This window comes from Hallerella porci (assembly GCF_003148885.1).
In the GTDB taxonomy this organism is placed as follows: domain Bacteria; phylum Fibrobacterota; class Fibrobacteria; order Fibrobacterales; family Fibrobacteraceae; genus Hallerella; species Hallerella porci.
In genome coordinates this window covers 1-115,343 of the sequence record NZ_QGHD01000001.1, presented here as the reverse complement: position 1 = coordinate 115,343, position 115,343 = coordinate 1, and the positions used below count along the sequence as shown (strand labels likewise).

At 46.2% G+C, this 115,343-nt stretch carries 91 protein-coding genes and 2 pseudogenes (1 of these 93 running past the window's edge); 40 read left to right on the top strand and 53 right to left on the bottom strand.

Annotated elements, in window-relative coordinates:
- Together greA and B0H50_RS00450 are read left to right on the top strand one after the other, a co-directional pair.
- Positions 1 to 318 carry the 3' portion of a transcription elongation factor GreA gene (gene greA / locus B0H50_RS00455; RefSeq protein ID WP_106197481.1) on the top strand. The gene continues 153 nt to the left of window position 1, outside the view, so only the last 318 of its 471 coding nucleotides appear in the window; its start codon lies off the left edge, out of view; its stop codon occupies positions 316 to 318.
- Positions 315 to 1,091 (top strand): TatD family hydrolase, encoded by a 777-nt coding sequence (locus B0H50_RS00450; protein ID WP_106197482.1) that lies wholly within the window; start codon positions 315 to 317, stop codon positions 1,089 to 1,091. Before greA ends, B0H50_RS00450 begins: the two co-directional genes overlap by 4 nt.
- A 76-nt stretch (positions 1,092 to 1,167) precedes the next feature.
- Here the strand turns inward: B0H50_RS00450 and B0H50_RS00445 are convergent, their stop codons facing one another.
- The 18 genes from B0H50_RS00445 to B0H50_RS00360 all read right to left on the bottom strand — a co-directional run bounded on the left by B0H50_RS00445 (position 1,168) and on the right by B0H50_RS00360 (position 30,320).
- Entirely contained in the window at positions 1,168 to 2,586 is a 1,419-nt protein-coding gene (locus tag B0H50_RS00445) for an MBOAT family O-acyltransferase (RefSeq protein WP_106197483.1), read from the bottom strand.
- A 1-nt stretch (position 2,587) separates the two neighbouring features.
- A complete protein-coding gene (locus B0H50_RS00440; RefSeq protein ID WP_106197484.1) occupies positions 2,588 to 2,989 on the bottom strand; it encodes a hypothetical protein in 402 nt (133 codons plus the stop codon).
- 103 nt (positions 2,990 to 3,092) lie between these two features.
- Positions 3,093 to 4,991, bottom strand: a complete 1,899-nt coding sequence (gene speA / locus B0H50_RS00435) for a biosynthetic arginine decarboxylase (RefSeq protein WP_109587065.1) — start codon at positions 4,989 to 4,991, stop codon at positions 3,093 to 3,095.
- A gap of 59 nt (positions 4,992 to 5,050) precedes the next feature.
- Complete coding sequence (locus tag B0H50_RS00430; RefSeq protein WP_106197486.1) at positions 5,051 to 5,920, bottom strand: NAD-dependent epimerase/dehydratase family protein; 870 nt, start codon at positions 5,918 to 5,920, stop codon at positions 5,051 to 5,053.
- Positions 5,913 to 6,656: a glycosyltransferase family 2 protein gene (locus B0H50_RS00425; RefSeq protein WP_106197487.1), complete on the bottom strand. Its 744-nt coding sequence runs from the start codon at positions 6,654 to 6,656 to the stop codon at positions 5,913 to 5,915. The genes B0H50_RS00430 and B0H50_RS00425 overlap by 8 nt, the downstream gene beginning before the upstream one ends.
- Positions 6,646 to 7,680, bottom strand: a complete 1,035-nt coding sequence (locus B0H50_RS00420; protein ID WP_106197488.1) for an NAD-dependent epimerase/dehydratase family protein — start codon at positions 7,678 to 7,680, stop codon at positions 6,646 to 6,648. Before B0H50_RS00420 ends, B0H50_RS00425 begins: the two co-directional genes overlap by 11 nt.
- 1 nt (position 7,681) lies before the next feature.
- Positions 7,682 to 8,173 (bottom strand): hypothetical protein, encoded by a 492-nt coding sequence (locus tag B0H50_RS00415; protein ID WP_106197489.1) that lies wholly within the window; start codon positions 8,171 to 8,173, stop codon positions 7,682 to 7,684.
- A 16-nt stretch (positions 8,174 to 8,189) separates the two neighbouring features.
- Positions 8,190 to 9,296 (bottom strand): transporter family protein, encoded by a 1,107-nt coding sequence (locus B0H50_RS00410; protein WP_106197490.1) that lies wholly within the window; start codon positions 9,294 to 9,296, stop codon positions 8,190 to 8,192.
- Positions 9,297 to 9,306: 10 nt separating this feature from the next.
- Positions 9,307 to 10,476 (bottom strand): hypothetical protein, encoded by a 1,170-nt coding sequence (locus tag B0H50_RS00405; protein WP_106197491.1) that lies wholly within the window; start codon positions 10,474 to 10,476, stop codon positions 9,307 to 9,309.
- A 3-nt stretch (positions 10,477 to 10,479) separates the two neighbouring features.
- Complete coding sequence (locus B0H50_RS00400) at positions 10,480 to 11,352, bottom strand: YdcF family protein (protein ID WP_109587064.1); 873 nt, start codon at positions 11,350 to 11,352, stop codon at positions 10,480 to 10,482.
- An 11-nt stretch (positions 11,353 to 11,363) separates the two neighbouring features.
- Complete coding sequence (locus B0H50_RS00395; RefSeq protein WP_146129107.1) at positions 11,364 to 11,825, bottom strand: GNAT family N-acetyltransferase; 462 nt, start codon at positions 11,823 to 11,825, stop codon at positions 11,364 to 11,366.
- A complete protein-coding gene (tsaB, locus tag B0H50_RS00390; protein ID WP_109587063.1) occupies positions 11,825 to 12,466 on the bottom strand; it encodes a tRNA (adenosine(37)-N6)-threonylcarbamoyltransferase complex dimerization subunit type 1 TsaB in 642 nt (213 codons plus the stop codon). The genes B0H50_RS00395 and tsaB overlap by 1 nt, the downstream gene beginning before the upstream one ends.
- A gap of 1 nt (position 12,467) precedes the next feature.
- Positions 12,468 to 13,505, bottom strand: coding sequence for a D-alanine--D-alanine ligase family protein (locus tag B0H50_RS00385; protein ID WP_106197494.1), 1,038 nt, complete (start codon positions 13,503 to 13,505; stop codon positions 12,468 to 12,470).
- 260 nt (positions 13,506 to 13,765) lie between these two features.
- On the bottom strand, positions 13,766 to 15,202 hold the full coding sequence (locus B0H50_RS00380) for a sigma-54-dependent transcriptional regulator (protein WP_106197495.1): 1,437 nt from the start codon (positions 15,200 to 15,202) through the stop codon (positions 13,766 to 13,768).
- Positions 15,203 to 15,210: 8 nt separating this feature from the next.
- On the bottom strand, positions 15,211 to 15,591 hold the full coding sequence (locus B0H50_RS00375) for a response regulator (protein ID WP_106197496.1): 381 nt from the start codon (positions 15,589 to 15,591) through the stop codon (positions 15,211 to 15,213).
- Positions 15,584 to 17,830: an ATP-binding protein gene (locus B0H50_RS00370; protein WP_106197497.1), complete on the bottom strand. Its 2,247-nt coding sequence runs from the start codon at positions 17,828 to 17,830 to the stop codon at positions 15,584 to 15,586. The genes B0H50_RS00375 and B0H50_RS00370 overlap by 8 nt, the downstream gene beginning before the upstream one ends.
- Positions 17,831 to 17,844: 14 nt before the next feature.
- Positions 17,845 to 23,577: a glycoside hydrolase family 9 protein gene (locus B0H50_RS00365; RefSeq protein ID WP_109587062.1), complete on the bottom strand. Its 5,733-nt coding sequence runs from the start codon at positions 23,575 to 23,577 to the stop codon at positions 17,845 to 17,847.
- A 140-nt stretch (positions 23,578 to 23,717) separates the two neighbouring features.
- Positions 23,718 to 30,320, bottom strand: a complete 6,603-nt coding sequence (locus B0H50_RS00360) for a glycoside hydrolase family 9 protein (protein WP_146193646.1) — start codon at positions 30,318 to 30,320, stop codon at positions 23,718 to 23,720.
- A 125-nt stretch (positions 30,321 to 30,445) separates the two neighbouring features.
- Here B0H50_RS00360 and B0H50_RS00355 point away from each other — a divergent pair, with 125 nt between their 5' ends.
- Positions 30,446 to 31,609, top strand: coding sequence for a hypothetical protein (locus tag B0H50_RS00355; RefSeq protein WP_109587061.1), 1,164 nt, complete (start codon positions 30,446 to 30,448; stop codon positions 31,607 to 31,609).
- 29 nt (positions 31,610 to 31,638) lie between these two features.
- A complete protein-coding gene (locus B0H50_RS13235; protein ID WP_158256457.1) occupies positions 31,639 to 31,782 on the top strand; it encodes a hypothetical protein in 144 nt (47 codons plus the stop codon).
- Positions 31,783 to 31,819: 37 nt separating this feature from the next.
- On the opposite strand, the gene nrdR is transcribed toward B0H50_RS13235, so the two are convergent.
- The gene (nrdR, locus tag B0H50_RS00350; RefSeq protein WP_106198411.1) at positions 31,820 to 32,266 is read right to left on the bottom strand and encodes a transcriptional regulator NrdR; all 447 of its coding nucleotides are present in this window, start codon (positions 32,264 to 32,266) and stop codon (positions 31,820 to 31,822) included.
- A 69-nt stretch (positions 32,267 to 32,335) separates the two neighbouring features.
- Here nrdR and B0H50_RS00345 point away from each other — a divergent pair, with 69 nt between their 5' ends.
- Positions 32,336 to 34,009: a glutamine--tRNA ligase/YqeY domain fusion protein gene (locus tag B0H50_RS00345; RefSeq protein ID WP_106198410.1), complete on the top strand. Its 1,674-nt coding sequence runs from the start codon at positions 32,336 to 32,338 to the stop codon at positions 34,007 to 34,009.
- A 280-nt stretch (positions 34,010 to 34,289) separates the two neighbouring features.
- On the opposite strand, the gene B0H50_RS00340 is transcribed toward B0H50_RS00345, so the two are convergent.
- Positions 34,290 to 34,811, bottom strand: coding sequence for a hypothetical protein (locus B0H50_RS00340; protein ID WP_106198409.1), 522 nt, complete (start codon positions 34,809 to 34,811; stop codon positions 34,290 to 34,292).
- Positions 34,811 to 36,175, bottom strand: a complete 1,365-nt coding sequence (locus tag B0H50_RS00335) for a hypothetical protein (RefSeq protein ID WP_106198408.1) — start codon at positions 36,173 to 36,175, stop codon at positions 34,811 to 34,813. The genes B0H50_RS00340 and B0H50_RS00335 overlap by 1 nt, the downstream gene beginning before the upstream one ends.
- 374 nt (positions 36,176 to 36,549) lie before the next feature.
- Between B0H50_RS00335 and B0H50_RS00330 the strand changes: the two genes are divergently transcribed.
- The 5 genes and pseudogenes from B0H50_RS00330 (at position 36,550) to B0H50_RS00310 (ending at position 40,501) form a co-directional block, all read left to right on the top strand.
- Positions 36,550 to 36,942: a hypothetical protein gene (locus tag B0H50_RS00330; protein WP_109587060.1), complete on the top strand. Its 393-nt coding sequence runs from the start codon at positions 36,550 to 36,552 to the stop codon at positions 36,940 to 36,942.
- Between the two features lie 200 nt (positions 36,943 to 37,142).
- Positions 37,143 to 37,873, top strand: a pseudogene (locus B0H50_RS00325) (YoaP domain-containing protein).
- Between the two features lie 158 nt (positions 37,874 to 38,031).
- Entirely contained in the window at positions 38,032 to 38,631 is a 600-nt protein-coding gene (rsmG, locus tag B0H50_RS00320; protein WP_233244456.1) for a 16S rRNA (guanine(527)-N(7))-methyltransferase RsmG, read from the top strand.
- Positions 38,628 to 39,494, top strand: coding sequence for a carbon-nitrogen hydrolase (locus B0H50_RS00315; RefSeq protein ID WP_109587058.1), 867 nt, complete (start codon positions 38,628 to 38,630; stop codon positions 39,492 to 39,494). The genes rsmG and B0H50_RS00315 overlap by 4 nt, the downstream gene beginning before the upstream one ends.
- Positions 39,491 to 40,501 carry an agmatine deiminase family protein gene (locus B0H50_RS00310; protein WP_109587057.1) on the top strand — a complete coding sequence of 337 codons (1,011 nt, stop codon included), beginning with the start codon at positions 39,491 to 39,493 and terminating at the stop codon, positions 40,499 to 40,501. Before B0H50_RS00315 ends, B0H50_RS00310 begins: the two co-directional genes overlap by 4 nt.
- Positions 40,502 to 40,504: 3 nt before the next feature.
- Here B0H50_RS00310 and B0H50_RS00305 read toward each other — a convergent pair whose 3' ends face one another.
- Positions 40,505 to 41,200 carry a ribonuclease H1 domain-containing protein gene (locus B0H50_RS00305; RefSeq protein ID WP_106198403.1) on the bottom strand — a complete coding sequence of 232 codons (696 nt, stop codon included), beginning with the start codon at positions 41,198 to 41,200 and terminating at the stop codon, positions 40,505 to 40,507.
- A 43-nt stretch (positions 41,201 to 41,243) separates the two neighbouring features.
- Here B0H50_RS00305 and B0H50_RS00300 point away from each other — a divergent pair, with 43 nt between their 5' ends.
- On the top strand, positions 41,244 to 41,822 hold the full coding sequence (locus tag B0H50_RS00300; protein WP_146129162.1) for a hypothetical protein: 579 nt from the start codon (positions 41,244 to 41,246) through the stop codon (positions 41,820 to 41,822).
- Positions 41,819 to 42,676 carry a PHP domain-containing protein gene (locus B0H50_RS00295; RefSeq protein ID WP_106198401.1) on the top strand — a complete coding sequence of 286 codons (858 nt, stop codon included), beginning with the start codon at positions 41,819 to 41,821 and terminating at the stop codon, positions 42,674 to 42,676. The genes B0H50_RS00300 and B0H50_RS00295 overlap by 4 nt, the downstream gene beginning before the upstream one ends.
- Positions 42,677 to 42,695: 19 nt before the next feature.
- Here the strand turns inward: B0H50_RS00295 and B0H50_RS00290 are convergent, their stop codons facing one another.
- Both B0H50_RS00290 and B0H50_RS00285 read right to left on the bottom strand, forming a co-directional pair.
- Complete coding sequence (locus B0H50_RS00290) at positions 42,696 to 44,102, bottom strand: cytochrome c biogenesis protein (protein WP_109587056.1); 1,407 nt, start codon at positions 44,100 to 44,102, stop codon at positions 42,696 to 42,698.
- Positions 44,089 to 44,763, bottom strand: coding sequence for a hypothetical protein (locus B0H50_RS00285; RefSeq protein WP_106198399.1), 675 nt, complete (start codon positions 44,761 to 44,763; stop codon positions 44,089 to 44,091). Before B0H50_RS00285 ends, B0H50_RS00290 begins: the two co-directional genes overlap by 14 nt.
- 137 nt (positions 44,764 to 44,900) lie before the next feature.
- Here B0H50_RS00285 and glgB point away from each other — a divergent pair, with 137 nt between their 5' ends.
- Complete coding sequence (gene glgB, locus B0H50_RS00280; protein WP_233244435.1) at positions 44,901 to 47,300, top strand: 1,4-alpha-glucan branching protein GlgB; 2,400 nt, start codon at positions 44,901 to 44,903, stop codon at positions 47,298 to 47,300.
- Positions 47,301 to 47,392: 92 nt separating this feature from the next.
- Here the strand turns inward: glgB and B0H50_RS00275 are convergent, their stop codons facing one another.
- From B0H50_RS00275 to B0H50_RS00250, 6 genes are all read right to left on the bottom strand, one after another.
- Positions 47,393 to 48,544: an Ig-like domain-containing protein gene (locus tag B0H50_RS00275; protein ID WP_106198398.1), complete on the bottom strand. Its 1,152-nt coding sequence runs from the start codon at positions 48,542 to 48,544 to the stop codon at positions 47,393 to 47,395.
- The gene (locus B0H50_RS00270; RefSeq protein ID WP_106198397.1) at positions 48,541 to 49,377 is read right to left on the bottom strand and encodes a TIGR02147 family protein; all 837 of its coding nucleotides are present in this window, start codon (positions 49,375 to 49,377) and stop codon (positions 48,541 to 48,543) included. Before B0H50_RS00270 ends, B0H50_RS00275 begins: the two co-directional genes overlap by 4 nt.
- Positions 49,378 to 49,474: 97 nt before the next feature.
- Positions 49,475 to 51,139, bottom strand: a complete 1,665-nt coding sequence (locus B0H50_RS00265) for a sensor histidine kinase (RefSeq protein WP_106198396.1) — start codon at positions 51,137 to 51,139, stop codon at positions 49,475 to 49,477.
- On the bottom strand, positions 51,117 to 51,830 hold the full coding sequence (locus B0H50_RS00260) for a response regulator transcription factor (protein ID WP_106198395.1): 714 nt from the start codon (positions 51,828 to 51,830) through the stop codon (positions 51,117 to 51,119). Before B0H50_RS00260 ends, B0H50_RS00265 begins: the two co-directional genes overlap by 23 nt.
- 66 nt (positions 51,831 to 51,896) lie before the next feature.
- Positions 51,897 to 54,137, bottom strand: coding sequence for an inorganic phosphate transporter (locus B0H50_RS00255; protein ID WP_109587055.1), 2,241 nt, complete (start codon positions 54,135 to 54,137; stop codon positions 51,897 to 51,899).
- Between the two features lie 212 nt (positions 54,138 to 54,349).
- Positions 54,350 to 56,884 carry a fibro-slime domain-containing protein gene (locus tag B0H50_RS00250; RefSeq protein WP_158275863.1) on the bottom strand — a complete coding sequence of 845 codons (2,535 nt, stop codon included), beginning with the start codon at positions 56,882 to 56,884 and terminating at the stop codon, positions 54,350 to 54,352.
- A gap of 180 nt (positions 56,885 to 57,064) precedes the next feature.
- On the opposite strand from B0H50_RS00250, the gene B0H50_RS00245 reads away from it, so the two are divergent.
- Together B0H50_RS00245 and rfbD are read left to right on the top strand one after the other, a co-directional pair.
- Positions 57,065 to 57,682 carry a hypothetical protein gene (locus tag B0H50_RS00245; protein WP_146129161.1) on the top strand — a complete coding sequence of 206 codons (618 nt, stop codon included), beginning with the start codon at positions 57,065 to 57,067 and terminating at the stop codon, positions 57,680 to 57,682.
- 28 nt (positions 57,683 to 57,710) lie between these two features.
- On the top strand, positions 57,711 to 58,622 hold the full coding sequence (rfbD, locus tag B0H50_RS00240) for a dTDP-4-dehydrorhamnose reductase (RefSeq protein WP_106198391.1): 912 nt from the start codon (positions 57,711 to 57,713) through the stop codon (positions 58,620 to 58,622).
- A 48-nt stretch (positions 58,623 to 58,670) separates the two neighbouring features.
- Here the strand turns inward: rfbD and prfB are convergent.
- The 5 genes from prfB to B0H50_RS00215 form a co-directional block, all read right to left on the bottom strand.
- A protein-coding gene (gene prfB / locus B0H50_RS00235) for a peptide chain release factor 2 (RefSeq protein WP_106198390.1) occupies positions 58,671 to 59,784 on the bottom strand; the annotation gives its coding sequence in 2 pieces (ribosomal slippage) (positions 58,671 to 59,714 and positions 59,716 to 59,784; 1,113 coding nt in all).
- The gene (locus tag B0H50_RS00230; RefSeq protein ID WP_106198389.1) at positions 59,784 to 60,797 is read right to left on the bottom strand and encodes a peptidylprolyl isomerase; all 1,014 of its coding nucleotides are present in this window, start codon (positions 60,795 to 60,797) and stop codon (positions 59,784 to 59,786) included. Before B0H50_RS00230 ends, prfB begins: the two co-directional genes overlap by 1 nt.
- A gap of 139 nt (positions 60,798 to 60,936) precedes the next feature.
- On the bottom strand, positions 60,937 to 61,983 hold the full coding sequence (locus B0H50_RS00225) for a tetratricopeptide repeat protein (RefSeq protein WP_109587053.1): 1,047 nt from the start codon (positions 61,981 to 61,983) through the stop codon (positions 60,937 to 60,939).
- Between the two features lie 30 nt (positions 61,984 to 62,013).
- On the bottom strand, positions 62,014 to 62,589 hold the full coding sequence (locus B0H50_RS00220; RefSeq protein ID WP_109587052.1) for an OmpA family protein: 576 nt from the start codon (positions 62,587 to 62,589) through the stop codon (positions 62,014 to 62,016).
- A 4-nt stretch (positions 62,590 to 62,593) separates the two neighbouring features.
- On the bottom strand, positions 62,594 to 63,892 hold the full coding sequence (locus B0H50_RS00215) for a PD40 domain-containing protein (RefSeq protein ID WP_109587051.1): 1,299 nt from the start codon (positions 63,890 to 63,892) through the stop codon (positions 62,594 to 62,596).
- A 115-nt stretch (positions 63,893 to 64,007) separates the two neighbouring features.
- On the opposite strand from B0H50_RS00215, the gene B0H50_RS00210 reads away from it, so the two are divergent.
- Both B0H50_RS00210 and hflX read left to right on the top strand, forming a co-directional pair.
- Complete coding sequence (locus B0H50_RS00210) at positions 64,008 to 65,768, top strand: 1-deoxy-D-xylulose-5-phosphate synthase (RefSeq protein ID WP_106198385.1); 1,761 nt, start codon at positions 64,008 to 64,010, stop codon at positions 65,766 to 65,768.
- Between the two features lie 75 nt (positions 65,769 to 65,843).
- Positions 65,844 to 66,953: a GTPase HflX gene (gene hflX / locus B0H50_RS00205; protein WP_106198384.1), complete on the top strand. Its 1,110-nt coding sequence runs from the start codon at positions 65,844 to 65,846 to the stop codon at positions 66,951 to 66,953.
- Positions 66,954 to 66,995: 42 nt separating this feature from the next.
- Here the strand turns inward: hflX and B0H50_RS00200 are convergent, their stop codons facing one another.
- The 3 genes from B0H50_RS00200 to B0H50_RS00190 form a co-directional block, all read right to left on the bottom strand.
- Positions 66,996 to 67,295 (bottom strand): hypothetical protein, encoded by a 300-nt coding sequence (locus B0H50_RS00200; RefSeq protein ID WP_106198383.1) that lies wholly within the window; start codon positions 67,293 to 67,295, stop codon positions 66,996 to 66,998.
- 16 nt (positions 67,296 to 67,311) lie between these two features.
- On the bottom strand, positions 67,312 to 68,766 hold the full coding sequence (gene gatB / locus B0H50_RS00195) for an Asp-tRNA(Asn)/Glu-tRNA(Gln) amidotransferase subunit GatB (protein ID WP_106198382.1): 1,455 nt from the start codon (positions 68,764 to 68,766) through the stop codon (positions 67,312 to 67,314).
- A 115-nt stretch (positions 68,767 to 68,881) separates the two neighbouring features.
- Positions 68,882 to 69,322, bottom strand: coding sequence for a type II toxin-antitoxin system VapC family toxin (locus B0H50_RS00190; RefSeq protein ID WP_173315703.1), 441 nt, complete (start codon positions 69,320 to 69,322; stop codon positions 68,882 to 68,884).
- A 72-nt stretch (positions 69,323 to 69,394) separates the two neighbouring features.
- Here B0H50_RS00190 and B0H50_RS00185 point away from each other — a divergent pair, with 72 nt between their 5' ends.
- The 4 genes from B0H50_RS00185 to B0H50_RS00170 all read left to right on the top strand — a co-directional run bounded on the left by B0H50_RS00185 (position 69,395) and on the right by B0H50_RS00170 (position 76,144).
- Complete coding sequence (locus B0H50_RS00185; protein ID WP_106198381.1) at positions 69,395 to 70,939, top strand: hypothetical protein; 1,545 nt, start codon at positions 69,395 to 69,397, stop codon at positions 70,937 to 70,939.
- A gap of 371 nt (positions 70,940 to 71,310) precedes the next feature.
- Positions 71,311 to 71,811, top strand: a complete 501-nt coding sequence (locus B0H50_RS00180) for an HXXEE domain-containing protein (RefSeq protein WP_109587050.1) — start codon at positions 71,311 to 71,313, stop codon at positions 71,809 to 71,811.
- Between the two features lie 229 nt (positions 71,812 to 72,040).
- A complete protein-coding gene (locus tag B0H50_RS00175; protein WP_106198379.1) occupies positions 72,041 to 74,299 on the top strand; it encodes an aconitate hydratase in 2,259 nt (752 codons plus the stop codon).
- Between the two features lie 183 nt (positions 74,300 to 74,482).
- Complete coding sequence (locus B0H50_RS00170) at positions 74,483 to 76,144, top strand: diphosphate--fructose-6-phosphate 1-phosphotransferase (protein ID WP_109587049.1); 1,662 nt, start codon at positions 74,483 to 74,485, stop codon at positions 76,142 to 76,144.
- Positions 76,145 to 76,273: 129 nt separating this feature from the next.
- Here B0H50_RS00170 and B0H50_RS00165 read toward each other — a convergent pair whose 3' ends face one another.
- From B0H50_RS00165 to B0H50_RS00140, 6 genes are all read right to left on the bottom strand, one after another.
- A complete protein-coding gene (locus B0H50_RS00165; RefSeq protein WP_158275862.1) occupies positions 76,274 to 78,892 on the bottom strand; it encodes an Ig-like domain-containing protein in 2,619 nt (872 codons plus the stop codon).
- Between the two features lie 154 nt (positions 78,893 to 79,046).
- Entirely contained in the window at positions 79,047 to 79,241 is a 195-nt protein-coding gene (locus B0H50_RS00160; RefSeq protein ID WP_106198376.1) for a type II toxin-antitoxin system Phd/YefM family antitoxin, read from the bottom strand.
- A complete protein-coding gene (locus B0H50_RS00155; RefSeq protein WP_233244433.1) occupies positions 79,241 to 80,221 on the bottom strand; it encodes an OmpA family protein in 981 nt (326 codons plus the stop codon). The genes B0H50_RS00160 and B0H50_RS00155 overlap by 1 nt, the downstream gene beginning before the upstream one ends.
- Positions 80,218 to 80,664, bottom strand: coding sequence for a hypothetical protein (locus B0H50_RS00150; protein WP_146129159.1), 447 nt, complete (start codon positions 80,662 to 80,664; stop codon positions 80,218 to 80,220). Before B0H50_RS00150 ends, B0H50_RS00155 begins: the two co-directional genes overlap by 4 nt.
- Before the next feature lie 41 nt (positions 80,665 to 80,705).
- On the bottom strand, positions 80,706 to 82,079 hold the full coding sequence (locus B0H50_RS00145) for an MATE family efflux transporter (protein WP_106198374.1): 1,374 nt from the start codon (positions 82,077 to 82,079) through the stop codon (positions 80,706 to 80,708).
- A gap of 85 nt (positions 82,080 to 82,164) precedes the next feature.
- Positions 82,165 to 83,919, bottom strand: coding sequence for a DNA repair helicase XPB (locus tag B0H50_RS00140; RefSeq protein ID WP_106198418.1), 1,755 nt, complete (start codon positions 83,917 to 83,919; stop codon positions 82,165 to 82,167).
- 135 nt (positions 83,920 to 84,054) lie between these two features.
- On the opposite strand from B0H50_RS00140, the gene B0H50_RS00135 reads away from it, so the two are divergent.
- The 9 genes from B0H50_RS00135 (at position 84,055) to B0H50_RS00100 (ending at position 96,576) form a co-directional block, all read left to right on the top strand.
- Positions 84,055 to 85,803 carry an AAA family ATPase gene (locus B0H50_RS00135; RefSeq protein ID WP_106198373.1) on the top strand — a complete coding sequence of 583 codons (1,749 nt, stop codon included), beginning with the start codon at positions 84,055 to 84,057 and terminating at the stop codon, positions 85,801 to 85,803.
- Between the two features lie 36 nt (positions 85,804 to 85,839).
- Positions 85,840 to 87,096 carry a class I SAM-dependent methyltransferase gene (locus B0H50_RS00130; protein ID WP_106198372.1) on the top strand — a complete coding sequence of 419 codons (1,257 nt, stop codon included), beginning with the start codon at positions 85,840 to 85,842 and terminating at the stop codon, positions 87,094 to 87,096.
- Between the two features lie 37 nt (positions 87,097 to 87,133).
- Complete coding sequence (locus B0H50_RS00125) at positions 87,134 to 88,303, top strand: LysM peptidoglycan-binding domain-containing protein (protein ID WP_106198371.1); 1,170 nt, start codon at positions 87,134 to 87,136, stop codon at positions 88,301 to 88,303.
- Entirely contained in the window at positions 88,300 to 88,464 is a 165-nt protein-coding gene (locus tag B0H50_RS13230; RefSeq protein ID WP_158256454.1) for a hypothetical protein, read from the top strand. The genes B0H50_RS00125 and B0H50_RS13230 overlap by 4 nt, the downstream gene beginning before the upstream one ends.
- A gap of 13 nt (positions 88,465 to 88,477) precedes the next feature.
- On the top strand, positions 88,478 to 90,526 hold the full coding sequence (locus B0H50_RS00120; protein ID WP_109587047.1) for a sensor histidine kinase: 2,049 nt from the start codon (positions 88,478 to 88,480) through the stop codon (positions 90,524 to 90,526).
- A gap of 2 nt (positions 90,527 to 90,528) precedes the next feature.
- Complete coding sequence (locus B0H50_RS00115) at positions 90,529 to 91,248, top strand: response regulator transcription factor (RefSeq protein ID WP_106198369.1); 720 nt, start codon at positions 90,529 to 90,531, stop codon at positions 91,246 to 91,248.
- A gap of 22 nt (positions 91,249 to 91,270) precedes the next feature.
- Entirely contained in the window at positions 91,271 to 93,805 is a 2,535-nt protein-coding gene (locus tag B0H50_RS00110; RefSeq protein ID WP_106198368.1) for a PQQ-binding-like beta-propeller repeat protein, read from the top strand.
- A gap of 87 nt (positions 93,806 to 93,892) precedes the next feature.
- Positions 93,893 to 95,698 carry an ABC transporter substrate-binding protein gene (locus B0H50_RS00105; RefSeq protein WP_233244432.1) on the top strand — a complete coding sequence of 602 codons (1,806 nt, stop codon included), beginning with the start codon at positions 93,893 to 93,895 and terminating at the stop codon, positions 95,696 to 95,698.
- A gap of 80 nt (positions 95,699 to 95,778) precedes the next feature.
- The gene (locus B0H50_RS00100) at positions 95,779 to 96,576 is read left to right on the top strand and encodes a CDP-alcohol phosphatidyltransferase family protein (RefSeq protein ID WP_106198367.1); all 798 of its coding nucleotides are present in this window, start codon (positions 95,779 to 95,781) and stop codon (positions 96,574 to 96,576) included.
- 63 nt (positions 96,577 to 96,639) lie between these two features.
- Here the strand turns inward: B0H50_RS00100 and mpaA are convergent, their stop codons facing one another.
- From mpaA to ruvC, 3 genes are read right to left on the bottom strand one after another with little or no spacing between them, the layout of a single operon-like run.
- Positions 96,640 to 97,338 carry a murein tripeptide amidase MpaA gene (gene mpaA, locus B0H50_RS00095; RefSeq protein WP_233244430.1) on the bottom strand — a complete coding sequence of 233 codons (699 nt, stop codon included), beginning with the start codon at positions 97,336 to 97,338 and terminating at the stop codon, positions 96,640 to 96,642.
- Positions 97,335 to 98,012, bottom strand: coding sequence for a M15 family metallopeptidase (locus tag B0H50_RS00090; protein ID WP_106198366.1), 678 nt, complete (start codon positions 98,010 to 98,012; stop codon positions 97,335 to 97,337). The genes mpaA and B0H50_RS00090 overlap by 4 nt, the downstream gene beginning before the upstream one ends.
- Positions 98,009 to 98,578, bottom strand: a complete 570-nt coding sequence (ruvC, locus tag B0H50_RS00085) for a crossover junction endodeoxyribonuclease RuvC (protein WP_106198415.1) — start codon at positions 98,576 to 98,578, stop codon at positions 98,009 to 98,011. Before ruvC ends, B0H50_RS00090 begins: the two co-directional genes overlap by 4 nt.
- 119 nt (positions 98,579 to 98,697) lie before the next feature.
- Here ruvC and B0H50_RS00080 point away from each other — a divergent pair, with 119 nt between their 5' ends.
- Genes B0H50_RS00080 through B0H50_RS00060 form a run of 5 tightly spaced genes read left to right on the top strand, consistent with a single transcriptional unit; the run spans position 98,698 to position 103,895 of the window.
- On the top strand, positions 98,698 to 100,599 hold the full coding sequence (locus tag B0H50_RS00080) for a CHC2 zinc finger domain-containing protein (protein ID WP_106198365.1): 1,902 nt from the start codon (positions 98,698 to 98,700) through the stop codon (positions 100,597 to 100,599).
- Positions 100,596 to 101,783, top strand: coding sequence for a glycosyltransferase (locus B0H50_RS00075; RefSeq protein ID WP_109587045.1), 1,188 nt, complete (start codon positions 100,596 to 100,598; stop codon positions 101,781 to 101,783). The genes B0H50_RS00080 and B0H50_RS00075 overlap by 4 nt, the downstream gene beginning before the upstream one ends.
- 3 nt (positions 101,784 to 101,786) lie before the next feature.
- Entirely contained in the window at positions 101,787 to 102,089 is a 303-nt protein-coding gene (locus B0H50_RS00070; RefSeq protein ID WP_106198363.1) for a Dabb family protein, read from the top strand.
- Position 102,090: 1 nt separating this feature from the next.
- Positions 102,091 to 102,756 (top strand): HAD family hydrolase, encoded by a 666-nt coding sequence (locus B0H50_RS00065; RefSeq protein ID WP_109587044.1) that lies wholly within the window; start codon positions 102,091 to 102,093, stop codon positions 102,754 to 102,756.
- Positions 102,753 to 103,895, top strand: coding sequence for a glycosyl hydrolase family 8 (locus tag B0H50_RS00060; protein ID WP_106198361.1), 1,143 nt, complete (start codon positions 102,753 to 102,755; stop codon positions 103,893 to 103,895). The genes B0H50_RS00065 and B0H50_RS00060 overlap by 4 nt, the downstream gene beginning before the upstream one ends.
- On the opposite strand, the gene B0H50_RS00055 is transcribed toward B0H50_RS00060, so the two are convergent.
- Together B0H50_RS00055 and B0H50_RS00050 are read right to left on the bottom strand one after the other, a co-directional pair.
- Positions 103,892 to 104,713, bottom strand: coding sequence for a hypothetical protein (locus B0H50_RS00055; protein WP_106198360.1), 822 nt, complete (start codon positions 104,711 to 104,713; stop codon positions 103,892 to 103,894). The genes B0H50_RS00060 and B0H50_RS00055 overlap by 4 nt on opposite strands.
- Positions 104,714 to 104,748: 35 nt before the next feature.
- Entirely contained in the window at positions 104,749 to 105,621 is an 873-nt protein-coding gene (locus B0H50_RS00050) for a DMT family transporter (RefSeq protein WP_109587042.1), read from the bottom strand.
- 515 nt (positions 105,622 to 106,136) lie between these two features.
- On the opposite strand from B0H50_RS00050, the gene floA reads away from it, so the two are divergent.
- Both floA and B0H50_RS00035 read left to right on the top strand, forming a co-directional pair.
- Complete coding sequence (gene floA, locus B0H50_RS00040; protein ID WP_106198358.1) at positions 106,137 to 107,126, top strand: flotillin-like protein FloA; 990 nt, start codon at positions 106,137 to 106,139, stop codon at positions 107,124 to 107,126.
- Positions 107,127 to 107,135: 9 nt separating this feature from the next.
- The gene (locus B0H50_RS00035; RefSeq protein ID WP_109587040.1) at positions 107,136 to 107,810 is read left to right on the top strand and encodes a hypothetical protein; all 675 of its coding nucleotides are present in this window, start codon (positions 107,136 to 107,138) and stop codon (positions 107,808 to 107,810) included.
- Here the strand turns inward: B0H50_RS00035 and B0H50_RS00030 are convergent, their stop codons facing one another.
- Positions 107,811 to 109,025 (bottom strand): lamin tail domain-containing protein, encoded by a 1,215-nt coding sequence (locus tag B0H50_RS00030; protein ID WP_146193645.1) that lies wholly within the window; start codon positions 109,023 to 109,025, stop codon positions 107,811 to 107,813. It lies immediately after the preceding gene.
- Positions 109,026 to 109,153: 128 nt separating this feature from the next.
- Positions 109,154 to 109,597: a response regulator gene (locus B0H50_RS00025; protein WP_233244429.1), complete on the bottom strand. Its 444-nt coding sequence runs from the start codon at positions 109,595 to 109,597 to the stop codon at positions 109,154 to 109,156.
- Between the two features lie 13 nt (positions 109,598 to 109,610).
- On the opposite strand from B0H50_RS00025, the gene B0H50_RS13540 reads away from it, so the two are divergent.
- From B0H50_RS13540 to B0H50_RS00015, 3 genes are all read left to right on the top strand, one after another.
- Positions 109,611 to 109,886 (top strand): hypothetical protein, encoded by a 276-nt coding sequence (locus tag B0H50_RS13540; RefSeq protein WP_233244427.1) that lies wholly within the window; start codon positions 109,611 to 109,613, stop codon positions 109,884 to 109,886.
- Positions 109,887 to 109,964: 78 nt separating this feature from the next.
- Positions 109,965 to 111,065, top strand: coding sequence for a redox-regulated ATPase YchF (gene ychF / locus B0H50_RS00020; protein WP_109587037.1), 1,101 nt, complete (start codon positions 109,965 to 109,967; stop codon positions 111,063 to 111,065).
- Between the two features lie 101 nt (positions 111,066 to 111,166).
- Positions 111,167 to 113,044 carry a T9SS type A sorting domain-containing protein gene (locus B0H50_RS00015; protein WP_109587036.1) on the top strand — a complete coding sequence of 626 codons (1,878 nt, stop codon included), beginning with the start codon at positions 111,167 to 111,169 and terminating at the stop codon, positions 113,042 to 113,044.
- A 49-nt stretch (positions 113,045 to 113,093) separates the two neighbouring features.
- Here the strand turns inward: B0H50_RS00015 and B0H50_RS00010 are convergent, their stop codons facing one another.
- Together B0H50_RS00010 and B0H50_RS13535 are read right to left on the bottom strand one after the other, a co-directional pair.
- A complete protein-coding gene (locus B0H50_RS00010) occupies positions 113,094 to 114,374 on the bottom strand; it encodes a hypothetical protein (protein ID WP_109587035.1) in 1,281 nt (426 codons plus the stop codon).
- Between the two features lie 743 nt (positions 114,375 to 115,117).
- Positions 115,118 to 115,343, bottom strand: a pseudogene (locus B0H50_RS13535) (IS4 family transposase); the annotation flags it as partial.

The window sequence follows — 115,343 nt, the reverse complement described above, 5'->3', positions numbered from 1 at the left end:
ATGAGGCTCCGCGATATCGATCGTCGGTTGCGTCAACTGGATAAAATTCTCGATCACGCAAAAGTCGTTTCGACAGCGGCACCTGCCGATGGCTCGATTCGTTTTGGGGCAACGGTCACTTTGCAAGACCGCAAAACCAGCAAACGCCGCGTTTACACTCTCGTCGGCGTCCAAGAAATTGACCCGCTCGCCGGGAAAATCAGCGTGAGTTCTCCCGTGGGTATGGCGCTCATCGGAAAAAAACAAGGCGACATTGTCCCGATTACCGTTCCGCGCGGAACGATTGAATACAGCATTATCGAGATTTCTTACACATGAATTTTGTCGATACGCACTGCCACATGGACGCTTACACCGAAGCGTCGGAAATTGAATTTGACGCTTGGTGGAATTCCGTTTCGCCGAAACCGGATGCGCTCATCCATGTTTCTTGTGAAGAGCCGACATTTGCTTACGCCGAAAAAATTTCGGACGATTATCCCGAAGTTTATGCTTCTTTTGGCGTGCACCCGGAAAATGCGGATGCTTACTCTGCCGAAACCGAAGAAAAATTAAAGCGTTTGTGGGCGCGTCCGAAAACTGTCGGCATCGGCGAAATCGGTTTTGATTATCACTACGAAGGAGCAACGCACGAAAAGCAACGCGAAGTTTTTGAGCGTCAATTAGAAATCGGTTTACCGTTTCACAAAGTGTTTGTGCTGCATCTCCGCGAAGCCGAAGAAGATTCTCTGAGCGTTTTACGCAATGCGAATTTAAACGGCGCCACTTTGCATGTGCACAGTTGCACCGCGAGCGCAAACTTTGTCGAAGAAGTTCTCAAACTCCCCTGTCGCGTTTTCATCGGTTTCACCGGCATTTTAACTTTTAAAAGCGCAGCCTCTGTCCGCGAAGCCGCGGCGCATGTTCCACTTGACCGTTTGCTTCTCGAAACGGATTCTCCTTATCTTGCGCCGGTTCCCTTCCGCGGACTCGTAAGCCACGCAGGCATGATTCCGCAAATCGGCGAAGTCCTTGCGAAAGTGCAAAATGTTTCCGTCGAAGATTTAATGGAACAAGTTCGAAAAAATACCAAGAATTGCTACGGCATTTAATGGCGTGATATTTCATTAAAAATGCGAAGAAGTCACCAAGCGATGACTTCTTTTTTTTGTGCGACAAATCGCAAACTTAAAATTGAAAATACAAGAACGGATTATAAGTCTGCGTGAAGAGAGCGAGAACGGCGAACGCAAAAAGTGCGAAAGCGGTAATCGTCCGCGGAATGCTAATTTTTTGGCACCAGTCAAATGCCCGCAATGGCGAGAACGCATAGATAAATGCGAGAAGCATAAAGACGATTGCCGTCGGCGTAAAAATTTCTGCCGAAAGAATCGGGTCTGCGGGATTCACTGCGGTGAGCCCGAGCATTGCGCCCCACATTTTTCCTGCAGAAGTTAAATCCGTTGCCCGGAAAAGTACCCAACCAAATAACACAATGATTTGCGTGATTCCGATTTGCGCAATCCGCGGCAGTTTGTAGTAAAGCGCCCGCTTGCCATTGATGCGTTCGACAATCATAAAGAAAGCGTGGAAAAGTCCCCAGCAAATAAATGTCATCGCAGCACCGTGCCAAACTCCCGAAGCAAACATCACGAGGAAAAGATTCAAATAGGTGCGTCCGCGCGAAACGCGATTTCCGCCGAGAGGAATGTAGAGATAATCTTTGAGCCAAGTCGTGAGCGAAATATGCCAACGACTCCAAAATTCCGAGATGCTTCCCGAACGATACGGGCCATTGAAATTCCGCGGAAAATGAAATCCAAGCATCAGCCCAAGCCCCACCGCCATATCGGAATACGCTGAGAAATCAAAATAGATTTGCATCATGTAAGCGATAGAACCCCACCAAGCGTTGAGAATTCCGGGAGCATCGGCTTCAAAAACTCGGTCTGCGATTACTCCGACTTGGTTGGCGATGAGAATTTTTTTAGCAAAGCCGAGGCAAAAATAAGTCATGCCCCGCATCCAATTTTCGAAGGTATGCTTCCGCGTCGCAAGTTCTTCGGCGACGGTATTGTAACGCACAATCGGACCCGCGACGAGTTGCGGGAAAAGCGAAACGTAACACGCGAAGGTGGCAAAATTTTTCACCGGCGGAGCATCGCCTCGCCACACATCAATCGTATAACTCATCGCTTGGAATGTGTAGAACGAAATTCCCACCGGAAGAAGGACGCGCAAAACGGTGAACGGTTCTGCGCCAAAAGCTTCGGCGATTGCATTCACGCCGCCCATCGCAAACATATAATACTTGAAAAATCCAAGAGTTCCAAGGTTCACGATGACAGAAATTGCGAGCGCTAAATTTCTCTGCGTCCGCGTCGCATTCTCTTTCGAAATAAATCGCCCTGCAAAATAATTGACAAGGGTCGTTCCGAACATAAGGAAAACGAGCCACGGTTCCATCCAGCCGTAAAAGATATAGCTGAAAATGGTGATGAAAAAATTTAACGACGAATGCTTCGCTTTGCGCCAAAGCAAAAAGTAATAGCCCGCAAAAAAGAGCGGGAGAAAATAAAAGAGAAAAATCTGCGACGAGAAAACCAAATTACTTCGCCTTGAGAACTTCGATTGCTAAATAGCGCGCGGATTCATCATCAAAATATTCGTCTTCGACTGCGCCGTCGTAATTGCCTTCGAGCGGAATGAGTTTGAGCACATGCTTATCGCCCGCTTGAAAAGCCCGCACATCGCCTTTAGATTTTTCGGCCATTTTTCCTGTGACTTTTCCGCGAGCGATTAACGGATTGTAAACTCCCACGAGAATTTCTTTTCCGGAGAAATTTCCTTCGACAACTTTCGTCACTTTGTATTTGAGCACGTAAACGTAATTGTACAAATCATTCGGCGGCATCTTGCCCGGAATTTCGGTAAGCTTTCCTTCGACCGTCAAATTTCCTGCAAATGTAAATGCGAGAGAAAGAAGAATCGTTAACAAAAATTTTTTCATAAAAACCTCAAATCAAAAATAGAAATTAGGATTTAGAAGTTAGAAATTAAGAATTGCGCTTTGTCAAATGAAAATAAAAAAGCCGCTCGATGAGCGGCTTTTTTTATTCTTCTAAGTAAGTATATCCGTAAAGACCGGAGCGGTAAATGTTTAGGAATTCTTTTCCTTCTTGCAAAGTGATTTTTCCTTCTTTCACCGATGTCGAAACCCAGTTTTCCATGGTGCGAACGAGCGCTTTATCGCTAAAGTTCACATAATCCAAAACATCTTCGACCGATTCGCCGTCAATCATTTGATCGATGCGATATCCGTCGCCGTCGCAGACTACGTGCACCGCATTTGTATCGCCAAAGAGATTGTGCAAATCGCCCAAAATTTCTTGGTAAGCGCCCACCAAATAAACCGCTAAATAATACGGTTCACCGGCTTTGAGAGTGTGCACCGGAAGAGTCCGCGAAACGCCATCGCCGCTTACGAACATATCGATTTTTCCATCGGAGTCGCAAGTGATATCTTGCAACGTCGCATTGACCGTCGGCGCTTCATTCAAACGCTGAATCGGCATAATCGGGAAAATCTGATCGATTGCCCAACTGTCCGGAAGACTTTGGAAAAGCGAGAAGTTGCAGAAATATTTCCGCGCAAGAAGACGCGGCAATTCCGAAAGTTCCATCGGCGAATGACGAAGTTCATTGGCGAGTTCATTCACGCGGCGCGCAACGCTCCAGAAGAGACGTTCGGCGAGAGCGCGCGTTTGCAAATCGACAGAGCCTACGCGGAATCCCGAAAGCACGTCATCGTTGATTTGCACCGCATCGTGCCAGTTTTCAAGCAAATTGCGCACATTCAAATTTTTGAGAATCGCATACAAATCTTTAATCGTATCGGCTGCGCGTTCTGGAATTTCATAATTACCATCTTCGAAAAATTCGGGACCAGCGGCTTCGAGAACATTGAAAATTAAAACCGAATGATGCGCCGAAAGTGCGCGTCCCGTTTCTGCGATGACATTCGGATGCGGAAGCGAGAATTTTTTGCAGGTTTCGTAAATGGCGTAAACGATGTCGTTCGCATATTCTTGAATCGAATAATTGACCGAGCCCGTTGCAGCGCTGCGACTTCCGTCATAATCGACGCCAAGTCCCCCGCCGACGTCAACAAATTCAACGCCCATTCCGAGCTGTTTTAATTGCGCATAAAATTCTGAAATTTCACGCAAGCCCGATTTGATTTTGCGGATGTTTGTGATTTGGCTTCCGAGATGGCAGTGAATTAACTTCACGCAATCGCACATATTTTCTTTGCGAATGAGTTCCATCGCATCCAAAAGATCCGAACTGCTGAGGCCAAATTTGCTGTTGTATCCGCCGGATTCTTCCCACTTTCCTTGACCGCTCGAAGCGAGTTTAATGCGAAGCCCGATGTTCGGCTTCACGCCGGTGCGGCGCGAAATGTCGATAATCATCGGAAGTTCATTCATCTTTTCGACGACGATGAAAATATTTTTTCCCATCTTTTGGGCGAGAAGAGCGAGTTCAATAAAATCTTCGTCTTTGTAACCGTTGCAAACAATCAACGCATTCGGATTGTCCATATTCGCAAGGACCGCATGCAATTCCGGTTTCGATCCGGCTTCCAGTCCGATGTTGAATTTTTTTCCGTGGCGCACAACTTCTTCGAGAACGGCGCGTTGTTGATTGACTTTAATCGGGAAGACATCGTAGAACGAGCCTTCGTAGCCGTACTCTTGAATCGCCTTATTGAAGCACTCATTGATTTTTTCAATGCGCATATCGAGAATATCAGGGAAACGAACAAGAATCGGAGTAGGCATGTCGCGAAGATCTAATTCCTGCACCAATTTATGCAGATCGATTTCCGGACCTTTATCGCGAAGCGGGCGAACGGTTGCGTGCCCTTCTTCGTTAATATCAAAGTAATTGATGCCCCAGCCGCGGACATTGTACAAATCGCGGGAATCATCGATACGCCAGTTTTTCATTTCGTCAGAGTACCTCTCTTAGGTGGATGGTGATAATTTCAAATTAAAAAAGTTGCGCTTTAAAACGGAGATTTCGGGTGATAATTCAAATCGTTTTCGGCGAGAGAAATTTCGGGCGCAGCGTCGTAACGGAAACCGGCGAGAGCTTGCTTTGCCGAAACGCTTCCCGGAATTAAAATCTGTTTTAATACCGCAAAAATATGGCAAATCCAAAGCGGTAAATTGTGCACTTTTTTGTGCAAGCCAGAACGTTTAAGCGAGATTTCTGCCATCTCTTTCATCGAAAGAATTTTTGAACCCGCGAGCGCGTAAATTTTTCCAATCGCTTCGGGAACAGTCGCCGCTTGCGCAATGCCTTCGACCAAATCTTCGGTGCGCACGGGACGCTTCAAACATTTCCCGCCGCCCGGAAGAAAAACCATCGGAACTTTTTTCAAATAGCGAACGAAGAGCATATATTCCGCGGCGCCATTTTCTTCGACGACGAGAGTCGGGCGCACAATCGTAAACGGAATGCCACAATTTTTCACGAGGCTTTCGCATTCGAATTTGCTTTTGCCGTAATCGGTTAAAACCGGATACGTAACCGAAATACTCGACACAAAAAGAAAGCGTTGCACCTGTGCATTTTTTGCCGCAGCGATGACATTTTTTGTACCGCCCAAATTGATGCGTTCAAAATTTTCTTTGCGCTTCGACAAAATTATCGCTGCCAAATGACAAACCGTTTTCACATTTTCAAATGCTCTGGTTAATGTTTCGGGCTTCGTCACATCGCCTTCGAAAACTTCCACTTCTTTCGGTAAATTTTGAATGCCTTTATCGCCGGGAAGAGTGAGCACGCGAACGGATAATCCGCGGCTTAAAAATGCGGCGCACAATTTGCGCCCGACAACGCCCGCGCCGCCGGTGATGAGAATGTCAGTCATAAAATCCACGTTTTTTGCGAAGGGCAATTTTTAAAACTCGCAGGCCATAAGGAATGACGCGGAGGTTGGATTTTTCGCCCGCATAATGCGTCGGAATGGAAATTTCATTTAAACGAAATCCGCGAGCATCGGCGAAGGCGAGAATTTCAAAATCGATGTCAAAAGAAGCGCTGAATTTTTCGAGCGGTAAATTCTGTAAAAAATTGACTTTGTATGCGATGAGTCCGCTGTGCCTATCGGTTAATTTATTTTGGAAAACGCAATTTTCAATTCCCGTGAGAATTTTTCCGCCGAGAAATTTATACAAAGGCATTTTTCCTACGCGGGCTTTTCCTTTTTCAAGTAAGCGCGAGCCTTGACACAAAACCGCCTCGGAATTTTCCAAACTTTGAATCATCGCAGGAATCGCTGCGGCGCTGTATTGGCCGTCGCCGTGCAAACATACGGCGTATTTGACATGCAACATTTTTCCGAGTTCTTTTGCCCGCGAAAGTCCAAATTTAATGACCGCGCCGTAACCTGAATTTTTTGCAAACGATTCGATGCGAATGCTCGTGCGAATTTCTTCCTCGGCAATTTTCTTCGCCACTTGAAGAGTGTCATCGGAACTGCCATCGTCGATAATGCAAATTTCTGCGGTGCGGAGTAAAACTTCTGCGGGAATAGAATGCATTAAATCCGCAAGTTCGCGCTCCACTTGATACGCGGGCACAAAAAGAAAAAGATCACGCACCATAATGATTCACAAACCAGCGGAGAGATTTTTCGAGAGCGTTTTGCAGCGGAATTTTTGCGGTGAAATTTAATAAGCGTTTTGCTTTTTCAATCGACGGCACGCGACGTAAAGAATCTTCGTAACCTTTGCCGTAATAATCTTCGCCCGAAATTTCTCGCATCGGCGGAAGAGTTTCCGGAGAAATCCCTTTGATTTCCGCATAAATTTTTCGCATGAGAATGGCGAGTTCGCGAATCGAAAGTTCATTCTGCAAATTGCCGACATTAAACGCCTGCGAATAGGCGGCTTCGGGATGCGCAAGCAAACAAAAGAGAAATTCTACGGCGTCATCAATTGCGGTAAACGAACGCTTTGCTTCTCCCCCATTCACCAAAATCAACGATTCATTTTTTACGAGTGCGCTTGAAAAATTAGCAAGAACCCGCGGAATGCCTTCGCCATCGACGCCGGGCATAAAATCCATCCACGGTCCAACGAAATTAAACGGGCGCACGACCGACCAACGCAAATGCGGAATCGCTGCAATGTAACGCTCGGAAAGTTGCTTGGCAACCGCATACGACCAACGCGAAGCCGTAATCGGTCCTTGTACAAAATCCGAAGAATCTTCGAGCAACGGTTCCGCGGCCGAAGATGTTTTGCCGTAAACTTCGGATGTTGAAAAATAAATGAGCCAAGCATGCGTTTTGGCGCAAGCTTTGGCAAGTTCAATCGGATGAGTAAAATTGCTTTCGATGACCGCAATCGCTTCGTCCATGTAACGGCTCGGTGTGCAAATCGCAGCCAAGTTGACGACGATATCGCACTCGGCAACTTTTTCAACGACCGCACTTTCGGCGATATCATTTTCGCAAAATGTAATGCGCGGATTTTCTTTTTGCGCTTCGGATTTTTGCAAATCAATTAAACGATGAAAATCCAAATCAACCGCTAAAATGCGAAAATCGGTCCGCGAAAGAAGTGCGCGAATCCAATGCGAACCGATAAAGCCGCCCGCACCGACGAGTGCAATGGTCTTCGGCAATTTATTCCTTCACGACGATATTCACGTCGCCGCGAATTTTAGGAACATTATAAGTTTGCACGCGGAGAATCGCTTCGTCCGAAGCCGAAACCAAGTCGGATTTTAAAACCGCTTTTTCGGTGGTGCAGCTTTTTCCATCCGGAGCTTCGTCGCCGATAGAAGTTTCAAACAAATCCGTTCCCTTGTCGTCTGCATTCTTCTTGTAAAGAACGCGGAAACCGCCAGCGTTTGCGTAATTCGCAACAAATTTTACGGTAACCGTATCGCCAATTTTGAGTTCAGCGCCTTCGGTCGGGAGAAGAATTTTCACGCCTTCTTCTTCGAGAACGCAATCATCTGCTGCGACAGAAGAACTCGATTCGTCCTTTGCCGAAGAGCTAGATTCCGCTTTTACACTCGACGAAGATTCGTCATCGCTTGCGCTGCTAGAATCGTCACAAGCCACAAAAAGTCCTGCAACGAGAGCGGTAGAAAGAGCAAAAATTTTTTTCATATTTTATCCTTTATTTTTAGAGGAAGCTCGCTTTAATGCCAACTGCCAAAGTCCATTCTTCAAGGAACGCATCCCAATCGGGCAAGTTCCATTTGCGCATCGGACTTTCGTCGTATTCATCATCGGGATCTGCTGCGTTTGCTTTATCGTGCAACGGAAGCGAGAACGCGATGAAAATCGGATAATCCGTCCGCGAAAATTCTAAGCCATAGACGAATGCCGCTGACCATGCTTTGTGATCGGGATCGGGACGCGGATCATACACGCCGACTTTTTCGGACGGAATCCATGCGACGCCGAACGGAGCCGAGAATGTGAGTCCAAAAGAATGGACAAAATTTTCTTGTCCGCGGTAAGCGTAAGCAACGCTTGCCGAAATACTCGAAGGAGTAAATCCGCCGAGGTCATTTTCGCCGTACCATTTGAAATGATAATCGAATCGATCATCGCCATCGGTATCGTAATTTTTCCAATAAGAATCGTTGAATTCGTTTTCGCCGCTAAAGCTGATGTTAAACGGATGCGTATAAGTTAACGAATAAAGCCACATGCCGTTTTCGGTATCGCGCGTATAATTCCAGCCGAGTGCAAGAGAATAAATGCCCGAACCTTTCTGAAATCCCGTCGGCAAAAATTCTTGCGACGCGTCCGTTCCGCGTTTGATATCATACTGTCCCGTCGGAATCGTGAGCGAAAGCGAAATATTGGCAGCGCCACCGCTTCCGACAATTTGCGAAACATCAAATGAAATATCGCCGAAGCCGCCGGTTGTGCGGTCTACAGGCGCTTGGTTTGTGCGGTATTGCACTTCGCCGTGATGCGAAACGAAAGGAAGAGTTACGCCCACCGTCGTTGACCACGTTGGTTTAAACGAAAAATGCGGAGTCAAAGTAAATGCCGAATAATTCTCGCCGACATTTTCTTTCATCATCACTTCGGCTTCGACAAGTCCGCCGTTCACGCCTTGCCCAATCCATTTAATTCCATCAGATGCACCGCCGCCGCTTCCGCCAGCGCCGCAACCGCCAATCGATTCCCACGGAGTCGAAGGCGCATTCGGAACTAAGAACGCAGCTGTAAAACCCACAAGAGCCGTCAGGATGAATTTCGTTTTCTTTTTCATTTCTGCATCCTCACGGAATATAAAGTAAATAGCCGTTATTCGTTCCGGTCGCGACAAAATGTCCATCCGGAGAACGTCCGCCGATGAGTGGAATCGGAGCGATTTGACGCACGTCGCCATTCCATTCGACAGCGACATCGCTCGGAGCGCCTGCGGAGACGGAAAGTTCGCGCATTACCGTGCGGCCGATCGAAGCGTCCCAAGTGCTCTTATCGGTGAGATCGCTTTTATTTAAGTAAGCGTTGCCCGCAGCAAATTCTGCCCAGACGAGGAAAAGTTTATCGCCGAATTTCCACCAATGCGGAAAGACCGGATTCGAAAATTGTTCGGAAGATTTTTGAATTTCAACGGGAATAGACGACGTCGAAAGTTCTTGAATATAAGAATTCCATTCGTAGGATGAAGTGAGTTTATCGTAGACGATGAAATTACCGTCCGGAGAAATCATCGGCGAATCGAGAAGGCTTCCGTTCGCTCCTGCGGGCGCTTTGAGTTTTTTCGGCTTTTTCGATTTTGCATAATCGACGTAAACGAGAGAACCCGCCGGATTTTTGTAAACGAATTTCACATTTTTTGTGCCAAAAAATTTGGAGAAAGAATCCGAAGAATCTTTTGATGCCGAAGGTTCACCGACCCAAAGATGCGGATTCGCCGATTCATCGACGACGCTATCAGAAAGGATGAAATGCGCTTTATCGGAAAGGCGAATGGCGACGATTTTATATTCGACTTCATCGCAGCCGCGAGAACCTTTCGCATTCGAACCCGCCAAGGCGACGATATATTCGGAATTGGCGCTCCATTCGGGATCTTGAAATTCGCATTCGACGCCGACGGAATCCATCATCACAAACCACTGCACATTGCCAGCGGTATCCGAAACGGTTAAGCGGTCGTGTTCGCCCACTTTCGTCGTCGTAAAACCTTTTGTTTCTTTGACATTCAACGTGCCCGAGAAATTGAGCCAGAGCATAGAACCGGGATAATTTTTGGCATCCATCGAAATCGAAGGATTGCAAATTTGCTTTCCTCCGTTCACTTCGTAAACCGTTCCAAAATCCGCTTGCGCAGAATCATTGTCGGAAATCGTATTCCCTTCATATTGATCTGGACTGTAACATGCGAACAAAAGTCCAACGCTCAGAAAGGTGAAAAGTTTTTTTGCGGAAAATATTTTCATCCGTTATTCCTGTTTTTTCGTTGAATCGTTTTTTGGATTTTGCGAAACGCCATTGTGAAGTTCGTCGATGACTTCTTTTGCCGTCGAATCTTGCGAAGCAATCGCTTCTTGAATTGACATCAATTTTTCGGCTTTGAGATTTTTCACACTCGGGACGACGACAGTAGATTTTTTCCACGGTTCCGGGAAAATCACCGGGCGTGCAGTCACCGGAAGAGAATCCACATTAAAAAGTTCCCACTTGGCATTGATAAGCGCAGCCCATTCACGAAGCCAATTTTTGCGCGCTTCTCTTTCGAAAAGCCAGTTGTCCGCATTAAAGCGCCAATCGTGCAAATCCGCAGTAATAAAAAATGGATGTCCGCCCGAAAGCGTGTTGAAAAGAAGTGCCGCGCGCCGCGTCGCCGGCGCCGAAGTCAAAAGCAAAACAGAATCCTTCGACGATTTGCGTTTAAACCACGGTACAATTGAAACCGCTTCTTCGACGGTGCTCGGATCATCGTGGCGGAAAACGTAAATCAAATTCGGATCAATTCCTGCGACTTCTTCTAAATCTTCGGCGTAAAAATCCGCGTTGCTTTTATCGCGGAATACGCGACGTCCCAAAACGAGAATGGAATCTGCTTTGCCTTCACGGACAAGTTTTGCCGCAAAATCCGAACGTTCTAAGTCACCGCTTTGACCGTCGAGAATGACGACCCATTTGACGTGCTGAAAGGGTACATCGTTTACAAGCCAATGCCCGCTAAAAGAAACGAGGATGTAAAAAAGTGCGAGAAGAATCGCCACCAAAAGAGCGATTTTTGCCCGCGTCATCACACGCGCTTTGCGCTTCTCTTTTCGCAGATCTTCTATCGGCTTAAAAATTCGGGTCATTCCAATTCCTTTTACAGCGGACGCGACATGAGAACAGCGTTTTCACCATCGGAGTAATATTTCTTGCGTTCTCCGCATTGGTCAAATCCTAATTTGCGATAAAATGCAATCGCATTCGCATTGCCCGCGCGCACTTCTAAATAAAATTGACGCGCGCCAGCATCGGCAAGAGCGGATTCGCCTTCGGCAAAAATTTCCGTCGCAACGCCTTTGCGCAAAAATTCTTGTGCTGTGGCAATCGCTAAAATTTCTGCTTCGTCTGCTGCACACGAAAAAACCGCAAAGCCTGCGACTTTCCATTCGCCCGCAGCCGTTGGCGCTTCGGCGACAAAAGCAAACGTAAACGATTTTCCGAGTAAACGCTTTAACGCTTTTTCATCCCAATTTTCAAAATGCGTTTCGTTTTGAATGGCGAGAACTGCGGGAATATCTTTTTCGTCCATTTCGCGGACGGACATCGGATAATCAGACATTAACGAATTACCCCCATTGCGCCGCGGCGTTCGTAATACGAAGGCTGAATGTAATTGGCGCTTTGAATTAAATTCGGTTTCAGTTCATCGAAGAATCGGCAGAATGGTGCCAGTTCATTGCCGAGAGAAATGCAATTTTTTGCCTGCGAATTCTGCAGATAATTTTTGAAATTTTCCTCTTCCGAAACGCGCGCATCCGAAACGAAATTTACGATTTTTTCATCGGTAAATTTTTGAATTGCTTCTTCAATCGGAATGAAAAATTCTCCCGTCTTTGTTCCCACGTAAAAGTAACCGTTCCGCGCAAACAAAACGACTGCACAATTTTCATCTGTCGAAAGAGCGCGCAAAGCGCGAAGAGTTGAAACGCCATAAAGCGCACGCTTTCCCGAAAAGCAAAGGCCTTCACAAAAAGCAATTCCCGTCCGAAGACCGGTAAAAGAACCCGGTCCGAGAGTTACGAGAACACGTTTCACATCGTCGAGAGAAATTTTTGCATCTGCTAAAACCAAATCAAGAGTTTTGCCGAGATTTTCTCCGCGCGATTCGGGCTCAAAATATTCGGCAACGGTTTTACCCGCATCGAAAATTCCAAGAGCGATGCCTTTCCGCGATGTATCTAAGACGAGATCGAGATTCATTTTAACGCTTGATTTTTAAACTGGTTTCGATAATGCGATCGATGAGTTCCGAATAGCTGATTCCGATAGCAGCTGCTTCGGCTGGAAGAATCGAAGTCGGCGTCATCCCCGGAAGTGTATTTGTTTCGAGAGCCCACAATTTTCCGTCGGCATCGATGCGAACATCGGTACGGCTGTAGCCTGCGCCGCCGATAGCGAGGTGCGCTTTTTTCGAAAGTTGCTGAATGCGTTCGGTGAGTTCTTGCGGAAATTCTGCGGGAGTAACTTCGCGGCATTCGCCATTATACTTCGCTTCGTAGTCAAAATATTCGCGAGTTGTCATGCGCATTTCGGTCGGCGGAAGCGGTTTTTCTAAGCCTTCCATATAACCGCAGCTCGCTTCCCCTCCGCGAATAAATTTTTCGCAAAGAAGACGTGCCGAATTTTTGAAAAGGCGATTTACAATTTCGCCGGCTTCGTCCATATTTTTGGCAATGCCCATGCCGATGCTAGAACCGCCCACCGGATCTTTAATCACCAGCGGAAATCCGAGTTTATCCGCAGCAGCGACTAAATCGTCGCCTTTAAAATCATCGCGGTAAAGAACTTGATACGGAGGCGTTGCAATTCCCGCCGAAAGGTAAGCCGCCTTGCAAAGAACTTTATCCATAGCGAGTGCGCTCGCCAAAAGTCCGCAGCCCGTATAAGGAATGCCCCAGTTTTCGAGCATCGCTTGCACGTGACCGTCTTCGCCCCATTTTCCGTGAAGCGCTAAGAACGCAATGTCGGCGCTCGGCAGTGCAGAAAGCGGCGGATTTTTTTCAGAACAAGCGCTCGGGCCTTCGAGAGCGTAGAAATAATTTTCCGAGAAATTGTTCTTTTGATACGGCGAAAGTTCGCGCGAAGACCAAATCCATGTGCCGTCTTTTTGAATGAGGACGGGATGAATGTTATACTTTTCTGCATCCATCGCCCGGATAACGCCGGTGCCGCTCGTTACAGAAACATCGTGTTCTGTAGAATAACCGCCCATAAAGACTAAAACGCGCAAGCGAGACATTGAAAACCTTCTTGAAAAATTGTCACTTTAGAAATTAGAAAAGTTTTCAGTCATAAAAAAAGTCCGCCCCGAAAGAGGCAGACTTTTATTGAGATTGAGAGCCGCAGAAGGAAACATCTACTTGTTCCGCTGGCAGTGCCATTGCGAACCTTTCGCCGCAGCTCTTGACCAATCACATCTATAATGTAGTTCTTCTTTTCTTAAGATGCAAGGGATTTTTGCGCAGTGGATATTCCAACTTGTAACAAAGCCGAAATATTTTAAATTTCAATTTTGTGATCTTTGAGTTTTCGCCAAAGAGTCGCGCGGCTAATGCCCAATTTTTCGGCGACTTCGGTCTTGTTGCCTTTGAACAAATCAAGTGCCCGCAAAATATGTTGCTTTTCTAATTCATCTAAGGTTAAAAATTCACTCGCCGCGTTATATTCCAACGCTTTCGGCGTTTCTGCGGATAAGTTAGTTTGTGTAGAATTGATTTCTGGAAGATTCGCATTTACCGCAATCGATGACTTTGCCGGAAGAAGCAAATCCGTTTTGCGCTGCATCGGAGCGAGGCTCAATTCATCGGGCAAATCTTCTAAGCGAATGCAGCCATTTTCCGAAAGCACCACCGCATGCTCAATGATATTTTCGAGTTCGCGAACATTCCCCGGATAATTGTAAGTCGCAAGCGCCATCTGGGCTGCGGGCTCAATTTTTTGAATGACTTTATTTTCTTCTTTTTCAAATTTTAAAATGAAATATTTGACGAGATTCGGAATCGTGCTGCGCCGTTCGCGAAGCGGTGGGACGTTGATGTGAAATGTATTTAAGCGGTAATACAAATCTTCGCGGAATGTTTTGTTCGCCATTCCTTGCGCCAAATCTGCGTTCGTCGCCGCGAGAATTCGCACATCCAAATAACGCGTTTCGGTATCGCCGACGCGCCGCGTTTCGTGACTTTGCAAGAAACGTAAAAGTTTGACTTGCGTCGCCTGCGAAAGTTCGCCGATTTCGTCTAAGAAAAGAGTGCCGCCGTTCGCTTCTTCGAAAAGTCCTTTCTTGTCTGCGGCGCCGGTGAACGCTCCTTTTTTACTGCCGAAGAGTTCGCTTTCGATTAAATTTTCGGGAATGGCGCTGCAGTTAACGGCGACAAAAGGTTCGTTCGCACGCTTCGATAAGCGGTGCACAATCCGCGCTAAAAATTCTTTGCCCGAGCCCGATTCGCCGGTAATGAGAACAGAGCTCGTCGTCGGCGCAACCTTGTATAAAAGCCGCAAAATTTTTTGCATTCCCGGTGTATCGCCGAGAAGATTTTCCAAGAGATGATCTTGGAGTTCGCGGTAATTGCTTGAATTTTTTAATCCTTGCTGATACTTTTTTGCGACATCTTCGAGAGTGCGAGTGGCAACAGGCTTTACCAAATACGAAGCCGCACCGTGCGAAATCGCTTTTTCCGCTTCTTTCGCAGTCTGCGGGGTGCAGAGCAAAACCACTTCCGCTTCGGGATTGTGCGATTTGAGAAAACTGATAACATCGACATCTTTGTGCAAAAGCAACGAGATGTCAACGAAAGCGCAATCGATGAGATTCTCTTCAATCGTGTTGAAGAGAGCTGTCGAATCGGATACCGTAAAAAGGGATGCGTCAGCAAGAGACCAGGCAGAAGCTACCTGGTCTAACATTTTCCTGTCCGCATCTGCCAACAGGACATTCATTGCAGATTTTAACCTTGTGCGTGAGAAGCGACGATTTCGTCCACTTTGGCGAGCAAGTCTTTGTAGTTAGGCGGCTTCGAGAAAATCGAAGTTACGCCGAAATGCGTTGCAATGTTCAAATAATCTTCGGAAGAGGTGCGTCCGCCACCGCTGATTGCGATTAAGCGATCCAACTGATTCTTATTCCGGAAGTCGAGGATGACTTCGAAGCCATCTTGTTCGGGCATAATGATGTCGGTAATGACAGCGTCATACTCTGTTTTGTCGTAGAGATCTTTCGCTTTTTTTCCGTCTTCGGCGGTATCAACTTCGTAGCCGGACATTTCGAGCATATCCTGCAATACCGAGCGAATTTCTTCTTTATCATCAATTACAAGAACTTTAGCCATGAGTGGGATTCTCCATGTTTTTGTTCAAAGGCCAATACAATTTAAATGTAGTTCCTTTTCCGATAATTGTTTCCAAATCGAGGTAAGCATTTGCCCTTTTTATGAGTTGCATCGCCGCAGAAAGTCCGATTCCCATTCCCTGTCCTTGCGCCCGCGTGGTAAAATACGGTGTAAAAATGTGCGAAACGACATCGGGAGTCATTCCAGAACCGGTATCTTGGACGGTGATAAATTGATACTCGCCCGCTGGAATCGTCGAATATGGCGTTACAATTTGCTCAGAAAGTTCACATTTCTGACTGCGATAAGTTAAAGTGCCTCCATTCGGCATCGCTAAAATCGCATTCTTTCCCATATTGAGCATAATCCGATGGAAGTCGGTCGGGGATCCATAAGCGATAGCGTCTTCATTTGCATTTTTGACGATTTGAATATTTTGGGGAAGAGTTGCGGCGAGAGTATCGCGGACTTCATCAAAGACGACGCTGACTTTAAATTGCGTAAACGATTTTTCTTGTCCATCGACTTGCGCTTTTAATTGATCGTAAGTGCGCTTCACCAAGTCCGTCGCATTCGTTAACGACGTCTTCATCTTTTCGAGATATTTGCCGACGCGAACGGTTTCAGGAATTTGCGGAAGAGTCGATTCGGCGAGGTCGCGGTAACCGATAATACCCGAAAGAATGTTGTTAAAGTCGTGCGCAAGACCGCCGGCGACGTTACTCATCGCATCAAAATTCGAAGCTTGCCGCAAATTTTCTTTGAGCTGATTGCGTTCTTCTTCGAGGGCGTGAAATTCCGTTGTATCTTCAATAAGTCCGAGGACGCCGCTCACTTGTTGATTTTCGCTATACATCGGAACGAACGTTTGCTTTTCCCAATGTTTTTTTCCGGTTTTGTCCAAAGTCACTTCTTGGTGAACGATGATTTTTCCGGATGCGGTCATCGCTTGTCGCTCTAAATCGGTAAACGGCGGATTTTCCACTTGGCTAATTTTATTGCCGCGGACAGCGACGTCTTTTTTATTCTGCTGCGAATACGCGCCGACGGATTCTTTGGACCAAAGACGCAACGGCAAATAATTCAAAAGCGATTCCAAGAATTGACTTTGTTTGCGGAAATGTTCCTGCAATTTAAAGTAACGTGTGTTGATGGAATTGAGGCTATCTTGGAAGCTTTTTTCGAGAAGAGAATTTTGCCGACGCAGTTTTAAACTTTTGCTCAAATCCGCGAGATCGATGCGGTAACCGATGAAAATATTGTTGGCGTAAAGAGAAGAAACCGAAGCCGAAGTTGAAACGCCAGTGCTTTTAATTTCAATCGGAATATTTTGCATTTCTGAAATCGGCATGAGTTCCGGAAGAATTTGTGCGACCGATTTTTTGAGAATCGCTTTGCGTCCGATGCCGAACATTTTTGCTGCGGCATCATTGATAAATTCGATTTCTTCGTTCGAATTTAAAACGACTACGCCATCGTTCATCTGCTGCACTAACTGTTCCAAAATTTCGGGCAAGTCCATTTCGGTTTGCGAAATCGCTGCGTTGGCGCGGAATAGTGTCATGGTGATAATGAACAAAAAGATGGCGGCACTTTCTGCGTAAATGTAAAGTCCAAACGCCGGAAGAATTGCGTCCAAAGTAAAGCCCATTATTTCGGACGAAACAAAAATGGAAAAAACAGAACGGTAAATGCGCGCGGCATTGGTTTGAATCGCTTGGTAAGCGATAATCGCCGAGAGTGTGACCGGGATAATTAAGAAGAGGAAAATGGATACATTCGCTAGCATTGAATTTTCTGCGGTGTAGCCGTACCATTTCGAAACAATTCCCGAATAGAAATAGCCTTGAAATCCGGTGACGAGGCAAAAAACGACGCCGATTAAATTCCACGCAAACAGAAAATTTTTGATTTTTTTCCAAATAGGGCGAATCGTTTTTCCAGCGAGTTCAGAGATGACGCAAAAAATTGCGTAACCATATTGAATCCAACAAATCACGCCGAGAATGTAAACCGTTTGGCGCATTTCATCGCTGATGTAAATCGTCGGCAGTTGTTCGATAAACGCTAAAAGATTCCAAACAATATTCAGTAAAATGAGATAAACAAGATTTCGCTGCAGTTGTTTCGCAAATGAATTTGAAAGTATCGTCGTAAGAAGCATCGGCGTGAGCACGACGCACATCAAGAGTGCAAGGGTTCCGTGCAAAAAATGAATGTCAAATTCAAATGCGTTCAACTGCGTTACCTAATTTATTTCACCCGACGAATGCCGAATGTTTGCGTTTTTGTGTAACTGTCTTTGGAAGAGAATCGCGCTTGCACTTCTTTTTCCAAATTTTCGTTCGGAATAAATTTCGCATCGATGTCAATTTTGGCGATGTAAGCGCCCGTGCCGAGCGCACGTCCATCTGTCGAAACAATTCCTCGGGTGCAACGAGAAAGCCACTGCACACGCATGATGACTTTGTTATCCGTCGAAAGATACTTCGGTGTTAACACAAAATCGTCTTCGTAACGGTTCACGAATGCGCCGAGATTTGTGTAGAACGGAATATCGATATCGAGAAGAATGGACGCCCAGGCGGGATCGCTTCCAATCGAAGTGCCGCGCGGAATTCCCATCTCGACATCGTAAAGCATCCCATCAAAAATGTAACCGTTTGTATCGGCACTCGAAACGAGTTGACCTTTTTCGAAAATTTCCCACTTGCGATTTTCTTGGTTGAGAACGACCAAGCGGAAGTCTGCGTTTTCTTCGCTGCAAATTTCGTCAGCCGTCGGCGAAATTTCGGAAATCGGAGAATGCGGATGCACATCAAATGTAATCGTCGGATTCCCAGAACCCGCAACGGTTGCCCACGGATTTTCGGATGACGGTTTGTTGCCGCTGTTGTCGAGGAAAAGGCTCGCATCTAACGGCGCAAAGCGAATGCGGTCGCCTTCTTGCACTGCGGTTTCTGCTTCTTTTTCGTAAAGCATCGTGAAGCTTGACTGCGCCAATGTCCAGCGATAAGCCGGTACATTAATCGGTCCCGAACGTTCGCGTTGCACAAGGGTTAGAGTGGAATCTCCAATAGTAAGCGGTTCGCTCGCTTCGACTTTAAGCGATGCAAAATTGCCCGCATCTTTAATCGTTCCCGCGACGATGACTGGACCCGTTAAATCTTCGGCGAGAGTCGAATCTTTTTCATAATTTGCTCCGCTGCCTTTGTGCTGCATCAAAAGACCTGCGCCGATGAGGTCGCCGCCCTTCGATGAAATGCCCGAGTAATTGCCGCTCGTATTGCCGAGTTTAAACGGTGACGATAATTGCAAATTCGCTTCGGTGCGGTCGCTCGTCCAAGTGAAATTTTTCGTCCACAATGTTTCGGGGACAACTGTTCCGAAGACAACTGAAATGCTATCGGGCGCATGTTTTTCATCGACTTCATAAGCAAAATTTGCGATGACATGTTCTGCGAGACCATCGCCATCTGCGTCCGAAATACTCGCGTACTTGAGCGGAATCGGGAGCACTTTCAATGTAAACGGAAGAATGGGTGCGGCGCAAATTTGTGAAACGCCATTTCCCGCTTTATCGGTAATCGCTGCGTTCGAAAGCAGTTGTCCTTTCATGCCTTCGGTGACAATAGAATTTCCACCCGCATCAAAAGAAATTGTGAATTCCCAAACATTCAATTCTTCGTTGTAAATTCTGGAATTGGTAACGCTAGGAACCGTGCTCACCGCATTTCCGCTCGCATCAAAAAGCGCTAACGGCCACGCAGTTCCCGGCGCCGAAATCGGTTCGGAGAATTGAATGTAAACTTTATCGTCGGACGCATCTTTTAAGCGTTCCAAAACCGAGAGAGAAAGCACTGTCGGCGAAATCGCATCGGTATAAACATCTTGGCTGGCTTCAATTTTTCCAGCGATGTTGCTCGAAAGAATAATTACGCCTTCGGGATTTGTGTAAACCGCAGAATTTTTCGGCGTAAACGAAACCGTCATCAACGAATCCGTAATCGTCGCTTGCGTTACCCGAATTGTATCGCCTAAATATTCAAAGGCGACAGATTCAAATTTTTGATTTTCTTGATACGGCGAAGTGAGAATCATTTGCAGTTGATCCGGAATATTATCGCAATCGGAATCGAACATTTTTGCCGAACTAATAATCGGCCACGGCGGAAGTTCTTCGATTAAGAGAACCGCTTTTGCCGATGTGTAATTATACTTTGAGCTCGACGTCATCGAAGATGCGTAAAGAATTGTTTCCATCGGCGTGTCGCTCGAAACGTAGAAAGTCGCTTTTCCTTTGACAAGTGTAATCGTCGTTGTGCCGATATTTGCCGTCGGACTTGTGTAGAAGAATGCTGAACCGTTTTCAATTGAAAGGGCGAGAGTAATATCGTCGTCGGTAATTTCTGCTCCGGTGGAATCGTATAAAGTCACCGTGACTTGTGTGCGCTTTCCGATGTAAGCCTTTGCCGTATCAACATTGAACATTAAGAATCGCTTTTCGAGCGGCGTCACAATCGAATCCCATTCGACATTCGAACGCACCACTTTGCAAGCGCAATCATAACTGCCTTTCGCATTGGCGCCGTGATTATGCCACGTCACCCAATCGATCATATTGTTGCCGTAAGCGAGATTTTTTTCAACCGAGAAAACGAAATCGTCAAATTGATGATTGTAACTCGTATTCGCAAAATACGAGACGCCGTTGCCTTCGAAGTCGTCGAGGAATCCCGATGGCGAAACCGTACTTTCACCGGTATAAGTCGCCACGCGAGCGGTATCTTCTAGCGATGTCGCAGGCGATTCAAACGGAGTCACAAAGTCGAGAGTGAGAGTCCGCGTAATCGTCAAATCGGAGGAAGCAGGATCGTAATCGGGCGCGTAGCCGTAAATGTGCGAACCGTGATAGTAAATGGTGACATAAGGATTTTTGGTAAATGCAATTTCTTTTTTGCCGTCAACCGTTTCGAGGAATGTCGATTCGGAACCGGTATAAAGCGGACCTTTGGTGAGATCAATTCCTTCGAAGCGTTCGGGATCCGAAGCCTCTTTGTGCGGGCGCAAAGACCAAGAGCCTTCAAGGTCGCCGTAAGTCGCTCCCGTTAACTGCATTTCAAATTGGAAACTGCTCGAAACGCCAATCGTTCCTTGAAGAGTCACCGGCAAATAATAAGCGCCACTTGCCGCATCCGAAACCGCAGTGCCATAGCTCACGCTCATCGAAGACATATCGTCATACGAAACTTTGACGAGTTGTCCCCAGCCCGTTGCCGATGTATTCTTCTTCAAATAGAATCGCAGTTCCACATCCGAATACGGAATGGAATCGTTATTCGTGACGATGACGAAGAATGTATTGCAAGTTTTCCAATCCGAACATTTGCTGTTTTTGTTCGCCGGCTTCACGAAGACTCGGAAATCGACCATCGTCGCTTCTGCCGAAGTCGTAAAGCTATAAGTCGAATCGCTCGTCGCTTTTCCCGAAGAAACTTTGAAATAATACTTCGTTCCCGGTTCGAGATTTGTCAAATAACCTTCGTGGAAACGCACGACTTTTCCCGAGTCCGCGGTATGCATTTGCGAAAGTTCCGTAGCGCTTTTTCCGTATTGCACGATGCCGTTCAGCGCTTGATCTCCCGTCCACCAATAAATTTTTGCGCTGTTATTCGTCACTTGGCAAATCGTTACACCCGAAAGATTCGCAGCCTCTGCGACTTGATCCCAATTATACCATTGCCCGTGATTATCATCCGTCGTATAATTCTTTTTTACATCGTGACCGACCAAATAGAAATAATATTTTGCGCCCGGTGTTAAACCGTCGATGGTCACGCTTCCGCCAACGCCTGCAACTGCCGTTACCGAGTCCACTTTTGCCGCATCGGGAGAAAGCCCGTAGTAAACGGTAACGATTGCACGTTCATCCGTTGTCCAGCTGATAATCGCCGAAGTTTCCGAAATCGCAGTTCCTTGAATATTTGAAAATTTCGGACCATCCACATCTTCGGGGACTTTTTTCGAAAGGCTTAACCCCGGAATGATAAATTGCGAAGAAAAGTCGATGCACGTTTCCGTTGCCGTATAATCGAGCCAGTCATCTTTCAAAGTTTGCGTCGGCGCAGCGCCGCCCATCAGAGCGCCTTTCGGGCAACGATATTCATACGGTAAAGCGCCCGCATTATAGCCATCGGGATTGGATGCGCGATTGTGCGGATGATTTTCGTTACGCGTTCCCGCTCCCATGATGAACGAAATGCCCCACGGATTTGTGCCCATATTGTAATAGAAATTGTCCAATGCGACATTTAAATATTGTTCGTCGCCCGTCATATCGTAAAGCATAAAGACCGCATTCGCAGCGCCCATATTGTAACGGTTAAATCCCCAATCGCTCGACGTCCACACGAGATTATACGGCGGAACGACTTTGAAATTTCCATACATATTTGTGCTGACGATGGAATCTCCCTGCGTGCCGTCATCGGTTAACCGAAGCATCGTCGCTTTCAATCGGGTGAGAAGAGTATCGCGTTCCTCAGCCGCGATGCCGTAACTTTGGGCTTTGGCTATCGTCGGGAGAATGAGTTTTGCAAAGGCGAAGAGAACGTAAGCGTGGACGTTTTCGTAGTCGGTCATCCAACCGCCCGGATAAAATCCGCTCGTATGTCCCAAATAACCGCCTTTAAAATACGGCAAATTATACTTGTAATTGTCGGCGTTATTGTTAATCGCAGGATTTTTGTACAAGTCAAATGCATAAGACGAATCTTTCGTCGCATACCAAAGTCCGAGCGCTGCTGCGGCAGCATCGTCGTAAAGCGGGCCTCCTCCTGTGTAAAATCCTTTTAATTCATCGGTATTTTTTCCATCGGGATTATTTTTCGCGATGATATTCTTGTAAATATCTTTTGCCGCTGCGATTAACGAATCCGAATAATGATCGGTCTGATACATTTCCCAGCCGACTGCAAAAAATGCCATCGCCGCTGCATACATGCCCGCCGCATTGGTTCCAGCTCCTTTCGCCACAGGGCGCGGAGCGCCGCCCTTCGCAGTACTTTGCGCATCTTGATGTTCCGGCACATCCCAGAACTGGTGATCTTCGGAACCGACGCCTACCGAATGATACATATCGCCTTTGGCAATTAAACCATCTTCTTTCGACGCTTTGTAAAGTTTATAGATAAAATCGACGCCGACTTTTGCTTCCCAAAGAATATCGGGAATGCCGTCCGTCGTTACCGTGTCCGCATAAGATGCGCCAAAATGATCTTCGGCACGTTCCGAGTAAACATCGTAAGCGATAGCAAGAGTCATCGCTGCATAGCCGAGAGTTTGGCTCACTTTAAAATGGTCGCCGCAATCGTGCCAACCGCCCGTCAAATCATGTCCGAGTTGAGCGCCATCTTTGACGTGGCACGCACCGTGTAATTGCGAATTTGTTTTACCGCAGCGTTGAATGCCAAAAAATTTGAGAGTCGTTTCTAAGACCGCATTAAACAAATACTCGTTGATGATAAAATTGAAAGAAGTATCCGCTCCGACGACGACGAAGTAAGTGCCCGGAGCCGTTAAACTTGAAAAATCTGCGGTGTAAAGTTTTTCGGTCTGCGCAGACGTGGAATCGTTATCGCCAAATTCATAGACCGAATTGATGGAATTAAACGCTCCGTTCACCCACATATTCGGGCGCGTCCAAGTGCCCACGGATTTGAGAGAGCCTTCGTAAACCGAATTTCCACTCGACGCATCGATGACTTTAAATGTCGTCGCTTTCGGTTCCGCGACAAATGCATACTTATGCGCATCCGCAGGACGGAAGCCGACTTGATTCACCCGAATCACCGGCCGATCGTAAACATTTAAGCTATCCAAATAGCGGCGGCTGCAAGTGTCGCAAGTAAAGTCGATATTCGGAATGCGGTCATCGGCAAAAACAACCGCAACGAGGCTCAACAACAATAAAAATAAACGGCGCATAAAGCTCCTTTTTAAGGCACCACACTCCTTTTAAAAATAAGAATAAAAGAAGCGGTTCACAAAAACGTGTAATTGTTTTTTGCATAAAAAAAGAACCGCGAAAATTGAGTTCAACTTTCGCGGTTCTGATTTCAATTTTTTTACTTGGCCACTCGACGGAAGCCGAATGTTTTGGTCTTACTTGAAGATTGTTTCTTCTTGTGACCCTTTCTGTATTTTCCGTTCGCTGTATTCGCTTTCGCCACTTCATTTGCTTTGAACGAGAAGTTCGCAATGTAAGCGCCTGTGCCGATATGACGACCGCTCGATGTTACCGGAGCAATGCCATCTTGCGCAACCCATTCCAAGCGGAATTTGATATTGCCGTCAGTGCCCATTGCGTCTTTCACAATGTCCGTGAGCGGGAATGTATAAGTGGTCTTTGCGACATCCGAGCCGATATTGCTGTAAATATCCGCACTAATCTTGAGGGTTGCATCCCAAGCGTCTTCGCCGAGAGAATCCTGCTGCAAGAGAAGCGGGATATTGACATCGATTTCAAAGGTCGCGCCGCCGTGGACATACGCTGCGGTATCGTAGCTAACCGGAGAAACTTTTTGCAGTTTCTTGTTTCCGCTTGCGATAATCGTTTCCTTCGAATCGACCACATACGAAAGGCGGAAGTTTTCATCGAGTTGCGGCATATTGCCCGCATACATTTCCTTATCCGCAGGAATTGCTTGAGTTCCCGTGAGAATGTGAATCTTAAAGGAAACGTCTTCGATGTCGCCTTGCACAGCGACCCAAGGGTTATCGGTTCCCGGGAAATTCTTGTAGCCGTCAAATGCCTTCGAATATTCTGCGCCGACCGGTAAGCGGATGTAATCGCCCACGTGAATTGCCGCATCCGAATCATACGAATACGAGAATGTCCACGTGTTCGCTACCGTTTGGAAATTCGAGAATTGGTTAAAGAATCCCGTTGTACCGTCGCGGCGTTTCTGCAAGTAGTAAGGACCTGCGGAATCGATGACCGTGAGAGGCTCCGAAAGGGTAACGCGGAGAATGCCAATCGCATCCGTCGGCTTTGTAATCGTTGCGTTCAAAATAATCGGCGGGCAACGGTCATAAAGAGTCGAAGTATTGTCATCGAAGAAGCCTCCGAGCGGACCTTGACGCGGCAAAATCATGCCGTTTCCATTGCGGTTGCCGTAAGTCTTCTTGTTATAAGTATCGCCTGTAATCGGAATACGAATCGCAGTGACTGTACTCTGGACAGAATCGATTCCCAAAGTATCGATCGCCGGCATAAAGGTCGAATCTTGCGATGTCGCATATTCTACGCACTTCTTGTTGTAACCCGAAATCGTCGAATCGATTTTCATCGTCGAATCCGTTCCTGCCGAATCGAGCTTCACCCAAGTCGTATCCTTCTTATAATACGGCGAATCTTCGGTGCGGATGCAATTCTTTGTCGCAGTTCCCTTCACCCAAGTTCCGCGCGAAGAATCGAGACTGATAATGTATTTTGCGCTCTTTTCACCGAGGACTGTATCCAAATCCCAGCCCGCTGCCGGTTTTGCAAATGCGACGTAAACTTCGGGCTTGCCCCAGTAAACATCGATTGTATCCAGCATATCTTTTTCGCGGAGTTCTTTGGTAAATTCCACGTAAATTTCATCGGGCTGACCATCGCCTTCCTTGTCTTCGATATACGCATACTTGACAGGAACCGGACGGACCGATTCGACAATCGTCACCGGACCATTACAATCCGAGAGCGCATTCGTCGCCATATCGACCACGCTAAAGCCCGCTTTGATAATCGCCTTCAAGCCATCTTTGATATAAGCGCCATCGGTATTGCCTTCGACGACATATTCCCAGATTTTGCCATTATCCTTTGACTTTGCGCTTACGACATGAATCGAACTTTGATCAACTTCGTTTCCGGCTGCGTCATAAATGGCGAGCGGCCACGTGGTCGTATTCATCGTAATGCGTTCGGAGAATGCGATGCGAAGAGTATCTTGAGCGTTTGCGTGATTTTCATTTTCGAGAATGGCGACGCTCGTGAGAGTCGGTGCAATGCCATCGGTGATGACTTTTTCTGCGGTCTTCGAGACGCCCTTTTCGGTCATGTAAACCGTAATCGTTCCCGCCGGAGAAGCATTCTTTGCAAGAGTTGATTCGTCGAATTTAAATGTTGCAAGAGCTCCGGTTACCACAGCAGTCGGCTTCACCACGAAGGCAGTTGCCGCAGCCGTTTCCGTCGAATCAAGAGAAACGAGGACGCTATCGAGAGTCATCGAAGAACCGTCGAATTGAGCCCCGCTAAATTCAATCGTTAAACCGTCTGCAGTCGCATTGCAATTTGCATCGGTGAGGATTGCCTTCTGCGGAATCGGCGTTGTCGGATCAGCGTAGAAATATTGCGCCGTCGAATCTTCCGGATCTTCAATATCGATATAAACTGCGGTTACCGTATCGCCACCGAGAAGCGGAATCTTCGGGAAGTCTGCGCTTACGCTATTCACCGCCGAAATCAAATCGCTTTCAAAGTAACCGAGAGCGGCATTCGTCCGCTTAAGGGTCACCGCCGTCGAATCCTTCGTCCGAGAATTGTGAAGCATCACGCGAATGCTTTCGTAGCCCGCGTTATCCTTATCGCTCACAAAAATCTTGAACGTCATCGGATCTTCTTTCACCGGGCTCGAGACCGAGTTACCGTCTTCACGCACAAGCTGCATCTTGCCCGCGGTACGGTTACCCTTGCTAAACTGCACAAAGTAAGAGCGGTTCACAAACGAGCAGCCACCGTTTTCTTGGCATTCGGTGCATTCCGGATTCGGACCTGCGAAAATCGTCACATCGACTTTATTCGTTCCAATCGACATCTTGACCGGAATATTCAAATCAAAGCGACCGGTAGAATAATTGTAAACCGCAGCCGTTTTCATCTGTTCCGAAGAAAGGGCAACGCCGTTTACCCAAATCGATGTCACATAACCGTTTTCCGAGATGGTTGCATTACCCGTTAAACGCATCGTGCTAATCGTCGAATCCAACTGAATGTAAGATCCATTCGACACATTAAACGGAGCGTCAAAGGCAACAGTCATCTTGTAATTTGCACGCTTCTTCGTCATTTCGGAATAAGACGGGCTAAAGCCTGCGACGAATTCATCTTTGCGGTAAACGACCACATAAGGGTTCACCGGAGCTTCGTCTTGGTCACCTTCGTCTTTACCCCACTGCGGCATACCATCATAATCAGCACCATCGATATCGCGTTTATGCGGAGCCCAAGTCCAGTCGCCCGAACTTGCCGACATCCGTTTATCCGTTACCGTACGGAGAGGATCGCATTTACCGTTCTGATAAATTCCGCGCGAGAAGCCAAAGTCAATACGCATACGCGAAGAAGACTTAATCGTCGTCGAGCCGAGAGGAATCTGCAGATACCAATCGTAAGTTCCAGTCGCAGCGTTATAAGTATCTTCCAATTTTACCGGAGGTGCTCCGCGCGCATTGTCGCGGATTTCGCGGTCGTTTTCACAAGGCTTGTTAAAGCCCGCTTCATCGTAAGCTTGGCAAATATCTTCGTCCAAAAGCATCGGGCAAGTTCCCGGCTGATTATTTTCACCCGGCTGCGCTTCGATTTGTTCCGGACGAGCGGTCAAATACAAGCGAAGAGTTAAGCTGTCAAACGCACGGTCTTCGTTGTTGTAAATGTTCAAGTTTAAGAAGTCCATGCCGCCGAATTCATACTGATAAGTGCGCACATCAAAATCATACGAAGTGACAGGAGTCGTAAACTTGAGCGGCATTCCGTTATCGTCGGTGCAGCGCATCGAATTGTAACTTTGCACACAATAATAATACGTCGTCTTTTCTTTGAGTTTTCCGAGTTTAATGTAATGGAAACTCGTCGGAATTCCCGAAACATCGGCATTTTGTTCAAATTGGCAATTTCCCGTCGGAGTCGTCGGACAAGTCATCTGATCGTAGCTCGTGAGAGTCGTATCCCAATAAACTTTCGAATCATATTGACCATTCGGCGTGTACCACATAATTTCGGCACTGTCCGCAGAAAGGTTACAAACCTTGATATTCTGAATATCGGCATCTGCCGGCGGGCTCGCAAGAGTCGTAAACGAGAACGGTGTGCTCGTGCTATCGACAAGCCACTTCGTCGAATAGGCTTCGCTGCGGCCGTTAATTGCGACGACCTTGAAATAATAAGCCGTTCCGTTCTGCAGTCCTGTCAAATGGAATTCGTGAGCCACTGCAAAAAGGGAATCTTTGAAAACTTGATTAAACGGACCCGTTTCATTGGTGCTGTAAAGAATCATCGCCGGACCGCGCATATCTTGCGTCGATTTGACGATTGCAGAATCATAACCGACATAACGAATTTCAACATTAATATCTGACGGAGCACGGCTGCGGTCTTCTTCGCGGACAGCGACTGCGCTCGAAGCGACAAACATCGCAGTTGCATCGATACAAGTTTCCGAAAGATGATAATCTTCCCAGCTCATCGAAGAAGGCGCCCAAGCGTTAACATCATCCGGAGTCACACCACCGAAGAGCGCACCGGTCGGCGGATTATAAACATAACCTGCGCCCGGCATATTTTTACCTTCGGGGTTTGCTGCGCGGTGGTGCGGGTGCGCATCATTTTTATCGCCGACGCCAAGAAGGAACGAAACGTCCCACGGGTTCACGCCGAGCATATAATTCAACTGGTTAATGCCGAGTTTTTTCATCGCTGCAGAATTCCAATTCTGCACGCCTTTCTGCGGAAGCGAAACACCTTCCAAATCTTTCGTCACATCGGCATACGCGAGAACTTCAAAAATATTACCCGCTTGATAACGGTTATAAATCCAAGTCTGATCCGTCTGCATATTGTACCAGAGTTCGCCCGCAGTCACAGGGCCAGAACCCGAACCTAAAATCGGAATCGTAATCGACGATCCGCCCGAACCGCTTAAATAGCTGAGGTTTGTTCCCAAAATAAGGGCGACATTTTCGGCGTATTTCAAACGAGTTTTGTTATCGATGCCATACTTTTTGCCGGTTTCTTCGTCTTTGAGAAGCATCTTGTAGAAGCCGTAAAGAGTATAGGTGTAAGCGTTCGCCCAGCTCGTATTCTTGCTGGATTTACGCATTCCGTCGCGGTTCCACGCCATCCAACCGCCGTTGAAGAATCCAACAGAACCTTCTTGTTCCGAACCAATTGACTTATCTTCGACGGCATCGTTCAAATAGAGCATTCCCGAATCCGGATAAGTCGCATAATGGAGCGCAATTGCCGCAATCGCTAAGTCATCGTGCGATTCGTTGTTGCCGTTATACGCAGCGCTAGACCAACCATCGGCGACCGTGTTATAAACGTATTTCTTGCCGCCATCATATGTTCCCGGTCCAAGACCTTTTTCTTGAAGCTTTAAATTCTTGGCAAAGTCATACATTTTCTTCGCAATCATTAAGCAGCTATCGGCAAAAGGCTTATCGTAAGTCGCATAATCTTTACCGAGAATAGCAAGACCCGCTGCAATTTGTCCCGAAATATTCGATCCGAGTTCGCCTAAACGCAAATCGCGTTCGTGCGGGCCACCGCGACCGGTGAGTGTTGCCGGAAGCGCATCTTGGTTTTCGGGACGTCCCCACCAACCGTGGTCCGCGCCGAAATTTCCCACCGAGACGACCATATTATCGATAATGCCATCGGCAAAAACATAAGAACGAATAAAGTAATCGGCACCGTGTTTTGCTTCGCGAAGAATATCGGGCACACCATCCGTATTCACTGTTTCACCCATATTATAAGCGTAATGATCTTCGTCGCGGTCGGGGTTACTCGCCGCCATCACCGCAAGAACCATAAAGGCGTAAGCCTGTGTCTGCGATTCCTTTAAGTGGTCACCGCAGTCATACCAACCGCCCTGCAAAGCGCCTTCTTTCGGAGTAAATCCCGAAACAGCGGCATCCCCGGCTACAAATTTTCCAGCGCCATCTTTCGTATGGCTCGGTTTGTGGAACCACGATTCCGAATTTCCGCTGCGGTTAATGCCGTAGAATTTCAATGTCGCATCGCGGACCATCGAATAAACTTTATCGCTAATGATAAATGTCGAAGAATATTGCTTAAGCACTTTCACGCGGTAACGCGTTTCGGTCGATAACCCCGCCATATCGGCTAAATGCCCGACGCAAACCGTGCCCGAAGGACCGTCAGCGGCTACAGAATAACGCTTTTGGTTGTTCGTCGCTGCGTTCGTGCCCGCAACAATCGTCCAAGAAGACTGCGTTTTTTTGCCGGTGCTCGTGAAAGTGCCGCCGGTAGCGACTTCGTTTCCATCGAGATCGACGACGGAATAAGTTTCGGCGCAAGTTCCATCCGAAACATAATAGAATTGCTTTTCTGAATCTTCGGGGAGATATCCCGCTTGGTTAATGCGGATACGGCCGATGCGCAAGTTTTGAGCATCGCGGAATGCCTGATTTAATGAATCGGGAATGAGTCCATTCGGCTTAAAATCTTGCGGAACCGAACCTACTTTGGGAACGGTATTGTGCTTGGTTTTATTCGGCACATATTGGCTAAAACTTTCGACAGTACCGCCGTTATCGGTTGCGGAAGTGTCCCAAGTCATCGGCCAAATCGGACGAATTAAATCATACGGTGTCGGTTGCTCCTGTTCCACTGCGAAAAGGGCAGCGGTAAACAGCAAGATATACGCAAAAACAGGCACGATAGCTCCTTTTTGTAAAAACCACACACAATCCCACCCAAAAATAAATCTTTTCTGAGTTTGCCGTTAGATGGTATAAAAAAAGTTACAAACAAGAACTCTTCCAAAGTATATATATTTAGGCTATGAATTTTTCAGGTCGTTTTCGTTTGATTTCCCGCGCAGGGGTTTCTTCGCTATTTTCAGCGTTTCTTCTTTCTGCGCTGAGTGTTGGTTTTACGGCTTGCGGAAGCGATTCCAATTCGGCATCCGATGAAGCTCCTCCCGAATATTCTTCGGCAGCAAAATCTTCGGCAAGCGTCAAATCTTCGGATTCAGGCACGCAGACTTCGAGCGAATCCAAGCCGACTTCGAGCGCATCGAGCTCCAAGCCAAAATCTTCGGCATCCTCCGAAACGACTAGCAGCGAAGAAATTTTAAACGAAGCCAAAAACGTCATCAAAGGAACTTGCGCCCCCACCAATCCGATTATTTCGAAAGGGGAAATCGGAGAATGGAAATTCTACCGCGAAGGCGAAGGCGATATTTTTGATCAAATTCTCGCCCCGTTCGCTTGGGCATTTGAAGGCGCTGCGACGACAAATGTTCAAGGAAACGGCATGGATAAAGTGACGATTCGCTATCCCGATGCCGGCTCTTTTGCCGCTTATTTAAATGTCGATGGCAACGACATCGCTTGTGAATCCATTCAAGTTCAAGGCATTCCTATCGTCATCAATTCTTGCAAACCCAATCGTTCTACAGCCAAAGCGGGCGAAACGATTACGTGGACCGTGGATGCGGAATCCGAATCCCCCATTACCGCTTACACTTGGACATCGGCTTACGGTGAATTGTCCGGTTCTGGAACATCGGGCTCGATTATCGCAAATTCAGCAATGCACAAGCAATCGGTTTCTGCAACCGTTGCTGTCACCAATGCGGATAATTCCGTTGTCAAATATGCCTGCGATGGCGTAAGCGTTGTCGACCCCGAATCGGTGGATTTAATTCTCCCGCTCGGCAGTATTAACGATGCAGATTACGGCGAAAAAGTTCTCCCGACTCTCCCCGATTCGCTCTTTATCCCAGCGCAGACTGCAACCACCGTTCAAATTCCTGCAGGCGCAAAGAGCGGCTGCATCGTGGGCTGCAAACCGAGACTCGGTTCCGACTACACGAATACGCAAATTTTCTGGGATTCGGATGATCCGCTCACAAGTTTCGCTTACTTCACCCCGAATGGTTGCGCTCCGGGCAAAAAGTACACCGTTACCGCCAGCGTCACCGTCATCTGCGTCGCAAATTAAGGAAAATGTAAAATGGAAAAAGGAATAAAATGAATTCTTTATTAAAACAATTATCACAAGACGCAGAAAACGCAGGTTCCGCAAACATGAGCCTCGAAGAAATCAATCTCGAAATTGATGCGGCAAGAAAAGAGGCAGAAATTACAAAATTAAATCAGAAAAAATCGGAGTAGATACTGCAAACGCGCGCCTGCGGCGCGCGTTTTGAATTTACTTGTTCGAAACTTCTAGCACTTGTTTGACAAATTCACCGACTTCTTTGAATTCGCGGTAAACGGAAGCGAAGCGGACATAAGCGACAGCATCGACTTTGCGAAGTTCTTCCATCACTAAATTTCCGATTTGATCGTAACGAGCTTCTTGAGTTTCGCTGAGCATTAGCGCATTTTCCACATTCGTCGCGATGTCTTCAATTGTTTGACGACTCACCGGACGCTTTTTACAGGCAGCTTCAATGCCCGCAAGTAATTTTTCCCGCTTAAAGGGTTCGCGGCAACCATCGCGTTTGACAACGGTCAGTGGCGTCATTTCCACATATTCGTAAGTCGTAAAGCGCTTGCCGCACTCCAAACATTCGCGCCGGCGCCGAATCGAAAGCCCGCTAGAACGGCTATCGACAACTTTGTCGTGTTCGTGATGACAATAAGGGCAAATCATACAACTTGAATATAGTTTTTTCGACGAACCTTTTCTAATTTTTAGGCGAAATTCTTTCTGGAGAACATTATGGAAATCCCGGAATCTTCCAATTTTATTCAAGACATTATCGTGAACGACCTCAAGACGGGTAAACGTGATTATGTGCTCACCCGTTTCCCGCCTGAGCCGAACGGTTACATCCATATCGGACATGCGAAAAGCATCTGCTTAAACTTTGGTACCGCGAAAAAATTTAACGGCAAAACCAATCTCCGTTTTGACGATACCAATCCGACGAAAGAAGATACCGAATACGTCGATTCCATTTACAACGATGTGCATTGGCTCGGTTTTAATTGGGAAGAACCCGTTCACTACGCGAGCGATTACTACGATCAACTTTACGATTTTGCAGAAAAGTTAATTCAATTAGGCAAAGCTTATGTCGATGATCTTTCGCCCGAAGAAATGAAAGATTACCGCGGAAACGATGCCGGAAAACCTTCGAAGCCTTCGCCGTATCGCGACCGCAGCGTAGAAGAAAACTTGGACCTTTTCCGCCGGATGAAAGCTGGCGAATTTGCCGATGGCGAAAAAACTCTCCGCGCAAAGCTCGACCTTGCAAGCCCAAATATGAATATGCGCGACCCGGCGATTTACCGCATTAAACATGCGACTCATCACCGCACAGGCGACAAGTGGTGCATTTATCCGATGTACGATTTTGCGCACCCGCTTTCGGACTGGATTGAAGGCATTACGCATTCCATTTGCACTCTCGAATTCGAAGCGCACCGTCCGCTTTACAACTGGTTCCTCGAAACATTGGATTTGCCGAAGCGTCCGCAACAAATTGAATTTGCCCGCTTGAATCTTTCTTATACCGTGATGAGCAAGCGTAAACTTTTGGAACTCGTGAAGAGCGGTCGCGTCAACGGTTGGGACGATCCGCGGATGCCGACGGTTTGCGGTCTTCGTCGCCGCGGTTACACGCCGTCTTCGATTCGCGAATTCTGCGACCGCATCGGAATTTCCAAAGCCGATAGCATGGTCGATATCAATTTGCTCTACTTCTGCATCCGCGAAGAATTGAACAAAACCGCGAAGCGTGCGATGGCAGTTCTCGATCCGGTCAAAGTCGTCATCGATAACTGGGAAGACGGAAAAATCGATGAAGTCGAAGTCGAAAATAATCCGGAAGATCCGAACGCAGGCATGCGCAAAGTTCCCTTTGGCAAAGAAATTTTCATCGAGCGCGATGACTTTATGGAAAATCCGCCGAAGAAATATTTCCGTTTAAAACCCGATGGCGAAGTCCGCTTAAAAGGCGCCTACTTTGTCAAATGCGTGAGCGTAGAAAAAGATGCCGCGGGAAATGTTTCCGTGATTCACTGCACCTATGATCCTGCGACCCGCGGCGGCGATTCTCCCGACGGAAGAAAGGTCAAAGGCACGATTCATTGGGTTTATGCGCCGACTGCCGTCGATGCAGAAATTCGTTTATACGATAACCTTTTCACCTTGGAAAATACCGGAAACGTTCCCGAAGGCGAAGACCCGCTGGATTATTTAAATCCGGATTCCTTGCAAATTAAACAAGCGAAGCTCGAACCGATGCTTGCGAATGCAACTGTCGAAGACCGCTTCCAATTTATGCGGCAAGGTTATTTCTGCGTGGACAACCGCGATTCAAAGCCCGAGCATTTGGTGTTCAATCGCACCGTCGGTCTGAAGGATTCTTGGGGCAAATCGCAGAAGTAGCTGTTTACAGCTGTAAACAAAAAAGTGCTTTTAATCTCTACCCATTCCTCTCGGAATTAAATACATTGAGATTACCAAACACTCCCCCTTACGCCCTCCGAGGTCTCCTTTCCTCGGGGGCGTTTTTTTCATCAAAAACGCAATTGCATCAAGCAAAGAAAATTTATAGATTTGTAATATCCGAGGTAGAGTTGACCTTGAGTCAACACTGAGGGTAACCAAAGTTTTCGCATTTTTCTCACTGTAAAAAATGTGAAGAGTCCCAAATTTTTTGGGACTTTTATTTTATGATTTCTTCAATGGATTTCATTTTTACAGCATTTTCTGTGATGATATAGACCAAAAAATTTTTCTTATAATGCAATTTTGCTGTCGGTTTTAATTTGCCAAAAATTCTAGAAAGAGGCTCCTCTTTTATAAGATGAATTGCAACACTATCAGCTTGTTGCATCGCTTTTTTGAAATGTTCACAAATTTTCTTAAAATTACATTCTTTAAAATCGCACAAAATTCCATCTACAACAGCGTCAGGATTTTTTGTTTGACGATTGCTAAATTCTGTTAGCATTCCAACTGCATGCCCTGCTCGCGCAAGCTTTAATGCGATTGCGATTTCTTTTTCCAATTTTTTCCACTCTGTATTATTTTTATATCCCTGCAATAAACGTCGGCAAGAAATCACATAACCTCCTTGCGGTTGAATAAAAATTTCTTTAGGATTTTGCTTTTTTAAAATAGACCACGACACAAGCCAGCGTTGACTGCTAATTTTCTGCTTTAATTGTTCTTCAATTTTTTTCATCAAAAGTCAGCGCGCATTTCTAAACCTAATCGCCAAAGGTGCAATTTGCGCAATCGGGGCGCGCGCAATTCGAGAAGACTTTTTGCGTAAAAACTTTTGGCGATTTTCATCTGCGTTTCTTCGCGGAAAACGAGAGGTTTCTTTTCGGGGCCGCGGATAATGAGAAGCGCTTTGGCGGTGACACTTTCTTCGACAAAAAAGAGCGCACCGGGGCGAATTTCGTAGCGGCTTTTTGTCCACGGATTTCGCAATGTTTCGCGCCATTCACAGAAAAGACTTTCGGCGTCAAATAGACGAATTCCGCTCCGCAGAAATAATGTCATCGCAAGCGAATCGCCCGCCGAAACGACCTTTGTTCCCGATTCTAATTTTGCGCGTTTTTTTGTCCGCGAAATGGACGCCTCTGCCGAGACCCTTGAATTTCCCGAATCGAGAGGAACCGCAAAACTCCCCACGAAACGAAAATTCCAAGTTTGAAAATTCGTCTGCACCGTCGCATTTCCAAATGCCCGATTTTTCTCCACCATTTTCGGCACCCTAAAAATGCCATCGAGATTTTTATTCTCGTGAAAATACGCGCGAAAGCGCAACCGCAGCCAAGAATTCCTCGGTGAATTTCCTGCGACGTAAAGGAGCGGCTTTTGATACGATTCGGAATAAGCGATTTGCGTTTCGGCAAATTCTGTTCGCAAACGGAAAAATCCATCGCGGAATCCTTCGGGCGACGCAATTCCCGCCATTAGAAGTTGCAATTTTTCTTTGCGCCCAATCGCTGCGTGAATTCCCGCCGTCGTATCGGAGAAAAGAATTGTCCCTGCTTCGAAATTTTGCGTGCCGAGATTCCACACATTTCCCGTGCGCATTTGCAAAGGAATCGCGCTTCGAATATCGGCTGCGGTAATGTTTCCGAGGACGGTGAACGCATTTTTACTTTTGTAAAGCATCCGCCAATGTTCGACATGGACAGCCCCGCGATTTTCTGATTTTAAGCGCACTTCTGCGGAATACCGCAAAAAGCTAAACGCCAAGCGGGAACGTTCATAGCGCACATTTCCCGTCGAATCGAGAGAAATCGCATAGCCTGCGCTGCCGCGAAATTTCCATTCCTCTAATTTTTCGGACAATCTCCGTGCGCACGGATCTCCCCCAGCCGCTTCCCATTCTGCGCAAGCGCCGCGACTATCCCCGCCTTCGATGTAGAACAAAAGTTCTTCGAGTTCGGATTCACTAATTCGCCCGTCGTCATACGCCCAAAATGCGTCTTCGATGGATACACTCTCCCGAGTTTCTGCAAAAATATTCCCGCAAAACGCGAAAACGAAGAGCAAAACGCTCTGCCAAATCGTCAATGAATTTCGAATCATCTTCCATATCCTCAAAAAAAAGAGTCTAATGTATATAGACGCTCGAAGCGGGAAAAATGCGACAAAATTTCTCTAAAGTAAAGAAGATTTTACTTAAAAGCGAAAAAAGTGGAATGCAAGATCTTAGAGCTTAGAATTTTCTAAGATCAAAGTTCTCAAAGCCTTGCGCGGCTACGGTGCGCCAAATTTTACACTCCTAACTAGCTTAAATAGAGGCGGCGCCCTTGGGCGACAAAAGATCTTAGAACTTAGAGCTTAGAGCTTAGAGCTTAGAGCTTAGAATTTCTAAGATCAAAGTTCTCCACTCTAAGTTCTCAAAACCCGGGGCGCCATCATCTACATTCCTCATTTAAAAAGTCTTCCCGCAGCGCTGCATGAACGAATTTGACGTGTTAAATGCCTTCCCGCAACGCTGCATGGACGAATTTGACATGTTAGATGGCTTCCCGCAGCGTTGCATGGACGAATTTGACGTGTTAAATGCCTTGCCGCAGCGCTGCAAGACAAAAAATGAAGAATTAGGAATGTTATCAGGGCGCGACTACGGTGCGCCGGCTCTGTCGGGTCAAACTGTACACTTGTGCCCGGCTAGCAAACTTTCCCTATTTCGTAAGCCCCTCCGAAGCTGTTTATTCACTACGGAATTGCAGAATTTAGGCTATTTTGACCAATTTTGGTTTCCGCAGCGTTCTTGCAACCATACAGTCTGCTGTGACAGAGCCGAGGTCAAAACCGCAGCATGTTCGCAGCTATACGGCCTGGCCTAACAGAGCCAAAGGGTCATTTTCGCAGCTTTTTCGCAGTTTCGACCCAAAAGTACGGCCTGGCCCGACAGAGCCGGTGCGCCTAATACTCAATTGTTCATTATGATTTGAATTCTCCATCCGAAAAAATGAGAACGGAGTTTCTATTGATTGATGAAATTTTATCTATTTTCGTTAATTCTGACAACGAAGAAGGGTGACGGATGAACTATATCCAACTCACTAAAGATAACATGGACGAAGAGCCCGTTTGCTGTGCCATATCCAGAAAGCAGAGCCTTGCAAAGAAACAGTGGATCAAAAATCGTCTTGACGAGGGGCTTGTCTTTTACCGCAGCGAGGAGCGAGGAAAGTGCTTTATCGAATACATCCCAGCGGAAAACGCTTGGATTCCGATTGACGCCGCGGACTTTCTTTATATTAACTGCCTGTGGGTCCTGGCTCCATGAAGGGGCGAGGCTATTCCAACGATCTTTTGGGAAAATGCATTCATGATGCACAAGCGCAGAAGAAGCGAGGAATTTGCATTTTGTGTGCTGAAGGGCGAAAACGTGAATTTTTAGCGGACCCGAAGTTTCTTGTGTACAAGGGTTTCCGAGTTGCCGACATCTCTGACTGCGGAATCAACCTGATGTATTTGCCCCTTGTGCCTAATGCCGAACCGCCGAAGTTCAAAGAAAGCGCAAAACACCCGAAAATAAAAGACAAAGGTTTTGTTCTTTTCTATACCGATCAGTGCCCGTTCACTTGCTACTGGGTGCCTCGAGTAGAGCAGGCGGCAAAGGAACACGGAATCGCCCTTCAAGTTATCCACATCACCGACAAGCAAACAGCGCAAAATGTTCCAGCCCCAGTCACGACTTATGCCCTGTTTCGGGACGGCAAATTTTTGACGCACAGCATACAAACAGAAAAAAAGTTTCTAGCACTATGACGCACGGTGCAGCCGTGCACTCATTCCTAATTATCTAAATTTATTTCATGCCGCAGAAATTTACTCGCCGACCGACTAATCAGAACTTTCCTCTCTTTCATGGGAAGCGGGCTACGCCTTCTGTTCCCGGATTAAAGCAACTGTTAGAATACCACGGAGTGGAATTGCAACAGGAAACTTTGGAACAATTGTGGGCTTACCATCAACTGCTGCGGGAAAATAATAAAGATCAAGATTTGACCCGCTTAAATGCATTCGAAACGATTGTGGAACGCCATTATGCCGATTGCATTCTCATCAACGCTTATGTAGAAAAATGGCCGAAGCGGATGATCGATGTCGGAAGCGGCGCTGGATTTCCTGGGATTCCGTTAAAGCTCGTCAATCCCGATATTCGCTTGACACTTTGCGAACCGCGCCCGAATCGCGTGGAATTTTTGAATCTCGTGATTCGCGAACTCGGCCTCCAAGGAATTGATGTGTTTGGACACAAAGTCACCAGCCGAAGCCTCACCTTCCCCGTCGAAGGAGTCATTAGCCGAGCATTCGAACTGATTGAACTCACTCTCCCGCGCATTCAAAAAGCTCTCGTTCCCGGCGGCCGCGCTTTCTTTATGAAAGGTCCTGCCGTCAAAGAAGAACTCGCCACTTTACACCCCGAAGATTACGGTTTTAAACTTTTGGAAAAGCATTTTTACCGCATTCCCAAAAGCACTCAAGACCGCGCACTCATCGTCCTCGAAAAAGTAGAAGTATGAATAAAATTCGCATTGCAACTCTCCAAGGAAAATGGGAAAATACAACGCCCGCAACGGATGCGTGGTATGCAGCCGAAGCCCGCAAATTCAAAGGAAAAGGCATCGACATTCTCGTTCTCCCCGAACTTTATCACACCCCTTACTTCCCCATCGAAGAAGGTGAAAAAGGCTTTGATTGGGCGATTGAAAAAAGCGACCCGTTGATTACAGAATGGCGAGAAATTGCGAAAGAAATTAACGCTGTCGTCGTCTTCCCATTTTTTGAAAAACGCGCCCGCGGAATTTATTACAATAGCGCATATGTTTTTGAACGCGACGGAAGCATCGCAGGGCTTTACCGCAAAAGTCACATTCCCGATGATCCGGGATTTTTCGAAAAGTATTATTTTGCACCGGGCGATACCGGATTTGAACCGATTCAAACTTCGGCTGGGAAATTAGGAGTTCTCATTTGTTGGGATCAATGGTTCCCCGAAGCCGCTCGCATTCAAGCGCTCAAAGGCGCAGATATTCTCATTTATCCGACGGCAATCGGTTGGGATGTGAAAGAATCCAAAGATTTATATGAACGTCAAAAAGACAGTTGGATGACCGTAATGCGCGGGCATGCAATCGCAAACCGTCTTTTCGTCGTCGCAGCAAATCGTATCGGCACCGAAGGCGATCTCACTTTCTGGGGGCATTCTTTTGTGAGCGCTCCCGATGGATTCCTTATAAGCGAACTCGCTTCTGATTTTTTGGGCGCATCGGTTACCGAAATCGATCTCAAAGAAATTGAATTTAATCGCCGTTGGTGGCCGCATTTCCGCGATCGCCGCACCGATTTATACAAAGACATTCTCAAAAATTGGATGACTCCATGAACTTAAATTATCCCGCAGAATGGAAAGAGCAAAAAACGATTTGGCTTGCGTTTCCGCACAACGAAATGAATTGGGGCGGTGAACTCCGCGAAAAAATTATCGCTTTTTATTATGAGCTCATCGGCATCTGCTCTCGCTTTCAGCCGGTAAATGTTCTCGTGCAGCCCGATTTTATTTTGCCCGCAGAACAAAAGAAAAAATTTGACAACGCACCGTTTAAAATTCGTTGGATTCCGATTGAAACCGATGACATTTGGATTCGCGATTACGGTCCTTTCTTCGTTTATTCTCAGCACAAAACTTCCAAAATCATCAACTTCCAATTCAACGCTTGGGGCGCAAAATTTCCGCCTTGGAATCACGATGAGCAAGTGCCAAAAGAAATCGCTCTCCGCAAAAGACTCGCATTAAAAACATTTCCGTATATTTTTGAAGGCGGCGCCATCGAAGTCAACGATGATGGTTTAGGACTTACGACTCTCCCTTGCCTCGTCGGTGAAAATCGCAATCCGACTTCCGAACTGAAGCACGTCGAAATGGCTTTAAAAGAAGCGTTCGGACTCCGCGATTTGCTCGTCTTGCCCGAAGGTTTAATCGGCGACCATACCGATGGTCATATCGATAACGCGGTGCGCTTTGTTTCGAATGAACGCATCGCGATGGCTTGGGAAGAAGATCAAAATAAACCGAACTTTAAGCCGATGTTACGGAATAAAGTGATTCTCGAGACTTGGCTCAAGCGTCATTACGGTGAAAAAGCCCACGTTGATACAGTGCAAATTCCCACGCAAAAAGTCATCGATGGCGAAATTCTCCCCGCGTCTTATATGAATTTTATTTTCTTAAACGGCGCACTCGTCTATCCGAAATACGAAGAAAAATTCGACAATCTTGCCGAAGCTTATTTCAAATCGGTTTTCCCCGATCGTGAAATTATCGGCATCGATGCGACGACTGTCATCCGCCAAGGCGGAAGTCTGCATTGCATTAGCAAGCAAGAAAGTTAATCTTTAACCAAATAAATCGAGTTGAGTTCCCTCCGCAGCGATTTTCGTTGCGGATTTTTTTTCGGGCTTTTCAATTTCTAAAGGCGGAAGCGCCGACAAATTTTGCTTAGCGATAGCGAGCTCTTTTTTGGCGCGGACGATGGCTGCTTTCGCACGTTCATCGACGGCTTCGTTCCATTTAACGCCAGAATGCGCAGGCACTTTTTCAAATTTCATGCCGGGATATTTTCGCGCTTCGAGCACATAACGTTTTGAAATCGGTTTGTTCGCTTTCCAATCGCCCTTTGCCCAGCGTGCGATGCCTTCGTAATCGTGGCAAATCACTCCCGTTTTTCCCATCCGCTTTAACCAAGCCATCGCATGCAAACTCGCGGTGAGTTCGCCATCTATGTTACGGCTTTCGGCGGGCAAATCGGTGACGCCGCTTTCGGTTGCAATTTCTTTTCCATCTTCGACGGCGATAAACGCCCAACCAGCGCGATCAAAATCCGGGGAAAATGAACCGTCGACATAAATGCGTAAACCGTCTGCGTGCACTTTCGAAATTCCCGAGAGCCATTCTTCGGCGGATTCGCGGGTCGGAAACGACTTAAATTGGCAAGCTTTTACACCATGCGTAAGCGCTTCGCATTCTGTCCACGAAGTCACGATTTTTTGCAATGCAGGGGTCTTTATCGCGTAAAATTTCATCTTTCCCATTAGCGAAATTTATATATTCCAAGTGAAAAGTTGGAGTTTATTTTTGAAACCGTCGCCTTATTTTGCGGATTCTTTTGCGTTTTTCTTCAAGCGTTTCCTTTCCGAGGATTCGCTCTTCCGTTGGTTTGTGAAAAAAGCGGGCAACGAAAGCGCCGCATTTCGGTATCCGTTTAAACTTTCTGAAATCGGAAATTTATTCATCTGGCTTCCCGAAAACGCCGATGAAATTCTCGCTTCCATTCCGTTCTTAAAATCTCTCGCCAAATTGAAATCGCACGGCGTCCTCTTGCTTGCAAATACGCAGCACGAAAATCTTTTAACTTCCAGTCGCATTTCCCAAGAAATCGCTTACTACACAACGAAAGGACTCCGCTACGGCGAAGAAGAATTTCAAAAAATTCAATCGATGCTTCTCGCCCGCAAAATGGCGATGTGCATTTGCTTAGAACAAAATCCGCGTTTTCAACAACTTTATTTGGCAAAGGTTTGCGGTGCGGCTTATCGATTCGGTTTTAATTGCGAAAAATTTTATCCGCTGTTAAATCTTAGCCTTTCCTCGCTCGAAGATTCGGAGAAAAAAGCGTCATTTCTCACGGAGCTTTTTAAGAAGGCTTCTGCATGACGGATTTGACGAAGAAAAAAATCGGCTTTGCTGATTTGCATTTGCACACGAATCTTTCGGACGGTTCTCTTTCGCCGTTAGAACTCGTGAAACTTGCAAAGCGACGCGGACTCCGCTGCATTTCGGTGACCGATCACGATACACTCGCCTCTTACGAAGCGACGAAACCGTATGCGGATGAACTCGGGCTCGAACTCATTCCGGGCATTGAAATTTCTGCTGTGTGGCAAGGCCGCGATGTGCACATTCTCGGTTATTTTTGCGATCCGACAAATCTCGCCATCAATATGGAACTTGCCGAAAGTGCGAAGCAACGCATTTCTCGGGCGCGCTCCATTCTCAAAAAGCTAGCGAGTTTCGGCGTCAATGTGAGCTTCGAAAAAGTGATGAGTTATTGCAAAGGCAAAGTCGTCGGACGTCCGCACATTGCGATGGCTCTCGTCGATGAAGAATACGTTTCGAGTTTTGGCGAAGCCTTTAACAAATACTTGGCCGATGGAGCGCCCGCTTTCGTCGAAAAGCGCGGACTGAATCCGCAGCAAACGATTCGCTTAATTGAAAACGCTGGCGGCATCGCTGTTCTCGCGCACCCTTACAAATCCAATGTCGATGTGCTCATTCCCGATCTCGTCGAAGCCGGATTACAAGGCATCGAAATTTATTCGCCCGCACAAAAAGGTTCTGTCGGCAGACGTTACCGCGAACTCGCAGAACATTATAATCTCGTCGGCACCGGCGGCTCGGACTTTCACACCGAAAACAGTCCTTACAATCCGAATTGCATGAAGATGCCCTATTCCGTCGTCGAAGAACTCCGCGAACGCCGCGAAAAATCCCGCGCAGAATCTTTCTAAAATTCCATTTTTCTTTTTCTCATTTTTTCGCTTTTGGCATTCCTAAAAATGCAATAAGAATCGCATCGATCAAAGAAAATCCGACAAAGACCGTGAGCAATTTTGGCGAATAACCGTAGCTGTGAAGCCCTGTGCCCAAAAGGTTTACGCCGAAAAGACAAAAACCGATGACGAGTAATAGTGCAGCGGTCAACGCTTCCCAGGATTTTTCTGAAATCATTTTTCCGCGCGGTAAATGCAACAAAAAAAGCGTCCACAAAATCACAAGAAGTGCCGCGTTTTCTTTCGGATCCCACCCCCAAAAACGTCCCCACGCAACGTCTGCCCAAAAGCCGCCGAGAATCGTTCCGAGAGACGAAAGCGCAAAGCCTACGCGAAGTAAAATTCGCAACGCATTTTTCATTTTTTCATCGGGCGATTTTTTCCATTTTCGAAGAATCAACTGCCAATGCGCAAGAAACGCTGCAAAAATTAAAACGCAAAATCCCGCAGCGATTGTAAACACATGCAGCGAAAGCCAAAACGGAGAATTTAAAAGAACGGAAACCGATTCAAAAGAATCGCCCGCAGAAAACATCGAACGGAGAAGAAGCATGAAAAGTAAATTCATTCCCGCGCCGATGAGAAGAATACTTTCTTTCATTTTTACCGCTAAAAAAATCGTTGTCAAAGAAATGCCGAGAGAAATGCACAAAATCATTTCGTAAAGCGATGTCAGAGGAATTCGCCCTTCGCCAATTCCCCGCCAAATAAAAATGCCGATTAAACTCACCGCAAATAAGCTCTGCAAAAAAATGCCGAGAAGAAAAAGTCTCGATTTTACGCGCGATTGAATGCGGCAAAAAATCGCCGTCAAAAATCCGACGATGCATAAAATCCACGAAAAGAAAATCGGATTCGTTTTATAATAAGCCGCTTCAGCGCGAATTTTTCTTTGCTCGCTCACGGGTAAATTTTCGAAAGGAATTGAAATTTGCGAAAGCATTCCCGCTTGCAACGAATCGTATAAATTTAACGCATCATTTAAACGAATCAATTCAAGAGTCAGCGGACGATCGTCTTCGCGCTCTGCGTATTGCCGCAAAAGAGAACGCACATCGTCAAATTCGCTGCGCAAAAAATAGCGACGATCTTTCGGCAAATGCAAAATGTCGCGTGCAGTCGCCCGATTCACCGCAAAAATTTTTTGTGAATCCGCTTTCCCCGAAAGAATATTTTGCAAAATTTCTGCCGCCGAAAAATCTGCACATTTCCGTTTTTCACAAAGGCGTTCCGCAAGTAAAATTTCAAACGATTCCAGCGGACGAATGCGATTTTCAAAATTGACCGTCGTAGGAATTGAAGCTGAAAAATTTTCCGTCGAAGGCTCTGTTTCGGCAAACACAAAAAGCGAAAGCAGCAAAATGAAAACGCTAAAAATTTTCATTTTTTCCTCGACAAAAAATGCATTGCAAAAAAATTCCCGCACAAAAAATGAGCGCAAAAAGTTTCGGCACAAAATCAAACGGATCGCGGCGAATATGCAATCGGACAATTGTTTTTTCGGCGTTCATCGGAATCGTTTCGGCAAAATAAATTTGATAATCGCCGATTGTCTGCGGTGAATTGGCAGCGATAAAAATGGAATCGCCCGCTCCATTTAATGCGCAAACTTTCATCGAATCCGCGTTGAGTAAGCGCAGCGAATTTTTCGCTTTTTCATCGAGAGGAAGAGAGGCTCCCACAAAGCCAAAGGCATCAAAATTTTCCCGCGACGCATGACTCAAAAAACTTCCCGCGATGAGAATGAGAAGCGAAAAATGCAAAATCCAAATTCCCACATTTTTCTTCGTCCGCGGAATCCGAAAAAGCAAAGCGCAAAGTAAATTGACAAAAAGAAAAATCGCTAAAGTTTTCAATGCGGGCAACGGAAAAATTCCCGCGGCAAAAAATATCCAACTATCAAAAAATCGTTCTGTTCCTAGTTCAACGCCCGCGCGCGCTTCGAAAAGAGTTCCCCAAAAAACGAGCCCGAAAATCGCCAAAAGCAAAGCCACGCCCACGCGCAGCGAACCCAGAAAACGCAGAACAGAAATCAAAAATTTCACCCTCTAAATTTAGACAAAAATTTTTCTGCGAAAATTGGAAAATAATGCATTTATTTGGAATATTTTTTTTCATTCTTTTTGTTCACTTGGCGAAATTATAAGTAATTTTACATAGGACTTTAAAGCATAGGTTTTTCATGGATTTTCAAGATTCAACAACGATGACAAACGACCAGATGCGCGCCATTTGGGATTTTAATTGCTCCGATCCGTTTTCGATTTTAGGCATTCATGCGCTAGAAACCGACCGCGGACTCAAAACCGTTATCCGCGTTTACTTGCCCGGAGCCGCTCATATCAGCGGTGAATCCGTGGAACCCGAAATCATTTACGGAGCAGCAAATACCGAAACGGTAACCGAAGAAAAAGTCGGAAAGAAACCCGCCGAAAAAAAGAACGCAAAATCGGCGAAGACGACGAAGTCAACGAAAGCTGCCAAAGCGACAAAAGCGAAAACAACTCGTGCAAAAAAAGCAAAAGTCGAAGAATCCGAAGCGAAAAAACTTGTCTTTGAATTTGTGAAAATCGGCGACTCGGGATTTTTCGAAGCCGTTCTCGATATGGAATTTCAGCCGTTCTTCTATCGGTTGAACATTACACTCGACAATGGAATTCAATATTCTGTCATCGATCCGTATGCGTTCTTGCCGGTGCTCACCGACTTCGATTGCCACTTGATTAAGAACGGCACGCACTACGAACTTTACAAGAAACTCGGCGCCAATGTGATTCGGCATCAAGGATTTAACGGCGTGCAATTCGCCGTTTGGGCGCCGAATGCGAAAAGCGTTTCTGTCGTCGGAAACTTTAATAGTTGGGACGGCAGAAGACATCCGATGCGCATGATTGGCGCATCGGGAATTTGGGAAATTTTCATTCCAGAACTCGGCGCAAATGAATTGTATCGTTTTGAAATTCATTCGCAAGATGGTCGCCTTTTAACCAAGTCCGATCCGCTCGCTAAGCTCAGCGAAATGCGTCCGGCGACGGCTAGCGTTACCACGCATCTCGAAGGCTACGAATGGAACGATAAATTATATATGGATACGCATTATGCGACCCGTGTCTTCGGCAGTCCGATGAACATTTACGAAGTGCACGCAGGCTCGTGGGAACGCGATCCCACAAATCCTGATCGTTTCCTTTCGTGGAATGAACTCGCCGACAAACTCATTCCTTATTTGAAGGATATGGGTTACACGCATGTGGAATTTCTTCCGATTATGGAGCACCCGCTCGATGAATCGTGGGGCTATCAAGTGACCGGTTACTATTCGCCGACGAGCCGTTTTGGTTCTCCGGACGAATTCCGTCACTTCGTCGATCTTTGTCACCAGAATGAAATCGGCGTGATTCTCGACTGGGTTCCAGCCCACTTCCCGAAAGATTCCTATGCGCTCGGACGCTTCGACGGCACCGCTTGTTATGAACACGCAGACCCGCGTCAAGGCGAACATCCGGATTGGGGCACTTACATTTTCAATCTCGGCCGCAAAGAAGTTTCGAATTTCCTCATCGCCAATGCGATGTATTGGCTCCGCGAATTCCACTGCGACGGTCTCCGCGTCGATGCAGTCGCAAGTATGCTTTACTTGGATTACGGAAAACGCGACGGCGAATGGGTGCCGAATAAAGACGGCGGAAACATCAATTACGATACCCTCGAATTCTTGAAGCATTTGAATAGCATCATGGGACGCTTAGCGCCGCACGCGATTCTCATCGCCGAAGAATCGACAAGTTTCCCGTGCATTACGCGTCCGCCAGAACGCGGCGGTCTCGGTTTCCATTACAAGTGGAATATGGGCTGGATGAATGACTTCCTCACCTATATGAAGCACGAACCGATTCACCGCAAATACCATCACAACTTGATTACGTTCAGCATGGTTTATGCGTATTCCGAAAATTTCATCTTGGTCTTAAGCCACGACGAAGTCGTCCACGGCAAAGGCTCGATGCTCGGAAAAATGCCTGGCGATAATTGGCAGAAATTTGCGAACTTACGTCTCGCTTATTCGTATCAATTTGCGCATCCTGGGAAAAAGCTCAACTTTATGGGCAACGACTTCGGACAATTCCGCGAATGGAACGAGAAGCAATCCCTCGACTGGCATTTGCTCACGTGGGAAACTCACGGTAAATTGCACGAAATGTTCAAAACCCTTTCGCACATTTACAAAAACGAAAGTCCGTTCTGGGAAGTGGATCACGCACCCGAAGGCTTTGAATGGATTTCGTGCGACGACGCAGATAATTCCATCGTTTCGTTCATCCGCCGCGATGCACACGGTGCGACAATTCTCTGCGCATTCAATTTTACACCGGTGCCGCGGACTCCGTACCGCATCGGTCTCCCGGCCCGCGGACGTTGGCAAGAAATCTTCAATTCGGATTCCGAGATGTGGGGCGGTGGAAACATCGGCAACGCCGGCGAAGTCCACTCCGAAGAAACGCCTTGGCAAAATCGCCCTTGGAGCGCAAACATTCAACTGCCGCCGTTAGGAGCAGTCTTCTTCAAATACATTGGAGAATAAATTTTGCAAGGAACGCCGCTCAAAGAGCGGCGTTTCTTTTAGGTGGGAAGATTTTTTGAGTTATCGCGCCGAAGGCGCCATTTCAAAAGAGTTTATTTTTCGTTGCGGAATTTATCGGCAAATAATTTCTGCACCGAGACGCCGTAGAAGACGATTTGATCTAACCAAATTTCTGCATTCGAAGTCGAAAGGAATGTAATCGTCCGCATCCGCGATTTAATCGCTTCCCAATCTTCATTTCCGCGAGGAGGAATTGCTATGCGAATCCATTCCGTTTTACTCGGAATATCAAATTCAAAATCCCAATCGGCAACGGCTCCCGTTTCATCGAAGCCAGCGAATTGAACGATAATGTGACCCTGCCCGCGGATATAGAACGAAAGACTATCGAGTTCGGATAAATCGTAAGAAGTGGTGCTGTCTTGCCACTGCGAAACGCCGATGTCAAATCCGCAAAGAGCGAATGCTCCCGCGGACGAATCCACGTTAAATATGAAATGCAAACTCTGCGAACCTTGGAAACTTTCGTCCGAGCGAACAAGCGCTTTTAACGGAAGCGACGGAACGACTTCGCTTAACGAATCGGCTGCGGTAAACCACCAACTAGAACCGGTTAACGCGTGGAAAAGATTCGTCCCATCTTTCTTTTCAAAGTCATCGACTAAAGCGCTATCTTGAGCGGGAGCCGCTAATGTCACAGCATTATCGCCGTTTGCTTTTACCTGCGAAGCGCCCCAATAAACGTATTCCGAATCCGAAGCCGAAAGAATCGCATACTCGCCCGCGGGCAAATTTTCAAACGAGAAATTTCCCGATGCCGAAACATCCGCGCTATACGAAGTTCCGAGCAAATAGAGTTTCTGCGGACTCTCATTCGCCGTGAGAACGCCTTGCAAAGTCGCAGGCTTTTGCAATGTGTCCCGCAGAAGGGAGTCGCCCATGAAAACACGCCCCCGAGCGACTCCCAACTGTTCTTGGACTTCAATAAAACCATCGGACGAAGGACGCTTTAAACGCGCAATTCCTTCATCATCCGAGACAGCACTGTCTTCGACAACTGCCGTTCCCGTTACCAAACGAACGCGAGCACTCACTGCGGGATTCCCCGAGGCCGTTACAATATGAACCGCCAAAGTATTCTGCGTTTCATCCCAAATGCCGCCACCTGCCTGCGTCGAATCCGAGCAAGCAAATAATCCGAACGCAACAAACGCCGAAAGAATTTGCACGACGCTTTTTTTCATGAAGACGAAACCTCTTTTGAAAACGCTACTGGGAAAAACGCAGTAGCAAAACGCATCACGCGATCCGGAGAATTGACCTTTTCAACCCTTGCCCGAATTTCGTCACGCGCATTATTCAAAATAGCAAGACAATCCTTGAATGCGGATTCGTCAAGCGCCATATTCATCACATTGATGTCGCGTTTTGACTTTTCATGAATATCTAAACTCTGCATCGCGAGCTTCATCGATTCGGCTTGGTAAGCGCGGATGAGTTTTGAGCGGTAATCGCCGCCCGTCGTCAAAGTCCTATCGGATAATTTCCAAAAGCCTTCGGCATCGCGTTCGATTAAACCTAAACGCTGCAAAAGTTCGACAGAATTTTTCGCTTCGTCCGCAGAAATCGGCGGCGAAACCATCGCCCCTAAAGCTGCATAATCATTTTGAATGCGCACAAATCCGAGCAGCGTCCGTACGACGCTATGATACCATTTTGAATACAATTCGTATTGGTCATTTTTAAGCTCTTTACTTTGCGCACCTTTTAACGCTAAAACTTCGGCGAAAAGACGACGCGTTTCCGATTCGCTGCGGGCGCGTCCCAATTCCACTAATTTTTCAAAATAGATGGCTTCTTTTTCGTTGAGTTTTAAATATTCTACAAAGCGCGGCAACGCGCGTTTAGAAATGTGCAAATTTTTTTGTAGAATGCGGAAAACTTGACTTTGATCGAGTCCAACGCCATCGCCGAAAACTTTGTAAGAATACCACGGCGCATTCGCCTTGCGATATTCGAAAAAGGCGAGAAGATATTCGCGGTAATCTAAAAATTCTAGCGGTGAAATCTTTTCCATGTCAAAACCACACTCTCAATTTACTCAAAAATAAAAGAGCTGGCAAAATGAAAAGAAAAGATGTTTTGCAAAGAATTTTGCAATGTGAAAAATTTCGCTACGCGTTCAGCAAAATTTTGAATTTACTGCCTTCACCAAGCTTCGAAGTGACCGAAACTTTGGCGTGATGCAATTCGGCGATGTGCTTCACGATGGCGAGCCCGAGGCCTGTGCCACCGGTTTCTTTTGAGCGACTTTTGTCCGCGCGATAAAAACGTTCAAAAATATGCGGCAAATGTTCTTCGGCAATTCCCATTCCCGAATCTTCGACGATGACCGCATTTTTTTCATAGACGACTTTAACGCTTCCGCCGTCTTTATTGTAACGAATCGCATTCGAAATTAAATTGTAAAACATTTCATAAAGTTTATTGCGATCGCCGAGAATGAAAAAATTTTCCGCCGGTAATGCAATTTGAATGCGGCGCTTGTCGGCTAAAGATTCTAATGCGGAGACAATTTCTCGCAGCACATCGCTCACATTCACTTTTTCTAATTGGATTGCATTCGGCGAAAGTTCATCCAATTCCGAAAGTTTCATGATGTCATTGGTAAGAGTCAGAAGGCGCTTCGATTCTTTATGAATTCTCGCGGCGAATCCCGAAATATCTTCGGGTTTTGCAATTCCCGTTTCAATCATTTCAGCATAGCCCGCAATCGAAGTCAGCGGAGTTTTTAATTCGTGCGAAACATTCGCCGTAAACTTTTCTCGCAAATCCGACAAATTCTTTTTTTCGGTCACATCGAGAAGAATAATGATAACGCCCGAAACTTCGCCGCTCACAAAAACAGGGCTCGCAATCACGCGAATATCTTTTCCAAAAAGTTGAATTTCTGCATCGTCTTTTTTTCCGCCCGCAGCCGTTTCCACCGCGTGAATGAGTTCTGCATTTTGCGAAAAGCAACGTACATTTCTTCCGGTGAAATCGCCTTCGGTATGGAACATTTCGCGGGCAACTCCGTTCACCAAAACGACTTCGTTTTTGGCATCGAGAAGAATCATGCCTTCGGACATGTCTTCGATCAAAGTATGAAAACGATTGCGTTCAAATTTGAGCCGCGCCATTTCCCGTTCGGTATTGTCGCGTTCCCGTTTGAGTTCGCGGACGAACGGCGCAAACTCTTTGTAAACCATATCGCCTTCGGGAAATTTTACCGCATCTAAATTCTCGGCGAGTTTTCGAATCGGTTCAACAAATCGCGACGATAAAATATGCGCCATAAAAAGTGAGAAGAGAAGAATGGCGACGAGTAAAATGGCAAGCTTCGGATAAACTCCCGAAAGCATCGCATACGCAGTCGCTTTTCGAATCGCTAAACGCAGCACATTGCCATCGGACAAAAGTTTTGCATAATAGTAAACATCGGTTTCTAAAGTTTGCGATTCGCGGTAACTCGAGCCTTCGCCATTTTTGATCGCACTTTGCACTTCAATCCGAGAAAGGTGCGAACCCATTTTATTCGCTTTCGCATCCGATTCAAATAGGACATTTCCTGTCGGAGAAATTAACGTAATCCGAAGTGACGACGTCGCAAAATTTTTAAGTTCATCGGGAGAATGCATGAGCGCATAAGCGCTCGAAATAATTGCGCCTTGCTGCTTCAAATCAAATTGAGTTTGCGTCGAAACACTTGTGCGAAATGCGCCCGCAGTCAAAAGCATCGCGATGACCGCAGACAAAAGCCCTACATAAAAAAGGCTAAAGCTCAGTTTTTCCTTCATCTGTCACCTCGATTTCCGCTTTGTAACCGACGTTGCGAACCGTTTTAATGTAATCGCCCGCTGCGCCTAATTTTTTCCGCAGCGTTTTAATGTGCATATCGATTGTCCGCGATTCAAGAGTGCCATCGACTCCCCAAACTTTTGACATCAACTGTTCGCGATCAAAAACGATTCCCGGTTTAGAACAAAGTAACTTGAGAAGTTCATATTCTTTAAAAGTAAATTCGACTAAATTTCCATCGACTTTGACCTGATGACGTTCATCGTCGATTTCAATTTTTCCGAGATGCAATTCTGCGGGCTTTGCTGCGACGACTTCACCTTTCATTTCTGCCCGCCGCAAAAGGGCGCGCACGCGCGCCAAAAATTCCATAATGCCAAACGGCTTGGTGAGATAATCATCGGCGCCTGAATCGAGTCCTTTGATTTTATCCATTTCCGTCGTCTTCGCCGTTACCATCATCACAGGAACTTTGGATGTCGTCGCCCGATGCCGCAATTCGCTCAGAATTGAAAAGCCGTCGCGTCCCGGAAGCATCACATCCAAAATGACAAGCGCAGGAATTTCAAGTCCGAGTTCTCGAAAAAATTCTTCGGAAGATGCTGCAGCGAGCACTTTATAACCCGCACTTTTCAGCGCGTAAACTTCCATTTCGCGAATATCGCTATCGTCTTCAACTACGCAAATCATTTCGTCTTTCCTTTTTCCTATAAAGTAAAACTCAAAAGTAAATTCGGCGTTTTCGTTTTGTAAAATTTAGATGAAATCCGTCATCATTTTCTTCGAAGATTTTGTGAGATAAATCGTCGCATCGAGAATGGCGCGACATTCATAGAGAACGGTTAAGAAAAGCAAATTGACGCTCGCCACATTTTGATTTTCGGCGATATTTTTTTGCATCGTTTCTTTGCGAATGCTCACAATTTTTGCGCCCGCAGAACGAATGCGATTTTTCAAATTTTCAAATTCCGTGTAATCGCTTTCCAAAACCATCCGCGCCGAATCTTCGATGACATCGCGCATCTCCGAAGCAATTTCTAAGATGATATTTTTTTGCTTGAGAGAAAGCGGCGTCAAGTGATTGTCCACATGATTCAAGCACGGTTTAAATGCGCGCTCCAAACTAAAGTAAAGCGACATCGCAAAATCGTTTGCTTGATACAAGAAAAATTTTTTGGCGAGAGAATCATCGACTGTCATTTTTTGCGAACAAGCAAATCCTTCTTTCCGCAGACGATGCAGCGTTTTATATTCCTCTTTCATTTTTTGTCGCACGTAACGCAGCGTATCCAAATCATCGTGCGCAAGCGCTTGAAGCGTATCGTGCACCGAGTCTTCTACAAAAACCAAATACCAACCCCAGCCTTCGGCGTAATGTTTGCGCACAAGCGGGAGAACTTTCGTCGGGTCTTTTTCTTCGATGATGGCGTGAAATTCTTCGGCGCTCGAATTTTTCTCCGCGGATTTTTTGCGGTAACGAATGGAAGAACGGATGATAAAACAAACGACAAGTGCAAAGAGTAAAAGCGCAACGGAAATGCCGCCGAGGAAGACGATTCCGCTGACGATAAATGCGCAGACAAACGCAGCGAATGCGGTAAAGAACCAACCGCCAATTACCGAAAGCACTCCGGTAATGCGATAAACTGCGGTTTCTCTTCCCCACGCTTTATCGGCGAGAGACGTTCCCATCGCCACCATAAAAGTGACGTATGTTGTCGAAAGCGGAAGCTTCAAAAATGTGCCGAGAGAAATTAAAATACTTGCGAGCATTAAATTGACCGAAGCACGTAACAAATCAAAAGCCGCATCGCTTTCTTCCAAATGCAAATTGCGCACATCAAAACGATTCCGCAAAAAACGCCGCATCCGCGCCGGCACAATGCCTGTGACAATGGACGAAACCGAATCCGCATAACGCACAACCGCCCGCGCAATCGGACTTGTGCCAAATAATTCTTCTGACGAACTTTGACTCGAAAGCGAAACCGAAGTCTGAATAACGCCGCGCGCTTTCTTCGAAGTCGCAAGCGAAATCGCCATAATCACTCCCGCAAGCGAAAGAATCCACCACAAACTTTTTTCCGAACCGCAAAGCGCTGTCATCAAAACTTGATCCGCCGGAAGTCCGCTATTCGAATACGAGATAAACGCCGAAAGCCCCGCAAGCGGAACGCCGATAAAATTCACCAAGTCATTCCCGGCAAACGAAAGCGCAAGCGAAAATGTTCCCGCAGCGACAATCAATTTGAGCACGTTTCGTTTTAGCAAAAAAAGTAATTCCGAAAGCAATGCGAAAAACACAAAACTTCCGCAGAATGTCATGAGTTTATTTTGCGTAAGCACCGCCGGAATCGAAAGCGCAGAACCTTTGAGCCCTTGAAAAAGAACGAAATAAAAAATTGCCGCTAACGAAAGCCCGCCGAAAATAGCGATGAAGTAACGTTCCCGCGATTTGTAACGAAATGTGAAAAGCGCACGCGAAATCCATTGCACAAGCCAACCAAAAACGAAAGCAATCGCGACCGAAGTAAAAATCGCAATAATCACCGAAAGCGCTTTTTCGGTATTCACTAAATCGCCGAGGTGCAGCCCCGCCGCTCCGCGATTTAATTTGATTAACGAAAGCGAAAATGTTCCGCCCAAAAGTTCAAAGACCATCGAAACCGTCGTCGAAGTCGGGAGCCCGAGCAAATTAAAAATATCGAGAAGCACCACATCGGTGAGCATCGCGCCCGCGCAAATTGAAATGATTTCGGCAAAGGTAAAATGCTCCGGTTGGAAAATACCGTGACGCGCCACGTCCATCATCCCGCTTGAACAAGATGCGCCGATTAAAATTCCCGCCGCTGCGATGGCGATTAAGAATTTAAAACCAAAAGCTCGAGAGCCGACCGCCGAATTCAAAAAGTTCGACGCATCGTTGGAAACGCCGTTGACCAAATCAAAAACGGCGAGAGTAAAAAGCATTCCGATGATAATGACGTAAATATCCATGCCTTAAAATTACGCAAAAATTTACAGCAGAAAAAGGGCGAAATCGTTGATTTTAGAGAAGATTTACACCGATTTTACATGGATTTTACAAAGGAAATCAAGCAGGAAAAGTCAATATAAAAGCGTCAAGCAAAAGCTTGACGCTTGATAAGATGAATTTTTGCGAAAAAAAATCCCGAGCTTTGCTCGGGATTTTTCAATTCTTTGGAAAATTACTTTCCGGTAATGCGACGGAAGCCGCGAGTTTGCTTGTATTCCGTTCTGCGGTAAGTTCCCGGAATGTATTGCAATTCTGCACCGGTCTTCACGCAGTGCGGCTGCGGGAATTCCACGAGCGAAACTTGATAGATGTAAGCACCTGTACCGAGCTTACGCCCATCTTTCGAAACCGGATACATCTTGACGCTTGCAGCAATCGAGCCCGAAACAGTAGCCGGATCCAAAGCACTGCATTCGCCCGATGGCGCATAAGAACCGGTAATCGCATTAAACTGTTCTTGCGAAACCGCTTGGTTATACTGGTTCACAAAGTGACCGAGATGGTCAAAGACGCGCACGTTCACGCGGAAAGCTTGGTCCGTCACAAACGAGAAGCTCACGCAGTTTTCCACATCACCAACGGTTGCGCAACGCGCATTGTCTGCAGAACCTGCACCCGTTGCCGAATTTTTCGTATTCGAATTGATGATTTGCGAATTGGCTGCGCTGCTCGGATCCGAACCACCCGGAGCTGCAGTAATCTTTTTGATATTTTCTGCAATCCAAGCACCTTGGTCATCGGAATTCGAATATTCCTCCGGGAGCACCGAGATAACAATTTCACCGGTTTCCTTATCCGAAAGTTCACCGCTCGGCAGTTTCTTATCGTCAAACGGCGGACGGTCAATGGTATTATCAGCCGGGATAACAGTAGTCGTCTGCGACATTGTCACCGTTGTCACAGGACCTAAGTTATAAGTATCCACTTCCTTACCGTTTTTCGAAGTCACATTAAACGTATTCTTAAAGACGCATTCTGCAGCATCCGGATGATCCGAAGATTCCACATAGTTATAAGTCAACGAGTCGCCAAATGCCGGGTTCACGGTAACAGCACAGCTCGGATCGGTGCAAAGCTTACCGGTGAGCTTATACTGATAACCCTTCGAAGTTCTTTGGTTATAAGCTAAGCTTGTAATTTGATAGGCCAAATATGTTTTGCCGCGCTTCACAACAATCGGGAAGTATTGACCATTCGCCGCATTCATAAATTGAACACTTGCGTCATTCAATTCAGAACTTGAATAGAAATAAGTTTCGAAGTTACCTTGCTCGTTCTTCAAGAGTTCAGCTTCCAAAATACGCGGCTGACCGAATTGAGAAGCAGCGACTTCGGCAAGGTTTGCACGAATATAAAGGTTCGAACCATCGGACTGACGGTCTGCGTAGAAGAAGTGCAAATGGTGCCATTGACCATCTGCCCACTTGCCATCAGCACCGCAAGCGCCTTTCTTCTGTAGAGTGGTCGCTAACGGTTCGCCCGGATGGCAACCGTGATTGTTTTCTGCCAAAGTGCGAATATTCACGATGCCCGGAGTTGCCAAGTGCGTTCCGCCCAAGTCCACCGCAAGCACGCCATCGACGAAAATCCACATATCATCGTCACCAGCGAATTCAAAGATTTCTTGCGTGATATTGCCCAAAGCATCCGGCAAACCCGTGTTATTTTCTTTATAATACTTGAAGTTTGCGTAACCCATCATCGTAAAGTTGTAATTGCGCAAATGCTGAAGACCGAGCGTTCCATATTGCACAGCAATATTTGATGCAGCATCCGGAGAGAGCGCCTTTGCGCCACCATTCTGATTCCAAGCAACGCAAAGGGCTGCTGTATTTTGGTTCAAAAAGTCGGTTTGATCGTCTGCATATTCATAATTATACGGCGGGCAGAAAATAGAAAAACTCTGCGGTCCCCATTGATCGCCCGGAGCCGGCCCAATTCTCTGTTGCGAAGCCGAATCAATAATATCGAGTGGGAAATAGCCACCATTATTGTAGTTGTAATTTAATTCCTTATACTTCGGATTATCCGCAGCTGCCGGAATATCCATCGTGGTTTCGGTGCGTTTGTTCACATCTTTAATGTCTTCAAACCATTGGGCAAAATAAAAGTTATCGCACGCGTCATTACCTTTTTTGATGTGCACATTGCGCAAATAGTCCACCGGATCGCCGACGGAATCGCGGTCGAATTCCAAGTATGGCTGAACCATTCCCGGGGTATAATACACTTCGTTTTCCCAAAACATGCCCCCCGAGCAAGTATTCTTTTGCACACCCGTAAATTGAGCCGCTGAGTTAGCCCCAAAACCGCGCTGATTTTCAACACCAGGAATAGAAGACTGTTTGCATTGACCATAGGTTAAATAAGAACCTGGCAGTGTTGTCTGCGTCTGCAAATAAGCCGGAAGGAGTGGGTTCACAACCCAAGGAAGCCCATCTTTTCCTAATGCAACACCTTGTTTCGATACCTTGTTGCCGCAAGTATTGTGATAAGCGGCGCGACTAAGCCAATCTGTATCATAGCCCGGCTTTGCCCAAAGCATAAATTCATTGGAATGCTTTACAGATTCTTCGGAAAAGTTTTCAAAGTCCGGATGGCTCGGCTGAAAATCGCGGACGACAACGTCCAAAGAAACCTGAAGCGAGTTTGCGGCAAACGCACCCGCTGTAAACGCCGAAGCCAACATCAACACTTTTTTCATCATGTACACTATCTCCACCAAAATAGGGTGTAGGAATATTCCCCCCAAATATACCTTTTTTCCATCTCCCCTATTCTTATGCAATTCTTTTTTTACGAAATTTTTCAAAAAGTTTTCCTTTTCGCAAAATATTGTGACCAAAGGCATCAAAATTTCGACTGCTTTTCTAAAATTATCCCCACTATGACCGTTGCCATTCTCTTTACTTTAGCGATTGCGTTGATTTTATTCCGCGCTTTTGTGCTGCATCTGCGCGCAACCGACCTCGATAATCGCGATTTTGTAAATCTCCCCCGCGAAATCAAACTCGCCATTCTCAAAGAACGCGTTCTCGAAACGCCTTCGGAAAAAGCGTTGCGCAATCTCGGCATTTTTTTAGAAAGCGAAGGAATTTCCGTCGATATGGAATCATATCGTCCTCTTTTTGCGGAGCAACTCCGCATTTCGAGACAAGAAAACGCCATCGCTCTCGACAACGAGCTCTACGCCCGCGAAGCTATCTGGATGGATCAAATTCAGCCGTTTGAATTTGAAATTGCCAAAGCCCACAAAGCCGCCGGCGAAAAAGAAGCTTACATTCAAACCTATTTGCAAGGAGTTCGCCGCTACTACTCCGACGAAAAAATCGAAACTTCTTTAGAAGCGCTCCTCCCCGACTATCCCCCCGCCCAAGAAATCCTTGACGGCTATCGCCAGTTAAAAAAACTCCGCGACGAAAGCCCCGCCGACGAAGCCTCTTTAGAAAAATTGTCCCAAGCAAAAGAAAACTGGCTAAAAAAATTCCCAATTTCTCATTCCTAACTCCTCCTTCCTAATTTAAATTTGTGTTATGAAAATTTTTGTTACCGGTGTGGCAGGTCAGCTCGGCCACGATGTGATGAACGAGCTTGCGAAAAGAAATTATACTGGAATCGGGAGCGATATTGCGCCGACTTATAGCGGTGTTCAAGATGCAAGTTATGTGACAACAGCAGAATATATTCCGCTGGATATTACCGATAAAAATGCGGTCAATTCTGTTCTCGAAAAAGTAAAACCCGATGTCGTTGTGCACTGCGCCGCATGGACCGCAGTCGATCTCGCTGAAGATGCGGACAAGCAAGAAAAAGTCCGCGCAATCAACGCGACAGGAACCGAAAACATAGCGCTCGCTTGCAAAAAATTAAACTGCAAAATGGTTTACATTAGCACCGATTACGTTTTTAATGGTCAAGGGGAAATTCCCTGGAAACCGGACTGCAAAGATTATCAACCGCTTAATGTTTACGGCCAAACAAAACTCGAAGGCGAACTTGCTGTTTCCCAAAATCTTTCCAAATATTTCATCGTTCGCATCGCTTGGGTCTTTGGAAAAAACGGAAAAAATTTCATCAAAACGATGCTCAATGTAGCAAAGACTCACGACACAGTCCGCGTGGTCAACGATCAAATCGGAACGCCGACTTATACCTATGACCTTTCAAGGCTTCTCGTTGATATGATTGAAACCGAAAAATACGGCTATTATCATGCGACAAATGAAGGCGGTTACATTAGTTGGTACGATTTTACAAAAGAAATTTATCGCCAAGCAGGACTCAAAACGCAGGTCATTCCCGTTTCCACCGCGGAATATGGACTTTCCAAAGCAGCGCGTCCTTTCAACAGTCGCTTAGACAAATCCAAGTTGCTTGAAAACGGTTTTAAGCCGCTCCCCACTTGGCAAGACGCTCTTGCGCGATACTTAAAAGAAATCGAATAACGAAAAAAGCCCGCAGTTTTTGCGGGCTTTCTTGTATTCAAAAATCGGTTACGATTCTGCTTCTTTTTGCGCAGAATGCAAAAGGTAAGCGTTGACGAACGGCTTGATTTTTCCATCGAGAACGCCTGTCGTATCCGAAGTTTCTTCGTTTGTGCGCAAATCTTTCACGAGCTGATACGGCTGAAGCACATAACTGCGGATTTGCGAGCCCCATTCCACCTTTTTCTTTTCGGCTAAACGCGCATCGCGCTTCGCTTCTTCTTCTTGGCGGTAATGTTCGGCGACCATCGTCGTAAGCATTTTGAGAGCCGTTGCGCGGTTCTGAATTTGCGAACGTTCCGTTTGACAACTTGCGACAATTCCTGTCGGAATGTGAGTCATACGAACAGCGGAATCCGTCTTGTTAATATACTGACCGCCCGCGCCCGAAGAACGATAAACATCGACGCGAATATCTGCGGGATTGATTTCAAATTCCACTTCATCGTGTTCGGGATAAAGATAGACAGCGCAGAAACTTGTGTGACGGCGAGCGTTCGCATCAAACGGGCTAATGCGCACTAAACGGTGCACGCCGATTTCCGAACGGAGAAGTCCGTAAGCATATTCATCTTTGACTTCAATCGTTGCACTGTTAATGCCCGCTTCTTCGCCTTCTTGCACATCGATGACTTTAAAATCCATGCCTTCGCGTTCTAAGAAACGCTTATACATACGGAGAAGCATCTCTGCCCAATCGTGTGCTTCGGTTCCGCCTGCTCCCGGATGAATCGTGAGAACAGCGGCACAAGCATCATCGGGTCCCGAAAGCATCCGACGAAATTCCATTTCATCAACGCGAGCGAGAAGTGCTTTATATTCTTCTTCGACGTTATCAAAAAGTTCTTGCGAATCCGGTTCGGACTTTGCCATTTCGTAAAGTTCCGAAAGATCATTACAATTCGTCGAAACTTCATTCCAGTCGGCGAGGACTTTTTTGAGCGAAGTAATTTTTTTGAGAAGCGCTTGCGCTTTATCTTGATTATTCCAAAGTTCTGGATTGCCAGATTCTTTTTCTAATACGGAAAGTTCAACCTCTTTAGACTCGAGGTCAAAGATACCCCCGGAGCTTATCGATCCGCGTGCGGAGTTCGGTAAGCCCAGTGTGCGAAGTCACTGCCATTACTTTGCGCCTCCGATGGCATTTTCCGGAGTGTATTCTTTGTTCAAGTATTGCACTTTATATTTTGCAGCAAGTTCGTCTAAGTAAGCTTTGATTTTCAGCTGACGTTCTTGTTCGGCTTGAACGCGCAGAATGTAATCGATTTGCACTTTGTAGTTTTCAAATTTACCGTCATTCTTTTCGGTGAGCATGAAAATTTGAAGACCTTCGCTCGTCGAGAAAACTTCCGAAATATCGCCGACTTTGAGAGAGCTAATCGCCTTCGCAAAATCAGCGCCCTTCGTTTTGGCAACGAATTTATTCATCACACCGCCGGTTTTACGCGCATTTTCGTCGTCGCTATATTGCGCAGCGAGAGTCGCAAAGCTTGCTTTTCCCAAGCGAACTTGAGCCGCTAAACCTTTTAACAATTCTTTCTTATCGGCAACGGCTTCTTTCGATTCGCCCTTTTTGCTCTTGATAAGAATGCGTGCACCGCTAATGGTATCGTTCAGAGGAACTTTGGATTTGTTGAGTTCCCAGTAAGCGGCAATTTGCTTTTCGGTCGGATCCTGCGGATACGGCACTTTCTGTTCCAAGATGATGTCGCTCTGCAGCTGTTGTTCAATCCGTTCGTTAAATTGCGCTTCGGAAATGTTGTTTTTCTTTAATTCTTTGTTGAACATTTCGATATTCGGATACTGCGCTTTGAAAAGTTTTGCAACGCTATCAATGCGGTTCTTCGGCACTTTGATTTTAAGCGCTTTCGCTTCGAGTTTCACCAATTCTTGTCCGACGAGATTATCGATGACAGCCCAACGCACTTGCTTCATCGCTTCGGGAGGAACTTGACGACCGCGAGCTTGCGACTTGGCTAAAGCTTCGGTTAAACTATCGATATGAGCCTTCGAAATTCCCGTTTTGCCGACGCGAATCGCATCAAAATTATTGCCGCTCATCAACTGAGCCGAAGCAAATGTTGCACCAACCATCACAGGAAGAATTGATTTTTTTACAAGATTCAAAAAGCGCATAAGCACCCTAGGTTAAAATTTTTGATGTGAATAATATAGAAAAATGAAATCGCGTTGAAAGCAATTTCATTTTGAAGAGTTTCCACCGCAGCGATTCGCTGAAATTTTCATTAAATTCGGCGAACGCTTGCAGCCAAATTTATTTCTTTTCGGAAATTGTTTTTGCGGAATCCGGCTGAGCGATTGCCGAAGAATCCGCGGGAATTTTTACCGCAAGAGAATCCTTCGGAAGCTGCGCTGTCGAATCGACTTTCGCTTCTTTGATTTCAGCAACTTTTGCTTCTGCATTTTGCGGAGCTTTTACTTCGGACTGCGTTGAATCTGCCGAAGTTTCCACCGGCTTCGCTGTTGAATCCGAAACCGGATGCGGTTCCGTCACCGTGCCATCGAGAATCGCTTCGAGCATTTCTGCAGCCTGCAAGAATTCGTTCGAATCCGAGCAACTCTTTGTCGCGAGAATTTTTTGCAGATATTGCTTTTGCAATTTCGTATCACCTTCGAGAGCAGCGATATTGGCAAGTTTAAGAAGAGCGGCGCATGTTTTCGATGCATCGGGGAATTGCTTCACTTCGCGGGCAAAAACCACTTTTGCTTTATCCGCTTGGCCAGCATCCGAAAGGCAAACGCCCATCCAGAAGAGCGCTTCGCTTGCGATATTTCCCGTTTTCGTTTCTTCGTAGATTTGCTTAAATCCCGAATACGCTAACTTGATTTCGCCTTTGTGATAATCGGCGCGGGCCGTATTGAAAAGCGAATCGAGGGTTTGCATTTTTTCGGCCGAGATAGCGGCGCTATCTACCTGCGAAATCGCTTGACCGTTGACGACGACTTTTTTCGAAAGGATTTTATCGGACTTGCCGATTAAAAGATCCAAACGATAAAGCAATTCTTCGTGATGACTATCGCTTCGGTCGCTCATATCGGCGACTTTAGACGAAAGCATTGCGAGTTCAACTTTCATGCGTTTCTGCACAAGCAAAAGCGAATCGATGACCGTTTCGAGCGAATCCATGCGGGCTTTATTTGCCGCAGCCATCGTCGCCATTTCTTGCTTCATCTCTTGCGTGACATCTTTTTTGACATCATCGCCGACCGCTTGCATTTCTTTTGTGCGGAGAAGTGTCACGCTTGAGCACGCGCTCAGCGCAAAAGCTGCCATCACCGTTCCAAAAATCAGACGTTTCATTGCATCCTCGATTTCGCCTTGCGGCTTGGATTACTTCCGGATGTTTACCTTAAAGTTTGCGCGACGATTTTGTGCGTAAGCTTCTTCGGATTCGCCAGCAACCTTCGGCTTTTCTTTGCCGTAGCTCACCGTTTCCATGCGGTCATCGCCCACACCGTAAGCGTTCAAAAATTCTTTAACTTTCATCGCACGCTTGCTGCCGAGAGTCATATTATAATCTTCGGTGCCGCGGGCATCGGTATGGCCTTCGACGACGATGACGAAGCGCGGTTCTTTCAAAAGAATATCGCCCACTTGCGTCAAAATTTCTTTTGCCTTTTCCGTGAGTTCCGATTTGTCAAAGTCGAAGTAAACATCTTCGGACATGAGTTCGTTAAAAAGTTTTTCCACGCGAGCGCGTTCTTTTTCTAAGCGTTCTGCTTCTAAGCGCGCTTTTTCGATGGAGTCGGCTTTTGCTTTGGCGAGGGCTGCGGTATCGACCGGTGCTTCGGCCTTTGCTGCGGGTTCTTCTTTTACCACCGGATTAACGGGCGGCTTATTTTTTGCGCAAGCAAACAGGGTGAATGCTGCGGCGCAAGAAACCGTGAGCAAAAAAAGTTTTTTCATTGATCTACCATCCTTCGTTTTGTTGAGAAATTTGTTTCTGTTTTTCGGGAGCGTACCACGACCAAATCGGAGCGGTATTATCGCCGCCATTGGTAATGCGTGTTACATTTGTCCCGTCTTTTCGCATGATATAAATCTGATGAGAACCCGAACGATCGCTTGAGAATGCGATTAACATGCCGTCGGGCGACCAAGTCGGGTGTTCATTATTGCCCGCGTTGCTCGTGAGCTGAATAATATCCGAGCCGTCAATTGCGCAGGTGTAAATATTCATTTTTCCGCCGTCCATCGACGTGTAAACGATGCGGTCTCCCGCCGGACTCCACGAAGCGCGTTCATTATAATTTCCCATAAAAGTCACACGGCGCACATCGCTTCCATCTTTTCCCATCGCAAAGATTTGCGGATTTCCGCCGCGGTCGCTCGTGTATAAAATTTCCGTTCCGAACGGACTCCAAGCGGGGCTGACTTGCGAGAATCTGCCGTAAAGAAGTTTCCGACTTTTTCCGGTTGCGGGATCGCCGAGATAAAGGCTCGTCAAATTGCCGCCGATCGAAGAGAAAAGCAATTCTCCCGTTTTCGGATTGACCGCTGGGCTAAATGTCTGCGATTTATCCGCAAAAAGACGACGTTCTGCATTCGAATAAATTTGACGTTCAAAGAGTTGCGCTTTGCCGTTGCGGAAGCTCACATAAATAATCGCATTATTGTCTTTTGTCCACGCAGGCATCATACTAATCGTCGAATCGTGAGTGAGTTGGCGACGGTTATAGCCATCGTAATCGGCGACGACGATTTGCTTCACCCCGTCAATTTTCGAAACCCAAGCGAGTTCCGTCGAAGCCACGCCGTATTCGCCCCAAAGTTGCTTGACCACTTTATCTGTAAAATCGTGAATCGCATCGCGGACTTGTTTCTGCGGCACCGTGTAAGCTTCGCCCAAAATCAAATCCTTCGTCTGCGTCGCATACAAGTAGCAAGAAAGCCGCACTTTGGAACCATCGACTTTTTCAATTTTTCCGGTCGCATAAAATTTCGCGCCCGCTTTGACAAAAGTCACCATTTTAAATTTTTCACTTTCGACCACCGCAAATCGCCCCGAAAGATTCAAATCATTTTTGAGAATTTCTGCGGGCTTCGCAGGGAGCGCTTCAAATACGCCATTTTCTTCAAACAGAACAAGTCCAATCGGCATCGTATTTTCTACCGAAATTCCCACATCGACAGAAATCGTATCGATTACCGCAAACGAACTCACCGCGGCCAAAAGAATAAGAAAAACGAAATTTCGCAACTGCTTCATCGAATAATAAAATAGAAAAAATAGAGTGAATTAAGTAGGAATTAGGAATGTTAAGGCGCGCGAAGGGAAACTCATTCCTAATTTTTTATATTGCTTTTAACTTTCCGAGGTAACCATGTATCCGATTTTACAAAAAGTCGATTCCCCCGCCGACATTAAAAAATTAGCCATCGATGAACTCAATTTATTAGCGGTTGACATTCGCGAAGCTTTGTTTAATCGCCTAACAAAAATCGGCGGGCATTGCGGACCAAACTTTGGATCTGTCGAAGCCGAAATTGCCTTGCATTTTGTTTTTAATTCGCCCCAAGATAAATTCGTCTTTGACGTTTCGCATCAAAGTTATGCGCACAAAATGATTACCGGACGGAAATTAGGATACATCGACGATTCCAAATTTCAAGAAGATTCGGGCTACACAAATCCCGAAGAATCCGAGCACGATTTATTTAATGTCGGACACACATCCACATCGATTTCACTCGCCACAGGACTTGCCAAAGCGCGCGACTTAGCGCATAAAAAAGAAAATGTAATCGCCTTTATCGGCGACGGCTCTCTTTCGGGCGGCGAAGCGTTAGAAGCGCTCAATTATGCGGGTTCCGAACTCAATTCGAATTTTATCATCATTGTCAACGATAACGAAATGTGCATCGCCGAAAATCACGGCGGAATTTATAAAAACTTAAAAGAACTTCGCGATTCCCGCGGAAAATGCGAAAAGAATTTCTTTAAGGCTTTAGGATTTGATTATTACTACGAAGAAAACGGAAACGATATCGCCTCTTTAATCAAAATTTTTAGCCGAGTCAAAGATGTAAATCATCCCGTCGTCGTGCACATTCACACATTAAAAGGCAAAGGCTACAAGCCCGCCGAAACCGATAAAGAAGCGTGGCATTGGTGCGCACCCTTTGATAGAGAAACGGGAAAATCCACCGTCGATTGGGGAAACGGCGAAAGTTACGAATCGTTGACGACAAATTATTTACTCGAAAAAGCAAAACAAGACCCGAAACTTTTAGTGATTACGCCTGCGATGCCCGCGTCCGTTGGACTTTACCCCGAAGCGAGAAAATCTTTAGGGAGTCAATATACCGATGTCGGAATCGCCGAAGAACAAGCTATAGCGATGGCATCGGGCGCTGCAAAATATGGCGCAAAACCGGTCGTCGTGACAAATGCGACTTTTTTACAACGCTCCTACGATCAAATGGCGCAAGATACCGCGATTAACAATAACGCAATCGCAGTGATTTTAAATTATTCGGGCTTTCAAATTTTAAGAGATGTCACGCATTTGGGAATTTTCATCAATTCGATTTATTCCAATATTCCCAATGTGCGCGTGCTCGCGCCGACAAATAAAGCGGAATATTTAGCGATGATTTCGTATGCAATCGATCAAAACGATCATCCGACAATTGTTTTGATGCCAGGAAACGGCGTCATTGACGACGGAAGAATGGCGGATAAAAATTATTCCGAAGTGAAATTCAAAACAGAAATTGCAGGCGAAAAAGTCGCGTTAATCGCTTTGGGCGATTTTTATCAACTCGGCGAAAATTTTGTCCAAGAAATTCAGAAAAAATTGGGATTTACGCCAACGTTAATCAACCCAAGATTTGCTTCGGATATCGACACCGAAACTTTGGATAAATTAAAAGAAAATCACAAGCTCGTGATTACTTTAGAAGATGGAATCGTCGAAGGTGGCTTTGGCGTTAAAGTCGCCAACTATCTTTCGGATTCGGATTTGAAAGTCAAAGTTTTAGGATTTGAAAAGAAATTTTTTGATAGGTATAATCCCGATGAATTTTTGAAAGATCAAGGAATTACCGCAGAAAATATTTTAGAACTTTGTTCGAAAATTTAATGCGAAATCATCTTCGGGAATTCAATTCTCCCCGCGCTCCGCGCGGGGATTTTATATATTCCAAAGCGAAAAAATATGCCTGAATTAGAAAAAGCCATTTTAGTTGGAATCGTGACGCCGCGGATGCGAAAATCTACGGTCGAAGAACATCTCGCAGAACTCAAACGCCTCGCCGAAACTGCGGGCGCCCTTGTCACTCGTTCTTTTTTGCAACGCGTCCAAGCTTTTAATCCCGCGACTCTTATCGGCGAAGGCAAAGTCCACGAAATCAAAGCGGCTCTTGCCGAAGATAGCGCAGGGCTTGTGATTTTTGACGACGATCTTTCGGGTTCGCAAGTGCGCAATTTGGAAGAACGCCTTCCCGGAATTAAAGTGCTCGATCGCACAGGCATTATTTTGGCGATTTTTGCCAAGCACGCTGTCACCGCCGAAAGCCGTTTAATGGTCGAAGTAGCGCAACTGCAATATCTTGTTCCGCGACTTTCGCACGCGTGGACGCACCTTTCGAGACAAGCAGGCGGAAAAGGCATCGGCATGAACGGACCCGGTGAAACGCAGCTCGAAACCGACCGTCGCATTATCCGTCGAAAAATTCAAGAGCTCAAAGCGAAATTGGAAAAAATTGAAGGCGCCCGCGAACGCCAAGCAGAACGCCGCCAAGGAATTTTTCAAGTGGGAATCGTCGGCTACACTAATGCAGGCAAAAGCACTCTCACCAATCGTCTCACAAACAGCAATGTTTATGTGAAAGATCAATTATTCGCGACTCTCGACAGCACCATTCGCAAGCTTTACATCGGCGACGGAAAATTCATTTTGCTTTCGGATACCGTCGGATTTATCCGCAAACTTCCGCCGCATCTTTTGGATACATTCAAAAGCACACTCGGCGCTGCGAGTAACGCCGATTGCATTTTAAATGTCGTCGATGCGACCGCTCCCGATTACCTCGAACATTTAGAAATTACGCACAAAATTCTTGAAGATTTAATCGCTCCCGAAATTCCGCGAATTCTCGTCTTCAACAAAGCCGAAACCGCGACTCCCGAACGCTTAGAAGAATTGCGCACCCATTACCCCGAAGCACTTCTCGTCAGCGCCAAAGAAAACATCGGCATGGAAAGATTAAAGCAAACGCTGATTCAGTTAGAAATGAAAAACCATTCTGCAAAGCAAAATGGTTAAAGCAATCAAAAATGAGAGATTTTTTCAATGCGACCGCGATTTTTATCGCATCGGATTGTAATTATTCATCATCACCATCGCGAGGGCGACACAAAGCATCACAGAAACCCCGACGATAACTTGCTCCCGATGATTGTATTCGCGCATGACGTATTCGGGTTCTTTATCTTCTTGCAATTCTTGCCGCGTCGGTTTCACTTGAATTTTTGTTGAATCGATGCCGTAAACTTCGGCGATTTCTGCATCGGTCATATTTAACGTATTGATATAGGTTGAATCATACGCATCTGCTGCCTGCGACGAAACCGCCGCAGCGAGCAGAAATAAAAGAAGCAGAAACACTCGATGAATCAAGAAATTATTCCTGAGCGAGCTTGTCCAAAATTTGGTTCACAATTTTCGGATTCGCTTTGCCGCCAGAACTCTTCATCACTTGACCGACGAAGAATCCCTTGAGCGCGACCTTGCCCGCTTTAAATTCCGCGAACTGGCTCGCGTTCTTTTCGACGACTTCGCGGACGGTCTTTTCGATTGCGCCCGTATCCGTGATTTGCACAAGACCTTTTTCCTTCACAATCGTGTCGGGGTCTTTTCCGGTTGCGAACATATCGGCAAAAACTTGTTTTGCAATTTTACCGTTAATCGTTCCGTCTTCGATTAAATTGACCAAACGAGAAAGTTGTTCCGGCAAAACTTTCACCGCATCAAAACCGCCTTCGAGTTCTTTCACTTCGCGGAGAAGTTCGGTGATGACCCAGTTCGCCAAAATTTTCGGATTTTTGCAAGTCTTTGCGGCAGAGTCAAACCAGTTGCTGATTTTGATTTCGTCCGTGAGAACTTGTGCATCGTAATCGGTCAGCTTGTAATCTTTGAGGAAGCGTTCATAGCGCGCATCCGGAAGTTCCGGAAGAGTCCGACGAATTTCTTCGACGACAGCGGGATCCGTTACCAAGCGCACCATATCCGGTTCGGGGAAATATTTGTAGTCCGGCGCATCTTCTTTCGAGCGGATGACCGAAGTCTTGTCGGCGTTCGGGTCGTAACGCTTGGTGCATTGCTGCACTTCTTTGCCCGCGTCAAGAGTCACCGTTTGCAAAAGCATTTCGGCGGTGAGCGCTTTTTCCAAGTTCGTGAAACTGTTCAAGTTTTTAATTTCGGCGCGCGTTCCAAACGGAGCGTCTTCGCTCGGGCGAATCGAAATGTTACCGTCGCAGCGGATATTTCCATTTTCCATATTCGCATGAGAAACGCCGGTGTATTCCAAAATCTGTTTGATTTTTTTGAAAGTGAGAACGGCTTCTTCGGGGCTACGAATATCCGGTTCGGTCACGATTTCGCAAAGCGGAGTTCCGCAGCGGTTCGCATCGAAATGGCTTCCGGTCGGACTCATATCGTGGATGAGTTTTCCCGCATCTTCTTCCATGTGAATGCGGGTAATTCCAATGCGGCGCACAACGCCGTCGGCGCGTTTAATTTCGAGCCAGCCTTTGCTGCAAATCGGATGGTCGTAAATCGGAAGTCCACCGGTCTGCGTAATCTGGTAACCCTTCGGCAAATCCGGGTAGAAGTAATTCTTGCGGGTCCACATCGCATTCAAATCGATATTGCAATGCAAAGCGAGTCCAAGACGAATCGCATATTCCACCGCCTGTTTGTTCGGGACAGGCATCGCTCCCGGGAAGCCTAAGCAAACCGGGCAAACATGCTTATTCGGGCTCGTGTTGACTTCCACTTCGCAACCGCAAAACATTTTCGTTTTCGTTGCCAGTTGGCAGTGAATTTCAAGACCAATCACAGGATAATACTTGGACATAGAAAACTCCAAAAACTTAATTCGGAAAAAAATTTAGCTAATTGCAGAAATTTTGTAAAAATTCCCGCGGAAATTGCCCCAAAAAAAATAACGGTTTTAAATGGCGCCAAGCGCTTTAATCGTTCTGAATTTCGCTTAATAAAAGAACATTCAGCCCGTCGATTTCTTTTGCTTTTTCGTTTTCGCTGAGCACAAGGTCTGCGCCTGCGACATAAGCCGTTGCAAATTGCACCGATTCTTCCAAAGTGAATTTGTATTTCACGCGATATTCCGCGGCGAGAATCGCGATTTCCGCATCGAGTTCACGCAGACGAAACTGCGCACTGTTCGTAAAAAATTCTTTGAGTTCGCGAGCGAGAACGGCTAAATTTTTTTCGTAAGCGCGCCCCGCTAAATCGACGAGAGTCACCGGAGACGCGACCATTTGAATTTTGCGTTCATAAACTACATCTAAAATCTGTAACATAATCGGATAATAATCCGATCGAAATTCCAATAATCGGCGAATCGGCATTTCGTCGAGGAAGAGGATTCGAGAATTTTCGATGCGTTTCATAAATAAAATTTAACATTTCTTATTTTTATTTGTTATAATTAAAGCTGTAATACATCTGGATAAGGAGATATCATGAACAAAGTTCTCATTGCTTCTTTCGCAATGGCAACCGCACTGTTTGCACAAACAGCTCAGCCGGCTGCAGATTCCGCAAAGACTGCCCAACCGGCAGAAGCCGCAGTCGCCGCTGACACCGCAAAGGTTGCCGAAGCCGCTCCGGCCGAAGCCACAGCAGACACAGCAAAAGCTGTCCCTGCTGAAGCCGCACCCGTTGCCGCTGCCCCGGCGGATTCTGCAAAGGCTGAACCCGCTGCAGCTCCAGTCGCAACTGCAGATAGCGTTCAAGCTGCCCCTGCCGAAGCCGCACCTGTCGCCGCTGCCCCGGCTGATTCTGCAAAGGCTGAACCGGCCGCAGCTCCAGTCGCAACTGCAGATAGCGTTCAAGCTGCCCCGCAAGAAACCGTCGCAGCAGTGGATACCGCAAAAGCAGAACCCGTCCAAGAAAAAGCTCCCGAAGCCAAGAAGGTTGAACCGGCTGTCGATATGTCGATGGCTGCCGCAGGCTCGGAACCGGTAAAGAAGAAAAAGAAAAAAGAACCGCTTTTCAAAGCAGGCCAATACGAATTTGACATTAACGCAAGCTTCGAAATTCAAGCGGGCAAAGTTCTTTGGACAAGCGAAGATGACGAAAACAGCGATAACCTCGAAGAATGGTGGGGACGCGCAAACCTCGGTCTTGAAACGCATTCCAATGACTTTAACGGCAAGATTTTAATTTGGATGTATCCGGGTGATTTGCAAGATAATCAATATCATACGCATCACACCGCAAACGGCGACACCGCTGATACTTACGAATACCGCGATCTCTTTGAAATTCACGAAGCTTGGGCAGAACAACATACGCGTTATGCCGCAATCAAGCTCGGTCGTTGGGAATTCACTCAAAAGAACGGTGACTACTTCGGTAACTACGTCGATGGTTACTACAACGGCTTTAAGAGCGGTGCAAATAGCGAAAACGCTCTCCAATTTACGCTCACGCCGACCGAAACGATGACGATGGATGTTGCATTCATCAGCACCACGCCGAATTTGAACACAGGCGATCTCCGCTTAATGTTCCACTTCCACGATCTTTCGGGAATTGAATTCTTGAACTTGGATTTGGGCTACCGCACAAACGTCTTCGACCTCGTTCACGATGACGATACCGATGTGAAGCACACGATTTCTCTCCAAGGCAAGACTCCGATTGTTAGCGATCTCGCTTACTTCTTCCTCGAAGGCGCTCTTATGGGCATCGACGCCGAAGAAACTTATATCGATCGCTTCGGCAAGGAACGCACCCGCACGAAAGATCTCGTCGCTCCGATTACCGGCGGTATCCTTTTCACCCCGCGTGATTACCGCATCATTCTCGAAGCCGAATACATTCACGATCGTCAAAATACCGATTACGCAGACACCGATAAGAAGCATGTGAAAGACGTCCTCGGCGCCTTCTACATCGAAAAGCCGCTCACCAAGCGCTTCACCCTTTCTTTCGGCGCTCACAGCTACGGCACTTCTCGCGATTACGGTTTCACCGGCAACTTAGTTGGAAAAATCAACTAACCCAAAAATTTGAAAGAAAGCCCCGCATCGCGGGGCTTTTTTAATGATGTTTGAAAAGAAAAATTGAGATGATGAAATTTCTCATAAGATAGTAGATCCAATTTTTTGCAATAACATTTGACTTCGTTACCGAAAAACCTCTACAATAATCATAACAAGATGCTATAGAAAAAATCTTTATATTCGCGATTATAATTTGGATTCCGCAAAAATTCAAAAGCTCATTTTTGAAAATCGTGATTCAATTCGCATTCAAAAAATTCATTCCAAATATTCGAGCCATTGGATTTATCTACAATATGCGACCAAAGCACCATTAGAATGTCTAATCGGAGTTCTTTTGATGTAATTTCTATTTTTTCCTTATCGTTATGGATTCTCTCGTTTTACTTTATCTGCTTTTGCCTGTAGCATTTAGCCTTCACGATTTCGAAGAAATTTTATTTCAGCATTCGTGGGTTTTGAAAAATCAGAATCGCATTGTGAAAAAATTTCCTTTCGCAAAAAATATCTTGGAACATTTAGCAAAACTCGATACAAAAAAATTTGCAGTTATTGCCTTTGAAGAATTTTGCATAATTCTATTCGGAACCATTTTAATGCTTGCTAAAATTTCTTTTTGGCAATACATTGAAACTGCTTTGCTTTTCGCCTTTGGGATTCATTTAATCATTCATTTATTGCAAGCAATTCTTGTCAAAGGTTATGTGCCTGGACTTGTATCAAGTCTTTTGCTTTTGCCATACGGCTATTTTTCAACGCAACTCATCGTGAAAGAATTTCAATTGAAAACGTTTTTCATCGCCACAATTGGAACGGCTTTGATGATTTTGAATTTGAAAATAATGCATCGAGCAACAATGAAAAATTAAGATAGTGCGCACCGTTCTGCGCAAAATGCGATTTTACATTTTTATGGATATGACTCGGTAATAAAAATAAGCTGGCTTGTTTTTGCAACGCTCGTCTTGCACATAATTGTTAATTATAAATTAGCGGCGATGCAGAAATGAAATCAAATAAATTTGTTTTCGCTTTATTTGTCTTGCCCATCATTCCTAATTTTCTAAATTTTTTTACACACGTCTATGAGGTAATTCTATGCTTTTCAACCTGGACATGATCAAGGATCGTTACTCTAAAATTCCTGCTCGCGTGGACGCAGCCCGAAAGCTTCTCGGTCGCCCGCTCACTCTTGCAGAAAAAATTCTCTACTCGCATTTAATCGATGGAGCCGAGAAGCAAGTTTACGAGCGCGGAAATTCGTTTGCCGAATTTCATCCCGATCGCGTTGCCATGCAAGATGCAACCGCACAAATGGCTCTGCTCCAGTTTACAACAGCAGGAAAATCCAAAGTAGCACTTCCCTCTTCGGTGCACTGCGATCATTTGATTACAGCGCGCAACGGCAAAGAAGAAGATTTGCCGAAAGCTCTTGAAGAAAATAAAGAAGTTTACGGTTTCCTCTCTTCGGTCGCAGCCAAATATGGCATTGACTTTTGGAAACCGGGCGCAGGAATTATTCACCAAGTCGTGCTCGAAAATTACGCATTCCCCGGCGGCATGATGATTGGAACGGACTCGCACACGGTCAACGCGGGCGGTCTCGGCATGCTCGCTATCGGCGTGGGCGGCGCAGACGCTGTCGATGCGATGGTCGGACTTCCTTGGGAACTCAAATACCCGAAGCTTATCGGCATTCATTTGAAGGGAAAGCTCACCGGATTTGCAAGCCCGAAAGATGTCATCTTAAAAGTCGCGCGTTTGCTCACGGTCAAAGGTGGCACGAATGCGATTATCGAATACTTTGGCGAAGGCGCACGCGCTCTTTCGGCAACGGGTAAAGCGAGCATCGCAAATATGGGCGCAGAAGTCGGTGCAACTTGCAGCACATTCAGCTACGACGACTCGATGGAACGTTATCTGCGCGCAACCGGCCGCGAAGCGGTCGCTGACGAAGCCAATAAAATTCGGAATTATCTCGCTGCCGATCCCGAAGTCGAAGCAAATCCCGAAAAATTCTTTGACAAAGTCATCGAACTCGACCTTTCAACTTTGAAGCCGTATTATAACGGTCCGTTCAGCCCTGACCGCGGATATCCTATTTCCGAAATGCAGGAATCGCTCAAGGAATTTGGTTCGACGGATAAAGTGAGCGCAGCGCTTATCGGCAGCTGCACCAACTCAAGCTACGAAGATCTTTCGCAAGTGGCTTCTTTGATTCAACAAGCCCTCGAAAAAGGTCTCCGTCCGAAAGCTCCGCTCATCATCAATCCGGGTTCGGAACAAGTCCGCTATACCGCAGAACGCGACGGCTTCATCGACCTCTTCAAAAAATTCGGTGCGACGATTATGACAAATGCTTGCGGTCCTTGCATTGGAATGTGGGCTCGTCTCGGCGCCGAAAAGAAAGAAAAGAATTCTATCGTGCACAGCTTTAACCGCAACTTTGCAAAGCGCGCAGACGGCAATCCGAATACGCACGCATTCGTTGCAAGCCCGCTCATGGCAGTGGTTGCAGCCCTTTCGGGTTCTCTTCTTTTCGATCCCGAAAAAGATTTCTTGACAAACGAAAATGGCGAACAAGTAAAACTCACGCCGCCTTTGAAAGATGAACTTCCGAAGAAAGGTTTTGTCGTTGAAGATGCTGGCTATGTTGCGCCTGCAGCCGACGGTAGCAAAATTCAAATTTCCATCGATCCGAATTCGAAACGTTTGCAGCTCCTTGCGCCATTCAAAGCGTGGGACGGCAAAAATATTTCGGGCGCTCCGCTTTTGATCAAAGCCAAAGGCAAATGCACCACGGACCATATTTCGATGGCGGGACCTTGGCTCAAATTCCGCGGGCACTTGGAAAATATTTCCAACAATATGCTCATCGGAGCGGTCAACGCCTTTAACGGCCAAACGAATCAAGTCAAAGGCAATGACGGTGGCTATTACGAAGTCCCGGCGCTCGCCCGCAAATACCGCGACGCAGGAATTGGCTCAATCGTCATCGGCGATGAAAACTACGGCGAAGGTTCAAGCCGTGAACACGCCGCAATGGAACCGAGATTCCTCGGCGTGAAAGCGGTCATCGTAAAAAGCTTCGCGCGTATTCATGAAACCAATTTGAAGAAGCAAGGAATGCTTGCGCTCACCTTTACAAATCCCGCGGATTACGATAAGGTTCGCGAAGGCGATTACTTCGACATTAACGGTCTCACGAATTTCGCACCGGGCTCTCATTTCACTTTGGTGATTCATCACGCAGATGGTTCCGAAGAATCAGCCGATTTGAGTCAAACCTATAATCATCAACAATGGGAATGGTTCAAAGCCGGAAGCGCTCTCAATAAAATTCGCGCCGGAGAATAACGCCGCAACCATAAAATTCAAAGCACTGCAAACGCGGTGCTTTTTTATTTTCCATTTTTCTAAAAAAATTTTCTCCGCATTCTGCATCCATTTTTTTGCAGATTTTCATTTTCGTTTTCAAAAATTTATCCGCTGATTATTCTATTTTTGGGGCGATTTTTGTTATCAACCTAGAGGTACATTATGTCCGACAATCTGTCTGTTCTCGGCAAAGCTCGCAAGGCTTACCAGCCGAAACTTCCAGTCGCTCTCCGCGAAGGTGCGCTCAATGTGAAGCTCAACAAGGGCAAGCCCACCGAATCCGTTCGCGACCAGAAGAAAATCAAAGCTCTTTTCCCGAACACTTACGGTGCTCCGTATGTATCGTTCAAGGCTGGAAAAGCAGCTGGCGCAGCAAAGCCTATCAATGTGGGCGTTGTTCTTTCCGGCGGTCAGGCTCCGGGTGGTCACAATGTGATCGCTGGTATCTTCGACGGTATCAAGAGCATTCACAAGAACAGCAAACTCCTCGGATTCCTCGGCGGTCCTTCGGGTCTTGAAAATGGTAAGTTCATCGTGATCGATGCAAAGAAAATGGACGCTTACCGCAACGCTGGCGGATTTGACATTATTCAATCCGGCAGAACCAAGCTCGAAACCGAAGAACAATGGCAGAAGTGCTTGAAGGTTGCCAACGACCAGAAACTCGACGCCATCGTGATTATCGGCGGTGACGACTCGAACACGAACGCAGCCGTTCTCGGCGAATACTTCCAATCGCAAAAGGCCAAGTGCGTTGTCTGCGGTTGCCCGAAGACAATCGATGGCGACTTGAAGAACGAATACATCGAAACTTCTTTCGGTTTTGATACCGCTGTCAAGACTTACTCCGAACTCATCGGCAACATTATGCGCGATGCCAACTCGGCTCAGAAGTATTGGCACTTCATCAAGCTCATGGGTCGTTCTGCTTCGCACATCGCCCTCGAAGCTTCTCTCCAAACTCATCCGAACATCACCCTCATTTCCGAAGAAGTGAAGGCGAAGAAGATGAAGCTCAAACAAGTCATCAAGTACGTTGCAGACATCGTCGCTGCTCGTGCTGCTGCCGGCAAGAACTTCGGCGTTTGCCTCATTCCGGAAGGACTTCTCGAATTCATCCCGGATGTGGGCGTTCTTATTTCGGAACTTTCCGAAGCTCTCGCTCATCACGAAGCCGAAGTGGAAGGTCTTGACACCGCTGCGAAAGTCGAAAAGCTCAGCCAGTGGGTTTCGAAGTCTTCTGCAGAAGTGCTCGTGAGCCTCCCGGCATTCGTCCAAGCTCAGTTGATGCTCGAACGCGACAGCCACGGAAACGTGCAGGTTTCTCTCATCGAAACCGAAAAGCTCATCATCGAAATGGTGAAGAAAGATCTCAAGAGCCGCAAGAATTTCAAGGGCAAGTTCAGCGCCCTCAACCACTTCTTCGGTTACGAAGGCCGTTGCGCTGCTCCGTCGAACTTCGACGCTGACTACTGCTACAGCCTCGGTTACACCGCAGCAGTTCTCGCAAACAACAAGATGAACGGCTACATGAGCTCTGTCCGCGACTTGACAAAGGGTGCAGACAAGTGGGTTGCTGGTGGCATTCCTATCACGATGATGATGAACATGGAACGTCGTCACGGCGAAGACAAGCCGGTGATTCAAAAGGCTCTCGTCGAACTCGACGCAGCTCCATTCAAGTATCTCGCGAAGAATCGCGAAGAATGGGCGAAGACCGAATCCTACTCTTATCCGGGTCCGATTCAGTACTGGGGTCCGAGCGAAGTGGCAGACCAGATGACTTATACAATCCGTCTGGAACGCGGCGCAAAGATCAAGTAATCGGATTTTTCGCTTGAAATTTTCCGGAAACGGCTCCCCCGTTTCCGGATTTTTTTTGCACCCATTTCCGGCAACAAAAAAGAGAAGCCTTTTCGACTTCTCTTTTTTATTTGACCATTTCGTTTTGCGTTAGCGGAGCGCTTCCGAAGAAAGCAACCATTGCGAGTTGTTCACGCGGAGAATCGTCCGACCAGCACTGCGAGTTGCTGCATTCCGCACTGCGGATTCCGAAGCTGGAAGGCGTCCTTGCCAAAGCAAATTGCCGTTCACATCAAAGAGTTTTGCGACGCCGCGATTTGCAGAAATCGCTTGTTGCCAAGTGAGTTTCGGCATCGCTTTTTGCGGAACAATTCCGTCGTAACCGCCGATGTTCAAAGTTGCATAACCCTTGACTGCAGTCGTATCGCCGTTCGTTTCCCAAGCCTTTAACTGAATCAGATAATTTCCCGGATGGAATGCTATCGTATCGGATTCCGGCACAATCGTGAGAATGTGACCGCTAATTTCACCTTGTAAAAGCACGCTGCCGAGAGAGACGATTTCATAAGAAAGCAAATCACCTTCCGGATCGAAGAAAATCGAATCCAAATCAATTTCTGCGACAAAATTGATTGTATCCTTCACAAAAATCGTATTGCGTTTTGTGCGCGGTCTATCGTTCACCGGTTCCAATTCGAAATGAATTTTCATTTCGGCAATTCCCGATTTTTTATCCGTTGCCGAGACGGTTACATAAGCGTCACCGCAAGAATCTTGCACAGCGCGAATGACGAGATTTCCATTTTCATAGAACGACGGATTCAATTTTCCATCATCGCTCTTCACGCTATAAGTCAGCGGATTCTTGGAATCAAACCAAGTTTTCACCGTTGCCTTCGTAAAGATGAACGACTTCGTAAAGTCTTCTGTTGCGGTCGTATCAATTTGTGCGACGAGAGTTTTCGGCGCATTTTGGTTCAAGTAAACCGTTGCGACTTCCGAAGTATCGCCTTCCGCATTTGTGATGTAATAAGTAAATGCATCAGCGACCCAGCCCGCTTTCGGCGTGTAAATGAACGAACCATCTTCTTTCAATTTCACCGAGCCAAATTCCGCGTCGGTTTTGAGAATCGCCGAAAGAGTCGTCTTGCCATCGGGATTGTAATCGTTTTTAAGAACGCCGTTCTTTGCAGAAACGACCAATGTCGTATCGCTAAATCCTTCAATCGTATCGTTCACCGCAACCGGAGCTTCGGCAACCGGATTGATTTTCACCGGAATTAAAACTTTTGCCGAATCCGTTTTATCCTTGGCAAAGAACGTGACGACAGCGTTGCCGTTTGCATCTTTCACCGATTGCAATGTAATGTAGAAGGTTGAGCCACCGATAACCGTGACCGAAGCCTTGATCAAAGAATCGCCGTATGCGCCATAAGTTAGCGCATCGCCGTCTTCATCTTCAAAAAGAATTTGCGTACTCTTAATCGTAATGTCTTTCGAGCCAAAGTCTTCATCGAGTTCAATATTTTGAATCACCGAAGAATCCGAAACGGTAACCGTCGGAGGATCGTTGACGCAAGCGATTTGAATCGTGACTTTCGCCGGTGCGCTTTCCAACTTGCGCGAATCCGTTAATGTATAAGTCCACGAATCCGTGCCGCAATACTTCGCGTTCGGCGTGTAAGTAAAGCCGCCCGTCGTCGCATCAAGATCGAGAATACCGTGAGCGGTTGAATCCTTGAGCGCCATGTCAAAGGTGGCTCCATCGATGCTAAAGTCGTTTAACAAGACGCCGTTTTTGCCCGAGACTTCGAGCTTTTTACCTTCGGTCGTATTGTAAGAATCATTCACTGCGGTCGGCGGATTATCCCGATCGACAATTTTCACATATAATTGATATTCCACCGAAGACTTTTCATCGCTTGCGGTGAGAACAATAATCGCTTCGCCATCGGTATTGACCTTCGGCAAAAGTTTCATCACATCGTTCGATGTAAAAGTCTTGCCGATGATTGCAATCGGAGCGTCCGACGGCAAAATTTTCGCGGTGACATTCAATTCATCACCATCTTCGTCGGTGAAAATATCACCCAAAGTGAGCTTCAGCGTATCGCCTTCGTAAACGACTGCCGAATCCGGACTCGGATGCTTTGCATATTCTTCGGAAAGGGTCGGCGCATGCGTTTCGCACGAATCCGACAAAATGAATTCAAATAATTCTACTGTGTTTTCTTCGACTTTTGCTGCGTTAGCGTGAGATTCTTTGAATGCAAATTGCACGCCGGTTTGCACTTTGACATTCCAATCCGCGCTGCTCGACTTCCAACCTTTTTGAAGATCCGCAAAAGCGATGAATGTTTTCTTCGAATTCAATGCTGCGGGAATTTCTGCGCCCAAATAATTGTAATCGCTGATTGTCGATTGCTTAAAATCCACGCGGAAAGGAGCCGTCGCCTTATAAGTCATGCAGGCGCCTTTATATGCGGCAAGCGATGTCACCGCTTCGTTTTCTTGCCAGTTAAAGCCAAAGCCTGCGCTGTTGGATTTTGACCCCTTCGTCACCGTCAAAATCGCAGACTTTACTTTGCCATCGGTATCTTTCACGACGGAACTCAATGAACGATCACCGGGATTTGTATAATCATACCAAATATTCGGCGCCATTTTGGGACCATCGCCTTCGGCATTCCACACGATATCCGTTGCTGCCGAAGCCGCCGAAGCGAGCATCGCGAAAGCGAAACCAAAAATCATTTTTTTCATTTTCATAATCATCTCCATTCAATACCTTTGCATAAAGATAAAAAACAGTAAATTTTTTGCAAGTTTAATTAGGAAAAAGTTTTCATTTTTCTGCGAAACTTACGAAATTTCCCCTTTTGAAGCATTTTCCGCTGCATTTTCCCCAATTTATCGGAAAATTTTACCAAATATCGGCGGGAAGTCGCGAAATATCACGAAAATCGAGTTTCTGCGAACCGTTTGACGAAACCGGAGAAAGCTTGGCCAGCGGCTTTCCGGCGCGTTCGATGACGATATCTTCGCCTTTTAAAGCCACTTGGTTGAGCAAATCCCCGAAGCCTTTGCGAGCTTCCATCGCCGACACAATTTTCGCCATTATTCGAGAACCTTGTCTTTGATGACGAGATCGACGCGGCGATTTTTTTGACGTCCTTCTTTCGTTGCATTATCAGCGACAGGCATCGTCATGCCGTAGCCCTTTGCCGTGAGGCGCGACGCATCAATTCCTTGTGCGACTAAAAATTCGAGGACATTCTTTGCCCGCTGTTCCGAAAGTTTGCGATTGTGTTCTGCAGAACCGGTATTATCGGTGTGCCCTTCGACAGAAACATTTAATTCTTGATAAACGCTTAAAATGCCGGCGACGCGGGCGAGGCTTGTTTTTAAGTCCGCTTTGAGAGTCGCTTTGTCCACATCAAAAAGAATGTCCGACATCGAAAGGATAATGCCGCGAGCATCTTCCGTCACCTGAATCAAGCGAGACTGCAATTCGTTCAATTTATTCTTCGCTTCGTTTTGACGCGCTTCGGCTTTCGCCCGTTCTTCTTGGAGAAGTTTATTGAGCGAATCTTCTCGGGCACGAGCTTCTTCGGCGCGGAGCGCTTCGCGGGCAGCAGCCGCATCGACGACGGAATCCATTGCCGAATTTGTCTTTGCTAACTTGGCGCGTTCTGCTTGCAAATCTTCTTCTAATGTCGAAGCGCGACCGCTGCGAGCTTCGGCGATTTTTTCTTGCACTCGGCGAATGCTGTCGCGGACTTGTAATTGCTTTTTCCGCTTTTCTAACGCAGCGTTACGAGAATTTTGCGCAGCGATTTGCGACGAAATCATCTGCACATACAATGCGCAACTTTCTTCTTTTGTTTGAATGCGTGCGTTCTGCGGATCATTCTTTTTCATCGTTTCCAAAGACTGCGCAAACGCTTTCGCTTCGGCAATCGAAAGGCGAATTTGCGCAGAGCCCGCAGGCAATGATTTTTCTAAAGAATCTAACTGCAACGCACAAGAATTGGAGTCGGCAAAAACTTCAGCCGAAAGTGCTAGGACACAAGCGGATAAAATTTTGAAAATTTTCATTTTGCTTCCTCCGTTTGATTTTCGGCGTTTGCACTTTCTGCGGTTTCACTCAATTTCGCTGCCGATTCTTTTCCCTTCGTTTCGTTTTCGAGAATGCTTTGGTAAAGTTTCTGCTGTTCTTCGTCGCCGAGTAATTCACGCGCTGCGGTTTCATCGGCTAATGCAGCATCTTTCGCTTCTTTTTCGGCAAAGGCAACGCGGTATTGCAACCGACTTTTTTCTGCGGCGTCCATCGCCACATCGATTTTTCCTTCTTCGGCAAATTGCTTCGCCTGCAAAAGAGATTTTTCACCTTGCACCGTTGCGGGCGATTTAATTTTTTCAACAGCCGCTGCGTTCTGCATACCTTCGGCTTCGGCAATGGATGTGTTTAACATTTCTTTGTTGCTTGCGCAACCGACAGCGAGCAAGAAAAGTCCACCGAGTAAAATCTTCGTTCTCATAAATCCTCCGAGATACCCAAAATTTAGAAATGAAAATTTTTTCAAACTGTCCGCGTCACATTTCGAATCCATTTTTTCTGCTGAATTCGCCAAATGATAATCGGAAATTTTGCAAGTTCATCGGTTCGAAGCATTAAGAAAATAATCGGATAAGACGCTTCCCAAACAAATCCCGCCAAATAGCCAAGCGGAATGGAAAATACCCACAAACTTCCGATGTCGATAATCGATGTAAAAGTCGTATCGCCGCCTGCGCGCAAAATGCCCACAATCGAAGGCGTTGAATACGATTGTAAAACAACCATAATGCATTGAATGCCGATGAAAGTTTTCGCCAGTTGAATTGTTTCCGCGGGAATTGCATACAAAGTAAGAATCGCATCTTTGAAAATAAATAGACACGACGCGGTTAAAATTCCCACCAAAACGCCCGAAGCTAAAAGCGTATTGGCATACTTTTTCACCTTCGAAAAATCTTTGCCACCGCCCAAAATATTTCCGATAATCGGAGCCGAAGCGCCTGCCACTCCGAAAATAAAAATGAGCGCCATTTGCTGTAAAGTGCCGACAATACTTGCCGCTGCGATAATCGTCGAATTTAAATGGCCAAGAATCACCGACTGCGCCGAAACTCCCACTGCCCAACCCGATTCATTGATTACAACAGGAATGCTATAATGCAAAAAATCCGCAAATAAAACGCGATCAAAATGGAATAATTTTTTGAATCTAAAATTCAAATGACGCTCGTAAAAACGCACGTATATCAGCATGATAATGCATTCGACTGCGCGAGCAATTACAGTTCCGAGGGCCGCTCCTTTTACGCCCATCGCAGGGAAACCTAAATGCCCAAAAATCAAGACCCAGTTTAAAAATACATTTAAGAAAAACGCAATCACATTGATGATTAATCCCGCTTTTACTTCGCGCGTACTGCGCATAAGCATAATCATCGTGTTGCTGAATCCGTAAAAATAATACGTGATTCCTTGAATACGCAAATAATCCACGCCAATGCTTATGAGTTCTGCGTCATTCGTAAAAATTTTCATCACCTGTTCAGGAAAAACAGTCGTGATAAATCCCACCAAAAAAGAAAATAAAATTCCAATCGATAATGTAATTGAGACGATTTTTTGTATCGCTTTTGCATCGTGTTTTCCGTAATACTGCGCGACTAAAACGCCGCCACCGCTTGCGATTCCAAACGAAAGCATCGAAAAAATAAAGAAAGGCTGAGACGCTAAAGTTACTGCTCCCAATGCTGCTTCTGAAATTTGCCCGACCATAATATTATCGGCAAGCGAAAGCGAAAATTTGACCAAATCCTGCAACGCAATCGGAAGCGCAAGCCCAACAAGCACTAAAAAGAAATGGCGTTCAAGAATAAATTTGGAAAGGATTTTCGTCATTCAAAAAGCATTTTTAGAAAGGTGTGCGCGCCGAAGGCGCGCAAGTTTTCACCTCGCGGCTAAGCCGCCATTATTTCGTCAGAATTTACTTGCCCGCAGCGACAATTTCACCGCCCACATAATTCATGATTTTGTAAGCGTAGCCTTGCTCGGTTAAAAAGAGTTGACGATTCATCGAAAATTCTTGTTCCTTCGAATCCTTCGTCACTAACGAAAAGAAATGCGCCGGGCGTCCGTCTTCTTTCGGGCGAAGAACGCGTCCAAGACGCTGCGCTTCTTCTTGGCGGCTGCCAAATGTTCCCGAAATCTGAATGAGAATGCTCGCATCCGGCAAGTCGATGGCGAAGTTTCCCACTTTCGAAACCATGAGATTGCGCAAGCTGCCGTTGCGGAAAGCGGCGTAAAGTTTATCGCGTTCTTTGTTCGGCGTTTTTCCGGTGATGAGAGGAATGCCGAGTTTTTCCGAAAGCGTATTCAGCTGTTCAATGTATTGCCCGATGATGAGAATGCGATCTTCGGGTTCATTGTATTTGGCGATGAGACTTTCTACCACATCGTCTTTCTGCGGATTCATACTTGCGATGTTAATTTTTTCGCGGGTCGGCGCTAACGCATATTTCATTTTCAATTCGGGATTCATCGCCACGCGAATTTCTGCGCAGTCAGCGGTTGCAATCCAACCTTGCGATTCCAAAACCTTCCAAGGCAAGTCAAATTTTTTCGGACCGATGAGCGAGAAAACTTCGGTTTCTTTGCCGTCTTCGCGGACGAGAGTTGCTGTAAGGCCGAGACGACGAGTCGCTTGCATTTCGGCGCTAAAGCGGAACACGGGCGCAGGGAGCAAATGCACTTCGTCGTAAATCATTAAGCCCCATTTGTGCTCGCTGAAAAGCGGGAAGTTGACGAGCGCTTTATCTTCGGATTTCTTTTCTTCGGTTTCTTCCGAAGTTTCCGATTCTTCTTCGGATTTTTTGGTGCGTTTCCGCTGCGTTAAAATTTGATAAGTCGCAACGGTCACCGGACCGATTTCTTTGACATCGCCCGAATATTCGCGGACTTGGTCTGCTGTCAAAGTCGTCTTGTCGAGGATTTCACGAATCCATTGACGCGCAGACGAAATGTTCGGCGTTAAAATGAGAGTGCGCGTTTTCATGAGCGCCATCGTCGCCATTCCAATCACCGTTTTTCCCGAACCGCAAGGCAAAACGATAACGCCCGAGCCGCCTTTTTCCGAGCCCGATGCGTAGAAAATTTCCGCCGCTTCCCGCTGATAATCGCGGAGCTTGAGTTCTTTTCCGCTGAGCGTTTCTTTGCGCAATTCAATTTGCAGCGGATCGCCAGAAACATAGCCCGCAATATCTTCGACGGGGAAACCGTTCAACGTGAGCGACATTTTCAAAATGCCACGTTTATTCGGATCGACGTAAACTTTATCTTCGCCTTCGAATTCGATTAAGCAATCGCCGACATTCGGCAGTTTGCAAACTTCTTTGAAAAGTGCAACATCCGTCGCTTCTAAGCAAAGTCCTTTTTCTCTTTTCACGAGCCGAAGCATTCCGTAGCGGCTCATGTATTCTTGAATTTCGGTCACGACCGATTCGGGCAACGGATACTTGCTTTGATTTTCTAAGCGCTGAATAACATCATCGGCCGAAAGCCCTGTAGAAGCAGCATTCCAAAGCGACAAATGCGAAATGCGATATGTGTGTAAATGTTCTGGACTTTTGACAAGTTCTGTGAACGGAGCGATTGCATCGCGCGCTTCAATGTAATGAGGATTGTGAACTTCAACAAGGATTTCCAAGTTGCTTTGAACAATAATTGCGCCTTCAGGATTCATAGGCGCCATATTTAGAAATTTTTTCACCACTTGTGAGGCTTTTAATAAAAAATTAAGCGCGACTTGCACGCCGATAGCGGGCTTGTATTTTTCTTCTTCAAACAAAATGCTTTATAAAATTCTATTTTCTTTTTTATGGAATCACCGCGTCAGATAATCAATCTATTCCTCTCCAAGAAGCATTCGCCCGAAGAACTCAAAGGCGGACTTTTCCGCGCTGCCGAGGCGGCCGAAAAAATTGGAATGACTTACATGGAAGCGACCTTCCAACTCGGCGATCACGCCAAAGAAGAAGGCTTATCCGAAGACGAATCCGATGCGATTATTCGCCGCGCTTACGCAGCCGATAAACGGACACGCGAACGGGAAACCGCCGCAATCGCCGAAGAAGCACCCGCAGCACAGCAACCCGCAACGCAGGCCATGCCCGCAATTCCTGCGATGCCCGCACAAAGTATCGCCGGGCAACCGATTATCACGGGAGCACTCGCCTTAGAACAAGTTCTCGCGATGGGACTTGACGCAAAAGCGCTTGAACTTTTACAAAATCACCGCATCGATCCCGAAGCGCTCAACATTCCGTGGCCCACTCCCGATTGGCGTTCGGACTTTTTGAAACTGCTCAAAGCGTTGTTCAAGCCCGAAGAATTTATCGAATACAAAATGTCGAATACGCCGGATGCGACGACGGAACAAGTCGCGGGCATTTTAGCGCGAGCCGATAGCATCAAAAAAACGATGAAGTCTTTGGACGGTCCCGACGGCGCACTTGTTTCCATCAATGCGGTAAATGGTCCCGAAGGCGAAAATGAATCTTATCGTTTCCGTTATGCTGTCGTCGATAATCCGAAAATCAGCTTAGCGAAACAACTCGCTTATTACAAAGCGTTAAATCTTCCTTGCGCAGCTCTCGTAAGCACAGGCGCAAACTCGGTGCAAGCGTGGATTAAAATCAACGCGCAAACCCGCGAAGAATACGACGAACGCGTCGAATATCTTTTCAAAACTCTCGCCGATCAAGGATTTGATGTTGAATCTAACGGACCCAATCCTTCGCAGATGGTTCGGCTTCCGGGCGTTCTCCGCAACGGAAAACAGCAATATCTTATCGGCTTAGAACAAGGCGCAAAATCTTTTGAAGATTGGAAAACTTGGGTAGAATTCTGCCTTGACGGAAAGCCTCTTATCGAACTTGCAAGCGATAACGATGACGCTCCGAAAAAAGACCGCTTATTCATCGACAATGTGCTGCAAGCGGGTGAACTGATGCTTTTCACGGCGCCCGCAAAAACCGGCAAATCTTTTGCGTTAATGGATTTAGCGCTTTCACTTTCGCATGGCGAAGATTGGCTCGGGCAAACAACGCATAAAACCGATGTGCTTTTTGTGAACTTTGACAGTTCGCGTTCCGCCCTTTTAAATCGCTTATTCGCCGTCGCCAATTCCCGCGGACTTTCCGCAGCCGTTCCCGAAATCGGCGTTTTGAATTTGCGCGGACTCGCGCTTTCGCCACTTGAAATGGCGCAGTATATCGCAAAGCGTATCAAAGGAGCAAAGCAACTCGAAGATCACGATTACGGAGTCATTATCATCGATTCGATTTCTGCAATTTTGCACAACCCGAAAGCGATTCGAAATAATATTCCGTCCGAGCAATCGCTTTTGCTTTTGACCGATACGTTAATTGCGCTCACCGGTTCTGCGGTCGTCGTTTCAGCGAACTCCAAAGAATTTCCGGAATTCGAAAGTCACGCCGATTCGGTCATTTCCCTTTTGCCGATTGACAGTCGCCCGAATATGTTCCACCTCCGCGGCTCATTCCGCAATTTCCCAGCGCTTCCCGCTGCCGATTGCAACTGGCGTTATCCGCGATTTATTTTTTAATTCTTCACCTTTCAAAAATCGATTCCTTCACGCGATATGATGCAAAGAAAAAAATTGGAAAACCGCGGCACTTGGGGCCGCAAACCCACGACCAAAAAAGAAGAACCCGAAAAGAAAATTCTCGGACCCGTGCCTTCGGATTTAGCGGGGAAAAAAGCCTACTTAGAAAATTGGGCAAAAGAAAATAAAATCCCCGGAAAAATTCAAAGTTGGTTTTCCATTCCGACGAAATTTGAAAATTGCGATTGGCGCATCCGTTCGCAGCCTCTCAATAAAACGAGCCGCATTCTTTCGATAGAAGGCCCGTTCAAAGGCGCAAAGCCGCCGAAAATCGTCCTCGATATCGATGCCCAAATTCGGAAGCCGCACCTCGCCAAATTCCGCAAATCCATTTTGCAAATTTGGTTCCGCGCAACCGGCGACGGACGCTACGGTCTTGCCATTCAAAACATTTTGCATTCTTCCGAAGCGACCCGCGAATTCAAAACGTTTTTGAATTACTTGGAGCACGAACACGCTGACGAAATTCTTTCGTGTTATCAAATTCAAATTCGCCCGGTGCAAGCTTTTGATCCCGCTCATCCGACGGAAGCGCAAATCGATTTGCGTAAAGGTATGGGCAGCGAATTTCTCCCGATTGCGGATACCGGAAAATTTTACAACATCGTCGATTGGACGCCACCGGCAAAAGAACCGTGGATTGCTCTGCCAAAGCGCATTTGCGACGCAATTCACCCGACAAAAAACGACAAATTTTTGGAATGTTATGCAGGCACAGGATACATCGCCGAATCGCTTTCGTCATCCTTTGCCGAAGCCTATGCTGTGGACAAGCGCAACATTTCCCGCAAAACGCCGAATGTCAAATTCATCCGCGCAGAAATTGACAAAGACTTTTTCCCGAAATTTTTTAACGGCAAAGGCAAAGACGGCAAATGGACAATCTACTTGGATCCGCCCGACGGCAAAGCGCTTCCCGCAAATGTCATCTCGGAAATCGTCGCCAGTTGTCCAGAACGCATTCTTTTAAATTCTTCCAACTTAAGCGTCGCCACGATGGAAATTAAACGTTTCCGCCGCGAAGGATTTATGCTCCGGAAAATTATCCCGCTCGATTTGGAACCGGGAAATGCGACCTTCCAAACTCTTTTCCTCTTTGTCCCCGATCGCGCAGGTCTTCTCGGCCGACACGAAACGCACACCGGTAAAGTCATTAAGCACCGCGAAAATTCGCCTTTCCGCGAATCTAGCGCCAAAGAAACGGTGCATTTTACCCAAAAGCGTCGTCCGTAAAAATCTCGTCTTCTCAAAAAAGGTTAAATTGATAAATATGAGGCACTTAAAAAGCATTACGATGGCTCTTGGTCTTGCAGCTCTTGCTGCGAGCGCTTACTTTGTCAAAGAAGGCGATACCCTTTGGGATATTTCCGACGAATATTTGAACAATCCGTTCGCGTGGCCAGATCTTTGGGAAAATAACCAACACATTAAAGACCCGCATTGGATTTACCCGGGCGATTCCATTTATCTCGGCGAAGCTACCGCTGATTCGGCAAAGCCCGAACCGAAAAAGCCCACGGCACCGTGCGCAACCGCAAGCCCCGATTCCACTCTTCCGAAAGGAGTTTCGGTTCCCAGCGGATGTGCGGGCAACGAAAACAGCAATTTCGACAAAATGCTCGGCGCACTCGCAAACGATACCGCCCACGCGAAGAAAAAGACGCCTCCGAAAACAGGAACTTCGTTCTACTATTCGCAGCGTCCGGCGCCCAAAACCTTTAATGGTTACTACCAAGTTCTTGCGCCCATCGTTACTTCGCCCAAGGAATTAAAAGCCGATTCTTCTTGGTTCGAAATTAAATCCGGCGAAAAGCACGAACCGCTTGTCCATACGACCGAAAAAGAAATCGTCCTCGGCATCGGCATGAACACGCCGCAGAAAGCGCACGTCGGCGACATGGTTGAAATTTGGGACGCACGCCGCGTCAATTTGCCGCAGACAAAAATCCGCAAAGAAGAACAAGGCGCAATTCTCCGCTACACAGGACTCGCCCGCATTACCGATGTCGGCGATACTCTTTCGCGCGCAGTTATTCTGCAGACGATGAGCGAAATCAGAATGGATCATGCGAAAGCGCGTTTGCAAAAACCGTTTACGCCGATCAATGTCAGCGGTTATGAAAATGTCAAATCGACTGCGATTAAAGAAATGGCGATTGTCCGCTATTCGTTAGAAAAGAATTTAGTCGTCGGTCCTTACGGTTATGTGATGATCGACCAAGGCACGGATCACGGTTATGCCGTCGGCGATGGCGTTGCCATTTGGGAACGCGACCGTTCGGATTCTCTCATTCCGCCGCGCCTTCTCGCCCGCGGGCTCGTGACAAGCGTCAATCCCGATATAGCGATTATTCTTATCCGCGAATCCTACTACGGCGACCGCCGCATCGATTTTGGAAATCTCGCATCGATTACGCACAAAGCGAACGTCGTAAAATGAAATTTCGCTTAGCGATTTATGCGGTTTGGGCATTCGTGATTCTCATCGCGCTTTTGCTTTCGCTCACGGTTCTTTTTACCGTGAGCCCTTCGACCGCCGACTCCGTCGCCAATATTCTCGGTCCCACAAAACTTTCGCAAATGGTTCGCATCCTTTACTGACTTTAGGTAAGAATTGAAACTTCCAAAGAACAATCGCATTTTCATTGCGCTCTTTTTCTGCGGAATCATCATTCCGACAGCGATTCTTGCCATTCTCAGTTTTCGCAATGTGCAAAATGAACTTTTGCTCACGGAAAAAAATTTTGAAGATTCGCAAACCGCTTTTTTAAAACAAACGGTGCAAACGATTCAAAATGAACAGCGCGAAGTTTTAAAAGAATCGAAAAACGCATCGCAATTTTTATACGAACAGCCGCAGAAATTATTGGAATTTGGCAACGCAGCTTCTTTCAAAAAAGTCCCCGGCGTTAGCGCCATTTTTCTTTTTAACGAGAACCATCTCGTTTTTCCGAGCGTTTCCATTACCGATGACGCGACGCAATCGAGTGCGCCGATTACCGTTCCCGGTCGCATCGAAAAAGAATTGCTCCGCGGAGAAATTTCGGGACGCGGACCCGAGAAAATTGAATACGCTCGCTCTGCTGTTTTGATGCGTTCGCCCTTTATTTCCAAGCAAGATAATATTTTGAATGTGCTCGGCCTTTTGCGTTTGCATTACAAGAAAAAAGCCTACAACGAAGTGCTGCAAATCATCGACTTTTTAGAACAGCATCCCGAATTTCACGGTTACTTGCAAAACGATTTAATCGAATCGCTGCATTTTTTGAAATTTGAAATTTTCGTCGAAGAGAAGAAACACGAAAAAGCCGAAAATTATTGCTTAGCACTTTTTTCTGATTTTTTAGAAGGCCGCTCGTTACAAGATATCGGCAAAGCCAAATTTTTCTTTGACAATGCGCTCAGCCAAATACTTTCCTTCGAAGATCTTTCGCAAGAAAAACGCGACGCCTTTTGGAATCTCCGCGAGAATTTAAATCGTCAGCTAGAACACGCCGAAATTTTTACGCAGCACCGCGAATTTTTAGAACGCTTTGCGCAAGATCAATATTCTTCGAAAGACGGCATTTTTTACAAGCGCGATGCGCAGACTTTATTTTTCCGCATGGCGTATCCGTGGCTTTCGGGCGACCAAGTCGTCATCGGCATGATCGACGCCGACGCTTACCGCGACCGCATTTGCAAACGCCTCGCCGAAGTTTCCCGCGAATGGAAACATTTAATTTTTACCATTACCGACAATCGCGATTCCACGATTTCTGGAAAAGTCCCAAAGAGCGATGCCGAAATTTCTCGTCAAATCGATCTCGGCGAAGGGCTCGGTTGGTCGCTCACCCTTTACAAACGCAACTCGCAAGAAATTTACAGCGAAGCGCGTCACAAAATGTTCTTGCTTTCGGGGCTTGTCGCGTTCTCCCTTTTGACCGTTCTTCTCGGATCATTCTTTATTCTCAAATCGATTTCGCAAGAGCGTAAATTGATTATGATGAAAACGAATTTTTTGTCATCGGTTTCGCACGAATTAAAGACGCCGCTCACTTCCATCAAAATGTTTGCCGAAATGATTTCCAATGGACGCGTACAAAAAATTGAAAAATGTCAAGAATACACAAAGCTCATCGTGAAAGAATCTTCGCGCTTAGAAAATTTAATCGCAGCGATTCTCAACTACACGCGAATGGAATCGGGGAAGCAAGTTTTCCATTGGGAAAAAATGGATCTTTCGGAATGCGTCGCTAAAGTTTACGAATCCATTTTGGATCAAGCGGACAATCGCGGCATCACGATGACAAAAGAATTGAATGCCGGCGCATTTATTATGGGAGACTTCACCGCTCTCTACAGTTTAGTGCAAAGTTTGATTGAAAATGCAATCAAATACACAAATCCTCCGGGAAAAGTGCATGTGAAAGTTGCCGAAGAAAACGGAAAAATCGTATTTTCTGTAGCAGATACCGGAATCGGCATCGCTTCTTCGGAGCAAAAAAATATCTTTAATGACTTCTATCGCGTCGGCGATGAAATGACCCGCAGCACCAAAGGTTCGGGGCTCGGACTCGCCATCGTCAAACGCGTCGCAGAAGCACACAAAGCGAGCATCTCGGTGCAAAGTCATCCTGGCAAAGGTTCGACTTTTATCGTGCGGCTCAAAAAGGCGGAATAAAAATGGAAAGCAATCGAATTCTCATTGTCGAAGACGAAGAACTCATTCGTCTCGGACTCAAGGACAATTTTGAGCTTGAAAATTACATCGTCGAAACTGCAGGCGATGGCGACGAAGCGATTGAAAAAGCCGATTCGTTTTCGCCGGATTTAGTTTTGCTCGATTTGATGATTCCGAAGAAAAGTGGATTTGAAGTTTGCCGCTACATTCGAAAAAAGCATCCCGATACTTTCATCATTATGCTCACGGCAAAAATCGAAGAAGCGTCCAAAGTGATGGGCCTCGAAATGGGCGCCGACGATTACGTCACCAAACCGTTTTCCTTGTTAGAACTTCTCGCCCGCGTCAAAGCATTTTTGCGCCGCGGTCCGCGCACCGGTTCTGCTCCCGCAGCCCAGCCCGAAACGCCGACTCAAGATGCGGTGGACTTTAACGGAATCCATTTGGATTTTAAAAAATACGAAGCGAGCAAAAACGGAATTCCTCTCGAAATGTCTGCGCGCGAATTTCAAATTCTCAAATATTTTTGGGGAAAGCGCAAAGAAGTCATTCTCCGCGAAGATTTGCTGCAAGACATTTGGGGATACACTCCCGAGAATATGCCGTCCACGCGGACGATCGACAATCACATTGTGAATTTGCGGAAAAAAATCGAAGACGATCCGACAAATCCAAAAATCATTTTATCCATCCGCGGAGCCGGTTACAAATTCGACGTTTAAGCCCGAAACGAGAAGGCAAATTTTGAAATTCAAAAATTTCAATCATTCGATTTTCAAAACGCGTTTGCTATTCTGCACAACGCTTTGGCTTCTCGTTTTTTCGCAGACAATTTTTGCTTCTCGGATGGCGCGCGAAATTTACGAAGCAATTTATCAATTCGAATTAAAAGGAAACTTCGCCGATGCGCAAGATCAGCTTTCTCGCGTTTCTCTTGAAGGCGATGACGAAGATAAAAGCAAAGCATTTTTCTTACTCGGGAAAATGCAAGAAGTTTCCGAGAATCCCCAAACGGCTGCATTTTATTATCGTCAAGCGCTCATCAATCCGAAGACAAACGAAGAAGCGTATTTTCTCGCCGAAAGAATTGCCGTTCTCGATTCGACTCCCGAACGCATCGTTTTAAATCGGATGCGTTTTAATATTCCCATCCGCAAAACTTTCCCCGGAAACACTCCCGCCATTCTTTTATCGAACAATCAAATTTACAGTCTCCTCGGCGAAAAATTTGTTTCGATTCCGAATCTCATTCCCGAAGACGCCAAAATTTTTGCCGTTCTTCCGCAAGGAATTTGGTTCTCTCCCGCTCAAGAAAATACGCTGCAATTTCAACCGAAAGATGCCAAACAAGCGATTCATTCTTACCGATTTGATTCCCGCATTTTAGAGGTCATCCCCATTCCAGGCCAAGGTGCTATGGTCATGACGGAACGCAATTTTTCTTTTGCGGTCAACGAAGGATTTCGCTTTACAATTGAAAATCGTTATCGGGGTTGCACCCCTGTCGGGATGTACACGCCGCGGAATGAACTCGTTTTAAATTGCCAAGATAATGCGCTCCATTTGCTCGACGCCGAAACCGGAACCGAGACGCAGACTCTTTCGTTAATCGATCCGATTCAGCATACGATTCTCGCCGACGATGGAATTTTCATCGCTTCGACAAATGCGATTCGCTTATACCGTCCGCAGTCTAGTCCCGCTTACCAATGGGAAAGCAAAACGAGCCCGATTGAAAGCGCTATCTTTTTCGGCAATCGCTTAGCGATTTTAGAAAGCGGCGGAAAGCTTAAACTTTTAGATCCGAATACCGGGCACGAATTGCAGAGCACAACGGTTGACGGCGAAATTTTATTTGAAATGGCGAAAGGTGCCCTCGGCATTTTTTCGCAAGAAGGAGCTCTCACCGTCGTCGATGAAAAATTGCATCCGCTTTGGTATTACCATTTTGGAAAACCGCTTTCCACAAAACCGCTCAAAAGTCAAGGCCGCATTTATTTGCCATTTGAAAACAGCGAAATCATGACAATTTCTGCGCTGCATTATGGCAAAAAGCCGATTCTTTCGCAGAAATTTGCTTCCCAAGCTTTCGCTGAAATGTCCAATCGAAATTGGGAAATGGCAAAGCCGCTCATCGATTCGGCAATTGCCCTTGAACCCGGAAATCCGACGGCAAATTATTTGCAAGCGGTGCATCTCGAACAGACCGAAGCCGATGAAACGAAACGCGCGAATGCGTGGGCAAATACCGTCCGCTATTCCTTCGGAAACGCAAAAGCATCCGCAGCGATTCTTTCGCATTTTGCAAAAATTATCGGTGCCCATTATGTGCATTTTCTTCCGCTTTCTCCGCGGACTCTCTACCCCAATCTCTTTAGCGCGGGACATAATTTATATACAGTCGATCCTGCAGCGCAGCAACTCTTCGCACTGGATCCCGCCTCCGGAGAAATTCGCTGGCAGAAAAATTTGGGAAATTTAGAAACGAGCCCCGTCCTTGCAAACGATGCCTCGCATTTAGCCATCGCAAACGGATTCCGCTTACAAATTCAAGATCTTTCGCCCAACGGAAAAACGCGCTACAGCGATCTTCCGGGGAAACCTTTCCAAATCAAATTTTCGGGCAATGCCATTTACGTTTCCACTTGGAATGGTTACTTTGTAAAATTACTTGCACCCACTTACAGCATCGCGTGGGCAAGAAAATTATTCAACATGCCATTCCTCTTTGATTTATCCAATTCGACAATTGCCGTTTCTAGCTTAGAAGGTTCCATCGGTTTTGTAAATTCTGCCACCGGACAAAACGCCGAAGCTCTGCGCGAAATTGGAGCAAATGTTTCCGTCTTAACCCTTTCGGACACTCTCTCCGCAGCCGCCACCGATAAAAATGAAATTTTCGTCTACAGCGCAAACAATACCAATCCAATGCGCACGATTCAAACGAACGCCGCAATCCTTTCTTTACATTGGGTAACGATTGGTACCATCAAATATCTGCTCGTGAGCACTGCGGATCAAAAAATTCAATTATTCGGACTCACCGCCGATTCTCCGCTTTGGACATTTACCGGACAAGGTTCCGTTTATTCAAATCCCGTTGTCAACGGCAACAGCCTTTACATCGACCAAAAATCGTATATCGCAAAAATTTCCCTTTCCCGCGGAATTCTCGAAAAACGCTTCGCGACTCCCGGCGGCGCAGGCACGCCTTTCATCTTGGACAATATCCTTTTCTGCACTTCGCCGAAACGCTTACTTTACGCATTTCCCCTTTAAAAATCAGCATTCTCTTCCGAAGTTGTAACTTTTTTTTACAAAAATTTTCGATTCAATCATCAAAACATTCTATAAATTTAAAAGAGATTGTATTGTACATACAAAGGTGGATTCGTGTTACAAAAAAGTCGGCAGAGATATCGTTTCGCAAGCCTGCTCGTTTTAGGGGTTGTTGCGTGTACAGTTTTCAGCGCTTGTCAAGAAGATGCCAAAAACGCATCCAAATCCGCAGAAGAATCTCTCTATCCGCGGAATAAAACTCTTTATATCGGCGGTTTTGACTGGGCGCCTCCTACAACATTTAACCCGCTAGACGGCGATCCGAACTTTCCCATCGACGGCAATATCCGTTTGATGTACGAATCGCTTTTGACTTATAATAATTTAGACGGTTCAACAGAACCGATGCTCGCCAAAAGTTTCACTCAAACCGATTCTTCAATTACGGTGGAATTAGACGATCGGGCGCGTTGGAGCAACGGCGACAAAGTCACCGCCGACGATGTTTTATATACATTCCATTTGGATTCCATTTTCCCCACTCCGCGTCACGGCGGATGGCAATACATCAACCGCATTTCGGCAAACGGAAACCGCATCGAATTTGTGATGAACAAAGCCGAAAAGAATCCGCTGGTTCTTTTAAGTTTAATTTCCGAAACTTCCATTCTCCCGAAGAGTGTTTTTGAACCTTTAGCCGAAGCGGCAAAAAAAGGCAACTCTTACGACTATGCGAAAGTTTTGACCTTTAAAAATGATTCGCTTCCGGTCGTTTCGGGTCCGTATAATTTGGATTCATTCTACCCCGATAAAATCGTCCTCAAACGCGTTGAAAATTACTGGGGAAATGTAAAACACGAAGGACGCGCTCCCGCTCCGCTTTATGTGATTCATTCGCTTTATACGAGCAACAATCTCTTTAACAATGCGATGACAAAAGGCAATTTGGATGTTTCGTCCATCTTTATGCCGCGCATTTGGGAAAAGAAACGCGACGATATTCGTGCGTGGAGTTTGAAAGAACCGTATCATTATCCGGGCTCCATTCCGACTCTGTTCATTGCGACGACAACTGCCCCCTTTAACGATGTCGCTTTCCGACGCGCTCTCGCTCACGCAATTAACTTTGAAAAGATTAAATCCATCGCCGTTTCCAATTACACGGATGCGGTTCGCCCCGGATTCATTTTACCGTTTAACCAAGAAGCGCGCTACTTTAACGAAGAAGATGCGGAAAAATTTGGCTATTCTTATGACATTGAAAAAGCCCGCAAAATTTTAAGCTACGCCGGCTATTCGTGGGATAAAGACGGAAAACTCCAAAGCCCCGACGGCAAGCTTTTGCGCACTCTCGACTTGGAATGTCCGCAAGGTTGGACCGACTGGGAAGATGTCATTAAAATCGTTGCAGAATCTTTCAAAGAACTCGGCATCGAGACAAATCAACGCTTCGTCGATTACGGCGAATGGGACAAAGATTTGCGATTCGGGAAATTTGACTTGTTGATGAAAACGCAGACCGCCGACCTTTCTGCCGCGACTCCGTGGACACGTTTCAACCAAGTGATGAGCGGAAAAGATGCAAAGCCAGTCGGCGAAGAAGCTTATTCAAACCAAGGACGCTTTAGCGATCCGAGCGCCGATAGCCTTCTCAATTTGATTCCTTCGCTTACCGATACCGCAGCCCTACAAACCGCCTATCGGGCATTAAACCGCATCTTTATGGAAAAGATTCCTGTGCTTCCGCTGATGTACCGTCCTTCGCAGTTCTATCAGTTCTCAACAAAGCATTGGACGAATTTCCCCACCGAAGAAAATCCGTACGCGCCACCGCAGGCACTCGTCATCGGTGCAAGCATTAAAGCGCTCTGGGAAATCAAGCCGATTCAATAAACTTGAAAATTAACTGAAAAAGCCCGTTCGTTTGCGGGCTTTTTTTATTAGATTGTATCCACGTTTTTGGAGACTTTACCATGACAAAAGCTCGTTTTATTCTGCCGAACGCTTTCACCAGCATGAACTTTTTGCTCGGTGTTTTTTCCATTTGTTGGTCGGCGGGAATGTTCTCCGGGTATTCGACTTTAGATCCTTTCCGCATGGCGGCTTACTTTGTTTTGCTTTCGGTTCTCTGCGATAAGCTCGACGGTTTTGCTGCGCGTTTAGTGAATGCGAGTTCCGAATTTGGTGCGCAATTTGATAGTTTAGGCGATCTCGTCGGCTTCGGTCTTGCGCCCGCGTTCTGCCTCTTTTTCAGCTACAAAGCAAACGCTTCGGAATGGCTTGGTGAAAACTTGGTTCTCGTGATTATAGTCTTCGCAATTTATGTGCTCTGCGCAGCAATGCGCCTTGCAAAATACAATGCGATGGACTGCGACTCGTACAAGAATTATTTCTCGGGACTTCCGAGCACATTTGCGGGTGCGATTAACGTCATCTTGCTCAGCTACATGACTCTTCACGGTCTGTTTGATCCCGCTAACAAGAGCCTTCTGATTATTCCGGTCGTCGTGATGCTCGTCTCGGGCTTGATGATGGTGAGCCCGTGCTTTTTGCCGAAGTTGCATCCGCACAAGAATAAAATTCTCGCGGGAATTCAAATCATCCTCGTCGTCATCACTTATCTCTGCGGATTCTTCTTTATCACTTCGGATACATCGATTCAGAATTTGATTCTTTCGTATTTGATGCTTCTTTGCAGCGGTTACATTGTCATCGGATTTGCTATCGGATTCATTAACCGCACAAAAATTTTAGAAGCCGCCGGAAAATAATTTTAACCCCATTTCAATTCTACGAAATTTCAAGAAGCGTGCAACGAGCACGCTTTTTTGATTTTAAAACCGGCGTAAAAAATCCGCGAATTTTTCTGCATACTGCGTAATCAAAATTTCCGAAGCTTCGCGCGGCAGTTCTACCGTTACGCAATCGATTTGATTTTCTCGCGCAAATGTTCCAAAGCTCCCGGGAGTCGGATAGCCCACTCCCGCTTGCCACGGAAGCGAAAAGACGCGTTCCATTTCACAAGCAAGTTCCGTTTTCGAATCCGAATCGATTAGCCCAAACGGCGCATGAAGAGCGACCGCTTTTTTCACGTGAAGTTTCTGAATCAACTGCACAAGCGCCTGCGTTTCGGACTCGCTTTCTGCAAATTCTCCCGTCGAAAGTTCCGTAATCCGAGGAGCTTCTAAAACCAAGCGCGAAAGCGTTTTTTCTTTTTTCCAATTTGCCGTCGGAAAATTTCGGTTCAAATCCACGCCGCGGGAATTTGCCCGCGTCCCGCGCAACATGCCATCGGGATTTGCGCACAAAATACAAGCGACATGAGGCGGAGGCGAAGAAAGCATGCGAAGCGCCCGCGAAAGCAAAAAAGTCGTTTCGGATTCTTCGCCGTGAATCGTCGCAAAAATCAAAAGTTGCGTTTCTTTTTCGGCGGGCAGATAACGCAGCGGAATTCCTTCGACAGAACGCCCGTATTCCAAAAGTTCAAACGGGAAAATGCCTTGTTCGGCGGGACTTCGAAAAGGAATCATCATTTTTCAAAATACGGGTAAACATAATCCCGCATGAGTTCATCAAAGTTATCGAGAATTGCGCTTTTGAGGCAAATGTCCGCTTTTTCATAAACCGCCCGCAACGCTTTTTCGTCAAAGCATTTTTCTAATTCTCTCGCTGACGGTCGATGCGAAATATGCCAACGCTCCGGCTGAATTTTTCCGCAGCCGGGGACAAAAACGCGGGTAAATCCAAAAGATTTTTTTTCGTCAATTTGCGAAGAAAGCCAGCGATGAAATGGCGCAAACATGCCGTCGCATTCTTCTTCGGTCAGTTCTACTTCGTAGCCCGCGGGGACGCTATTACCATCGACGACATCCAAATCCGTTCCGAAGTGATGCCGCGATGTTCCGGGAAGCGCTGACCAAAAAAGAATCGCACGCATTAAAATTTCTTCGTCTTGCGGAAGTTCGGGAAATGGCACTCCTTGCGCATCGCGGAGGGTGAGCTTCCCCGTCGCTTTGCGATTCCAAATGGAAAGTTGCCTTTCGAAAGAACGGTAAGCGCTTTCAATGCGCAACGAAAATCCCGCCGACTTTGCCACAGCCGTTAACTTTTCAAGCGGTTCGAGCACACTTTGGCAAACGCGATATTCGGTTTCGGGAATGGAGACGAGGCCGTTTTCATCTAAGCCAAATGCAGAAAGTGTCGTCATTCGGGCAGTTTTCCTCCCATTTTCAAAATGAGTTCGCGCAGTTGTTGACTCTTTTTCGTCCGCGTTTTGCTTGTGGATTTTTTACAAATAAATTCACTTTGTGGAAAGAGATGTGCGCACGCAACCGCAAGAGCATCGGTCGCATCGAGCTTTACATCGGTGCGGGAAATGCCGAGACGCGACGTTACCAAGAGCGCTACTTTTTCTTTGGAAGCAGCGCCGTCACCCGTTACACTTTGCTTCACCGAACGCGGACTATATTCAAAAAATTCCATTCCCCGGCGACGACACATGACGAGAATTGCGCCGCGGACATGTCCGAGAATCATTGCGCTGTGCACATTTTTTGCAAAGAATGCACTTTCCATGCTGAAGACTGTCGGCTTGTAAGCGTCGACTAATTTTTCTAAATCCGTGACGATTTTTACCAAGCGATCTTCAAAAGAATCCCGCGCTTTTGCAGAAATCGTTCCATATTCCAAAACGCGAATTTCTCCGCTGTCTTTTTTTTCGAGGAACGCATAACCGGATGTATATGAGCCCGGATCCACACCGAGAATAATCATGCGAAAAATGTAACATTTCACGCGTTTCCTAAAAATTTTCCGCGAAAAAACGCAGCGATTTCCCGCCCGCAAAAAGTGCCGCATTCCGGAAATTTCTAAGTTGAGTTTTGAGGTGGTCTATGCTTATCGAAGAAGACAAAATCGGACTTTCCCGCGTGAAAACGCACCCACGTCGTCTCGGCGTTTCGCTCAGCCGTTGGGGACGCAATCTGCTTTCGCAGTGTCCTTTCCACGCTCCCGAAGAATCGACATTATTCTTTTACGATTCCCTGGGCTATTGGCGTTATCATTGCATGAGCTGTGGAGCAAGCGGCGACCTCGTCGAATTCATTATGCGCAGCCGCTTTAACGGTTTAGACGAAAACGCAGCCCGCAAAGAAGCTTTGGATTTTTGGGGCGCATCCGAAGACGAAATCAAATCTCAAGACGATGAAAATTTTCCGCATGCCAAAGAAATCGGCGGCACGAAATCCCGCGTTTTAGAAAGCTTCGTGCGTTACTGCAACTGGGCCGCGACCAAAAGCGAATCCACCGCAGAATTTTTAAAAGCCCGCGGTTGGACTTTGGAACAATCTCGCCTCTACGGAATCGGTTATTATAGCGGCGACCCCGAACCCTTTTATAGTTACGGACTTCTCTGCGGTTTAAAGCGCCACGAAATCAGTTTTTATTTGGACAATCTCGATCTTTCACACGAACCGCGTTTAACGATTCCCGCGCGCAATTCCAAAGGCGTTTTGCATTCCGTTTACGGGCGCCTTTTAGATGTGACAACGCCAGCGAATTCCCTTGAAGACGTTTACATTTCGTATGCGTCAGGACCTCTCGACATTCCGTTCAACATTCAACAAGATATTGAGTCTCCGATTGTCGTCGAAGGCGTCTTCGATGTTTTGACCGCAGACTTAGCGGGAATTCCGGGCGTCGTTTCGACGATGTATCAACCGTTTAACCGCAGCCATCTTTACAAACTCAAATCCTGCGGCGCAGAAAGCATCGCACTCGTTTTGCGCAAAGAACCGAATCGTCGCAACCAAGAATTGCACATTCGCAAATGCTTGGAACTTGCCGAATCCGAAGGCATTAAATTCAAATCGATTATCCTTCCCGCGGGCGAAACCGCTGACACGTTAATCCAATCCGATGGCGCCGAGGCTTTCTTAGAACGCATCCGCGATACCGAAGAAGATACGATGCGCACGCACCGCAAAACGGTTTTGCTCCAAGACATTCAAGAAAATTTCAACACGGCGATCAGCCGCGATCCCGATTCCGATGTCGGTTATCGTTTACAAAATTTCCCCGCGTTAACTCACGCATTAGACGGCATTCAACCGGGCTATTACTTCCTTTCGGCAGAACCTTACGGCTACAAAAGTCATGCGCTTTCGTCTTTTGCACTCGATTTAATCGAAGGAAATCCCGATGTCAAAGTCATTTATGCGGCATTAGATAGTCCGCGGCGCGAAGCGCTCAACCGCTTTATTTCAATGCTTTCGGGCGTTTCGGAAACCGATGTGCACAAGTTAAATAAAGACGACGATGTGAATCATCAAATTCTCACCGCCACACAAAAAATTATCAGCTACGTCAAAAACGATCGCTTAGAAATTTGGGAAGATACTGAATCATTCCAATACGAAGCTTTCCTCAAAGAATTGCAAACCGAACTTTCGGAAAAGCAAAATTTGATTTTAATCGTCGATGGCGTGGACCATTTGCGCATTTCGGATCGGAGCGATATTCCCGATTTGAATGAGCGTCGCTCTTCTGCGATTCTCGACTTTTACAAAGAGCTCGACATTCCGGTTTTTGTCAGCGGTTCCGTTTTCAAAGAAGACGATAAACTCGTTGGACCGCGGCCATTTTTGCGCGACGCCGATGCGACATTCTGGCTCGAACGCAAAGAAGATGGCGCGCTTTGGCTCACCGTCAATCTCAAAAATTCCGGTTCCATTCTCTACGAAGCGAATTTACTTTTCTCCGATAAATCGTATCGTATGAAAGAGAAAGAATCATGAGCCGTTTAGTCATCGTAGACTACAATAATTTTTGGAGTCCTTCGGGCGGCGGCGTTCGCCGTTATCATCTCGAACGCATGAAATTTTACAAAGATAAAGCCGATGCGCTTCTCGTCTTTGTGCAAAATGACGGGAAAACTTTTACCGAAAAAATTTCGGATTCTCTCATTATTGAACACACCAAAGCGTTTCGTTTCCCCGGAAATTGGGAATATCGCTTCTTGTGGAAAAATGCCGATTTAAAAGTCGCACTCGCCAAATACAATCCCGATATCGTCGAAGTCGGTTCGCCGTATATTCTTCCGAGGGCCGTTTCCAAAGCGTGCAAAGGCATGCCGAAGCCGCCGATTCTCACCGGATTTTGGCACGCCGATTTTCCGGTGACGTATGTGCGCCGCTTCTTTGAAAAATGGAAAATGCCGCGAATCGCAAAAATCACCGAATCCGTAGCCTTTGCCTATGCGCGTTTCGAATACAAAAATTACGCGAAAATCGAAGCGAGTTGCGACGAAGTTTTAGAGCGCATGAATCGTTTCGGATTTTCCAAAGAACGCTTGGATTGGATTCCGCTCGGCGTCGATTTAGAAACGTTTACGCCAACTGCCCGCGATGAAAATTTGGTAGATGAATTAAAAGACGGCGATCCGAATCGCCTCACCATTTTCTTTCCGCATCGTTTTTGTGACGAAAAAGGTCTGCGTTTATTCTTAGAGGCGTATCCCATTCTCGTCGAAAAATTGGGAAGCGAGCCCGCAGTTCTTTTCGCAGGAACGGGTCCCGATTTACCGCGCGTTCAAGAAGCTGCACAAAAATTTAAGCACATCCGCTACGAAGGATTTATCCACGGCGAAGCAGAAATGGCGCGCCATTATGCGAGCGTCGATTTGGGTCTTGCGCTTTCGGGCTGGGAAACTTTTGGACTTTCTATTCTCGAAAGTTTAGCGTGCGGAAACGCTCTCGTCGCAGCCAACACAGGAGCTGCCGCAGAACATTTGACGAAATCGGGCGCGGGCGTTCTTTTGCAAACGCGCACTCCCGAAGCTCTCGCCGATGCTATTCTTCAAATTTCCAAAATGAATTTAGCCGAGCTCAAGCAAAACGCTGAAGCGTACGCCACAAAATTCAGTTGGAAAAATTGCTTTGAAAAACAATTTTCACTTTACCAAAAACTCGTTCAAGGATAACTTATGATCAAGCACATCGTTCTCTGGAAATTAAAAGAAAACGCCGAAGGAAAAAGCGCATCGGAAAATGCCGCTCTCATCGTCGAAAAATTTAAAACCCTCAAAGGAAATGTTCCCGGACTCGTCGATATCGAATCGGGAGTTGACTTTAATCGCAGCGCCGCCGCTTGGGACGTCGGCCTTGTCACCGCATTTAACAGCAAAGCGGATTTAGATTTTTACCAAACTTTCCCCGCTCACGTCGAAATCAAAAATTTCATCGGAAAAGTTTCGCTAGACCGTTGCGTCCTCGATTACGAAATCTAAAATGGAAATCGCCGGCGTTCTTTTTGACCTTTACGGAACACTTTTTACCTACGGCAACATGTCGAAGGCTTTCGGGCTATGGCACGAAGATTTATCGCACGCGATGAATCATCTCGGCATTTCCGTTCCGGTTTCGCAAGTGGCAAAGCAATGTCGGCATTTCTTCTCCGAAGAAATTTCCGAACAAGAAGGATTTACCATTTACGAATTGCGGTTAAAAATTTTAGCGGAAAGTTTCGGTGCAAATCCCGATTACAACTGGATCAAACATACCGCAGCCAACTCGATGAATCGTTGGCAAAAAATGGTTCCCATTCATCCGCAGACAATTCCGCTTCTTCAAAAATTACACGACGAAAAAATCAAACTCGGTATTATTTCCAATTTTGAGCACGCGCCACATGTCCGCAAAGTTTTGCGTCAACACGGCCTTTTGAAATTACTCGACGCCGTCATTATTTCGGGCGAAGTGCACACGAAAAAACCCGCCCCCGAAATTTTCCAAATCGCATTAGACCGTTTGGGCACACAAGCAAACGAAACCCTTTTCGTCGGCGATGATCCCGAACGCGATATTCGCGGCGCTGCTTCCGTCGGCATGCAAACTCACCTTTTCAAAAACGGTTCCCCGCTCTTTGAAATTTTTCAAAGCACATTTTTAAAATGAAAAATCCTTTTCAGCTCATCGGAAAAAGCGAAGCCGAAGCCCTCGAAAAATTTCGTTCTCATTTTCAAAAACTTTTTTTCGGTGACGCCGAAAAAGAATGCGTTTGCTTTTCTACAAATTCTCTCCGCTACATTGTTGACATCGGGCATCAAGATATCCGCAGCGAAGGAATGAGTTACGGCATGTATATTGCCGCAAAACTCGGCGAAGAAAATCTCTTCGAATCGCTTTGGCAATTTTCAAAAAATTATCTGCAAAATTCTTCAGGGAATTATGCGCCGTATTTTGCGTGGCAAGTGGGACTTCCCAATTCTAAACATTCCGACTTTTACAAAATGGATCCGGGAGCCGCTCCCGATGGCGAAGAATATTTTGCCGCAGCACTTCTTCTCGCCGCGAAAAAATTTCAAAAGCCCGCTTATAAAAAAGAAGCGTGTGAATTATTGCAAGCGATGGCGCATAAAATTCCCGCCGGAAATGTCCGTGCGATGTTCGATGAATCCCGCGCCGCTGTTCGTTTTTCGCCGATGACCGGAAACGATTTTACCGATCCGAGTTATCACACCCTTTTCTTTTATCGTCTTTTCGCCGAAGAAACCGGTGACAAATTCTGGGAAGCCGTTTACGCCGAAAGCATCCATTTTTTAAAACACGCGATGCATCCCGAAACAGGACTTGCCGCTGATTACACCGAATTTAATGGCGAACCGAAAGCGACAAATTTTAATCCGATGAGTCATTACTTTAGCGGCGACTCTTGGCGCGTCGTTCTCAATTTAGCGTTAGATTTTTCGTCGGAAATTTCAAAGCCCGCAGAAAATATCTGCCAAAACGCCAAAGATTTTGAACAAAAAATTTGTCGAAAATATCTGCAATTTTTCCGTTCGCAAAAAACGGTTTTCGCCGATTATCAAATCGACGGAACGCCTGCGCCCAATGCCCGCGAACTCACGACCGGTTTAATGGCGATGAACGCCGCAGCCACTTGCGCGCTCGACATTAACAATTCCGACGATGCAGAACTCGCCCGCTATTTTTTACAGAAACTTTGGGAAACGCCAACGCCGACAGGAACGTGGCGCTATTACGACGGCATGCTTCTTTTACTTGCCTACTGTCTTCTCACTTCAAAATTTTAATGATTTTCAATCGTCTTCGGATCACGCGAAAGCGCTTTTCCTAAACGCTCCGCAAACGGTTTTGCCCAACCGCGCTCGGGCGGAATTCGGCTTGTCGTTTCCGCAATAAATTCTTGATAATTCAAAAAGACAAGTTCGCCTAAACGAACATCCCAAAGAGTCCAAAGCGATTTCCAAACGAAGCCGCCTTTTTTTCCGAGCTTCGGGCGAATGCTCACTTGCACATAAACGGGAATGCTCACATAACGCACGCGATATTTTTTGAAAATTTCCTGCAGTTTTTTTTTGAGTTGCGGTGAAACTTCGCGATTAAAAGCAGAATAGACGATAGGAAAATCGGCGCGTTCTTCCCACGGCGATAAATCTTTCAAACTTTTTCCATCGGCAAAATGAGCGTCTAAAATTGCCGCCATTCTTTTTCGCATTTCGAGCGAATCCGCATCCGGAATTCGTAAACCTTCTAACATTTCTTCATGTTGCATTTTTGAAAAACGCGTTTCGATTAACGAATCTTCAAAATGCGCCAAATCAAAATCTACAGCATCATCGCTAAAGCTGTGGCAAATTTTATTTTCCTCCGGACATTCTGCGACAATTTTCTGCGACGGGAAACTCCCGAGCACCGCCGAAGCATTCCACATTTTCATCGCGTCCGGATTGATTTCTACATAACCTTTTTCATCGTGAATTTCAAGTTCCAATTCTCCTTGTTCCCCACAATCATCGCAGCCCGAATCCCCCGAAGGCGAAGACTCCGCCCGATTCCCCGCACAACCTAAAACCGCAAACAAGAAAAATGCCAAGAAAATTTTTTCCATGGAATAAATGTAAAAAATGAGGAATGAGAAGTGACCTAATTTTTCTTTTTCACTGCAATCATAATCACGGATGATAAAATCAAAATAATTCCCACGCAAAGGCGCCAAGTAAAAGATTCGTGGAAAATGAAAACGCCGACACATACCGCAGTTAAAGGCTCTAAGGCTCCGAGAATTGCAGTTTTGGTGGAGCCGATAATTTTGATTGCTTTCACCATAAAAATCAGCGATAAAAGAGTCGGGACAAAGCCAAGTTCCATCGTCCATAAGGCAGCCGTGAAACTCGGCAATTTTTGAAGTTCATGTCCGGGAGCAAATGAAGTGAAAAGGAACATGCCTAAAGTTCCAAATAGAAGCACATAAAAATTGAGTTTTAAAGATCCCACAGGCTTCGATAAACGCGCCGCAATAATCATATAAAACGAATAAGTTAACGATGAAAGTATAACGAGAATAATTCCTGTGACGCTTAAAAATCCATTTTCACTTTTGGTTAAGAATGCAACTCCCACGAGGGCGACAAGAATTGAAATCACAATTTGTTTTGTGAGTTTTTCTTTATACAAAATCAGCATTAAAAGGGCGACGAAAACGGGATACAAGAAAAGCATCGTCGATGCAATTCCCGCTTCCATATAAATGAAAGATTCATAAAGCAAGCACGCCGAAGCGGCAAATAAAATGCCGAGCGAAATCGTTTTGGGTAAATTTTCTTTCGGAAATTTAAGAGACTTTTTAGAAACCAAAAGAGCGATTAAAACAAATAAAGTCGCAAACATCATGCGGTAAAAAATGATGCTTATCGGAATCAATTTTGCTTCGATTAAATTTAATGCGCCGAGCGGATTTGTGCCGTAAAAAATTGCGGCGAGAGCACCAAAAAGAATGCCTTTATGTTCATCTTTCATAGCGACGATAAAATAGAAAATTTCCCCGAGAACATTCTCTTTTCCCGTTTATTTTCAAATATTGCTGTCCGGTAAAAGTTCCAACATAAACACAATATGCTGAATACGCGCCGATTTCGACAGAAAGCGGTGCCTTTGCGTTTTGCGGGTCCCCTAGACAAGATTTAGCTGGAGTTGGCCGGGTGGTGAACGGCCCCCGACAAAAGAGCTTGCAGCAACCCGTTCTGGATTTTCGAGGAACGGAACAAGGTCGTAGTAGTATCCAAGCGCATGACGGAGTAGCGAGACTAGATTCGAAAAGCTCCACATGCGATTTACTTGCGCCTTGACCAGTTTTACCAACAAGTTTGCAATCATCACGACCCAGATTTGCATCTCGATCGTGTTCTCGCTTTCGCCGTAAAAGAAGTGCAGGGATTAAAAAGTTTTACCGGACACTAATAATTTTCAAATTGCTATTTCTCAGCTGCTAATTTTTATATAATTTACTTAAAACCAATCAAATGAGGATTTTTATGAGCTCTATTGCCATTTTGGGTTTTATCGTAGCAGCAATCGTCGCCCTTATCTTTTTGGCTTTTATCGCCAAATTCTTTAGCCTCTGGCTTCAAGCTTTATTTTCTCGGGCAAATGTCAGCATGTTCCAACTTATCGGAATGCGACTCCGGAAAGTGCCTCCCAAAATCATTGTGGATGCGCGCATTCTGAGCTGCAAAGCGGGAATGCCTGTCGATACAAATTTACTTGAAGCGCATTACATGTCGGGCGGTAGCGTTTTGCGCGTCGTGCAAGCGTTAATCGCTGCGAACAAAGCCAACATCAAACTCGATTTTAAGCAAGCCGCAGCCATTGATCTCGCGGGACGAAACGTTCTCGAAGCAGTGCAAATGTCGGTGAATCCGAAAGTTATCGAAACGCCGCGCGTTAGCGCTGTCGCTTTGGACGGAATTCAGCTGCACGCCGTGACCCGCATTACCGTGCGCGCAAGTATTCAAAAACTCGTTGGCGGTGCTGGCGAAGAAACCGTCGTTGCGCGCGTTGGCGAAGGCATCGTTTCTTCTATCGGTGGTGCGAAGAGCCACAAAGATGTTCTCGAAAATCCGAATATGATTTCGCAGAAAGTTCTCGCTTCGGGTTTGGATGCGGGCACTGCATTTGAAATTCTTTCGATTGATATCGCTGACGTGGATGTGGGTCAAAACATCGGCGCTCGCTTGGAAACGGATCGCGCTGAAGCCGACAAAAAAATCGCCCAAGCAAAAGCCGAAGAACGCCGCGCCATGGCAGCCGCTGCCGAACAAGAAATGAAAGCCAAAGTGATGGACATGCGCGCAAAACTCGTCGAAAGCGAAGCGCAAGTGCCGATGGCAATGGCAGACGCACTCCGTTCGGGTCGTCTCGGCGTGATGGATTATTACAACATGAAAAATATCCAAGCCGATACGCAAATGCGTACGCAGCTCGGACTCGGCGATGGACAACAACCGTCTCAACCGAACGTCTAAGGATTTTCCATGGAAAGCCTTCTCATCTTAGTCGGAATCATCGCTTTGCAAATCGGTGCTGCTTGGTTAAAGCAGCGCGGTAAACGCAATTCGACGCCGCATCGTGAAAACGAAAACGAGCGCGATTTGCCGCCGGATTTCGAAGCCGAAAAATATTCCGATGACGACGATGATGAAAATTCCGATGTGGAAATTAACACACCGGAATCGCTCCAAGAATTGATTCGGCGTTTTCGCGCAGAGCAAGCGAAGTTAGACGGCGAAGGAAATGATATCGATATTCAAGTTTCTTCGACGACAACGACCACTTCAAACGGCGAAACGAAAACGGAATCTTACACCAAAACGTATTCGACAAAAGCCGACAAGCCCGAGACAAAAGCAGAAACAAATTCTGCTCCGGAAAATTCTTCCGCAGAAGTTTTCACCGCCAAAGCGCCCGAGCCCGAGACTTTCACTAAGCAGAATTTCGATTATTCTACGGATTTCGAAAGCGAATCGGACTTTGAAATTCAAGACGAAACGACTGCCGCCGAAATTTCGGATTCCGATTTGCAATCGGCGCACGTTTCTCATTCTAAAATAGCGTTCAATCCCAAAGAAGCCCGCAAAGGCTTCATTTGGGCGAGCATTTTAGAAAATCCGCGTTTTCGCAGACCGATTTCTGCTTATCGCATGCGTTAATTATTCTTCACACGAAGCATTTTCGTGTAACGAAATTTCCCCTTTGCACCAAGCGCTTCCTGCGGAGCGCTTTTTGTAATTCTTCAGCGGAAGCTGCAAACTCTGCTTCGAATTGGATGTAATCGCAAACGGATCGTAAGCGCCATACTGTTCCGGATCCAAATCTTGCGTTTTGCTGCTGACATAGTAAAAAGAATCCACCGCCACCCCTTCGCAGCGGAAAACGATAGAACCCTTCGTCCCCGGCATATTCAAAGTCGCCAAGACATCGCGACCTTCCAAGGAATCCGTTCCAAAAACCAAATAAGAATTCGGCAAAATTTTTACGGATTCTAACGGTTCTGTGACAGCTTTAACGGAAGAACTGCTCGTCGCATACAGAGAACATCCCGAAAGATCCAACGTATCGATTGTCGCATTATAATATTCGACAAATTCCGCTTTGGTTTCGGTCTGAAATTCCGTGATGAGAAGATCACCGCTTTGCACTTTCCGAAGTTTCGAAGGAATAAACGCCGTCGCCGTTAACGTTTTCAGCGAGTCGCTTACAATCGAAAGAGAAACTTCGACTTGCAATGTTTTGAGCGACCAACTCTGCGCAAAATTTTCGCCGTCGATCATGACTTGCGAATCCATCTCATACAAGACGCTTCCCGCTTTCGATTTCAATTTGATTTGCACCCGATATGTTTCGCCCAAGGCGAGCATTTCGGTCGTCGCCGTTGCAAAACCGTCCGCGATGACGAAATCATAATCGGTAGATTTTTCGCCCGCAGAAATCGTCAAAATGCCGCTCGCCACGCCGGGCTGATTTTCAAATCCGAGCGGAATTTGCACAAAGAGAAATCCTGCGACAGCGTGCATCGCAATCGGAATCACGACTTCCCCGCCCGAAGAAAGTTCCGTCGCCGTTTCCCCTTGCTGCACCAACATGCCGTTGGCATAAAGCTTCGCGGCAAAGGTCCACTCGCCCGCATTCAGCAATTTATCGTAAGCGGATTCGTCTTTTCCGAGGACGACATGAAATGTGTCCGGCCCCAACAAATCCAAAACCAAACTATCGGTCAGCGGAACCGTTTTGCACGCCACATCCAAATGAACAGAAGTTTTGAGTGTGGATGCGCCTTCGGGGCCTTCGCCTTGGGAACAGCCCATCAGGCAAGCCGCCACCGTCAAAGAAGTAAACAACATCTTCTTGAAATTGAGTTCTCTCATTTTTTACCTCCTTCTAATTATGGTTAAAATGAGAGACCCATCTATATAGACGCTTTAATCAGCAAAAAATCAACCAAAATTTGCGTAAAATTTCATTTACTTCAAATTTGTCGCATTTTTAGTCGTTTTCAAACATTTTTGTTTGTCTTTAGCCATCTTTTCAAAATTTTCCCGAAGGCGGTAATATCAATCGGTTTGGCGATGTGATCGTTCATGCCCGCGGCAAGGGCATTCTTTTTGTCTTCTTCGAAAGCGTTTGCAGTCATCGCGATAATCGGAACCGTTTTACAATACGCCGAATTCAATGCGCGAATTTTTCGCGTGGCCGTGTAACCATCCATCACGGGCATTTGAATGTCCATCAAAATCAAATCGTAACGGCAATTTTCCTGCGTAACTTTTTCGACGGCGATTTTTCCATTTTCGGCGGTTTCAATTTCGAAGCCAACGCCTTCTAAAATGGTCGAAGCAATTTCCAAATTGAGTTCGTTATCTTCGACGAGTAAAATTTTTAAACCCGAAAAATTCAAATGGTCATTCATGAGATTTTTGTTTTTGATAATGTTAAGCAAATATATAAAATGAGTGAAAATAATTCGCATTTTCTCTCGTGCACTTTTGCAAGGTGCCGTTTTACTCACCAAATGTGTCCATGCACTTTTGAAAGGAGCTGTTTTTACTACCAAATCTGGCAATTCACTTTTGAAAGGGGCCGTTTTACCCGCCAAATGCGTCATTGCACTTTTGAATGGTGACATTTTACCCGCCAAATGCGTCATTGCACTTTTGAAAGGTGGCATTTTACCCGCCAAATATATCCTTGCAATTCTGCGGTTAAATTCCCTAACCACTAATCACTGACCACTGACCACTAACCACTAACTTCTCATTCCTCCTTTTTTATCTATTTTTGTCTGCGCAAAAAATAAGGAGTTCATCATGAGTTTGAAATGCGGTATCGTCGGTCTTCCCAATGTCGGCAAAAGCACAATTTTTAATGCCATTACAAATGCTGGCGCCGAAGCGGCGAACTATCCGTTTTGCACTATCGAACCGAATGTCGGCATGGTCAGCGTGCCCGACGAACGCTTAAACGAACTCGTCAAAGTTTATAACCCGAAGTCAATTGTCCCAGCGGTTACCGAATTCGTCGATATCGCAGGTCTTGTCAAAGGCGCAAGCAATGGCGAAGGACTCGGCAACAAATTCCTCACGCACATCCGCGAATGCAATGCGATTATGGAAGTCGTCCGCTGCTTTGACGACGCAGACATTACCCACGTTCTCGGAAACGTGGACCCCGTCCGCGATGTGGATATCATCGAAACCGAACTCATCCTCAAGGATTTGGAATCGATTGACAAGCGTTTCAGCACCGAAAATAAAATGGCTCGCACCGGCAACGCCAAAGCCAAAGAAAACGCCGACGCTTGCGAACTCTTGAAGAAAGGTTTGGAAAGCGGTCACAGCGCCCGCGAATACATTGGAACAAGCGACGCTGTCGATTTGATTATTCAAGATTTAGCACTTCTCACCGCCAAGCCGATTTTCTACTGCGCAAACATCCGCGAAGAAGATTTGGAAAATAAAGGCAACGCTTACGTCGATAAACTCAAAGAATTTGCGAAAAAGCAAAATGCTTCGGTCGTCGTCATCAGCGGTAAAATCGAAGAAGAACTTTCGAAGTTAGAACCCGCCGACAAGGCAGAACTTTTGAAAGATTACGGCATGGACGAATCCGGTTTGGATACCGTTGTCCGCGAAGGCTACCGCATTCTCGGGCTTCAAACCTTCTTCACCGCCGGCGAAAAAGAATGCCGCGCTTGGACATTTGAAAAAGGTTCCAAAGCGCCGCAATGCGCAGGCGTCATCCACTCCGATTTCGAAAAAGGCTTCATCCGCGCCGAAACCTTGAGCTTTGCCGACTTCCAAAAATACGGTTCTTGGAACGCAGCCAAAGAAGCGGGAGTCGTCCGCACCGAAGGCAAGGATTATGTCGTCCAAGACGGCGATATTATGTATTATCTGTTTAACGTTTAACGAAAATTTTAGAAGTTAGAAAGCAGAAGAAAGGCGCAGCAAAGCTGCGCTTTTTTTTGTTTTAGAAATTATTTTAAAGTCACACTTTTTAGGAGAAAAAGATGAAATTGTGGTCTAAAACTCTCTTAGCAGCTGCCCTCGTAGGTTCCGCTGCTTACGCCGCCCCCGGTCTTACCGTTTCCGGTACAGACTTAATGTATAACGGCAAAAAAATCTTCTTTAGCGGGACAAACCTCGCTTGGTCCGATTATAATTCCGACGTCGGCGAATCGCCTCTCAACGAAAACGCTTGGCGTAAAGCCGTCGAAGGCACACGCGCAGCGGGCGGAAACTCCATTCGCTGGTGGCTTTTTAACAATATGAGCCAAAGCCCGACAATCGACGAAACGACGCACTTGGTCACAGGCCCGAAGGCAAGTACAATCGCCAATATGAAAAAGGCATTGGACATTGCCGAAGAATATGGCGTGATGGTTTCGATGTGCTTATTCAGCCACAACTTGATGGAACCTGAGCAGTGGGGTTTATACACCGGCGACAAAGTCGATTTCGAAGCGAATAAGCTTCTTTTTGAAGAAGCGGGCACCAAAGCTTTCATCGATAACGTTTTGATTCCTGTGGTCAAAGCCATCGGAAACCATAAAGCGCTTATGACTTGGGAAGTCTTTAATGAACCCGAAGGCATGACATCGGAATGCGAAGGCTGGACGGCTCAAAAAATGGCTTTAGCGAAGATTCAGAAATTTACGAACGAAGTCGCCTCGGCCATTCACACGGTTGACCCCACGCTTTTGGTTTCTACGGGTAGCGTCAATATTAAGTTCCAAAAGAATTGGAACGATGCCGCCCTCATTGCCGCAGGCGGAAAAGCAAACGGCACCTTGGACTTTTTCCAAACGCATTATTACCCGTATTACCAGGCCGATGCAATTTCTCCGTTTGTAAATACCGCAGCCCAAATGGCGACCACTTACGGTTACGATTCGAAACCGATGATTATCGGCGAATTCCCGGCAAGCGGTTGGGCCGGCGATACATACAATGCGGCAATGGCAGCCAAAACGGAAATCACGACCGAAGAATGCTACCGCAAGGCTTTTGACGGCGGCTACGCAGGCGCACTCGCTTGGCAGTACATCGGCGACAAAACCGAAGATAAATTTGGCGGTTACAGCTACACGATTGACCCGGCTTTAGCGGCCATGAAAACTTTAGCTGCCACAGAAGAAGCTTCGATTAAAATCAAGGATGTCGTTATCGAAGAAGCTGGCGGCGACGGCAAAATGGCAGTGACCTTTGGCGGTGGCAATCCGCAAATCGAATACCAAAATAAAGCCGGTTTGGATTTGTCAAAGGCTAACACCCTCACGATGAAGGTCAAAAATAATGGCAAAACCGAAGCGGATATTTATTTAATCTTTAAGCTTACCGATGCCTGGACTTGGACCGAAACCGACGGCAGTTGCAAAGTGGCCGCAGGCGAATCGAAACTTTGCAGCTACGATATTTCGACCTTGACGAACCGCAATAAAACGGTATCCATCGTCCTCGCCAATTACGCAAAGGATTACAAGGGAACCGTTTTGTTCGACGATATCGTTGCCGGAACCGATACGCTCTTCAACTTTAACGAAGACAAATACGATGCCTTTAGCCGTGGCTTTGGCATGACCGAAGTCGAAATTCCTGAAATCAAAATTGTCTACGACGAAAATTATACAAACGGAATTTCCAAACGCTCTGCAGTGAATGCAAAAGCTTTGCACCTCAACGGAAACGCTTTAAGTTTGTCTTTCACCCGTTCGACAAATGTCAAAGCAATTCTCTTTGATGCAACCGGCCACAAGGTTTCTACCCTTCACAACGGCCCGATTTCTGCAGGCACTCACGAATTCAAAATTCAAGCCGCCAAGGGCGTTTACTTCGTCAAAGTGAAAGGCCAAGGAATTGACTTCTCACAAAAAATCATGCTGAAGTAAAAAACTGAATTTGCAAAAACAAAAGACTCGGGCTCTGCTCGGGTCTTTTTTAATCCGCAGAAACCGCACGAACCGAATACCCGTTTATGCAAAGGTAACTTGCTGCGGCTGAATGTTTTGACGTGGACAAAAAAAGCGCATACACAAGTCGCAGGCCATCGTTGTAAATAGCATCTGATCCCCAAAAATATGCAAGTTCACCTACGCTTTTTGTTAAAGAAGATTCTTTATAACCTGCAAGCGGTAAAAACAGCGTATTATCTGTTTTGCATTTTACATTATAGCCTTGGACACTTTTTCCTTGACTATTCACCCTTGTTGACGCTGTAAAGGAGCAATTGTTAGCAAGTTCTTTTAATTCAGCGCCTGTCGGCATACGATATTTGGCGCCCCAGTTTGCGGTAGCCGCATCTCTTGCGCCTGAAATTTTCAAAGCGCCATTTCCATTATTCATCTCGCTATTGTCTGCGGTATATTTTGCCTTAGGTGCAGATTCTCCCCACGAGTAATAGTTGCCATAATCTGCAGGGAGAGCGGCGCCAATATTGACGCTAGCCCATTTTACACTCAGCCCCAAATCTACCAAGGTATCTAACGCGAGCGTCCATTGGCCGGCAGTGCAAATATATTTTACCGATTGATTCTCAACATAAACACTATCACCCGTTCTCAAAGAATTGCATGAAGGCAAATCTTCCACAGTCGATACTGTATCCGGCTTCGGTTCTAGAATTAAAACAGTCCAGTTTCCATTTTGACACAGATAATATGCCTGATTCATTTCGTTAAAGACAAGTTCATTTTCATTTGAAGCAGTGCAGGAGCCAAGTTTTTCTAAATCATCAATTGTGCGAGAAATTCCATAAGCGATAATCGTATCCCGAACATTCACTATAATTGTATCTTGGATTTTTAGTGTATCTGTTTTCGTTAAAGTCAACGTATCTCGGACTGTCAGCGTATCTGTTTTGGAAAGAGTTAACGTATCTCGAATTTTCAACGTATCTGTTTTGGAAAGAGTTAACGTATCTCGAATTTTCAGCGTATCCATCTTTGTTAAAATCAATGTATCTAGAATTTTCAAGGTATCCGAATGAAGAGAATCGTCTTGAATTAAAACCCATTTTTTATTGAAGCAGACATAGTCCGCCGAATCTTTTTCAACAAAAACAATATTCCCTGCATTATTCTCATCACAGGTTCCAAGATGATAAATTGAAAGCACCGAGCTATTGTAGTTATTCGTAATGTGATTTGATTCCGAATCGGAACATGCCGCAAAAATAATAGCGACACAAACCCAAAGAAAATTCCATTTTAATTTTTGCATAATTAAAATTTAGATATAAAAGAAAAGAGGATGATTTGCTCATCCTCGAATAAGAGCAAAGCGGAAACGAAATAGGTTATCCGATTTTTCGCAATGATAGTGTTACTATTTTTCTAAACTTCAATCATGATAATTTTTCCCCATATAACTTAGATGATCCCTATATGCAGTTAACAGCATTACATGAAGCAAGACATATTTGGTAACGCAGGAATAATCCAGAATGGGTTCCATATGTTCAAAATAAAGATATTCGCCAGGAGGTCGATGCATTCGAAGAGGCATTACTTTTATGGGCTTATTTCAACAAAATAAATGGAAACTCGTCGTGGTGCACGGATTCAATAAATAAACTTATGACACAGTATAGCAATATTAACTTGAACAAAAATTCAGACTGTGTATTTCGTTATGAGCGCAGAGCGAATTCATTGCTGAAAACAAATTATAAAGACAAGGGCTACAGCAACGATTATCTTGAAACCATAAAACAAGACTCGACCAAATGCATCGAAAATAGGCCAAATGATGATAAATAAATTGATTTCAAGTGCAATTTTGATTTGCATTTTATGCCTTGTTCCCAATGCATATTCGCTTCAGTGTGAAGGTGATTGTGATGTAGATAAATATTTTTTTATATTAGTGTCCGGAGAAAATTTTCAGAACGTCTAGACCCCAGAATTTACGCGGTCTAGACTTTGATTTTGCCGTTGAAAGCCCCCTCCCTAGAAATTTGGACGCTACGATGGGCAAGGTGGATGCTGCAGCATGCGTTCCCAGTCCCTTGTTGGATGTTCAAAAAAGTCAAACATGTCAATGTAGAGCATCAGGATTATTCGCATCATTGTCGCAAGTCCGGAAAAGCTCCAGTGCCGTTCAAGGCTGCGCTGCACAAGGGTCAGGAGAAGGTTCGCGATGAGGGTTACCCAGATCTGGGTCTTGATGGCGTTCTCGCTCACCCCATAG

What these genes read in the sequence shown, in the direction of transcription:
- B0H50_RS00415 (WP_106197489.1), bottom strand. Translation starts at nt 8,173, where the DNA reads ATGAAAAAAATTTTTGCTCTTTCTACCGCTCTCGTTGCAGGACTTTTT.
- B0H50_RS00365 (WP_109587062.1), bottom strand. Translation starts at nt 23,577, where the DNA reads ATGCGCCGTTTATTTTTATTGTTGTTGAGCCTCGTTGCGGTTGTTTTT.
- B0H50_RS00330 (WP_109587060.1), top strand. Translation starts at nt 36,550, where the DNA reads ATGAACGAATTTGACGTGTTAAATGCCTTCCCGCAACGCTGCATGGAC.
- B0H50_RS13235 (WP_158256457.1), top strand. Translation starts at nt 31,639, where the DNA reads ATGAATTCTTTATTAAAACAATTATCACAAGACGCAGAAAACGCAGGT.
- B0H50_RS00125 (WP_106198371.1), top strand. Translation starts at nt 87,134, where the DNA reads ATGAGGCACTTAAAAAGCATTACGATGGCTCTTGGTCTTGCAGCTCTT.
- B0H50_RS00165 (WP_158275862.1), bottom strand. Translation starts at nt 78,892, where the DNA reads ATGAAAATGAAAAAAATGATTTTTGGTTTCGCTTTCGCGATGCTCGCT.
- B0H50_RS00135 (WP_106198373.1), top strand. Translation starts at nt 84,055, where the DNA reads ATGGAATCACCGCGTCAGATAATCAATCTATTCCTCTCCAAGAAGCAT.
- B0H50_RS00375 (WP_106197496.1), bottom strand. Translation starts at nt 15,591, where the DNA reads ATGGCTAAAGTTCTTGTAATTGATGATAAAGAAGAAATTCGCTCGGTA.
- B0H50_RS00015 (WP_109587036.1), top strand. Translation starts at nt 111,167, where the DNA reads ATGAAATTGTGGTCTAAAACTCTCTTAGCAGCTGCCCTCGTAGGTTCC.
- B0H50_RS00380 (WP_106197495.1), bottom strand. Translation starts at nt 15,202, where the DNA reads ATGAATGTCCTGTTGGCAGATGCGGACAGGAAAATGTTAGACCAGGTA.
- B0H50_RS00050 (WP_109587042.1), bottom strand. Translation starts at nt 105,621, where the DNA reads ATGAAAGATGAACATAAAGGCATTCTTTTTGGTGCTCTCGCCGCAATT.
- hflX (WP_106198384.1), top strand. Translation starts at nt 65,844, where the DNA reads ATGCCTGAATTAGAAAAAGCCATTTTAGTTGGAATCGTGACGCCGCGG.
- B0H50_RS00090 (WP_106198366.1), bottom strand. Translation starts at nt 98,012, where the DNA reads ATGACGACACTTTCTGCATTTGGCTTAGATGAAAACGGCCTCGTCTCC.
- B0H50_RS00255 (WP_109587055.1), bottom strand. Translation starts at nt 54,137, where the DNA reads ATGGATATTTACGTCATTATCATCGGAATGCTTTTTACTCTCGCCGTT.
- rfbD (WP_106198391.1), top strand. Translation starts at nt 57,711, where the DNA reads ATGAAAATTTTTGTTACCGGTGTGGCAGGTCAGCTCGGCCACGATGTG.
- speA (WP_109587065.1), bottom strand. Translation starts at nt 4,991, where the DNA reads ATGAAAAACTGGCGTATCGATGATTCCCGCGATTTGTACAATGTCCGC.
- B0H50_RS00355 (WP_109587061.1), top strand. Translation starts at nt 30,446, where the DNA reads ATGAATTTTTCAGGTCGTTTTCGTTTGATTTCCCGCGCAGGGGTTTCT.
- tsaB (WP_109587063.1), bottom strand. Translation starts at nt 12,466, where the DNA reads ATGAATCTCGATCTCGTCTTAGATACATCGCGGAAAGGCATCGCTCTT.
- B0H50_RS00250 (WP_158275863.1), bottom strand. Translation starts at nt 56,884, where the DNA reads ATGATGAAAAAAGTGTTGATGTTGGCTTCGGCGTTTACAGCGGGTGCG.
- B0H50_RS00450 (WP_106197482.1), top strand. Translation starts at nt 315, where the DNA reads ATGAATTTTGTCGATACGCACTGCCACATGGACGCTTACACCGAAGCG.
- B0H50_RS00170 (WP_109587049.1), top strand. Translation starts at nt 74,483, where the DNA reads ATGTCCGACAATCTGTCTGTTCTCGGCAAAGCTCGCAAGGCTTACCAG.
- B0H50_RS00430 (WP_106197486.1), bottom strand. Translation starts at nt 5,920, where the DNA reads ATGACTGACATTCTCATCACCGGCGGCGCGGGCGTTGTCGGGCGCAAA.
- B0H50_RS00260 (WP_106198395.1), bottom strand. Translation starts at nt 51,830, where the DNA reads ATGATTTGCGTAGTTGAAGACGATAGCGATATTCGCGAAATGGAAGTT.
- B0H50_RS00425 (WP_106197487.1), bottom strand. Translation starts at nt 6,656, where the DNA reads ATGGTGCGTGATCTTTTTCTTTTTGTGCCCGCGTATCAAGTGGAGCGC.
- B0H50_RS00010 (WP_109587035.1), bottom strand. Translation starts at nt 114,374, where the DNA reads ATGCAAAAATTAAAATGGAATTTTCTTTGGGTTTGTGTCGCTATTATT.
- B0H50_RS00140 (WP_106198418.1), bottom strand. Translation starts at nt 83,919, where the DNA reads ATGAATCCTGAAGGCGCAATTATTGTTCAAAGCAACTTGGAAATCCTT.
- B0H50_RS00150 (WP_146129159.1), bottom strand. Translation starts at nt 80,664, where the DNA reads ATGAGAACGAAGATTTTACTCGGTGGACTTTTCTTGCTCGCTGTCGGT.
- B0H50_RS00290 (WP_109587056.1), bottom strand. Translation starts at nt 44,102, where the DNA reads ATGAAAATTTTTAGCGTTTTCATTTTGCTGCTTTCGCTTTTTGTGTTT.
- gatB (WP_106198382.1), bottom strand. Translation starts at nt 68,766, where the DNA reads ATGTCCAAGTATTATCCTGTGATTGGTCTTGAAATTCACTGCCAACTG.
- B0H50_RS00145 (WP_106198374.1), bottom strand. Translation starts at nt 82,079, where the DNA reads ATGACGAAAATCCTTTCCAAATTTATTCTTGAACGCCATTTCTTTTTA.
- B0H50_RS00335 (WP_106198408.1), bottom strand. Translation starts at nt 36,175, where the DNA reads ATGATTCGAAATTCATTGACGATTTGGCAGAGCGTTTTGCTCTTCGTT.
- B0H50_RS00180 (WP_109587050.1), top strand. Translation starts at nt 71,311, where the DNA reads ATGGATTCTCTCGTTTTACTTTATCTGCTTTTGCCTGTAGCATTTAGC.
- B0H50_RS00440 (WP_106197484.1), bottom strand. Translation starts at nt 2,989, where the DNA reads ATGAAAAAATTTTTGTTAACGATTCTTCTTTCTCTCGCATTTACATTT.
- B0H50_RS00070 (WP_106198363.1), top strand. Translation starts at nt 101,787, where the DNA reads ATGATCAAGCACATCGTTCTCTGGAAATTAAAAGAAAACGCCGAAGGA.
- B0H50_RS00405 (WP_106197491.1), bottom strand. Translation starts at nt 10,476, where the DNA reads ATGAAAATATTTTCCGCAAAAAAACTTTTCACCTTTCTGAGCGTTGGA.
- B0H50_RS00410 (WP_106197490.1), bottom strand. Translation starts at nt 9,296, where the DNA reads ATGAAAAAGAAAACGAAATTCATCCTGACGGCTCTTGTGGGTTTTACA.
- glgB (WP_233244435.1), top strand. Translation starts at nt 44,901, where the DNA reads ATGGATTTTCAAGATTCAACAACGATGACAAACGACCAGATGCGCGCC.
- B0H50_RS00210 (WP_106198385.1), top strand. Translation starts at nt 64,008, where the DNA reads ATGTATCCGATTTTACAAAAAGTCGATTCCCCCGCCGACATTAAAAAA.
- B0H50_RS00230 (WP_106198389.1), bottom strand. Translation starts at nt 60,797, where the DNA reads ATGCGCTTTTTGAATCTTGTAAAAAAATCAATTCTTCCTGTGATGGTT.
- B0H50_RS00035 (WP_109587040.1), top strand. Translation starts at nt 107,136, where the DNA reads ATGGAAAGCCTTCTCATCTTAGTCGGAATCATCGCTTTGCAAATCGGT.
- B0H50_RS00345 (WP_106198410.1), top strand. Translation starts at nt 32,336, where the DNA reads ATGGAAATCCCGGAATCTTCCAATTTTATTCAAGACATTATCGTGAAC.
- nrdR (WP_106198411.1), bottom strand. Translation starts at nt 32,266, where the DNA reads ATGATTTGCCCTTATTGTCATCACGAACACGACAAAGTTGTCGATAGC.
- B0H50_RS00340 (WP_106198409.1), bottom strand. Translation starts at nt 34,811, where the DNA reads ATGAAAAAAATTGAAGAACAATTAAAGCAGAAAATTAGCAGTCAACGC.
- B0H50_RS00075 (WP_109587045.1), top strand. Translation starts at nt 100,596, where the DNA reads ATGAGCCGTTTAGTCATCGTAGACTACAATAATTTTTGGAGTCCTTCG.
- B0H50_RS00115 (WP_106198369.1), top strand. Translation starts at nt 90,529, where the DNA reads ATGGAAAGCAATCGAATTCTCATTGTCGAAGACGAAGAACTCATTCGT.
- B0H50_RS00155 (WP_233244433.1), bottom strand. Translation starts at nt 80,221, where the DNA reads ATGAAAATTTTCAAAATTTTATCCGCTTGTGTCCTAGCACTTTCGGCT.
- B0H50_RS00265 (WP_106198396.1), bottom strand. Translation starts at nt 51,139, where the DNA reads ATGAAGGAAAAACTGAGCTTTAGCCTTTTTTATGTAGGGCTTTTGTCT.
- B0H50_RS00060 (WP_106198361.1), top strand. Translation starts at nt 102,753, where the DNA reads ATGAAAAATCCTTTTCAGCTCATCGGAAAAAGCGAAGCCGAAGCCCTC.
- ychF (WP_109587037.1), top strand. Translation starts at nt 109,965, where the DNA reads ATGAGTTTGAAATGCGGTATCGTCGGTCTTCCCAATGTCGGCAAAAGC.
- B0H50_RS00160 (WP_106198376.1), bottom strand. Translation starts at nt 79,241, where the DNA reads ATGGCGAAAATTGTGTCGGCGATGGAAGCTCGCAAAGGCTTCGGGGAT.
- B0H50_RS00310 (WP_109587057.1), top strand. Translation starts at nt 39,491, where the DNA reads ATGAACTTAAATTATCCCGCAGAATGGAAAGAGCAAAAAACGATTTGG.
- B0H50_RS00185 (WP_106198381.1), top strand. Translation starts at nt 69,395, where the DNA reads ATGAACAAAGTTCTCATTGCTTCTTTCGCAATGGCAACCGCACTGTTT.
- B0H50_RS00190 (WP_173315703.1), bottom strand. Translation starts at nt 69,322, where the DNA reads ATGAAACGCATCGAAAATTCTCGAATCCTCTTCCTCGACGAAATGCCG.
- B0H50_RS00400 (WP_109587064.1), bottom strand. Translation starts at nt 11,352, where the DNA reads ATGACCCGAATTTTTAAGCCGATAGAAGATCTGCGAAAAGAGAAGCGC.
- B0H50_RS00395 (WP_146129107.1), bottom strand. Translation starts at nt 11,825, where the DNA reads ATGTCTGATTATCCGATGTCCGTCCGCGAAATGGACGAAAAAGATATT.
- B0H50_RS00055 (WP_106198360.1), bottom strand. Translation starts at nt 104,713, where the DNA reads ATGGAAAAAATTTTCTTGGCATTTTTCTTGTTTGCGGTTTTAGGTTGT.
- B0H50_RS13230 (WP_158256454.1), top strand. Translation starts at nt 88,300, where the DNA reads ATGAAATTTCGCTTAGCGATTTATGCGGTTTGGGCATTCGTGATTCTC.
- B0H50_RS00215 (WP_109587051.1), bottom strand. Translation starts at nt 63,892, where the DNA reads ATGAAGCAGTTGCGAAATTTCGTTTTTCTTATTCTTTTGGCCGCGGTG.
- B0H50_RS00065 (WP_109587044.1), top strand. Translation starts at nt 102,091, where the DNA reads ATGGAAATCGCCGGCGTTCTTTTTGACCTTTACGGAACACTTTTTACC.
- ruvC (WP_106198415.1), bottom strand. Translation starts at nt 98,578, where the DNA reads ATGATTATTCTCGGTGTGGATCCGGGCTCATATACATCCGGTTATGCG.
- floA (WP_106198358.1), top strand. Translation starts at nt 106,137, where the DNA reads ATGAGCTCTATTGCCATTTTGGGTTTTATCGTAGCAGCAATCGTCGCC.
- B0H50_RS00270 (WP_106198397.1), bottom strand. Translation starts at nt 49,377, where the DNA reads ATGGAAAAGATTTCACCGCTAGAATTTTTAGATTACCGCGAATATCTT.
- B0H50_RS00295 (WP_106198401.1), top strand. Translation starts at nt 41,819, where the DNA reads ATGACGGATTTGACGAAGAAAAAAATCGGCTTTGCTGATTTGCATTTG.
- B0H50_RS00305 (WP_106198403.1), bottom strand. Translation starts at nt 41,200, where the DNA reads ATGGGAAAGATGAAATTTTACGCGATAAAGACCCCTGCATTGCAAAAA.
- B0H50_RS00385 (WP_106197494.1), bottom strand. Translation starts at nt 13,505, where the DNA reads ATGTCTCGCTTGCGCGTTTTAGTCTTTATGGGCGGTTATTCTACAGAA.
- B0H50_RS00030 (WP_146193645.1), bottom strand. Translation starts at nt 109,025, where the DNA reads ATGAGAGAACTCAATTTCAAGAAGATGTTGTTTACTTCTTTGACGGTG.
- mpaA (WP_233244430.1), bottom strand. Translation starts at nt 97,338, where the DNA reads ATGATGATTCCTTTTCGAAGTCCCGCCGAACAAGGCATTTTCCCGTTT.
- B0H50_RS00315 (WP_109587058.1), top strand. Translation starts at nt 38,628, where the DNA reads ATGAATAAAATTCGCATTGCAACTCTCCAAGGAAAATGGGAAAATACA.
- B0H50_RS00100 (WP_106198367.1), top strand. Translation starts at nt 95,779, where the DNA reads ATGACAAAAGCTCGTTTTATTCTGCCGAACGCTTTCACCAGCATGAAC.
- B0H50_RS00220 (WP_109587052.1), bottom strand. Translation starts at nt 62,589, where the DNA reads ATGAAAAAACTTTTTTTGCTCACGGTTTCTTGCGCCGCAGCATTCACC.
- B0H50_RS00275 (WP_106198398.1), bottom strand. Translation starts at nt 48,544, where the DNA reads ATGAAAAAAAGCGTCGTGCAAATTCTTTCGGCGTTTGTTGCGTTCGGA.
- B0H50_RS00245 (WP_146129161.1), top strand. Translation starts at nt 57,065, where the DNA reads ATGACCGTTGCCATTCTCTTTACTTTAGCGATTGCGTTGATTTTATTC.
- B0H50_RS00130 (WP_106198372.1), top strand. Translation starts at nt 85,840, where the DNA reads ATGATGCAAAGAAAAAAATTGGAAAACCGCGGCACTTGGGGCCGCAAA.
- B0H50_RS00225 (WP_109587053.1), bottom strand. Translation starts at nt 61,983, where the DNA reads ATGAAACGTCTGATTTTTGGAACGGTGATGGCAGCTTTTGCGCTGAGC.
- B0H50_RS00175 (WP_106198379.1), top strand. Translation starts at nt 72,041, where the DNA reads ATGCTTTTCAACCTGGACATGATCAAGGATCGTTACTCTAAAATTCCT.
- B0H50_RS00080 (WP_106198365.1), top strand. Translation starts at nt 98,698, where the DNA reads ATGCTTATCGAAGAAGACAAAATCGGACTTTCCCGCGTGAAAACGCAC.